The organism is Algiphilus sp. (genome assembly GCF_023145115.1).
In the GTDB taxonomy this organism is placed as follows: domain Bacteria; phylum Pseudomonadota; class Gammaproteobacteria; order Nevskiales; family Nevskiaceae; genus Algiphilus.
In genome coordinates this window covers 57019-147707 of the sequence record NZ_JAGLEJ010000005.1, presented here as the reverse complement: position 1 = coordinate 147707, position 90689 = coordinate 57019, and the positions used below count along the sequence as shown (strand labels likewise).

General features: G+C 68.9%; 66 protein-coding genes, 3 pseudogenes and 1 riboswitch (1 of these 70 running past the window's edge). Of the genes and pseudogenes, 33 read left to right on the top strand and 36 right to left on the bottom strand.

The features are described 5' to 3' along the window. From KAH28_RS01875 to glmS, 6 genes and pseudogenes are all read left to right on the top strand, one after another. Positions 1 to 710 (top strand): annotated as a pseudogene (locus KAH28_RS01875) (F0F1 ATP synthase subunit alpha); the annotation flags it as partial. A 43-nt stretch (positions 711 to 753) separates the two neighbouring features. Continuing rightward, positions 754 to 1626 carry a F0F1 ATP synthase subunit gamma gene (gene atpG, locus KAH28_RS01870; protein ID WP_290574106.1) on the top strand — a complete coding sequence of 291 codons (873 nt, stop codon included), beginning with the start codon at positions 754 to 756 and terminating at the stop codon, positions 1624 to 1626. 57 nt (positions 1627 to 1683) lie between these two features. Further along, positions 1684 to 3096, top strand: a complete 1413-nt coding sequence (gene atpD, locus KAH28_RS01865; protein ID WP_290574105.1) for a F0F1 ATP synthase subunit beta — start codon at positions 1684 to 1686, stop codon at positions 3094 to 3096. 20 nt (positions 3097 to 3116) lie between these two features. After that, on the top strand, positions 3117 to 3539 hold the full coding sequence (locus KAH28_RS01860) for a F0F1 ATP synthase subunit epsilon (RefSeq protein WP_290574104.1): 423 nt from the start codon (positions 3117 to 3119) through the stop codon (positions 3537 to 3539). Between the two features lie 61 nt (positions 3540 to 3600). Further along, on the top strand, positions 3601 to 5004 hold the full coding sequence (gene glmU / locus KAH28_RS01855; RefSeq protein WP_290574103.1) for a bifunctional UDP-N-acetylglucosamine diphosphorylase/glucosamine-1-phosphate N-acetyltransferase GlmU: 1404 nt from the start codon (positions 3601 to 3603) through the stop codon (positions 5002 to 5004). Positions 5005 to 5064: 60 nt separating this feature from the next. After that, positions 5065 to 6891: a glutamine--fructose-6-phosphate transaminase (isomerizing) gene (gene glmS, locus KAH28_RS01850; protein ID WP_290574102.1), complete on the top strand. Its 1827-nt coding sequence runs from the start codon at positions 5065 to 5067 to the stop codon at positions 6889 to 6891. Positions 6892 to 6898: 7 nt separating this feature from the next. Here glmS and KAH28_RS01845 read toward each other — a convergent pair whose 3' ends face one another. The 8 genes from KAH28_RS01845 to KAH28_RS01810 form a co-directional block, all read right to left on the bottom strand. Continuing rightward, on the bottom strand, positions 6899 to 7888 hold the full coding sequence (locus KAH28_RS01845) for an AraC family transcriptional regulator (RefSeq protein WP_290574101.1): 990 nt from the start codon (positions 7886 to 7888) through the stop codon (positions 6899 to 6901). A gap of 11 nt (positions 7889 to 7899) precedes the next feature. Beyond that, positions 7900 to 8961, bottom strand: coding sequence for an NAD-dependent epimerase/dehydratase family protein (locus KAH28_RS01840; protein WP_290574100.1), 1062 nt, complete (start codon positions 8959 to 8961; stop codon positions 7900 to 7902). A 101-nt stretch (positions 8962 to 9062) separates the two neighbouring features. Beyond that, on the bottom strand, positions 9063 to 11405 hold the full coding sequence (mdoH, locus tag KAH28_RS01835) for a glucans biosynthesis glucosyltransferase MdoH (RefSeq protein ID WP_290574099.1): 2343 nt from the start codon (positions 11403 to 11405) through the stop codon (positions 9063 to 9065). Further along, positions 11402 to 12952: a glucan biosynthesis protein gene (locus KAH28_RS01830; RefSeq protein ID WP_290574098.1), complete on the bottom strand. Its 1551-nt coding sequence runs from the start codon at positions 12950 to 12952 to the stop codon at positions 11402 to 11404. Before KAH28_RS01830 ends, mdoH begins: the two co-directional genes overlap by 4 nt. Before the next feature lie 139 nt (positions 12953 to 13091). Next, positions 13092 to 13673 carry a rhomboid family intramembrane serine protease gene (locus tag KAH28_RS01825; protein WP_290574097.1) on the bottom strand — a complete coding sequence of 194 codons (582 nt, stop codon included), beginning with the start codon at positions 13671 to 13673 and terminating at the stop codon, positions 13092 to 13094. Positions 13674 to 13731: 58 nt separating this feature from the next. After that, entirely contained in the window at positions 13732 to 14868 is a 1137-nt protein-coding gene (locus KAH28_RS01820; protein ID WP_290574096.1) for an aminotransferase class V-fold PLP-dependent enzyme, read from the bottom strand. A gap of 113 nt (positions 14869 to 14981) precedes the next feature. After that, complete coding sequence (locus tag KAH28_RS01815; protein ID WP_290574095.1) at positions 14982 to 15527, bottom strand: YaeQ family protein; 546 nt, start codon at positions 15525 to 15527, stop codon at positions 14982 to 14984. Positions 15528 to 15603: 76 nt separating this feature from the next. Continuing rightward, the gene (locus KAH28_RS01810) at positions 15604 to 15861 is read right to left on the bottom strand and encodes a hypothetical protein (RefSeq protein ID WP_290574094.1); all 258 of its coding nucleotides are present in this window, start codon (positions 15859 to 15861) and stop codon (positions 15604 to 15606) included. A gap of 329 nt (positions 15862 to 16190) precedes the next feature. On the opposite strand from KAH28_RS01810, the gene katG reads away from it, so the two are divergent. Together katG and KAH28_RS01800 are read left to right on the top strand one after the other, a co-directional pair. Next, complete coding sequence (gene katG / locus KAH28_RS01805; protein ID WP_290574093.1) at positions 16191 to 18422, top strand: catalase/peroxidase HPI; 2232 nt, start codon at positions 16191 to 16193, stop codon at positions 18420 to 18422. Between the two features lie 180 nt (positions 18423 to 18602). Beyond that, positions 18603 to 19814, top strand: a complete 1212-nt coding sequence (locus tag KAH28_RS01800; protein ID WP_290574092.1) for an iron-containing alcohol dehydrogenase — start codon at positions 18603 to 18605, stop codon at positions 19812 to 19814. Between the two features lie 100 nt (positions 19815 to 19914). Here KAH28_RS01800 and KAH28_RS01795 read toward each other — a convergent pair whose 3' ends face one another. From KAH28_RS01795 to KAH28_RS01780, 4 genes are all read right to left on the bottom strand, one after another. Then, complete coding sequence (locus tag KAH28_RS01795; protein ID WP_290574091.1) at positions 19915 to 21972, bottom strand: hypothetical protein; 2058 nt, start codon at positions 21970 to 21972, stop codon at positions 19915 to 19917. 477 nt (positions 21973 to 22449) lie between these two features. Next, positions 22450 to 22626: a hypothetical protein gene (locus KAH28_RS01790; protein WP_290574090.1), complete on the bottom strand. Its 177-nt coding sequence runs from the start codon at positions 22624 to 22626 to the stop codon at positions 22450 to 22452. 89 nt (positions 22627 to 22715) lie between these two features. Continuing rightward, positions 22716 to 23507, bottom strand: coding sequence for a hypothetical protein (locus tag KAH28_RS01785; protein ID WP_290574089.1), 792 nt, complete (start codon positions 23505 to 23507; stop codon positions 22716 to 22718). 111 nt (positions 23508 to 23618) lie between these two features. After that, positions 23619 to 24455 (bottom strand): phytanoyl-CoA dioxygenase family protein, encoded by an 837-nt coding sequence (locus tag KAH28_RS01780; RefSeq protein ID WP_290574088.1) that lies wholly within the window; start codon positions 24453 to 24455, stop codon positions 23619 to 23621. An 89-nt stretch (positions 24456 to 24544) separates the two neighbouring features. Between KAH28_RS01780 and KAH28_RS01775 the strand changes: the two genes are divergently transcribed. Then, positions 24545 to 25030, top strand: a complete 486-nt coding sequence (locus KAH28_RS01775) for a GFA family protein (RefSeq protein ID WP_290574087.1) — start codon at positions 24545 to 24547, stop codon at positions 25028 to 25030. 16 nt (positions 25031 to 25046) lie between these two features. Here KAH28_RS01775 and KAH28_RS01770 read toward each other — a convergent pair whose 3' ends face one another. Beyond that, the gene (locus tag KAH28_RS01770) at positions 25047 to 25553 is read right to left on the bottom strand and encodes a DedA family protein (protein ID WP_290574086.1); all 507 of its coding nucleotides are present in this window, start codon (positions 25551 to 25553) and stop codon (positions 25047 to 25049) included. A gap of 3 nt (positions 25554 to 25556) precedes the next feature. Then, complete coding sequence (locus tag KAH28_RS01765; protein WP_290574085.1) at positions 25557 to 26423, bottom strand: DUF1295 domain-containing protein; 867 nt, start codon at positions 26421 to 26423, stop codon at positions 25557 to 25559. 201 nt (positions 26424 to 26624) lie between these two features. On the opposite strand from KAH28_RS01765, the gene KAH28_RS01760 reads away from it, so the two are divergent. Next, entirely contained in the window at positions 26625 to 27722 is a 1098-nt protein-coding gene (locus tag KAH28_RS01760) for a DUF2855 family protein (RefSeq protein WP_290574084.1), read from the top strand. A 154-nt stretch (positions 27723 to 27876) separates the two neighbouring features. Here the strand turns inward: KAH28_RS01760 and KAH28_RS01755 are convergent, their stop codons facing one another. Continuing rightward, complete coding sequence (locus tag KAH28_RS01755; protein WP_290574083.1) at positions 27877 to 28851, bottom strand: oxygenase MpaB family protein; 975 nt, start codon at positions 28849 to 28851, stop codon at positions 27877 to 27879. Between the two features lie 82 nt (positions 28852 to 28933). Here KAH28_RS01755 and KAH28_RS01750 point away from each other — a divergent pair, with 82 nt between their 5' ends. The 4 genes from KAH28_RS01750 (at position 28934) to KAH28_RS01735 (ending at position 32264) form a co-directional block, all read left to right on the top strand. Beyond that, complete coding sequence (locus KAH28_RS01750) at positions 28934 to 29569, top strand: TetR/AcrR family transcriptional regulator (protein ID WP_290574082.1); 636 nt, start codon at positions 28934 to 28936, stop codon at positions 29567 to 29569. Positions 29570 to 29889: 320 nt separating this feature from the next. After that, positions 29890 to 30351: a DUF3237 domain-containing protein gene (locus KAH28_RS01745; protein ID WP_290574081.1), complete on the top strand. Its 462-nt coding sequence runs from the start codon at positions 29890 to 29892 to the stop codon at positions 30349 to 30351. A 162-nt stretch (positions 30352 to 30513) separates the two neighbouring features. Then, positions 30514 to 31350: a restriction endonuclease gene (locus KAH28_RS01740; protein WP_290574080.1), complete on the top strand. Its 837-nt coding sequence runs from the start codon at positions 30514 to 30516 to the stop codon at positions 31348 to 31350. A 62-nt stretch (positions 31351 to 31412) separates the two neighbouring features. Continuing rightward, positions 31413 to 32264 carry a DUF3883 domain-containing protein gene (locus KAH28_RS01735; RefSeq protein ID WP_290574079.1) on the top strand — a complete coding sequence of 284 codons (852 nt, stop codon included), beginning with the start codon at positions 31413 to 31415 and terminating at the stop codon, positions 32262 to 32264. 108 nt (positions 32265 to 32372) lie between these two features. Here KAH28_RS01735 and KAH28_RS01730 read toward each other — a convergent pair whose 3' ends face one another. The 3 genes and pseudogenes from KAH28_RS01730 to KAH28_RS01720 all read right to left on the bottom strand — a co-directional run bounded on the left by KAH28_RS01730 (position 32373) and on the right by KAH28_RS01720 (position 38498). Further along, entirely contained in the window at positions 32373 to 34082 is a 1710-nt protein-coding gene (locus KAH28_RS01730) for a retron Ec67 family RNA-directed DNA polymerase/endonuclease (RefSeq protein ID WP_290574078.1), read from the bottom strand. Between the two features lie 205 nt (positions 34083 to 34287). Then, positions 34288 to 35346: pseudogene (locus KAH28_RS01725) on the bottom strand (ribonucleotide-diphosphate reductase subunit beta); the annotation flags it as partial. Between the two features lie 179 nt (positions 35347 to 35525). Next, positions 35526 to 38498, bottom strand: a complete 2973-nt coding sequence (locus KAH28_RS01720; RefSeq protein ID WP_290574076.1) for a ribonucleoside-diphosphate reductase subunit alpha — start codon at positions 38496 to 38498, stop codon at positions 35526 to 35528. A gap of 387 nt (positions 38499 to 38885) precedes the next feature. On the opposite strand from KAH28_RS01720, the gene KAH28_RS01715 reads away from it, so the two are divergent. From KAH28_RS01715 to KAH28_RS01705, 3 genes are all read left to right on the top strand, one after another. Continuing rightward, positions 38886 to 39476, top strand: a complete 591-nt coding sequence (locus KAH28_RS01715) for a hypothetical protein (protein WP_290574075.1) — start codon at positions 38886 to 38888, stop codon at positions 39474 to 39476. After that, the gene (locus tag KAH28_RS01710; protein WP_290574074.1) at positions 39473 to 40381 is read left to right on the top strand and encodes an alpha/beta hydrolase; all 909 of its coding nucleotides are present in this window, start codon (positions 39473 to 39475) and stop codon (positions 40379 to 40381) included. Before KAH28_RS01715 ends, KAH28_RS01710 begins: the two co-directional genes overlap by 4 nt. 106 nt (positions 40382 to 40487) lie before the next feature. Continuing rightward, positions 40488 to 41768 carry an alkaline phosphatase PhoX gene (locus tag KAH28_RS01705; protein ID WP_290574073.1) on the top strand — a complete coding sequence of 427 codons (1281 nt, stop codon included), beginning with the start codon at positions 40488 to 40490 and terminating at the stop codon, positions 41766 to 41768. 161 nt (positions 41769 to 41929) lie between these two features. Here KAH28_RS01705 and KAH28_RS01700 read toward each other — a convergent pair whose 3' ends face one another. Then, positions 41930 to 42838, bottom strand: a complete 909-nt coding sequence (locus KAH28_RS01700) for an AraC family transcriptional regulator (RefSeq protein ID WP_290574072.1) — start codon at positions 42836 to 42838, stop codon at positions 41930 to 41932. Positions 42839 to 42993: 155 nt separating this feature from the next. Here KAH28_RS01700 and KAH28_RS01695 point away from each other — a divergent pair, with 155 nt between their 5' ends. The 7 genes from KAH28_RS01695 (at position 42994) to KAH28_RS01665 (ending at position 50484) form a co-directional block, all read left to right on the top strand. Next, entirely contained in the window at positions 42994 to 43608 is a 615-nt protein-coding gene (locus KAH28_RS01695; protein WP_290574071.1) for a DoxX family protein, read from the top strand. A 66-nt stretch (positions 43609 to 43674) separates the two neighbouring features. Then, positions 43675 to 43986, top strand: coding sequence for a hypothetical protein (locus tag KAH28_RS01690; RefSeq protein ID WP_290574070.1), 312 nt, complete (start codon positions 43675 to 43677; stop codon positions 43984 to 43986). Then, positions 43986 to 44852, top strand: coding sequence for a DUF692 domain-containing protein (locus KAH28_RS01685; protein WP_290574069.1), 867 nt, complete (start codon positions 43986 to 43988; stop codon positions 44850 to 44852). Before KAH28_RS01690 ends, KAH28_RS01685 begins: the two co-directional genes overlap by 1 nt. A 114-nt stretch (positions 44853 to 44966) precedes the next feature. Then, positions 44967 to 45827, top strand: a complete 861-nt coding sequence (locus KAH28_RS01680) for a metal-dependent hydrolase (RefSeq protein ID WP_290574068.1) — start codon at positions 44967 to 44969, stop codon at positions 45825 to 45827. Positions 45828 to 45894: 67 nt separating this feature from the next. Next, positions 45895 to 46647, top strand: a complete 753-nt coding sequence (locus KAH28_RS01675) for a putative DNA-binding domain-containing protein (RefSeq protein WP_290574067.1) — start codon at positions 45895 to 45897, stop codon at positions 46645 to 46647. A 26-nt stretch (positions 46648 to 46673) separates the two neighbouring features. Continuing rightward, positions 46674 to 48215 carry an MBL fold metallo-hydrolase gene (locus KAH28_RS01670; RefSeq protein WP_290574066.1) on the top strand — a complete coding sequence of 514 codons (1542 nt, stop codon included), beginning with the start codon at positions 46674 to 46676 and terminating at the stop codon, positions 48213 to 48215. A gap of 121 nt (positions 48216 to 48336) precedes the next feature. Continuing rightward, a complete protein-coding gene (locus KAH28_RS01665; protein WP_290574065.1) occupies positions 48337 to 50484 on the top strand; it encodes an FAD-dependent oxidoreductase in 2148 nt (715 codons plus the stop codon). A gap of 92 nt (positions 50485 to 50576) precedes the next feature. Here the strand turns inward: KAH28_RS01665 and KAH28_RS01660 are convergent. From KAH28_RS01660 to KAH28_RS01630, 7 genes and pseudogenes are all read right to left on the bottom strand, one after another. Beyond that, positions 50577 to 51302 (bottom strand): annotated as a pseudogene (locus KAH28_RS01660) (RES family NAD+ phosphorylase). After that, a complete protein-coding gene (locus KAH28_RS01655) occupies positions 51302 to 51664 on the bottom strand; it encodes an MbcA/ParS/Xre antitoxin family protein (RefSeq protein ID WP_290574064.1) in 363 nt (120 codons plus the stop codon). The pseudogene KAH28_RS01660 and the gene KAH28_RS01655 overlap by 1 nt, the downstream one beginning before the upstream one ends. A 168-nt stretch (positions 51665 to 51832) precedes the next feature. After that, the gene (locus tag KAH28_RS01650; protein WP_290574063.1) at positions 51833 to 53581 is read right to left on the bottom strand and encodes an OPT/YSL family transporter; all 1749 of its coding nucleotides are present in this window, start codon (positions 53579 to 53581) and stop codon (positions 51833 to 51835) included. Positions 53582 to 53778: 197 nt separating this feature from the next. Beyond that, a complete protein-coding gene (gene cydC, locus KAH28_RS01645; RefSeq protein ID WP_290574062.1) occupies positions 53779 to 55470 on the bottom strand; it encodes a thiol reductant ABC exporter subunit CydC in 1692 nt (563 codons plus the stop codon). Then, complete coding sequence (gene cydD / locus KAH28_RS01640) at positions 55467 to 57041, bottom strand: thiol reductant ABC exporter subunit CydD (protein ID WP_290574061.1); 1575 nt, start codon at positions 57039 to 57041, stop codon at positions 55467 to 55469. The genes cydC and cydD overlap by 4 nt, the downstream gene beginning before the upstream one ends. A 64-nt stretch (positions 57042 to 57105) precedes the next feature. Continuing rightward, positions 57106 to 58104 carry a cytochrome d ubiquinol oxidase subunit II gene (gene cydB, locus KAH28_RS01635; RefSeq protein ID WP_290574060.1) on the bottom strand — a complete coding sequence of 333 codons (999 nt, stop codon included), beginning with the start codon at positions 58102 to 58104 and terminating at the stop codon, positions 57106 to 57108. A gap of 138 nt (positions 58105 to 58242) precedes the next feature. Further along, positions 58243 to 59658 (bottom strand): cytochrome ubiquinol oxidase subunit I, encoded by a 1416-nt coding sequence (locus KAH28_RS01630; RefSeq protein WP_290574059.1) that lies wholly within the window; start codon positions 59656 to 59658, stop codon positions 58243 to 58245. 144 nt (positions 59659 to 59802) lie between these two features. On the opposite strand from KAH28_RS01630, the gene KAH28_RS01625 reads away from it, so the two are divergent. The 3 genes from KAH28_RS01625 to KAH28_RS01615 all read left to right on the top strand — a co-directional run bounded on the left by KAH28_RS01625 (position 59803) and on the right by KAH28_RS01615 (position 63847). Next, a complete protein-coding gene (locus KAH28_RS01625; RefSeq protein ID WP_290574058.1) occupies positions 59803 to 60189 on the top strand; it encodes a hypothetical protein in 387 nt (128 codons plus the stop codon). A gap of 47 nt (positions 60190 to 60236) precedes the next feature. Next, positions 60237 to 60334: riboswitch (TPP riboswitch) on the top strand. A 43-nt stretch (positions 60335 to 60377) separates the two neighbouring features. Beyond that, complete coding sequence (thiC, locus tag KAH28_RS01620; RefSeq protein WP_290574057.1) at positions 60378 to 62267, top strand: phosphomethylpyrimidine synthase ThiC; 1890 nt, start codon at positions 60378 to 60380, stop codon at positions 62265 to 62267. A gap of 119 nt (positions 62268 to 62386) precedes the next feature. Then, positions 62387 to 63847 carry a Mur ligase family protein gene (locus KAH28_RS01615; RefSeq protein WP_290574056.1) on the top strand — a complete coding sequence of 487 codons (1461 nt, stop codon included), beginning with the start codon at positions 62387 to 62389 and terminating at the stop codon, positions 63845 to 63847. Positions 63848 to 63951: 104 nt separating this feature from the next. Here the strand turns inward: KAH28_RS01615 and KAH28_RS01610 are convergent, their stop codons facing one another. The 5 genes from KAH28_RS01610 to uvrA form a co-directional block, all read right to left on the bottom strand. Continuing rightward, positions 63952 to 65559 (bottom strand): hypothetical protein, encoded by a 1608-nt coding sequence (locus KAH28_RS01610; protein WP_290574055.1) that lies wholly within the window; start codon positions 65557 to 65559, stop codon positions 63952 to 63954. Positions 65560 to 65932: 373 nt separating this feature from the next. Then, positions 65933 to 68524 (bottom strand): DUF1302 family protein, encoded by a 2592-nt coding sequence (locus KAH28_RS01605; RefSeq protein WP_290574054.1) that lies wholly within the window; start codon positions 68522 to 68524, stop codon positions 65933 to 65935. 256 nt (positions 68525 to 68780) lie between these two features. Beyond that, positions 68781 to 71288 (bottom strand): DUF1302 family protein, encoded by a 2508-nt coding sequence (locus KAH28_RS01600; RefSeq protein ID WP_290574053.1) that lies wholly within the window; start codon positions 71286 to 71288, stop codon positions 68781 to 68783. 254 nt (positions 71289 to 71542) lie between these two features. Next, positions 71543 to 74020, bottom strand: a complete 2478-nt coding sequence (locus tag KAH28_RS01595) for a DUF1302 family protein (protein WP_290574052.1) — start codon at positions 74018 to 74020, stop codon at positions 71543 to 71545. 127 nt (positions 74021 to 74147) lie between these two features. Continuing rightward, positions 74148 to 76982, bottom strand: coding sequence for an excinuclease ABC subunit UvrA (uvrA, locus tag KAH28_RS01590; protein WP_290574051.1), 2835 nt, complete (start codon positions 76980 to 76982; stop codon positions 74148 to 74150). Positions 76983 to 77121: 139 nt separating this feature from the next. Between uvrA and KAH28_RS01585 the strand changes: the two genes are divergently transcribed. Both KAH28_RS01585 and ssb read left to right on the top strand, forming a co-directional pair. Next, positions 77122 to 78291 (top strand): MFS transporter, encoded by a 1170-nt coding sequence (locus KAH28_RS01585; protein WP_290574050.1) that lies wholly within the window; start codon positions 77122 to 77124, stop codon positions 78289 to 78291. 12 nt (positions 78292 to 78303) lie between these two features. Further along, the gene (gene ssb, locus KAH28_RS01580; RefSeq protein WP_290574049.1) at positions 78304 to 78774 is read left to right on the top strand and encodes a single-stranded DNA-binding protein; all 471 of its coding nucleotides are present in this window, start codon (positions 78304 to 78306) and stop codon (positions 78772 to 78774) included. Between the two features lie 105 nt (positions 78775 to 78879). Here ssb and sat read toward each other — a convergent pair whose 3' ends face one another. After that, entirely contained in the window at positions 78880 to 80064 is a 1185-nt protein-coding gene (gene sat, locus KAH28_RS01575) for a sulfate adenylyltransferase (RefSeq protein WP_290574048.1), read from the bottom strand. 12 nt (positions 80065 to 80076) lie between these two features. Then, positions 80077 to 80694, bottom strand: a complete 618-nt coding sequence (gene cysC, locus KAH28_RS01570) for an adenylyl-sulfate kinase (RefSeq protein WP_290574047.1) — start codon at positions 80692 to 80694, stop codon at positions 80077 to 80079. Positions 80695 to 80814: 120 nt separating this feature from the next. Between cysC and KAH28_RS01565 the strand changes: the two genes are divergently transcribed. After that, the gene (locus KAH28_RS01565) at positions 80815 to 81708 is read left to right on the top strand and encodes a LysR substrate-binding domain-containing protein (protein ID WP_290574046.1); all 894 of its coding nucleotides are present in this window, start codon (positions 80815 to 80817) and stop codon (positions 81706 to 81708) included. Positions 81709 to 81718: 10 nt separating this feature from the next. Here the strand turns inward: KAH28_RS01565 and KAH28_RS01560 are convergent, their stop codons facing one another. Next, positions 81719 to 82378 carry a response regulator transcription factor gene (locus KAH28_RS01560; RefSeq protein ID WP_290574045.1) on the bottom strand — a complete coding sequence of 220 codons (660 nt, stop codon included), beginning with the start codon at positions 82376 to 82378 and terminating at the stop codon, positions 81719 to 81721. Then, positions 82375 to 84615 carry a hypothetical protein gene (locus KAH28_RS01555; protein ID WP_290574044.1) on the bottom strand — a complete coding sequence of 747 codons (2241 nt, stop codon included), beginning with the start codon at positions 84613 to 84615 and terminating at the stop codon, positions 82375 to 82377. Before KAH28_RS01555 ends, KAH28_RS01560 begins: the two co-directional genes overlap by 4 nt. 154 nt (positions 84616 to 84769) lie before the next feature. Here KAH28_RS01555 and KAH28_RS01550 point away from each other — a divergent pair, with 154 nt between their 5' ends. The 3 genes from KAH28_RS01550 to KAH28_RS01540 all read left to right on the top strand — a co-directional run bounded on the left by KAH28_RS01550 (position 84770) and on the right by KAH28_RS01540 (position 90102). Then, on the top strand, positions 84770 to 85300 hold the full coding sequence (locus KAH28_RS01550; RefSeq protein ID WP_366918104.1) for a hypothetical protein: 531 nt from the start codon (positions 84770 to 84772) through the stop codon (positions 85298 to 85300). Continuing rightward, positions 85297 to 86484, top strand: a complete 1188-nt coding sequence (locus tag KAH28_RS01545) for an iron-containing alcohol dehydrogenase (protein ID WP_290574042.1) — start codon at positions 85297 to 85299, stop codon at positions 86482 to 86484. Before KAH28_RS01550 ends, KAH28_RS01545 begins: the two co-directional genes overlap by 4 nt. 162 nt (positions 86485 to 86646) lie before the next feature. Beyond that, positions 86647 to 90102, top strand: coding sequence for a choice-of-anchor Q domain-containing protein (locus KAH28_RS01540; protein ID WP_290574041.1), 3456 nt, complete (start codon positions 86647 to 86649; stop codon positions 90100 to 90102). A gap of 70 nt (positions 90103 to 90172) precedes the next feature. On the opposite strand, the gene KAH28_RS01535 is transcribed toward KAH28_RS01540, so the two are convergent. After that, positions 90173 to 90689 carry the 3' portion of an alpha/beta hydrolase gene (locus tag KAH28_RS01535; RefSeq protein ID WP_290574040.1) on the bottom strand. 422 nt of this gene lie beyond the right edge of the window, so 517 of the gene's 939 nt are visible here — the last part of the coding sequence; its start codon lies off the right edge, out of view; it ends in the stop codon at positions 90173 to 90175.

Genomic DNA, 90689 nt, shown 5'->3' with positions numbered 1-90689 from the left:
TGCGCCGCCCGCCGGGCCGCGAGGCGTTCCCGGGCGACGTGTTCTATCTCCACTCCCGTCTGCTGGAGCGCGCCGCGCGCGTGTCGGCGGCCTACGTCGAGAAGATCTCCGACGGCAAGATCACCGGCAAGACCGGCTCGCTGACCGCGCTGCCGATCATCGAGACCCAGGCGGGCGACGTCTCGGCCTTCGTTCCGACCAACGTCATCTCGATCACCGACGGCCAGATCTTCCTCGAGACCGACCTCTTCAACGCCGGCATCCGCCCGGCGATGAACGCCGGCATCTCGGTGTCGCGAGTCGGCGGATCGGCGCAGACCAAGATCATCAAGAAGCTCGGCGGTGGCGTCCGTCTGGCGCTCGCGCAGTATCGCGAGCTGGCCGCCTTCGCGCAGTTCGCGTCGGACCTCGATCCGGCCACGCGCGCGCAGCTCGACCGCGGTCAGCGCGTCACCGAGCTGATGAAGCAGAAGGAGTACGCGCCGCTGTCCGTGGGCCTGATGGCGTCCTCGCTGTTCGCGGTGGAAGAGGGCTACCTCGACAAGGTCGACGTCGAGAAGATCCAGGCCTGGGAGGCCGGTCTGCACCAGTTCCTCGGCAACAGCTACGCCGAGCTCCTCGACAAGCTCAATGTGGGCGACTGGAACGATGACCTCAAGAGCGCGCTGACCGAGGCCATGGACGCCTACGTCAAGCAGGCCGCGGTCTGATCCGCCGGTGATGTTGCTCCCCGTTCCGATGGAGGACCGCTAAGTGTCCGCAGCCAAGGAAATCCGCGGCAAGATCAAGAGCGTCCAGAACACGCAGAAGATCACGCGTGCGATGGAAAAGGTCGCCATGTCGAAGATGCGCAAGGCGCAGGAACGCATGGGACAGGCTCGGCCTTACGCGCAGAAGATGATGGAGGTCATGCAGCGCGTGGCGGCTGCCAGCTCGGACTTCACGCATCCGCTGATGGCGGAGCGTCCGGTCAAGCGCGTGACCTATCTGCTGGTCACCACCGACCGCGGCCTCTGCGGCGGCCTCAACATCAACATCTTCCGCAGGGTGCTCACCGAGATGAAGCGCCACCGCGAGGAAGGTGTCGAGGTGCAGTTCGCGCTGCTCGGCGGCAAGGGGCTCAGCTACTTCCGCCGCATCGGCGGCACGGTGCTGGCCTCGGCCACCGGTCTCGGCGACAAGCCGACCGTCAGCCAGATGCTGGGCGTGATCAATGCCGTCACCGAGGCCTACGAGAACGGCGAGACCGATCGCGTCTACCTGGTGTCCTCGGAGTTCGTGAACACCATGACCCAGCAGCCCGCGGTCGTGCAGCTGCTGCCGGCGAAGGCGCCCGAGAGCGAGACCACCACCGAGGCCGGCTTCGGCTGGGACTACCTCTACGAGCCGTCCGCGCCCGAGCTGATGGACACGGTCATCCAGCGCTACGTCGAGTCCATCGTCTACGAGGCGGTGGTCGAGAACGCGGCCTGCGAGCAGTCCGCGCGCATGGTGGCGATGAAGGCGGCGTCGGACAACGCCGGCAAGATCATCGACGACCTGCAGCTCGCCTACAACAAGGCGCGCCAGGCGAACATCACCAAGGAGCTCGCCGAGATCGTCGGCGGCGCCGCTGCGATCGAATAGCGCACCCGCTTTCGTCGCGAACACCCAATTGCATTAGCTGAAACAGGACGAATCAAGATGAGCTCTGGAAAGGTCGTACAGGTCATCGGCGCGGTCATCGACGTTGAATTCCCGCGCGACGCCATTCCGAATATCTTCGACGCGCTGGTGGTGGACGACAACGGCCTCACGCTCGAGGTGCAGCAGCAGCTCGGCGACGGCATCGTCCGCTGCATCGCCATGGGCGTCAGCGAGGGCATCAAGCGCGGCCTGACCGTGACCAACTCCGGTCGCGGCATCGCGGTGCCGGTCGGCAAGGCGACCCTCGGCCGCATCATGAACGTCCTCGGCGAGCCGCAGGACGAGCGCGGCGAGGTCAAGTCCGAGGAGACCTGGGAGATCCACCGCGCGCCGCCGAGCTACGAGGACCAGTCGGGCGCCACCGAGCTGCTCGAGACCGGCATCAAGGTCATCGACCTGCTCTGCCCCTTCGCGAAGGGCGGCAAGGTCGGCCTCTTCGGTGGTGCCGGCGTCGGCAAGACCGTCAACATGCTCGAGCTGATCAACAACATCGCCAAGGCGCACTCGGGTCTGTCGGTGTTCGCGGGCGTCGGTGAGCGTACCCGCGAGGGCAACGACTTCTACCACGAGATGTCCGAGGCCGGTGTCATCCAGCTCGAGAACATGGAAGAGTCGAAGGTGGCGATGGTCTACGGCCAGATGAACGAGCCGCCGGGCAACCGTCTCCGCGTCGCGCTCACCGGCCTGACCATGGCCGAGTACTTCCGCGACGAAGGCCGCGACGTGCTGCTGTTCATCGACAACATCTACCGTTACACGCTGGCCGGCACCGAGGTCTCGGCGCTGCTCGGCCGCATGCCGTCGGCGGTGGGCTACCAGCCGACCCTGGCCGAGGAGATGGGCGTCCTGCAGGAGCGCATCACCTCCACCAAGACCGGCTCGATCACCTCGATCCAGGCGGTCTACGTGCCGGCGGACGACCTCACCGACCCGTCGCCCGCGACCACCTTCGCGCACCTCGACGCCACCGTCGTGCTGTCGCGCGATATCGCCTCGCTGGGCATCTACCCGGCGGTCGACCCGCTCGACTCGACCTCGCGTCAGCTCGACCCGAACGTCATCGGCGAGGAGCACTACAACTGCACGCGTGACGTGCAGGGCGTGCTGCAGCGCTACAAGGAGCTCAAGGACATCATCGCCATCCTCGGCATGGACGAGCTCTCCGAGGACGACAAGCTGGCGGTGGCCCGCGCGCGCAAGATCCAGCGCTTCCTGTCGCAGCCCTTCCACGTCGCCGAGGTCTTCACCGGCTCGCCGGGCGTGTATGTCTCGCTCGCCGAGACCATCCGTGCCTTCCGCGGCATCGTCGACGGCGAGTACGACCACCTGCCCGAGCAGGCCTTCTACATGGTCGGCACCATCGACGAGGCCATCGAGAAGGCGAAGAAGCTCGAGGCCAAGGCGGCCTGATCGGCCCCGGACCCTGACCCATGGCAGAGATTCAGCTCGACATCGTCGCCAACGAGGGTGAGATCCACTCCGGCAAGGCGGTCATGGTGGTGGCGCCGGCCACGATGGGCGAGGTCGGCATCGCGCCGCGCCACGCGCCGTTGCTGACCGCGCTCAAGCCCGGCGAGATGCGCGTCGAGACCGCGGACGGCCAGAAGCTCAGCTTCTTCGTCGGCGGCGGCATCCTCGAAGTGCAGCCCGACAAGGTCACCGTCATGGCCGATACCGCCATGCGCGGTGATCAGGCCGACGAGGCCGCCGCGGCCGAAGCCAAGCGCGCGGCCGAGGAAGCCATGCAGGGCGCCGCCACCGAGTCGGACATCGCCAAGGCCCAGGCCGAGATCGTCGAGGCCAATGCGCGCCTCGAGTTCGTCCGCAAGATGAAGGGCGGCACGCACGGCTGATCGTGCGTGACGCCGGCTCCGGCCGGCAACGAACCGGCCAACTGGCCTACACTCGCGCGTCATGACGACCGACTCGCCGCTGCATATCGTCGTGCTCGCCGCCGGCAAGGGCACGCGCATGCACAGCGCCCTGCCCAAGGTGCTGCACCGGGTCGGCGCGCGTCCCCTCATCGACCACGTGCTCGATACCGCTCGCGCGCTCGATGCCGCGGGCTGCCATGTGGTCATCGGCCACGGCGGCGAGCAGGTCCGCGACCAGGCTGCGGTCCCGGAGGGACTCACCGTCCACTGGGCGCATCAGCCCGACCAGCTCGGAACCGCGCACGCCGTCGACCGGGCCATGCCGGCGATTCCCGACGACGCACTGGTGCTGGTGATGTACGGCGATGTCCCGCTGGTGCGCGCCGACACCCTGTCCCGTCTCGCGACCGCGGCAGCGCCCGACGGCGCCGTGCTCGGCACGGTGCTCCCTGATCCCACCGGCTACGGCCGTCTGCTGCGCGATGCCGGCGGGCGCCTGGCGGCCATCGTCGAGGAGAAGGAGGCCGATGACGAGCAGCGCGCCGTACGCGAGGTGAACACCGGTCTGCTCTGCGTGCCTGCCGCCGCACTGCGCGGCTGGCTCGCCCGCATCGGCAACGACAACGCCAAGGGCGAGTACTACCTCACCGACCTGGTGGCGCTCGCGGCCGCGGACGGTCGGCCGCTGGCGGTGATCGACGTGGACGATCCCACCGAAGTCGAAGGCGTCAACGACCGCGCCCAGCTCGCGCGCGCCGAGCGCACCCTGCAACGCCGGCGCGCGGCCGCGCTGCTGGCGCGGGGCGTCACGCTGCTCGATCCGGAGCGCTTCGATCTGCGCGGCTCGCTGGAAGCGGGGCGCGATGTGGTCATCGATGCCGATGTCATCATCGAGGGCGATGTCGTGCTGGGTGACGGCGTGCATGTCGAGGCGTTCTGCCTGCTGCGCGACAGCGATGTCGGCGCCGGGTCGCGCATCGCCGCCCACAGCATGCTGGAGGGCGCGACCGTCGGATCCGGTTGCGCCATCGGCCCGTTCGCGCGCCTGCGTCCCGGCACGGTGTGCGAGGCGGGCAGCCGCGTCGGCAACTTCGTCGAGATCAAGAACAGCCGGCTGGGGGCGGGCGCCAAGGCCAACCATCTCAGCTACGTCGGCGACGCCACGGTCGGCGATGCCGTCAACATCGGCGCCGGCACCATCACCTGCAACTACGACGGCGCCAGCAAGCACCATACGGACATCGGCGAAGGCGCCTTCATCGGCAGCAACACGGCGCTGGTGGCGCCGGTGCGCGTCGGGCGCAACGCCACCATCGCGGCCGGGTCGGTGATCACCCGCGATGCGCCGGACGACGCGCTGACCCTGGCCCGCGCCCGCGAGCAGAAGTCGGTCGCCGGCTGGAAGCGGCCGAAGAAGAAGACGGCAGCGCCCGATGCGGGCTGAATCGGCAATGATCCCGGTGGCGACCATCCCCATCCCTTCCTTCCGTTCCGGAGCCCGCGCATGTGCGGCATAGTCGGCGCGACCGCGCAGCGCGACGTGCGCCAGATCCTGGTCGAGGGGCTGCGCCGGCTGGAGTACCGCGGCTACGATTCCGCAGGGCTCGCCCTCGTCGATGCCACCGGCGTGCTGCGTCTGGTACGGGCCCGCGGCAAGGTCGCGGCACTGGCGGAAGCCGCCGACGCCGCCGGACACGACGGACGCTGCGGCATCGCGCACACGCGCTGGGCCACGCACGGCGAACCCGCCGAGCGCAACGCGCACCCGCATCTCTCCGATGATGTCGCGGTGGTGCACAACGGCATCATCGAGAACCACGCCGCGCTCCGGCAGGAGCTGAGTGGCGAGGGTTATCGCTTCGCCAGCGATACCGACACCGAGGTCATCGCGCACCTCGTGCATCGCGAGCTCGCCGGCGGCATCGCGCTGCGCGCGGCGCTGGAAGCGGTGGTCGCGCGCCTCACCGGCGCCTTCGCGCTGGCAGTCTGCTGCGCCCGCGCTCCCGACACGCTGGTGCTGGCGCGGCGCGGCTCACCGCTGACCATCGGCGTCGGCATCGGCGAACACTTCTGCGCGTCGGACGCGCTGGCGCTGCTGCCGGTGACCAGCCGCTTCGTCTATCTCGAGGAGGGCGACATCGCCGAGCTGCGCCCGGACACCTTCCAGGTGTTCCACGATGGCGAGCCGGTCGAGCGCCGCATCCATCAGTCGACGCAGTCGCCGGATGCCGTGGAGAAGGGCCAGTACCGCCACTTCATGCTCAAGGAGATCCACGAGCAGCCCACCGCCATCGCGCAGACGCTGGAGGGCCGCATCGGCGACGGGCGGGTGCTGGACGCCATCCTCGGCCCCGACACCGCGCGCGTGCTCGATCGCGTCGAGCGCGTGCACATCGTGGCCTGCGGCACCTCCGCGCACGCCGCGCAGATCGCCGCCTACTGGCTGGAGCAGATCGCGCGCGTGCCGTGCCGTGCCGAGCTGGCCAGCGAGTTCCGCTACCGCGAGCCGCTGATCGAGGCCGGCACGCTCATCATCACCATCTCGCAGTCCGGCGAGACCGCCGACACGCTGGAGGCGCTGCGCCACGCCCGCGACTATCCGCTCGCGGGTGCTCTGGCGATCTGCAACGCCCCCGAGTCGAGCCTGGTGCGCGAGTCCGATCTGGTGCTCATGACCCACGCCGGGCCGGAGCGTTCGGTGGCCAGCACCAAGGCCTTCACCACCCAGCTCACCGCCCTGGCACTGGTCATGCTGCTGCTGGCCCGCCGGCAGGGCATGGCGCCGGAGGTGGAGGCGGATTTCGTGCGCCAGCTCGAGGTCGTGCCCGCCGCCATCGAGGCCGTGCTCGAGCGCGACGACGCCATTCGCGAGATCGCCGAGCAGCTGGTCGACAAGCAGCACGCGCTGTTCCTCGGCCGCAACACGCTCTATCCGGTGGCCCTCGAAGGCGCGCTCAAGCTCAAGGAAATCTCCTACATCCACGCCGAGGCCTACGCCGCGGGCGAACTCAAGCACGGGCCGCTGGCGCTGGTCGACGAGGACATGCCGGTGATCGCGGTGGCGCCGGACACCGGGCTGCTCGAGAAGCTGCGCTCCAATCTGCAGGAGGTGCGCGCGCGCGGCGGCCGCCTGCTGGTGTTCGGCGATGTCGCCGCCGGCTTCGAGCGCGATGCCTACACCGAAGTGCTGGCGATGCCCGCGTCGGGCACCCTGAACCACCCGCTGATCTACACCGTGCCGCTGCAGCTGCTGGCCTATCACGTCGCCGTGCTCAAGGGCACCGACGTCGATCAGCCGCGCAATCTCGCCAAGTCGGTCACGGTCGAGTAGACGCGCGTCAGTGAACGGCGCGCGTGCGCGCCGTCTCCGGCGTCATGCCGGTCCACGCACTGAAGGCGCGGAAGAACGAGTTGGGATCCTCGTAACCGAGCAGGAAGGAGATCTGCGCATAGGGCAGATCCCGCTGCGCGATGTAGTGCCGCGCCAGCGCCTCCCGCACCGCGCCGAGCACGGCCTTGTAGCTGGTGCCCTCCTGCTGCAGCCGCCGCTGCAGGGTGCGCTTGCTCATGGCGAGCCTGCGCGCCACGTCCTCGGCATCGGTGAGGCCCGCCGGGATCAGGTCGAGCAGCGCCGCGCGCACGCGCTCTGTGGTTCCGGCGCCGCCTGCGAGGTCGGCCAGCCGCTGGCGCAGGCCGGGCTCGAACTGGCGCCACATGGGCTCGTTCTCCGTGACGAAGGGGCGCCGTGCGTCGGTGATATCGAATACCACCCGGTTCCGCTCGCCGGGTTGCAGAGGGACGCCCAGGAAGTCGGTGAACGGCCCGAGTGCGGTCACATCCGAGGTGCTGGTGGCGGTGCGCGGCACGACGCGATGGCGTGTCGCGATGCGCGCCAGCTGCACGAAGAAGCCGAGCTCGAACGCGACCAGGGCGCCGGGTGGCACCGATGGTCCCGGCCCGAAGCCGATGCCGATCGAGAGCGCGTCCGGTGTGCGCTGCACGTCCAGCCGCATCGGTCCGATCAGCGGCTTGAAGTCGCGCATCCGGGCAGCGGCCACGGCCAGGTCGGGGCTGCACAGCGCGGCGAACAGCGGGGGGCTGAACATCTCTGCCGACAGCGCTTCCAGCATCCTCGCCGGCAGCATGCCCGGGCCCACCTCGGCGGCCAGCACTTCCCAGAGCCGGTAGTAGTCGGCGGGAGCGAGTCCCGCATCGCTGCGCGCGAGCAGGTCTTCCGGCAGTCCGGCGCGGCGCAGCAGATCGCCGGGCTGCAGGCCCAGGTCGGTCAGCAGGATGCGCCAGCCCGGATCGACGACATAGCGCTCCATGCCCGTGCCTGTCAGGTGCGCCGGAACTGGCCATCGTCGACGAGCTGCTGGAACATCGCGTTCATCGATTCGGACAGCGGCCGGTAGCGCATGCCCAGCTCGGCACAGCCGCGGCTGTTGTCGCCGTGCCACGGCAGGCCGACGTTGCGGGCCACCATCCTGCGGGTCAGGTGCTTGTTGAGGATCGGGCCGACCAGCCATACCAGCCACTTGGGCGGCACGCGACGCGGGATCGGGTGGTCGGCGCCGAAACGCTCCATCAGACAGGTCGCCATCGCGGGCAGGCTCGAATCGTGTCCGGAGACGATGTAGCGCCCGTGTGCCTCGGCGGTGAACGCCGCGCGCAGATGAGCGTCGGTAACGTCGCGCACATCGACCACGCCGAACCCGATGTCGGGCGCGCCGCTCTTCATCGTGCCGTCGCCCAGCTGCCGGATGATGTTGAAGCTTTCCGATGTGGCCCCGGGATTGGTACCGGGTCCGACGATCAGCGATGGGTTGATGGTCACCAGCGTCCATCGGTCCTGGGCTTCGGCGATGCGCCACGCCTCGCGCTCGGCAAGCAGCTTGGAGTACGAGTAGGGCTGGTGTTCCAGCGAGGAGCTGGTGTTCCAGACGCCTTCGGTGAAGACGCCATCGGGCGTGTCGCGCAGGTCGGCATTGTCGCCGTAGATGGCCGCGCAGCTGCTGGTCAGCACGACCCGCTGCACGCTCCGCACGGCGTTGGCCGATTCCAGCACGTTGCGGGTTCCGAGCTGCGCGGGCTCGATCAGCTCGCGCTGCGCATCGGCGACGTCGACGGTGAACGGCGACGCGGTGTGGATCACGACGCGGCACCCCGCCATGGCCTCGGCGTACGACCCCGGCGTCAGCAGATCGGCCCGGAAGTAGCGAATGCGTCCGGGACTCCCGGCGGCGATGGCGTCCAGGTGCGCGCGCCGGGCGACGGCGTCGGGGTCGCGCACCGCCGCGTGCACGGTTGCGCCGGCCTCGAGCAGGCCCTTGACGATCCAGCCCGCGACATAACCGGTGGCGCCGGTGACGAGGATCGGGGCATCGGTGGCGATCTGCATGTGGGATTCCTGATGAGCGGTCCCCATCATGTCGCACGGCGAGGGGGGCGGCACTAGCGAAACGTGCCAATCCCCTTGCCGGGCGCGCCAGCCGATGCCGCTCAGGCCGGTGCCGGCATCAGGTCACGGTCATGATCGCCGGCGGGCTCGCGCCAGCCCGGATGGATGCTCGCCGGCTGCATCTGGATGCTCCAGTGCAGGCCGGCGAGCGCTTCGTTGTCGGCGAGCAGTGCACGCCATTCCTCAGGACCGAGTGCGTCCGGCCCGTCGTGCAGGGCGCGGCGCTCGCGCTCGCCCAGCAGCGGATGGCCGGCGCCTTCGATGTAGCCGCCGTCATCGTTCATGCAGGCGTGCAGCGCCCAGATGCGCGGATCGCGCGCTGCATCGCTGGCGCGCACGCCGGCGGCGAGCGACCGCGACCGGAAGCGCGCCAGCTCGCTGGCGGTCCAGTCGAGCACGGCCGGCTGTCGCGATTCCTCGGGGGTCACGAAGAAGCCCCAGTCGCGCGCGCGCCGGCCGGCGCCGACGCTCGCGGTGAGCGCCGCCAGCGGCACCGCGATGACCAGGGGCCCGAGCACCGGCACCGACCACCACAGATACTCCGGCGCCAGGCTCCACAGGTAGGCGCCCCAGGCCAGGGCGATCGTGCTGGGCAGCGCGAACATCCGCAGTGCGCCACGCCAGGGGATGTCCCCGTCCGCGCGCGGCTGACCGCCCCACACGGTCTTGATCCCGAGCAGCACCGAGACCACGAAGGTGCTGTGGGCGACCATGCGCAGCGGCGCGAGCAGGCTCGACACCAGGATCTCGAGCCCCAGCGACCCGGTCAGCCCGCGCCAGCCGCCGAAGGCGCGGGCGCCCTCGCCCCGGGTGACCGCCACCAGCCAGGCCAGCACCTTCGGCGCGATCAGCAGCGCGATGGTCGACGCGAACAGCGACAGCGCCAGCTCCGGTTTCCAGATGGGCCAGTCCGGGAACAGCACGCGGTGATCGGGGAAGTACTCCGGTTCCACATGCGCCTCGATGGTCAGCTGCACGGTGGTCGCGAACAGGAAGAGGAACCAGAGCGGCGCCGAGAGATAGGCCATGACGCCGACCAGGAAGCCGGCGCGGTGCGCCGGGTGCAGCCCGGGCGTGTTGAACAGGCGCAGATGCTGGAGATTGCCCTCGCACCAGCGCCGGTCGCGGGTCAGCTCCTCGACGAAGGTCGACGGCGGCTCCTCGTAGCTGCCGTCCATGTCGTAGGCGATCCAGACCTGCCACCCGGCGCGCCGCATCAGCGCCGCCTCGACGAAGTCGTGCGACAGGATGGCGCCGGACAGCGGCCCGCGGCCCGGGATCTTCGGCAGGCCGCAGTAGCGGATGAAGGGCTCCAGGCGGATAAGCGCGTTGTGACCCCAGTACTGGGCCTCGCCGAGCTGCCAGTAGTGCAGGCCCGCCGAGAACACCGGTGCGTAAAGCCGCGACGCGAACTGCTGCACGCGCGCGAACAGGCTGCTGCGGCCGGCGGGGGTGGGCGCGGTCTGCAGGATCCCGATCTGCGGGTTGGCATCCATGATCTCGACCAGGCGCTTGAGACAGCGCCCGTCCATGACGCTGTCGGCATCGAGCACCATCATGTGGTCGTAGCGCGCCCCCCAGCGACGGCAGAAGTCGGCGACGTTGCCGGTCTTGCGATTAATGTGGTGACGCCGCCGGCGGTAGAACACGCGGCCCTCGGCGCCGAGATCGCGGATCAGCTCCGCCCAGGCCAGCTCCTCGGCCAGCTGGATGTCCGGATCCGTGCTGTCGCTGAGCACGTAGCAGTGCACCTGCTCCCGAAGGCCGGCGGCGTCGATCGAGCGCAGCGTCGCGCGCAGCCCCGCGAAGACCCGGTCGACCGGTTCGTTGTAGATGGGCATGACCACCGCGGTGCGGCTCGTGATCGGCGCCGGGTCGGCCGGTGCCCGCCGCGAGACCGCAAAGCGGTCGACCCGGGTCAGGCAGATCCAGGCCCCGGCCACCGCAGTCCAGAAGCCGATCGACACCCAGAAGAAGAGCGCCGCGAACAGCATCACGATGACCAGTTCCAGGCCGCGTTCGCCCTGCTGCGGCATGAGATTCAGGAAGAACAGGCTGGCCCAGGCGCTCTGCGCGCCGGCCAGCGTCACGATCAGCAGGCGCCGCGCCCAGCCCCAGGCGCGCTCGGTGCGCGAGCGCGTCCACGTCCGCGGCGCATCCGGGCGCTGCGGCGCCATCGGTGTACGGCGCAGCGCGGGCATGCTCTGCAGGCGCAGATGGCGATGCGTCGCCGACTGGATCGCCGCCCGGCCGTTGCCGAACCAGTGCATGACGATGCGCGCGGCCGAATCGGCCATCGCGTGCCAGCCCGGCGGGACCGGAGGACTGGCCTCCGCCTCCGGGCGGGGAGTGGGCTCGCCCGTTCGCGCGTCGGTTCGGCTCATGGTCGGTTCACCGTGTAGGACCAGACCTCGCTCAGCGGCTGATTGTCCTTGCCGCGGAGCTGCAGTCGGAGGTCGATGGCGTTCTCGGCATCGGCTTCGGGCCGACCGCGGAGGACGGCGCGCCAGCCGCCGGTCGCCGGATTGCGCATGGCCTGGACCTCGCGCATCGTGAATCCGCCGCTCTGGCCGAACTCGGCGCGCACCACCGCCTCGGGCGGCAGCCCGCGGAGCATTTCGCCGCCGAAGTCGACCACGAACTTGAGGTCGCGCCGGTCGTCGCCGGTGCGCGCCAGCCGCGTGGCCGTGACGCGGCCCAGCTCCGGTCCGGTCAGCTTGTCCCGCTGCCAGTGGACGGTGTACGAGAAGCTGCGCGACTCGCCCGGCTTCACCGGCTCGTCGGGCACCCAGTAGGCGACGATGTTGTCGTTCATCTCGTTCTTCGTCGGGATCTGGATGAGCTCGACATAGCCGTCGCCCCAGTCCCCGTGGGTCTCCACCCAGGCGCTCGGGCGGCGCTCGTAGCGCGCCTCGAGGTCGGCGTAGCTGTCGTGGGCGCGGTCGCGCTGCATGAGGCCGAAGCCGTTGAGCTTCTGGCTCGTGAAAGCGTTGGCGGAAAGCTTTCCGGGGTTGTTGAGCGGTCGCCACAGCCATTCGTCGCCGCTGTGTACCAGCAGGCCATCCGAATCGTGGACCTCGGGCCGGAAATCATTGCCGGGTCGCGGATGCGTCTCGCCGTAGAAGTACATGCTGGTCAGCGGGGCGATGCCCAGCTTGCTGATCGGCTTGCGCGGGAAGAGCTTCGCCTTGACCCGGGTGCGGGTGCTGTCGCCGGGCGTGATCTCGATGACGTAGGCGCCGGTCACGCTGGGGCTGTCCAGCAGCGCGAGCACGCGGAAGCGGGTGGCGTCGGCACGCGGCCACTCCACCCAGAATTCGCGGAACACCGGAAATTCCTCGCCGCCCGACTCGGCGGTGTCGATGGCCAGTCCGCGCGCGGACAGACCGAACTGCTGACCAGCGCCCAGCGCCCGGAAGTAGGACGCGCCCTGGAACACCACCAGCTCGTCCTTGTAGTCCGGCGTGTTCAGCGGGTAGTGCATGCGGAAGCCGCTGAAGCCGAAGCTGTCGGGTATCTCTTCGGGGACCTCGTTGCGGCCATAGTCGAAGAGCGCGGGATCGAAGGCCACGGGCCGCACCCCGTCGCTGGTGATCAGGTTCAGCGCCACCGGCGTCTGGTAGTACATCCCCAGGTGCAGGAGCTGGATCTCCACCGGCAGATCGGTGTCGCGCCAGATGGAGCGCGCGGGGCGGAAGCGGATGTCCCGGTAGGCGTCGTAGTTCAGGTCGCGCAGCGACGGCGGCATGCCGGTCTCGGGCGCGCTGTAGGGCTTGCCGGCGAGGGTCTCGGCATGCTCGGCGAGCGCCTCGAAGGTGCGGATCTCGGCCTGCACGCCCGCGCTGGCGAGGATCAGCAGCGCGCCTGCCAGCAACCGGCCGCCGACGGCTGGCTTCCGGTCGGACTGCCGCGGAAGGGGGCGTACCGGCATCGCGCTGTGCTCCTGGTGTCTGCTGGCCGAGTCGTCCGCGTCCTCCTGCCGTTGGCGGCGGGAGCGGCTGCGGATCGTTTCCCGGCAGTGTCGGAGCGTCAGGCTGACTGATCGCTGACTGACCGCCGGCGGCGGCCGGTCAGCGCAGGTGCGCGCGCGGCCGCCTCCAGTGCCGCACCAGCAGGAAGCCGCCGACCAGGCCGCCCAGGTGCGCGAAATGCGCCACGCCGGACATGGTCCCGCTGATCCCCGCGAACAGCTCGAAGGCCGCGAACAGGGCCACGAACACCGGTGCCGGCATCGGGATGGGCGGGAACAGCAGCATCACCCGGCGGGTGGGGAACAGCATGGCGAAGGCCACCAGCACGCCGAACAGGCCGCCGGAGGCGCCCACCGTGGGCACCGGATCGCCGAAGCCGGTGGCGACGAGCTGCGCCAGCGCCGCCGTCAGCACACTGACGGCGAACAGCACGAGGAAGCGCCGCGAACCGAGTGCGGTCTCGACTTCGCGGCCGAACATCCACAGACCGAACATGTTCACGGCCAGATGGAACACGCTGCCGTGCAGAAAGGCGCTGCTCACGACCTGCCAGAACTGGAAGCCGGCGCCCAGCGGCCAGAGCGCGAACTCGCGGATCAGCGCGCCGGGCGTCTGCATCTGGATGCCGAACACCAGCACGCAGGCCGCGATCAGCACATAGGTAACGGTTTCGGATCGCATGGGCCTACCGTACCGGAGCGCGCGTTGCCGCGCGCTGAAGAAACGGTGTCCCCCGGTCTCAGTCCGTTGCGCCGATGGCGTCCAGCGCGACCGCGAAGCGCCCCACCGTGCGCGGCACGTCGGCCAGCTTGTCGAGGCCGAACAGGCCGATGCGGAAGGTCCTGAAGTCGTCGCGCTCGCCGCACATCAGCGGCACGCCCTTCGCGATCTGCAGGCCCTGCTCGGCGAAGCGCCTGCCGCTGTGGATGCCGTCGTCGTCGGTATGGCAGACCACCACGCCGGGGGCTTCGAAGCCCTCCGCCGCCACGCTCGCAAAGCCCCGCGCGGCGAGGGCGGCGCGCACGCCGTCGCCGAGGGCGATCTGCTCCTTGCGCGCGCGCTCCAGACCGAAGGCTATGGTTTCGCGCATGGCGTCGCGCAGATGGCGGAGGCCGTCGGTGGGCATGGTCGCGTGATAGGCGTGCCCGCCGTCCTCGTAGGCACGCATGATCTGCAGCCACTGCCCGAGATCGCAGGCGAAGCTCGAGCTCTGTGTCGCCTCGACCCGCGCCAGCGCGTCCGGACCCAGCATGACCAGCGCAGCGCACGGCGTGGCACTCCAGCTCTTCTGCGGGGCGCTGATCAGCACATCGACACCGAGGCCGGCCATGTCCACCCACAGCGCGCCCGAGGCCACGCAGTCCAGCACGAACAGCCCGCCGACGGCGTGCGTCGCCCGCGCGATCTCGCGGATGTAGTCGTCGGGGAGCAGGATGCCGGCCGAGGTCTCGACGTGCGGCGCGAACACCACCTCCGGCGCCTCGCGCTCGATGGCGGCGACGATGTCGCCGATCGGCGGCGGCGCGAAGGCGGCCTCGCGATCGTCGCTCAGTGGGTGGGCCTGCAGCACGGCCGTGCTTGCAGCGATGCGCCCGCGCTCCAGGATCTGCGACCAGCGGTAGCTGAACCAGCCGTTGCGCAGCACCAGGCAGCACCGGTCCTGGGCCAGCTGGCGCGCCACCGCCTCCATGCCGACGGTGCCGCCGCCGGGCACGATCACCGCGGCCTCGGCGGCGTAGACCTCGCGCAGCATCGCCGAGAGGTCGCGCATGACCTGCTGGAACGCGGGCGACATGTGGTTGAGCGCGCGCTCGGTGAACACCACCGAGTACTCCAGCAGACCGTCCGGATCGGCTTCGGGCTTGAAGGCGGTCACCGGTTCTCTCCCGTCGTTCTCAGGCTCCCATCATGAGATGCCGGCGGCGTCGGCGCCAGTAGACCTTCGATCCATGCCGCGATGCTGCGCCTCATTGCCGCGGATCCGGCCGACTATGCACCGGCCGCGCTGTAGCGCTGGATGGCGCTCGCCCAGTTGGCGCCGTCGATGTCGAGATACACCTGCCCCTCGGTCACCGACACCGCCAGCTTCGACCGCCGCTGCAGCGCGTCGGCAGCCGAGGCGAGGAATGCGCGCTCGAAGGCGAGCACCGGCACGTCCGTCGCGCGGTGGATGCGCGCGTCGACGTACTGCGCCAGCAGCGGCTGCGGGTCGCGATGCGTGTATACGGCGGCGCTGCCGGCGAGCTTGCTGCCGCGGTGCACGCGCTCGGCATCCGGTGCGCCGACCTCGATCCAGCGGGTGATGCGCCCGGTCATGTCGCGCACCACGACCGCCGGCTCGTCGCTGGTCGCCACGCCCTCGGTCAGCGCGATGCCGTCGGTGTACTCCAGGCAGTAGGCGAGCACGCGTACCAGCATGAAGATGGCGGTCTCCGACGGCTGCTGCGCCACGCGCAGGCCGAAGTCGGCGTAGACGCCGCGGTCCATGTCCGCGAGCTGGATGGTGAAGTGATGGAGCGTCGCGGTCAGGGCCATGCGCGCAGTATGCGGGACGCGCGCACGGCGTCGCTTACGGGCGCGCGTCGGCCCGGGGCGTTCCGGGCCGGCCGGGTCAGGACGACGGCGGCTCTGCCTCCTCCGAGCCGTCGACGTCGACGAACTTCCAGTCGCCCTCGGTCAGCATGCCGTCCTCGTCGAGGTCGCTGACCTTGGCTTCGCGTTCGCTGACGCCGGCCCGGGTGGCTTCCTCGATGCTCACCCTGCCGTCGTCGTTGGCATCGGCGTCGGCGAATGCCGGCTTGTCGGCCGCCAGTGCCGTGCCGGCAGCGAGGAGGGACGTGGTGGTCAGGACAGTGCCCAGAGCACGCATGGTCGGGCTCCTTTCTTGGCGCAAGTGTTCCGTGCGCGCGGTCGGCGCGCGCGTCGACGGCTGTGACAGGCCGCGCCGGCAGCGTGTTCCGCGAGGCCGGCGCGTCCGCCATCGCGGGCCCGTCTGGACAGGGCTTGGACGCCGTCCGCAAGCGTGCCTATCGGCAGAGCGAACAATTTCAATTGGATCGGGGAGCCGTGCCGCGCGAGAGTGCGCGTCGGGCGTGGAGACATCGGGGTGTTGCCGCGATGCCCGTCTGCCGGCACCCGGGTACCGGGGTGCTCCGCGCCGTCCGGTGCCGTCCACCGACAACAAGAGGAGCTGGTTCCATGAACAGAAGAGGGATGACCATCGCCGGCGCGCTCACCGTCGCGCTCTCGCTCGCGACCGGGCTGGCGGCGCTGCCGGCGTCGGCGCAGAGCGAGCCCAAATCCAACGCATTCTGGTGGCCCGAGCGGATCGACCTGAGCCCGCTGCGCGACCACGATCCGACCTCGAACCCGTACGGCGCGGACTTCGACTACGCCGAGGCCTTCGCCAGTGTCGACATCGACGCGGTCAAGGCCGACCTGCGCGAGGTCATGACCACCTCGCAGGACTGGTGGCCGGCCGACTGGGGCCACTACGGCCCGCTCTTCATCCGCATGGCCTGGCACAGCGCCGGCACCTACCGCACCGCAGACGGCCGCGGCGGCGCCGGCGGCGGCCAGCAGCGCTTCGAGCCGCTCAACAGCTGGCCGGACAACGCCAACCTCGACAAGGCACGTCGCCTGCTCTGGCCGATCAAGCAGAAGTACGGCCGCAACATCTCCTGGGCCGACCTCATGGTGCTGGCCGGCACCGTGGCCATGGAGGACATGGGCTTCAAGACCTTCGGCTTCGCGGGCGGGCGCGCCGACGACTGGGAGCCGGACATGGTCTTCTGGGGTCCCGAGTCCGAGATGATGGGCAGCGATCGCCACGACGGCGAGGGCAACCTCGACAAGCGCCTCGGCGCCACCCACATGGGCCTGATCTACGTGAATCCGGAAGGCCCCGGCGGCAATCCCGATCCGCTGGCCTCGGCCAGGCAGATCCGCCAGGCCTTCGGCCACATGGCGATGAACGACGAGGAAACCGTCGCGCTGATCGCCGGCGGCCACACCTTCGGCAAGGTCCACGGTGCGCACGACCCGGGCGAGTGCGTCGGCCCCGAGCCGGCCGCCGCCGACGTCGAGGAGCAGGGCCTGGGCTGGAAGAACGCGTGCGGCAAGGGCAACGCCGAGGACACCGTGACCAGCGGCCTGGAAGGGGCCTGGACGCAGGCGCCCACCCAGTGGACGCACCTCTACCTCAGCAATCTCTTCAATCACGAGTGGGAGCTCACGGAGAGTCCGGCCGGGGCCAAGCAGTGGGTGGCCAAGGACGGCGCGCTCGATGGCACCGTCGCCGACGCCCACGTAGAGGGCAAGCGCAACGCGCCCATCATGCTGACCACCGACCTCGCGCTGAAGAAGGACCCGGCCTACCGCAAGATCTCCAGGCGCTTCCTGGAGAACCCGGAAGCCTTCGAGGACGCCTTCGCGCGCGCCTGGTTCAAGCTGACCCACCGCGACATGGGTCCCCGCGCCCGCTACATCGGCGATCAGGTGCCGGACGAGAAGCTGCTCTGGCAGGACCCGCTGCCCGAGGCCGACTACAAGGTCATCGGTGACAAGGACATCAAGCGCCTGAAGGCGGCCATCCTCGATTCCGGTCTGACCGTGCCGCAGCTGGTGCGGACCGCGTGGGCGTCGGCCGCCAGCTATCGGGGTACCGACATGCGCGGCGGTGCCAACGGTGCCCGCGTGCGTCTGGCCCCGCAGAAGGACTGGCCGGTCAACGATCCGGACGAGCTGCAGACGGTACTCGCGAAGCTGGAGGAAGTGCGCAGCGACTTCAACGACGATCTGGGCGGCAACAAGCAAGTCTCGCTCGCCGACACCATCGTCATCGGCGGCGCCGCGGCGGTCGAGAAGGCGGCGGCCGACGCCGGTCACAGCATCACCGTGCCGGTGGCCCCGGGCCGTGTCGACGCCAGCGCCGAGCAGACCGATGTGGCCTCCTTCGCCCACCTCGAGCCCACCGCCGACGGCTTCCGCAACTACTACGGCGACGGCAACGATCGCTCGCCGGCGGACGCCCTGGTCAATCGCGCCGATCTGCTGACCCTGACCGTGCCCGAGATGACCGTGCTGGTCGGCGGCATGCGCGCGCTCGATGCCAACACGAACGGCGCAGATCACGGCGTGTTCACGGAGCGTCCCGGCGTGCTCACCACCGACTACTTCGTGAACCTGCTCGGCATGGAGACCGAATGGCGCAAGGCGGAGGATGCCGAGGGGCTGTACGTCGGCATCGACCGCAGCAGCGGTGACGAGAAGTGGACCGCCACGCCGGTGGACCTGATGTTCGGCTCGCATTCCGAGCTGCGCGCGGTGGCCGAGGTCTACGCCGCCGACGACGGCAGCGAGAAGTTCGTGCAGGACTTCGTCGACGCCTGGACCAAGGTCATGCGGCTGGACCGCTTCGACCTCAGCTGAGCCCGATCGGGGCGCGCTGCGCCCCGCATTCGGTGATCGACGGGGAGCGGTGGCACGAGGGTGCCGCCGCTCCCCTTCTCGTTGCGGGTCCGGGCTCGTGGCGTGCGGTCGCTTCGTCGCCGCGGAGCGCGCAGAATAGGCGCGCTTTGTTGCCGCCATTCGATGACAAGGACCTCTGCCTTGCTGTTCACGATCCAGACCCTGTTCTTCCGCTTCGTCCAGTTCCTGCTCAAGGTCGGGACGTTCATCCTGCCCATCCGCGTGCCGGAGACCTTCCGCGGCGCCGGTGCGGCGATGCAGCTCTGCGAGGCCATCGCGGCCAGCGGTGCGCGCACCGTGCTGCTGGTGACCGATGCCATGCTGGTGGAGCTGGGGCTGGTCAAGCCGATGCAGGAGAAGCTCGAGGCGCTGGGCGTGCGCGTGGTGACCTATGACGGCGTCAAGCCGGATCCCACCATTGCGCAGATCGAGACCGGCGTCGATCTCTACAAGGGCGAGGGCTGCGAGGCCATCCTCGCGGTCGGTGGCGGGTCGTCGATCGACGCTGCCAAGGTCATCGCCGCGCGCGCGCGCAATCCGCACGGCGTGCGCTGGATGGCCGGCCTGTTCCGGCTGCTGCGCAGCCCGGCGCCGCTCTACGCCGTTCCCACCACCGCCGGCACCGGCTCCGAGGTGACCATCGCAGCGGTGGTGTCCGATCCCGAGACCGTGCGCAAGTTCGCCATCATGGATTTCCGCCTGGTGCCGCTGATGGCGGCGCTCGACGGCAGCCTCATGACCGGCGTGCCGCCGGCGATCACTGCCGCCACCGGCATGGATGCGCTCACCCACGCGGTCGAGGCCTTCATTTCGCGCAACCGGACGCAGGCAACCGATGCCGACGCCCGCGAGGCCGTGGCGCTGATCATGGCGCACCTGCCGCGCGTCATGGCCGACGGTCAGGACCTGGAGGCGCGCTCGCAGATGGCGGTGGCCTCCTACAAGGCCGGTCTGGCTTTCACCAAGGCCGGCGTCGGCTACGTGCACGCCTTTGCGCACAACTTCGGCGCGCACTACCACATCCCCCACGGGCTGGCGAACGCCATCCTGCTGCCCTACGTGCTGGAATACTCCAAGCCCGCGTGCACGCCGCGGCTGGCGGAGCTGGCGCGCATCGCCGGCGTGGGCGAGGCCGGTGCCGGCGAGGGCGCGCTGGCCGACGCCTTCATCGCGCACATCCGCGATCTCAACGCCCGCTTCGGCATCCCCGCCGCGGTCGACAAGCTGCAGACCGGGGACATTCCGGTGATCGCGGCCAACGCGCGGTCCGAGGCCAACTGGTTCTACGCCGTGCCGCGCTACATGGACCGCCCCACCAGCGAGGGTTTCCTGCGCCAGCTGCTGGCGGCCTGACGCCCGAAAGCGACGGGGCGCCGCCTCCGGAAGGGAGACGACGCCCCGTGTCGTTCGTCGGTGTGTGCCGGCGGGGCGGAGGCCGCCCCGCCGCCTGTGGCTACAGCGTCTTGAGGTACTCGATGATGGCCCGGCGCTCCTGGTCGGTGAGCACCGCCGTGAAGTCGTGGCCCTGGTTGCCCTGGCTGTAGAGGTTGGTGTTGTAGATCTTGCGGTTCTGCTTGTCCTGGTCGTTCATGCGCAGGCCCGCGATGCGCGGCAGGTTCCAGGTCAGACCGATCTGCTCGTAGAGCAGGCCCAGCGCGTACTGCGCCGTGGAGGGCCGATCCTCGTTGAGCGGGCTGCACGCGTAGACCGGCTGCGTGCCAGTGTCGCCGCAGGACAGCCGCTCGTAGTCCCAGCCCATCTTCTCGGTGTCATAGGCGCGCTCGAAGTTGGTGTCGAAGCCCATGATGAAGTCGTCGGGCAGGTGATCCGGCACCGGCGTCGACGCGCGGCGCCAGATGTTCGGGCGCTCCGTGCCGTTGGGATCGAGCACGCCCCAGAGATTCGGTACCGAGGCGTTGTGCAGATACGGCGCCGAGGCCCAGACGCCCCACAGCGGCGGCGCCAGCAGCACCGGGGTGTGGTCCTCGGTGTCCCCGTAGGCGCCGTGGCCGCAGTACAGGAAGTTCTGGTTGTCGGTGGCGGCTGGGAAGCCGCCGTCACGGCTGCGCAGGCTCTGCATGGCCTCGGCGTAGACCGGGTCGGTGCGGATGACCTCCATCGGCGTCACGTAGGCCGCGATGCCGCCCAGATCCGGATCCTCAAGATAGGACGGATCGTTGATGTAGCGCGGCGAATAGGCGCCGTGGCAGCCCGCGCACGAGCCGTTGCCCTCCGCCGGCTCCGGCGCCGGATTGTTGTTGCCCTCCGCCCAGAGGTCCTTGGCGTGGAACAGGATGGCGCCGGAGCGGGCGAGCTCGGTGTCGATCTCGCCCGGGTAGCGCGGCGGTTCCTGCGCCGACGCCCAGACATTGAACGGTCCGGCATGCGCGTCGGTCCAGGCCAGCGCCTCGTCGTCGCTGCCGGTCAGGCTCTTGGCGAGGTTGTAGTAGGCCGCCATCGTGATTCGCGAGGAGTCCATGGGCAGGATGGCGCCGTGGAACTTCTGGGTGCGGTAGCCCATGTTCCACCACGGCGGGCTCTTGATGTTGCCGATGGCCTGACTGAACAGGATCTTCGGGTTCAGCAGCAGGTCGAGCTGGCCGCCACTGAACAGCACGAAGGCGAGCTGGAAGAAGTCGATGGCGCCCGAGCCGCGGTTGGTGGAGATGGTCAGCAGGCGCAGCGCGCTCTCCAGGGTGAAGCCGCTGGAGGCCTGCGCCATCTCGGTGGAGGCCATCGTGAAGTCGCCGATGCTGCCGCCGCCGCCCAGGAGCGGCCCGATGTCGCCGGAGGCGGAGTCGACCTGGCCGTTGTGGCAGAACACGCAGATCTTGATGCCGACCTTGCCGGTCCAGGTGCCGTCCGGCTCGCGGATCTGCGTGAAGGCCAGCGGCAGCTGGCCGGAGCCGCCGTCGGTGGCGTTGGGATCCTCGCCGGGCAGCGGGTAGGGGTTGGGCCACGGCGCTTCCGGCGAGCCGTAGCGCTCCGCGACCAGCGCGTCGAAATTCTCGGGCCGCGAGGACAGGCCCCAGGTCTCCCAGAGCTTGTTGTAGTCCTCGGCCGGCACGCCCGCGGCCGATTCCTGGCCGCCGGCGAAGGAGGTCGGCGAACCCGGCTCGCCCGAACCGAAGGCCACGAACTCGCCGATCTCGTACTGCTCGCGGAACTCGCCGCAGGTGGTCGGCTTCGGCACCGCGTTGTCGCAGCTCTTCCAGTAGGTGTTGAAGGCGACCGCACGGCCCTCGTTCACGCCCGGCACGACCAGCGTGCGCGGATCCTCGGGCAGCACGGCGTCGTCGCTGCGCCCTTCGCAGAAGTTGGCCCACCGGTTGCCACCGCGATGCTCGGCGAGCAGCGGATAGTCCATGGGGGTCAGTTCGTCGTCGCGTCCCGGATCGGTGGTGCCGTCACCGGGCGCGGGCGTGCCATTCGCGCTCTCGCTGCCCGAGCAGCCGACGACCAGCGCCGATGCCAGCAGCAGCGCAACGCATTCCCACATGCGTGCCTTCATCTCTCTCCTCCATCGCGTGCTTCTTGTATTCGTTCGCCGTCCCGGCACGCGGAGAAGCTTCCGCACCCGGTCCGTCCATGCCGCGAGGTCGTTGCAGTGGGGCCGGGACCGCCGGCCATTGCCGGCAGGCGCTGCCGATGCACGCAGCGGCGGGTGTCGATCACCGCCCCGCGTGGCATCGCCCCGGAACCCACGACGCACCCGCGGGATCCTGACATTTGTCATTATGCGGTAAGTTTGACAAATGTCAATAAACGGACGAGCGGATTCGCGGCACCGCTTTCGGGCGCGTCGAGAGGGCATCGGATGGAGCCCGTGCGGCGGTCCCGGGGCGCTACCGCCGCGACGCCGTCACCGTCGGGATGGCTGCGTTGATCCGACGCCGCCCGTGCGGCGCGGTGTGGTCCCGGGCGCGGCCCGGATTACGGGCCCGCCGCGCAGATGCTATCGCGCGGGTACTATTGGGCGCCGGTCCGCCTAGCCGGAATCGCGCTTGTGGTCATCCCCGGACAGGGCGTCGTCGTCATCGGTGGTGCTGGTCGAGCCGGGCGGATCACTGGCCGGGAAGGTCTCGTCGAGGGCTTCGTCGACGAGCTCTTCATCCGTGGAGGGATCCTCGGACTTGCCGTTTCGCTGCTTGTCCCTGGTCGGCATGGCGTGCCTCCCGTGGTGCGGTGCGTCCTTCCACCATGCGGGCAGACGTCGCCACAATCAAGCCCGGCGGCCGCCGGGCGCGGGCCGGATCAGAAGGAGTAGGTCAGCCCCATCCCCAGCTCGGTGAAGGTCTCCTGCGCGGAAACCCGCAGGCCCTGCTGGGACAGATCCTGATCGTAGCGCTGCCAGCGCACGGTGGCGTAGTAGCCCAGGGTGTCGGTCAGCCCTTTGCTCCAGCGCACGCCCAGGCCGATGCCATTGGCATCGGCCCGCACCCGGCCCAGGAAGTCGTCGAACTCGGGCTCGTCGCCCTCGTCCGCCTCGTCCACGGTGCCGCCGAAGCGGTTGTCGGCGTCCAGCCAGGCGTAGGCGAAGGAGAAGCTGACGGCTCCGGCCTGCTCGAAGACGTATTCCCAGCTTCCGCCGATGTAGGGGCCGGCTTCCTCGAAGGTGTTCTCGAAGGTCTCCGGCGCGCCGGCGTCGATGGCTTCGCGCGACACCAGATCGATGCGGGTCTCGCCGAACTTGTAGCCGCCGAATACCGTGAAGCCGGCGGGCAGGGCGTAGCCCACCGAGAGGTCGTACTCGCGCCGGTCGGCCGAGCCGGTCTCCTCTTCCTCGCTGACGTCGGCATCGGTGATCGACCAGTCGGTGGTCAGCGAGATCACCGCGTTCTGCGCCACGATGCCGGCGCCAATGCGCAGCATGTAGAAGGAGAGGCTCTGGTCGAGCAGCTGCTCGAACTCCTGTTCCTTCTGCCCGAACTGGGCCTGCACGAAGGGCGTGACCGGGATCATGTACGGGCCGGCGGCCGATGCCGCACCGGTGGCGCCGAGCAGCAGTGCGGCGGCGCACGCCCGGGTCGGGTGGTGGTGGTTCAAGCGCTTGTCCCCTCGTGCCCGGGCGGGCTGCGGTCGGGGCGGCACTCTATCACCATCCCCGGCACCGTCCGGCGGCGCGGGCGCCGCCCGCAGTCTGTACGACGACATGCCTCAGCCCGCCTCGAACATCTCCTCGGGCGTGCGCTGCCAGATCAGCTTCTGCCCCTCGTCGTCGCCCAGCATGGCGATGGGGTCGGCGTTGTCGACGTGCCCGTACAGCCCGCGGTAGACCGAATAGCCGCAGAGCTGCTGCAGCCGCCTGGGGAACCGGCGCGCGGTTTCCAGCGGCACGCCGAGCTGCTGGTTCTCCTGCTGGCGCATGAAGCCGGCAGCGTAGTAGTTCGCGATCGCGAAGCGCCGCTCGTTGCTGCGGTTCTCGCCGCCGGCGTGCCAGAGACTGCCGTGCCAGAACAGCAGGCTGCCCGCCGGCATTACCCCCGGCACGGTGTCGCACTCGAGGTCGTACTCGGGCATGCCCGAGGCCTTGTGACTGCCGGGCACCAGGCGGGTGGCGCCGTTCTCCTCGGTGAAATCGGTGATCGCCCACACGCAGTTGAGCGTGAAGGGCTGGTGCGGCTTGGGCACCGGGATCAGCTGGTCGTCGGCGTGGACGGGCTGCGCGCCCTGGCCGGGGGAGAGCGTGATCGAGCTCAGCGAGGAAAGCTGCAGCTCCTCGTCGAGCACGCGCTCGGCGAAGGCCAGCGCGGTCGGGTCGACGGGAATCTCCCAGAACTCCGGCCCGTGGACCAGCAGGTTGTAGATGCGCACCGTGCGCCTGCCCTCGAAATCGGTGTCGCGGAATCCGAAGTCCTGCTCGCGCTCGACGCGCAGCAGGGCCTGCTTGATGGCATCCACCCGCTCGGGCGCGATGGCGTTCTCGAAGATCACGAAACCGTCGCGCTCGAAGTCGCGCATCTTGGCGTCGAGGTCCCACTCCCCAGCCGTCATGCGGTCTCCTCTCGTTTTGTTTTACATGTGGTCACCGCAGTATGCCCGGGCGTATTCTCCGAACGAAAGGCGAGAGGGAGGAGGCGGGCGTGCCCGGAGAACCAGCGTTTCACCAGCAGTGCCAGTGCCATTGCGGGGCAGCCGCGTTCGAGGTGCAGCGCGCACCCCTGATGCGCTTCATCTGCCACTGCACCATCTGTCAGCGCTTCAACGGCACGCCCTTCGCGGACATGGTCGTGCTGCGCAGCGACGGCGTCGTGCCGCCCGCGGACGGCACGGTGGACTTCGGCACCTACCGGCCACCGCCCGCCGTGCAGCGCGGCAAGTGCGCGACCTGCAACAAGCCCGCCATCGAGTTCATGCGCCTGCCGCTGATGCCGGCGCTGACCTTCGTGCCCGCCGCGAACTTCGCCGATGCCGCGGCGCTGCCCGCGCCGCGCCTGCACACCTTCTACGACAAGCGCGTGGCCGACATCGACGACGGCCTGCCCAAGCATCGGGGCTATCTGAAGAGCCAGCTGGCCTTCGCCCGGGCGTTCTATCCGGCCTGGTGGCGCACCCGCGGGGTCGAATAGCGACCCGGCTGCGGGCTCAGGGCACGAACAGCTGGTGCGCGCCCTTCACGATGGCCACCAGCCCGAGCGCCCACAGGCCGCACGCGGCAACATCCAGCGCGGTGTAGCGCGCCCGGTCGAACTCGGTGACGCCCATCATCGCCGGCACCAGGCTGCGGATGGCCGGGATGAAGCGGCCGATGAAGATGGCCCAGGGCCCGAAGCGCCGGACCATGGCCTCGGTGCGCTCCCAGCGCTGCCGGTTGCGCTGGATGATGCGCCAGCCGTGCACGCGATGGCCCACCGCGCGGCCCGCGTAGTAGCCGGCGTGGTCGCCCAGCGACGAGCCCACCAGCGCCATGCCCGCCATCAGCCAGATATTGGCCCACTCATTGGCGTAGAGCACCGAGCACACGATCACCAGCAGCAGGCTGGGCGTGAACAGGCCGATGCCCACGCAGGTCTCCATGAAGGCCAGCAGCGGCACCAGCCAGAGCGCCTGGTCGCGGTGCTCGCCGGCCCAGGCGAGGATGGCGTCGATCATCGGTCAGCGTCCCGGTGGACGGGGGAACAGCACCGGCGTGCGGGCCTTGTAGGCCTCGTACGCGGGCTGGCCGCCCCAGGTGGCGTCGGCGCGCTTCTCCAGCATCGGGATGCCGCTGACCCGGTTCAGCAGCCAGAACACGAAGAGCGGCGACGCCCAGCCCAGCCACTGCCAGCCGGACATGGCCGGCGTGGCCATGATCGCGATGCCGGTCCACAGCGTGATCTCGCCGAAATAGTTGGGATGGCGCGACCACGCCCACAGCCCGTGCCGGATGAAGTCCCCGCGGTTGGCCGGGTCGGCCCGGAACGCCGATTTCTGGCGGTCGGCGACCGCCTCGATGGCGAAGCCCGCAGCCCATACGGAGAGGCCGACGCTCGCCCACGCATCCCAGCCCGCGGCGGCCGGTCCGGTCACCGCGATCAGCGCCGCCAGCAGGGTCATGAACACCCACAGTCCCTGGAAGGTCCACGCCATCAGGAAGCGGCCCCAGTGCGGCTTGATGTCGTCGAAGCGACCGTCCTTGCCGCTGCGCTTCACGCGCGCGAACAGGAAGCTGCCCAGCCGCCCGCACCACACCAGCACCAGCGCCGCGATCACCCAGCCGCGCGCGTCGGGCGTGCCCAGCACCGCGGCCAGCAGGATCACGCTGGCGTAGGTCAGCGAGCCGGCGAGATCGTAGTAGTGCTCGGTCCGGCCCAGGAAGGACGGCACGTACACCGCCCACTGCACCATGAACGCGAACAGCGCCAGCGCCGGAAGCAGCGGCAGCCCGGCGATGCGCTGCGTGCCGTCGTCCAGCAGCCAGGCGAGCCCCAGCGCGAGGACGGTCACGAGCAGACTGATGGCAAAGGCAACGCTGTTGCGCACGCGGTTCCCCCGAACGATGGCGCCGCGCGACGGATCGCCACGGCGGATGCGCAGTGAGTGTGCAGTATGCCCCCGCCGCTGCAACTCCTGTCAGGGCATGCGTCACATATCGCGCGCGGGTCCGGAATCGCCACCGGGTGGGAACGCGCGCGCCGAGCTGGGACACTGCCCGCGGAGACGACCGACCACGAGGAGAGGGCAATGATCCCCAGCACCACCCGCCGGCTGCTGATCCACAGGCACGACCTGGCGCGAACCCGCGTCGACGAACAGCCGGCGCCGACCGAGCCGGCGGAAGGCGAGGCCCTGCTCGCACCCGACCGCTTCTCGCTGACCACCAACAACGTCACCTACGCCGCCTACGGCGCGGCCATGCGCTACTGGGACTTCTTCCCGACGGGCGATGCCGACTGGGGCCTGGTGCCGGTCTGGGGCTTCGCGAATGTCATCGCGTCGAACGTCGACGGCCTGAAAACGGGCGACCGCTTCTACGGCTACTTCCCGCCCGCCAACATCCTGCGCGTGGTGCCCGCGAAGGTCGGCGACCACGGTTTCCGTGACGGCACCGAACACCGCCAGCCATTGCCGCCGGCCTACAACCAGTACTTCCGCTGCAGTCACGACCCGCTGTACACGCCGGATACGGAAGCCTTCCAGGCCATCTTCCGGCCACTGTTCCTCACCTCCTTCACGCTGGCCGACTTCCTGGCCGACAACGCCTGGTTCGGCGCCGAGCGCGTCGTGCTGTCCAGCGCCTCCAGCAAGACCGCCTACGGCACCGCCTTCTGCATGGACGACGATGTCGAGACCATCGGCCTGACCTCGGCAGCCAACCGCGACTTCGTGGCGGAATCCTGCTGCTACCGGCGCACGCTCACCTACCCGGAACTCACCACGCTGGATGCCGACACCCCGACGCTCTACATCGACTTCGCCGGCGACCGCGACCTGCGCAGCACCATCCACCACCACTTCGGCCAGCTCACGCACAGCTGTGTCGTTGGCTCGGCCCAGACCGTCGAGCTGCCAAAGAAGCAGGAACTACCCGGCCCGGCCCCCAAGTTCTTCTTCGCGCCGGACCAGATCGGCAAGCGCACCAAGGAGTGGGGAGCGGAGGTATTCGCGCAGCGGTTGGGGGAGGCCTGGTCGCGATTCCACGCCCACGTCACCGATGCGCAACGCGACCTACTCCGGGTCGTCGAGGGCCACGGGCTGGACGGTGCCCGGCAGGTGTTCGAGCAGCTTCTGGCCGGGCGGGTGGCGCCTCGCGAAGGGCACGTGGTTCGCATGGACCGCTAGGCTGCGGTCGATCGCGGTGGTCGCCGACGTGCCCGCGCGCCGGAGCCACCGGACCTCCGCGGGCAGCGGCTGCCCCGGTCGTGCGCAGGTGGGTCCATCCCGTGGGACGTCGCGCACGGCCGGCGCGCCGCCGGCGGCACGATGCAGCGGTCGGTTATCCGCGTGCGCTCGCCGCGACGGCGCCGGACGTGCGGCCCTCGCGTGCGGCGGTCGGAGTCATGGCGGCGCGCGTGTCACGCAGCGGTTGCGGATGAACGGTGCCGGGGTTCGCGGGTGCAGGGCTGCGGTGATGCTGCTGCATGATCCGCGCGGTACCGGGCGCGCTGTAGCGCAGCGCCGCCACCTTCAGAACCGGCCAGCTGCCGAAGTACATCGCGATGCGGGCCAGCGGCGGGGTGATGCCGTCGAGCAGCTTCGGCTGGTCGAAGCCGCCCAGGGTGCGCATCCATTGCGGCAGCGAGGCGATGGTAGCCGGCGCGATCATCCGGCTGATGGCCCAGAAGCCCGCGCCGGCGCTGGCGTAGGGGGTGCGCAGCAGATAGTGCATGCCTTCGTGGGCGCGCTCGGAAGTGCAAAGCCGGGGCCGCATGGCCGCGAAGTAGTCGCGAATGCCGTCGCGCGAACGCGGCACGTCGGCCGGGTCGCAGGTCTGCAGGTGGGCGGCGATGGCGCATTCCTCCCAGTAGCGGCGCTCCTCGTCGGCGCGCAGCGGGCCGGGGCCGTACATCTCGTAGCACTTCAGCACCGAGTGCCAGCCGGTCAGATGGATCCAGAGCTGCGACGCGGGGTCGTTGGCGCTGTAGGCGAGGCCGCTGATCGGCTCGGTGCCCGAGACCTTTGCGTGCACCCGCATCAGAAGCCGCGACGCTTCCGTCGCCGTATGCCCGTCCGCCACCGCAATCGTCAGGAAGTAGGCCAGCGTGCGGTCCAGCCGGCCCGCCGGGTTGCGGTAGATCCCGCGCATATCCGCGACGGCTGCCGCCAGGAAGGGGTCGAAGTGCTCCAGCACCACCGCCCGCTGAAAGCCGATCAAGGAGGTCGGCGACGACCAGACCTTCCAGCTCGGGGAGCCGGGGCCGAAGAAGCCGTAGTCGCGCGTGCGCAGCGTGTCTTGCTTGTTGGCGGTCATCGAACTTGTTCCTGCGTGGTTCGGCGGACCATTTTATACATCAGTGTAGGAAAATTCTACATGACCGTAGTAAACTGAGCGCATGCCCGCCCCCAAAGTTGCCAGCAGCGGCGCCAGAGCCGCCCACCTCGGGCCCGAGCGCCGTCGCCCCCATGTGCTCGACGCGGCCCTGGAGATCGCGGTCGAGCAGGGGCTGCCCGCCGTCACGCTGAGCGCCGTCGCCGGGCGCCTGGGCGTCAGCCGGCCGGTGGTGTATTCCTGCTTTGCCGACCGCATCGAACTGCTGGAGGCGCTGCTGGCGCGCGAGAGCGAGCACATGCTGGCGGCCGCCCTCGAGGCGCTCCACAGCGCCCAGGGCGACGACGACCCGGAGGCGACCTTCATCGCCGGCTATCGCGCCCTGCTGCGCGTGGTGGCCGATCGCCCCCAGGCCTGGCGGCTGGTCTTCGTCGCGAGCCCGGAGCCCGCCATCGCCGACCGCTTCCTGCGGGCGCGCAAACTGGTGGCCCAGAGCGCCGCGCAATGGCTGGCACCGGCGCTGGCGCGCTGGTGGCAGGTTCAGGATCTGCCGCGCAAGCTACCCGTGATCACCGAGCTCTTCATGTCGTCCTGCGAAGCTTCGGTCCGGCGCTTGCTCGATCCGAAGAACGACTGGAGCATCGACGAACTCGGCGCCTTCTTCGGTGCGGCCATGTGCCGCGCCCTCGGTGGCGTATGAGCCCGGCGCGCGAACCCCGGGCCCTCAGCCGCGGCTAATACGCGCCACGTAAGGGGCGGGGGCAGGTTCGCTGGTGATTGCAGAAACCGTAGTCTGTCCCCTACGACTCTGACCGCCAGCCAATGGCCGCGCCCCGCACCACAAGTGGTGGGCGCTGTAGCCCTGGCCAATGCATTGGAAGCAGCCGCATAGAGCCCTCGGCTTCGTGCTCGGGCTCGTCGCGGTGTTCCACGCGGCCCTACTCCTTCGGGCGGTGCGCGGGGTTGGCGGCCACGCTGATGCTCCGGGAACGACAAGAACGCCGGCTGAGGAGAACCCCGATGAAGCTCGAGAAGTTGATGACCTATCACGCCGACCTCAGAGTCCCACAACCCGTAGGTGAGGGACCATTCGGAAACCGCATGATCGTCGAAGTCACGGGTGGCTGGTTCGAAGGTGCCCGTTTCAAGGGAGCATTCCTGACCTGCGGCGGCGATTGGCTGCTGGCCCATGCCGACGGTTACGGCCGGCTGGACGTGCGGGGCACCCTGCTCACCGACGACGGCGCACACATCTACATGCAGTACAGCGGCATCATCCAGCTCACCGACGGCGTCATGGCGGCACTCGGTGGCGGCGACACGTCCACCCAATACGGCGACCAGAACTTCTTCACGGCTCCGCGCTTTGAGACCGGCGACGCGCGCTATCAGTGGATCAACAGGATCCAGTGCGTCAGTGAAGGGCGCGTGGTTGCGGGGCCAAGCGTGGAGTACAACGTCTATCAGTGCGTCAACGACTGAAGTTCCGGTCGTACTCGCTCAATTCGAGAGTGGCCTGCATAAGCGCGTCGGACTCTGACCAGGCTGGAACGCTCGGGCGCTCAACGGCAACTACTTTCGGCTGATTTCCGGGGTGTGCTTCTTGTGGTAAGAAAGGGGAGATGGCTCTCCGGTGAAGCGCGCATGGTGCAGCGTCGCAGAAGAAGATCAGAGCTTGACGAGTGGATTGGCCTTCTCGCGCAGCTGCCGTGGTGGCTTTCCGTCGCTTTGATCCCTGCAGCCTATCTCGCCTTCGCTGCTATGGCTCGTATTCCCGTGCCGAAGGCTGACGATCTCGATGGCCTGGGAGCGGTCGTTGCGAGTCAGGTCGCGGTAACGGTGGGCATGTTTCTCCAATACATCGCGCCTGTGGTCCTGGGGATTGCAGCGCTGGTGTCTTGGCTGGCTATGCGGCGTCGCCGGACGCTGCTCTCGGAGGCGGAAACCCGCTCCGGCGCTGCCGGATTGCTGGATATCAGCTGGAAGGAGTTCGAGCAGCTCGTTCGCGCCGGTTTCGAACGTGACGGATACGCAGTCAAGGCAACCGCCAACGGTGCGGACGGCGGCGTTGACCTGATCTTGAAACGCAATGGCGAGAGCTTTCTCGTGCAGTGCAAGCAGTGGCGCGCGAGCAAGATCGGTGTTGGCGTTGTTCGCGAGTTGTTCGGAGTCATGGCCGCATATGGTGCTGTCGGTGGGTTCGTCGTGGGCGTGGGCGAGTTCACCCGCGCGGCGCATGAGTTTGCCGAGGGCCGCAATATCACGCTCTTGAACGCGCGCGACATGTTGGTGCGAGCCCCGGAGCAGCCGCGACGCGAGGCGGCAGCCTCCGCCGAAGTGAAGTCTTCGCCCGACTGTCCGCGTTGTGGCGCGGCGATGGTTCTGCGCACGGCGAAGCGTGGCGCCAATGCAGGCAGCACCTTCTACGGATGCAGCAAGTACCCTGCCTGTAAGCAGACCTTGAAGGCCGCACAGGCATGAACATTTGCGAGAAGTACCTCTGCGCCCCCGCGCACGCCACGGTTATGGCGGTTCGTTAAGGGATGGCGGAAGTCTCGCCATGGACCCGGGAGGAAGTCGAAGCGGTCGTCGCCGACTATCTCCATATGCTGACGCTGGAGCTTTCCAGCCAGCACTACGTGAAGGCGCAGCACCGCCAGCGCCTGAAAGGGCTGCTCCAGGGCCGCTCGGATGGGTCGATCGAGCGCAAGCACCAGAACATCAGCGCCGTCATGCTCGAGCTTGGTTGCCCTTACGTGCCAGGCTACAAGCCGCTCTCGAACTACCAGCGCCTTCTTTTCGACGTCGTGGCCGAGCGCTTGGCGATGGACCGCGATCTGGATGCATCCGCCGAGGCTGCCGCGAAGCAACCCGCGATCAAGCCTCTGGAACCGGACTTCAAATCCTTGCTGGCTGATGCGCCGGAGTCCACGGAGATGGGTGTGCGCGAGCAGCCGCCGGAGTATGCGGGGCGCAGACAGGCGGTGAAGCGGGACTATCTGGCGCTGGAAGCCAGCAATCGCTCACTTGGCAAGGCCGGTGAAGAGTTGGTGGTCAGTTACGAGCATCATCGCCTGCATCGTGCAGGCAAGCGGCGCCTGAGCGAACGGGTAGAGCATGTGGCCGCAACGCGAGGTGATGGCCTCGGCTACGACGTGCTGTCCTTCGATCTCGATGGACGGGAGCGGCTTATCGAGGTCAAGACCACCGCCTTCGCCAAGGAGACGCCGTTCTTCCTTAGTCGCAATGAGCTGGCCTTATCTCGACAGGAGGCGGACGCCTTCCACTTGTATCGGGTCTTCGCCTTCCGTCGGCGCCCGCAGCTATTCGATTTGCCGGGACGTCTGGAAGATCGTTGCCAATTGGATCCGGTGAGCTATCTCGCGAGATTCTGAGGCGCGAGCTTGGGGCGGCGGCACTAACGAAAACCGTGGTCTGACGCCTATTGCACTACAATTACTCATTTCGTGCCTGTCACCGTAACTCCAGAAATGCTTAACCTGTCATCCTGAGCCATTATGATACTTTATCACTGCTCGAATCCTATCCAAAAGCGGGATGAATCCCGTAAAATCGATTGCTGCGAAGTCGGGCCGGACGATTTTCTCAGCGAATACGCTTTTGCCAAACTCCGTGTTGGTGTTGATTTTGTCGTTTGATGGGTTAAACGATTTTCCGCTGAGCTTCCGCTCAAGGAGCTTGGAAGGGAGTAGGTCTTCAATGCATGTTTCCTCTCCATTATCGTGCTCTGGGGTTTTTACTAAGTACACATTCGAGTGGATGTGATAGAAAGGCTCACTCGTTCTAAGAGAAATATTCTTCCCGGAAGTATCTGATGCATTCTTGAATAACTTTTTCGACGCCCCTTGGTCGTTGTCAACAAGAATTATGACTGGATTCTTGCATCCGTCCCCATGGAATTTTTGAATGCATTTCCAGTAACTGCCCTTTCCTTTGTTAAGGAAGTAGCTAAGGCTGCCAGTTCCATTTAAAAGCCCTAAGTATTTCATGTTAGTGCGGTTGGGCTTGAGGAATCGCACTTCGTATCCAACCTTCCCGGATGCATCTTTAGTTACTAAGTCAGACGGCTCCAGTTGGTTTATGGCGCAACGAAGATATATTGGATCTGTTTTTCCTTCGGGAACAATTGTTGGTTTATCAGCTAGAAAGAAGAGCTTGTACGCTAAGAACTGTGCGTACAAGGCATCGAACCCAGTGCGAGATGAGCTAGACGGCGCGTTCCCCCTGGATGCGTGTTCTTTTATGTTGGCAATATGGCTAAATTGGCCGCTAAGTGGGGCTAAGTTTCGAGTCGCAGCGCTGTTCAATGCTGGATCAAGGATGTATTCGCCGTCTCGAAAAAGTTTGTTGCACTGTGCCCTTAGTTGCCTGTATCGATTGGCTTGAATGTTTACTTTGCTGTTTACTGTGAGGCCAGTGACCGTTTGCCTTATTGACCTGTACTGTAGGCGGGTTTTCGATTCTTTGAGCGTAAAGCCAGAACGTTTTATCTCCGAGGTGAGAGAGGTGCCGACATTACAAGATCCGTCGTCGTTGAGCGAAGCGATGTCTGTGGGGAATATCTTTAGATTGGTCGAAAAAGTGAGATCGTCCGCGTAGCGGGAGTATGTGAGGGAGTACCGCTTTGCGAGCCCCACTAGGCGACGGTCTAAGATTGATGCTATTAAGTCAGATATAAGTGGAGAGCATGGGCTTCCTTGAGGGAGGCTGTTGTTGTGACATGCAATTTGCGCTAGTACGGTCGCCACCGCGGGGAACAGGTTGTAGTTCTTGTCGTGGATAAAAAAGCCGCGGACGCGTCCAAAGTTTATGGACCCAAAAAAATCTGCGATATCACAGTTTAATACATACCTCTTCCCTTTATGCGGGGTCGCATTGGTGATGATGGACCGCTGTTCGCGAAAAGCGTGGGATACCGGTGTAGATGGACGCTCTTGAGTGAGCTCTAACTCGCAACTTGTTAATAGCGTTGCGGTACGCGCCTGGAGGTTTTTTAGGCGCTGCTCGGGTGCAGATATTTGCCGAGGTGTGCCGTCGCGCTTTGGGACGGAGAAAGTGGTGTACTTTCGCTCGTTAGGGAGTATGTACAGAAGATATGACAGTTGCCGTGGGGCAACGCCAATAATAGGAGCAAGTTCCCTTAGGGACTTGGCCCTTTTGAGGGCAGCTAAGGGGCGCGACTTTGGGCTCATAAAAAAGCTTGCGGGCACTCCTACGCCGGGGAGCCCGAGCAAATATTCAGGCTAACCGAAAGAAGATTGTCATTGAAAGGCGGCACATATCGCCACCTCGCATTGGAAGCTATATCGCGATGCGCGACAACAATTCTGCCCGCAAGCTTATGATGAAGTTAATCAGGTCATCCGTTATTGTCAATGGGTAGTTGCGTTGAGCGCATTAATCCCAACTCAACGCCCCACCGGTCTGATACTCGGTCACCCGGGTCTCGAAGAAGTTCTTCTCCTTCTTGAGGTCCATGGCCTCGCTCATCCAGGGGAAGGGGTTGGTGGCGCCGGGGTACAGCTGCTTGATGCCGATCTGGCTGCAGCGGCGGTTGCAGATGAACTTGAGGTATTCGTTGAACTGGCTGGCGTTCAGGCCGAGGACGCCGCGCGGCATGGTGTCGTGGGCGTACTTGATCTCCAGCTCGGTCGCCTCCTGCAGCATGGCGGCGATTTCCTCCTGGAACTGCTCGGTCCAGAGGTGCGGGTTCTCGTACTTGATCTGGTTGATGACGTCGATGCCGAAGTTCATGTGCATCGACTCGTCGCGCATGATGTACTGGATCTGTTCGGCGGTGCCCACCATCTTGTTGCGGCGGCCGAAGCTCAGTAGCTGCACGAAGCCGACGTAGAAGAAGATGCCTTCAAAGACGACGTAGAAGGCGATCATGTCGCGCAGGAAGCGCTGGTCGTCCTCGGGGGTGCCGGTCTTGAAGTTGGGATCGGCCAGGGACTGCGTGTAGGGCAGGGACCACGCCGCCTTGTCGTGGATGCTGGGGATCTCGCGGTACATGTTGAAGACCTCGGCCTCGTCGAGGTCCAGGCTCTCGATGCAGTACTGGTAGGCGTGCGTGTGCAGCGCTTCCTCGAAGGCCTGGCGCAGCAGGTACTGGCGGCACTCGGGGTTGGTCAGGTGGCGATAGACGGCCAGCACCAGGTTGTTGGCGACGAGGCTGTCGGCGGTGGAGAAGAAGCCCAGCGAGCGCTTGATGATGGTGCGCTCGTCATCCGTCAGGCCGTTCGGATCCTGCCACAGCGCGATGTCCGCGGCCATGGAGATTTCCTGCGGCATCCAGTGGTTGTTGCAGGCGCTGAGGTACTTCTCCCAGGCCCAGGTGTACTTGAAGGGCACGAGCTGGTTGAGGTCGGCCTTGCAGTTGATGATCTTCTTGTCGTCGACCTGGATGCGCGAGGCGCCCATCTCCAGGTTCTCGAGCCCGGTGGCGCCGGCCTGCTCGGCCGCGGCCGCACCCGCGCCGGGGTCGACCGGCGGGTGCGTGACGTTGTCGGGCTTGACGGTCTGCAGGCCTGGACGCGGCTGCTGCGGGGTGGTCGGGGTGTCCCATTCGAGCATGGTGCGGACTCCTGGTATTGCGGTTCGCGGCGGGGCGGAATGCGGTGGCGGGGCCTGCCTTACTGGCAGGCCTCGCAGTCGGGATCGAGGATCGAGCAGGCCTGCGGCATCTGGCCGCTGCCGTTGCCGTTGGTGGCGGCGGAGGCGGTCGGCGTGGAGGGCGGGCGGCTGGATTCGCCGCTGCCGGTGACGCCGGTGGTGCTGGCACCGCCGCCGGAGGCCTGACCGGACCCGGCGACCTTGTTCAGGCGGCTGTCGCTGATGGTGGTCTTCTCGGCGTGGGTGGCGCCCATGGTGCGCAGGTAGTAGGTGGTCTTCAGGCCCGAGGTCCAGGCGTGCTTGTAGAGCTCGTCCAGCTTCCGGCCATTCGGCTCGGACATGTAGAGGTTCAGGCTCTGCGACTGGTCGATCCACTTCTGGCGGCGGCTGCCGGCGTCGACCAGCTTCTTGGGGTCGATCTCGAAGGCGCACTTGTAGACCGCCTTGAGCTCGTCCGGCACGCGGTCGATGGCCTGCACGCTGCCGTCGAAGTACTTCAGGTCGTGGACCATGACCTCGTCCCACAGCTCCAGCTTCTTGAGGTCCTCGACCAGGTAGGTGTTGACCACCGTGAAGTCGCCCGAGAGGTTCGACTTGACGAAGAGGTTCTGGTACGTCGGCTCGATCGACTGGCTGACGCCGGTGATGTTGGCGATGGTGGCGGTGGGCGCGATAGCCATGCAGTTGGAGTTGCGCATGCCCACGGTCTGCACGCGGTCGCGCAGGTCGTCCCAGTCGTAGTCGCCGGACACGGTGGCGTCCTGCTGCAGGTATTCGCCGCGCGACTCGGCGAGGATGCGGATGGAGTCGATGGGCAGGATGCCCTGGCTCCACAGCGAGCCCTCGAAGCTCTGGTACTTGCCGCGTTCCTCGGCGAGGTCGGTGCTGGCCTTGATGGCGTAGTAGCTGACGGCCTCCATCGAGCGGTCGGCGAAGGTGATGGCCTCCTCGCTGTCGTAGGGCAGGCGCAACTTATAGAGGGCGTCCTGGAAGCCCATCACGCCCATGCCCACCGGACGGTGGCGCAGGTTGGAATTGCGCGCCGTCGGCACCGAGTAGTAGTTGTACTCGATGACGTTGTCGAGCATGCGCATGGCGGTGTTGACGGTGGCCTCGAGCTTGGCGCGGTCGAGCTGGCCGTCCTCGCTGATGTGCGCCGGCAGGTTGACGCTGCCCAGGTTGCAGACCGCGATCTCGTGGCCGGCCTTGGTGTTGAGGGTGATCTCGGTGCACAGGTTGGAGCTGTGGACCACGCCTGTGTGCTGCTGCGGGCTGCGCAGGTTGCACGGGTCCTTGAAGGTCACCCAGGGGTGGCCGGTCTCGAACAGCATCGACAGCATCTTGCGCCACAGCTGCACGGCGGGCAGGCGCTTGAAGTTGGTGATGCGGCCCTCGTCGGCCTCGCGCTCGTAGGCGGCGTAGCGCTCCTCGAAGGCGGTGCCGGTGAGGTCGTGCAGGTCCGGCACGTCCTCGGGCGAGAACAGCGTCCACTGGCCCTCTTCCATGACGCGCTTCATGAACAGGTCCGGCACCCAGTTGGCGGTGTTCATGTCGTGCGTACGCCGGCGGTCGTCACCGGTGTTCTTGCGCAGGTCGACGAACTCCTCGATGTCGCGATGCCAGGTCTCCAGGTAGGCGCACACCGCGCCCTTGCGCTTGCCGCCCTGGTTGACCGCCACGGCGGTGTCGTTGGCCACCTTGAGGAAGGGCACGACGCCGTTGGAGCGGCCGTTGGTGCCCTTGATGTAGGCGCCCATGCCGCGCACCTGCGTCCAGTCGTTGCCCAGGCCGCCGGCAAACTTGGAGAGCAGCGCGTTGTCCTTGATGGCGCCGAAGATGCCGTCGAGGTCGTCGGGCACGTTGGTCAGGTAGCAGCTGGACAGCTGCGGGCGCAGGGTGCCGCTGTTGAACAGCGTCGGCGTGCTGCTCATGAAGTCGAAGGACGACAGCAGCTTGTAGAACTCGATGGCGCGCGCCTCGCGCTCGATCTCGTTGATCGCCAGGCCCATCGCCACGCGCATGAAGAAGGCCTGCGGCAGCTCGAAGCGGACCTTGTCCTTGTGGATGAAGTAGCGGTCGTAGAGGGTCTGCAGGCCCAGGTAGTCGAACTGCAGGTCGCGCTCGGGCAGCAGCGCCTTGCCCAGCTGGTCGAGGTCGAACAGGCACAGCTTGGGGTCGACCAGCTCGAGCTCGGCGGCGCGGTGGATGTAGCTGCGGAAGTAGTCCGCGTACAGGCCGGTCATCGCCTCGTGGGTGGGGCGGGTCTCGGGGGCGTCGAGGAAGGTCAGCGCCTCGTGGCGCAGCGCGTCGAGCAGCAGCCGGGCCGACACGTAGCTGTAGTTGGGCTCTTCCTCGATGCGCGTGCGCGCGGCCATGACCAGCGCCTGGGCCAGCTGCGACTCGGGAATCTCGTCGTAGATGTCGCGCATGGCGGCATCGAGCACGGCCTCGGCGTTGACGCCGGTGAGGCCCTCGCAGGCCTCGACCACCAGCGTGCGCATGCGCGCGGTGTCCACCGGCACCAGCGAGCCGTCGTCGCGGGTCATGCGCAGCTCGGTCTTCGGGGCTGCCGGCTGGGCGGCCTCGGCCTCGGCGCGCTCGCGGGCGCGGGCCTCGCGATAGAGCACGTAGGAGCGCGCGATCTTGTGCTCGCCGTTGCGCATCAGGGCCAGTTCGACCTGGTCCTGGATGTCCTCGATGTGGATGGTGCCGCCGCCGTGCTGGTTGCGGGTCACCGCCGCGAGGACCTGCTCGGTGATGGCGGCGACGCGCTCGCGGATGCGCGAGCTGGCCGCGGCCGAGCCACCCTCGACCGCGAGGAACGCCTTGGTCACCGCGATGCTGATCTTCTCGGGCTCGAAGCCGGTGACCTTGCCGTTGCGCCGGATGACGCGCATGCCGCCCGGCGCGGTGCTCTGCACCTGGGCGCTGCTGGCGGGCGCGTCAGTGGGCTGGTACGCGGTCTTCTCGGCGGTCGCGGTGTGTGTCTGCATGGGCTGGCTGCCTCCCCGGCAATGTGGTGTTGGCCTGATGGACCCGGTGCGCGCGCGGGCCTGAGAAAGAACGATGCACCAGATGTAGTGTGTTGTCGATAGGCCCAACGCAAGATGCTGTGTTTAACAAAGGGTGCATAGGCGGCGTACAACTTGTGGACAACTCCACTTCCGGCGTCCGTATCCCGGCCCGAATCAGACACTTGCGCGGCCATGCCGTTCCCCGCACGGGTTGTCCATAGTTGCACTGCAGCAAACCGTTCCCGGCGGAAAATCGCTCGTGCAAACAGGCACATGGCGCCTGCGCGCAAAGTGGTCGCAGGCCGGACGCGGGCGGGGGCGCGCAGGCGCCTGTGGCAGACTGATCCTTTGCCTTCGGAAGCCCGCGTGCGCACCCATCGACCGCACCGCCTGATCCCGTTCCAGGACGGCCATCTGCCCACCTGGCCGGAGGACGCGGCCATCGACCTCTTCCACACCCAGCCCACCATCGGCGCCATCGCCTTCAGCGACAGCGCGCGCTACCTGCCGGCGCTGCTCGCCACGCTGGAAGCGGCCGCCGCCGACCGCGGGCGGCTCGAGCCCATCGCCGGCGGTGCCTTCGTGCTCGACGAGGTGCTGGCCTGGGACGACGAGGCGCTGAACGTGGTGGACACCCGAGCCTGGAAGCTGGTCACGTCCATGCTGGGCGTCAATGCGCGCACCGAGCAGGCGCAGGCCATCATGGTGCCGCCGCAGCGCGAGCTGCCGCTGCGCCCGCACGGCGCCGGCACCGCGTCGGTGGTCATGCTGGTGCGCGGCGACGGTCTCGAGTTGCGCCACCACACCCTGCACATGGACCCGGTCACGCCGCCGAAGCGCTTCGCCGAGGGTGGCATGCTGGCGCATCCCTCCACCATGCGGCCCTGCGTCACCGAGAACACCGGCGACGCTCCGGTCTGGCTGCTGAGCTGGGACTACCAGCGGAGCGCGGCATGAACGCCTTCGCGGACGGCACCGACGAAACCGCCTACGGGTCGCTGGCGGCCTGGGCGTATACCGGCAGCGACGGCGTCACCGTGCGCGGCCGCAGACGCGACGCCGCGCCCGGCATGCCCACCGTGCACTGGCTGCACGGCAACGGTTTCTGCGGCGGCGTCTACTGGTCCTTCCTGCGCCGGCTCGACCCGCGGCTGGGCCTGATCACCCACGACATCGAGGGACACGGCGAGTCCGACCCGGCGCGCGACTTCGCGGGCGTGCCCGCGACCATGACGCGCATCCACGGCGCCCTGGCGCAGAAAGCCCCGCCGGCACCGCTGATCGCGATGGGGCACAGCTTCGGCGCCGCGCTGAGCCTGCGCGCGGTCATCCAGAACCCGGAGCGCTTCGCGGCGCTGGTGCTGCTCGACCCCATCTTCCTGCCGCCGCGCTACTGGCTGGGCACCAAGCTGGCCGCCGCGCTCGGTCGGCATCCCTTCGCGGCCGGGGCGCGCCGCCGGCGCAGCGCCTGGGCGGATGCCGACACCGCCCGCGAACGCCTGCGCGGCCGCGGCATCTACGCGGGCTGGTGCGACGAAGCGCTGGACGATTTCGTCCGCCACGCCACCCGCGATGCCGACGACGGACGCGCGCTGGCCTGCGACCCCGAGCTGGAAGCGCAGATCTTCGAGAACCCGCTGTATCCGTGGCGGGATCTGCCGCGGCTGCCGGTGCCCACCTTCCTCTACTACGGCGTCGGCAGCTACTTCTTCATGGCGCCGTCGGCGCGGCGCGCGGCGCGCCTGCAGCCGCAGCTCGAGGCCGAGGGCACGCCGGGCGGGCACTGCTTCATGCTCGAGCATCCGGACACCGCCGCCGCGCGGGTGGGCGGCTGGCTGTCGCGCAACGTCAGCGGGGGCTGACGCCGGGCCGATTCCGCAATTTGCGCGACTGCGGGACGGTCATGGCGCTGTCATATTCGGCACCGACAATCGCGCGCCGCCTGTCCACCCGCACCCGGATTCCGCCATGCCGTCATCGCTTCCGTTATCCCGTCGCCGCGTTCTCCAGGGAACGGCGGCCGGCCTCTCCTACGTCGCGCTGGGCCAGGCGCTCACCGGTTGCGGCAGCGACGGCGGCATGGACACCGGCACCGGTGGCGGCGACGGGCCGTCGCTGGCGCGGCTGGGCCCGCTGCAGGCGCCCGACGGCAACGGCCTGATGCTGCCCGAGGGCTTCACGGCCACCGCCATCGCCGAGGCCAACCGCCTGGTGCCCAACACCAACCTCCTCTGGCACACGGACCCGGATGGCGGCGCCACCTACGCCACCGAGGACGGTGGCTGGGTCTACGTCTGCAACCGCGAGTTCCTGCCCGGCGGCGTCAACGCGCTGCGCTTCAACGCCGCCGGCGAAATCGTCGACGGCTACAACATCCTGTCCGGCGCGCGCAGCCGCATCAACTGCGCCGGCGGCATCACGCCGTGGAACACCTGGCTCTCGGGCGAGGAGTACGGTCTCGGCAATATCTGGGAATGCGACCCCTTCGGGCAGGAGAGCGCTACCCGCCTGCGCGCGCTGGGCACCTTCTCGCACGAGGCCGCGGCGGTCGATCCGGCCACCAACATCGTCTACGAGACCGAGGACGAGGGCGACGGCCGCTTCTACCGCTTCGTGCCGGACACGCCCAACGTCGGCGGCCGCCCCGATCTCACCATCGGTCGCCTGCAGGTCATGCAGGTGCTCATCGATGCCGAGACGCTGGATTCCGACGACCGCGCCGTGACCTCCGTACCCTTCGCGGTCGAGTGGCTGGACGTGCCCAACCCCAACCCCGTGCTCGGCGGCGTGCTCACCGGTACCGCCACCCGCCTGCAGGTGCCCGAGTCCACCGCCTTCGACGGCGGCGAGGGCATCTGGTACCACAACGGCCAGATCTACTTCGCGACCAAGGGCGACCGGCGCATCTGGGCCCACGACATCGCCGACGGCACCGTGCGCGTCATCTACGACGACAACTGGTTCGAGGATCCCATCCTCGATTCCGTCGACAACATCGTGGTCACCCCCGGCGGGGATGTCGTCGTGGTCGAGGACAAGTCCGGCGAGCAGGACGTCGTCGCCATCCGCCCGAACGGCGAGCTGGTGCACTTGCTGCGGCTGACCGGCCACGAGGCGAGCGAGCTCACCGGACCCGCGTTCTCGCCGGACGGTCGGCACTTCTTCGTCAACTCGCAGCGCGGGCCGAATGCCGGCGGGCCAGGGCTGGGCGGCGTGACCTTCCAGATTTCCGGGCCCTGGTTCGGGTAAGCCGTAGATCGGGGCGCCTGCAGGCGAAGATCGGGGACAGTATACTTATTTTATCCAGGCGAGAGGCAAGGCCGCTGACTCTGGCGCGATAAAATAAGTATACTGTCCCCGGTGCGCGCGCTGTCCCGATTGCGTGCGATTCCGCGTTTCCGCCGTCGCCGTCAGGCCCCTCGCCGGAACAGCCGCCGCAACCGCCCGGGCCCGTAGCCGTGCACGCGCTTGAAGGCCTTCCGGAACGCGGCCTCGGTCTGGTAGCCGACTTCCTCCATCACGCCGGCGACGCTGGCGCGCGGGTCGCGCAGCATGCGTTCGGCCTGGACCATGCGCCAGCGCGTCAGGTAGTCGATGGGCGGCGTGCCCAGCACTTCGTTGAAACGCTGCGCGAAGACGCTGCGCGACATCGCCGCCTCGCCGGCCAGGCGTTCGAGGGTCCAGCTCTCGCCGGGGTGCTGGTGCATGGCATCGAGGGCGCGGCGCAGCCGCGGATCGGCGAGTGCGGCGATCAGGCCGCGCTGCTCGGCGCCGGAGAAGAAGACGTGGTGGCGCACCACCATGACGAAGAGGGTGTCGGCGAGCCGGTCCAGCACCGGGGCGTGCCCGGGGTCGTGGGTCTCGACCTCGATGAGCATGAGGCGCGACAGGTGCCGGAGACGGTCGCCGGCGTCGTCGGCACGGATGACGATGATGTCGGGCAGGGCATCGAGAATGGGGTTGCGCCGCCCGGTATCGAAGTCGAAGTGCCCGCACAGCATGCTGGTGGCGGGCGCGTCCGGGTCGTGGGCCTGGCGCATCCCGCGGTCGTCCGGCGTCCGGTCGTCCGGTCGCAGCACGTGCCAGGCATCGTGCGGCAGGACGACCAGGTCGCCCGCGGACAGCGGAATCGGCGCGTGCTCGCGGGTGTGCACCCAGCACGAACCGTTGCCGATGAGGTGGAAGCCGGCATTGCCGTCGCCGGCGGTCCCGAACTGGTAGTCACCGCAGACCGAGGGGTGCTCGTAGATGCCGGCGCGCAGGTTGTAGGCGCGCAGGACGGTCGACAGCAGGTCCTCGACGGGTTGCTTCTCGGCCACGGGCGGGCTCCGCTGCAGGGGATGAGCGGAGCATAGCGGCGCCGGCGAGGGTCGGGGCCCGATCCGGACGTTCGGACATGGAATGCGGCCGCCAGCGCACTGTGGCATCCGGTGGCGCTCGTCTAACGTATGCACTCCCATGACCGGAGATCGCCGTGCCCCTGCTCCGCAAGCTGCAGCATCTGCTCGATGCCACGCGTGTCGCCGATTTCCTGGCGCCGCTCCTGATCCGGCTCTACCTGGTGCCGGTGTTCTGGCTGGCCGGGACCAACAAGCTCGACGGGCTGGGGCCGTCCGCCAACACCGTGGCGTGGTTCGGCAATCCCGAGTGGGGACTGGGGCTGCCCATGCCCTGGCTGATGGCGCTGCTGGCCGCTTGGACCGAGGTGCTCGGCGCGGTGGCGCTGCTGCTGGGCGCGGCCGTGCGCTGGATGGCGGTGCCGCTGATGGCGGTGATGGCGGTGGCGGCGTTCGCGGTGCACTGGGAGAACGGCTGGCAGGCGGTGGCCGATCCGACGCTGTGCTTCGCGGGCTGCGCGGATGCCGAGGACGCCCGCCAGCGCCTCTCGGTGGCGCGCGAAATCCTGCGCGAGCACGGCGACTATGCATGGCTCACCGGGCAAGGCAGTATCGTGGTCAGCAACAACGGGATCGAGTGGGCGGCGACCTACTTCCTGATGCTGCTGAGCCTGTTCTTTACCGGGGGTGGCCGCTGGCTGAGCGTGGACGACCACGCACGCCGGTGGCTGATGCGAAGCGATTCCAACTAGAGCTGCGGCAGCAGCCGTTCGTGAAGCAGTCCACCTTTCGATTGTCGTGACCACAGGAGTTCGACCATGAAGACCAAGCAGCAGTCCCGTCTCTCCGCGTTCGCCGCCACCGTCGGCGGCGCGGCCTTCCTCGCCAGCACCGCAGCCGCGGCCGGCACCACCTTCCAGTCCAGCGATCTGGGCAGCGGCTATCAGAACGGCCAGGCGCCGATCCAGCTTGCCGGCGGCCACGGCAAGGACGGCGAAGGCAAGTGCGGTGAGGGCAAGTGTGGCGGCGAAGGCCACGAGAAGGATGCCGAGGGCAAGTGCGGTGAAGGCAAGTGCGGCGAGTCCAAGGGCTCGGAAGGCAAGTGCGGCGAGGGCAAGTGCGGTAGCTGATGCCCACCGGCACGCATCGCGCCTCCGTGCAGGGCACGGGGGTGGGTCTGCGGCGGGCCCTGATGGGCCCGCTCGCGGATGATCACGAGCACCCGCCGGCCTTCCTCGAGGTCGCGCCCGAGAACTGGATGGGCGTGGGCGGTGCACTGGGGAGGCGCTTCCGCGCCTTCAGCGAGCGCTTCGCCTTCGTGACGCACGGCCTGTCGCTGGACATCGGCGGCCCGGCACCGCTCGACGAGGACCACGTCCGCGGCATCCGCGACTTCCTGGACGCGCACGGCATCGCCGACTACACCGAGCATCTCTCGTACACCGGTGACCACGGTCATCTCTACGACCTGATGCCGATCCCCTTCACCGAGGAGGCGGTCGAGTATGTCGCCGGCCGCGTCCGGCGCGTGCAGGCGATCCTGGACCGGCGCATCGCGCTGGAGAACGTTTCGTACTACGCGTCGCCGGGCGCGCGCATGAGCGAGTCCGCCTTCATCAACGCGGTCATCGAGCGCGCCGACTGCGATCTGCTGCTGGACGTGAACAACGTCTTCGTCAACAGCATCAACGCCGGCTACGACGCACGCGCCTTCATCGACAGCCTGCCGCTGGCGCGCGTCCGCTACCTGCACGTGGCCGGGCACTGGACCGAGCCGGACGATCTGCGCATCGATACCCACGGTGCGCCGGTGTGCGACGACGTCTTCGCGCTGCTCGATTACACCTATCAGTGTCTGGGTCCGGTTCCCACGCTGCTGGAGCGCGACTTCAACATCCCGCCGTGGCCCGAACTGCGCGCCGAGATGGATGCCATCGAGGCACGCCGCAGCGCCGCCGGGGCAGTCGGCACACGGCATTCCGCGCCGGCCGTCTGAGCCCGCGCCACCGTCCATCCGCGGCCGTGTACCATTCCATTGAACAGGGTTGATTTGTGCGCCGCACCACGCTAATCTGCCATCAATCGATGTCACTATTACGTGGAGCCGAACATGTCGACCAGTGTCATGCCGCAGCGCCGCGATCTCGCGTTCTCGCTGCCGGCCGATCGCATCAACGACTGGAACGGTGGCAGTGTCCACTTCTCCCAGTTCATGAACACGCTGTCGATCTTCTTCCCGGAAGGCGAGCGCATGTTCATCGACGCCGTGCGGGCCTATCGGGACCGCATCACCGAGCCCGAGCTGAAGGCCGCCGTGACGGCCTTCATCGGCCAGGAGGCGATGCACGGGCGCGAGCACGACGAGTACAACGAGGCGCTGTACGCAGCGGTGCCGCAGGCGCGCGACATGGAGCGCACCGTCAGCCGTCTGCTCGACTCCCTCAAGAAGCGCACGCCCGCGGCGTGGCGGCTCTCGGCGACCATCGCGCTGGAGCACTACACCGCCATCATGGCGGACGGCCTGCTGAAGGATCCGCGCATCCTCGAGAACGCCCAGCCGCAGTTCGCCAGGATCTGGAACTGGCATGCCCTCGAGGAGACCGAGCACAAGGCGGTGGCCTTCGATGTCTGGGACCGCGTCATGGGACGCGGGCCGCAGGCCTATGCGCTGCGCGCCTTCGGCATGCTGGCGGCCACCGCCATCTTCTGGCCGCTGGTGGCGAACTTCTACCTGCGCATCCTGCGCGCCGAGGGCAAGCTGACCGACGTCAAGGGCTGGCGCACGCTGTTCCGCTTCACCTTCGGCGAGGTCGGCCATCTGCGCAAGCTGGTGCTGCCCTGGGCGGAGTACTTCCGCCCCGGCTTCCATCCGTGGGATCAGGACAACAGCCACTACCTCGAGCAGATCGAGGCGCTGGTCGCCGAGGTCGAGAAGCCGCGCACGCGCGCGACTGCCGCCGCCGCGGCCTGATCGCGGGCGTCGTCGCATCCGGGCGTGCCGCCGGCGACGGCGGCGCGCGCCGGTGCGGGACGGCGTTGTGAGCGGTTTCCAGGATCTGCAGCGCGCCTTCGCCGCGCACGTGCGCGCCCCGGAGGCGCATCCGCGGCCGGACGATGTGCCGGAGCGCCGCATGCGGGTCTACAACGAGCTCGTCTTCCGCACCAACGAAGGGCTCGTCGGCAACGCCTTCCCGGTGCTGCGCAGCATCCTCGATACCCGGCGCTGGGAAGATCTGGTGCGCGCCTTCCTGCGCTACCACGCCAGCGGCACGCCGCTGTTCCAGGAAGTGGCGGGCGAGCTGGTCGCCTTCCTCGAGGCGGGCGAGCATCTGCCCGACGGGCTCCCGCCCTTCGCGGCCGAGCTGGCGCACTACGAATGGGTGGAGCTGGCGCTGGCAGTGGACCCGGCGGAGGCCGACCCCGGTCACGCCGATCCCAATGGCGATCTGCTGGCGGGCGTGCCGGTGCTCTCTCCGCTTGCCTGGCCGCTGGCCTACCGCTTTCCCGTGCATCGCATCGCGCCGGAATCGCAGCCCGATGCGCCGCCTGGGCAGCCCACCTGGCTGGTGGTGCACCGCAATCGGCACGACGCGGTCCGATTCACCGAGCTCAACGCCCTGTCGGCGCGGCTGATCGCGCTGATCGCGGCCGAGCCGGCCGCCGGCGGGACGCTGCTCGATCGCATCGCCGCCGAGTCCGGCGCCGACCCGGCGGCACTGCGCGCCGAGGGCGCGCGGCAGATGCAAAACTGGCGCGAATCCGACATCCTGATAGGCACCAGGCACACCTGAACCCCGCGACGCGGGCAGGGAGACGCATGAGCACAGCGAGGCGCAGCGCATCGCACGGCACCATCCGGCGGGCGATCATCGCGCTCCTGTGCGCGGCCGGTGGCGGCGTTGCGGCACCGGCCGCGGCGCTGACGCACTGCGAGGTCGCCGAGATCCGCTGGATCGCCACCGGCCAGAACTTCGATCCCAGCCAGACCCACACGCCCGGCGGCGCCGCGCGCCCGGTGTCGGAGGATCGCGCCGAAGTGCACTGGTGGCCGCAGGTCCGTCAGGCGCAACTGCGCTGGGAGGTGCGCACGCACTACCCGTTCTCCGCCACCTTCCGCTACCTGGAGCAGCTCACCGCCGACGGTGGCGTGGTCACCGGCCGCGACGGTTTCCGCTCCGCCGAGGGCGCCGTGTCGCCGGCTCGGCGCGCGGTGCGCTTTTCGGATCTGTGGCTCCGGGTGCCGCTCTTCTGGCCCGGGCGCAGTGCCGGCAGCAGCCGGGAGATCAGTCTGGCCGGCACGCGCTGGACACTGTCGGTGGCGCGCGACCAGACCAGTGATGCCGCCGGTGGCGTGCCGCTGGTGGCGAGCGCACGGCAGCACGACTGGCCGCGGGGCGACGTGCCGCACGAGATCGCCTACAGCGGCTGGCGCGAGGTGGCGGGCCTGAGCATGCCGACGCGCATCGAGCAGCGGCTGGGCGGTCAGCTGCTGCGCCGCGAGCGCCTCACCGACATCGCCGTCACGCCGGTCGAGACGGTCGATCCCGACTGCGCGCCGCCGGCGCGTCCGAAGAGCGCCGAGGCGCCGGTCTGGATCCGCGCCGCGGGACACTGGGTCACGCGACGGCTCGCCATGGGCGCCGGTGCCGATCGCGACCAGACCGGCAACGTCGCGTTCGAGGAGCGTGCCGACGGGATCTTCCATGTCGTGGGCGGCAGCCACCACGCGCTGGTGGTGGTCGACGATCGGGGCCTGACCCTGGTCGACGCGCCGCTGCACCCGGCGCGCAGCGAGACCCTGCTGCGCATGCTCGACGAGCGCTGGCCGGATCGTCCGCTGCGCCGCGTCGTCGTCACCCATCACCACAGCGACCACAGCGGCGGTCTGATGCCGTTGCTGCGCACCGGCGCCGAGCTGGTGGTCGGGCGCGAGGCCGAAGGCTTCTTCCGCGATGTGATCGCGCGCGGACGCGATGTCGGCGACGTCGCCGTGCGCACCGTCAGCGGGCGGGAGCGCATCGCCACCGACGCGCGCGCGCTCACCGTCATCAATGTGCCCAACGATCACGCCGCCGGCATGCTGGCGGTGCGGGTCGACGATGCGGCGCTGACCTTCGTCGCCGATCTCTATTCGCCCGGACGCGAGGCGCAGAGTCCGCAGCTGGCTCGCCAGTTCTACAGCGCACTGAGCTGGCACGGGCTCGCCAGCGGCGACCTGATCGGCTCCCACGGCAGCGGCACGCAGCCGATGGGTGCGCTGCGCGCCTATCTCGCCGAGCAGTTTCCCGACTGGATGGTGCCCGCGCCGGATGGCACCGGGCCGGACGCGCGCACCGCCGATCCGGACGGTCCGTCGTAGACCGCGCGCCGGTCGCGGTCGATACTGACCGCGTCCGCTGTCCCCGATGTGTCCCGCCATGCACCGGGCGGCGCGCGAGACCGTCTAGGATGGGGTCCGCCGCCAGCCCGCAGGAGCCGCCGTGGCCCGCAATCGCCTGTTCGTCGTCGCGCTGATCGCTGCCGCGCTGGTGGCCTTCTTCGCGTTCGACCTCGACCGCTTCCTCAGCTTCGAGGTCCTGAAGGCCGCGCGCGGCGACGTGGTCGCGATGCGCGACGCCTTCCCGGTGCTGTTCTCGCTCGGCTTCTTCGCGGTCTACGTCGGCGTCACGGCGCTCTCGCTGCCGGGCGCGGCGGTCATGACCCTGGCGGGCGGCGCGATCTTCGGGCTGGGCTGGGGGCTGGTGCTGGTCAGCTTCGCCTCGACCATCGGCGCCACCGCCGCTTTCGTCATCGCCCGCTTCGTCGCGCGCGATGCGGTGCAGAAGCGCTATCGGCAGCGGCTGGCGACCATCAACAAGGGGGTCGAGCGGGAAGGTGGCTTCTATCTCTTCACGCTGCGGCTGGTGCCGGTCTTTCCCTTCTTCCTGATCAACATCGTCATGGCGCTGACGCCGATGCGGACGCGGACCTTCTACTGGGTCTCGCAGCTCGGCATGCTGCCCGGCACGGCGGTCTACGTGAACGCCGGCACGCAGCTCGGCCAGCTCGACGGCGTCGGCGGCATCCTGTCGCCGGGCCTGATCGGTTCCTTCGTGCTGCTCGGGCTGTTCCCGCTGATCGCCAAGAAGATCGTCGATATCGTCAAGGCGCGGCGGGTCTACCGGCAGTACTCCCGCCCGAAGACCTTCGATCGCAACCTCATCGTCATCGGCGGCGGCAGCGCCGGGCTGGTGTCCGCCTACATCGCCGCCGCGGTCAGGGCCGAGGTCACGCTGGTCGAGAAGGGTGCACTGGGCGGTGACTGCCTGAACACCGGCTGCGTGCCCTCCAAGGCGTTGATCCGCACGGCGCGTCTGCTCGCCGACGCGCGGCGCAGCGCCGAGCTGGGCGTGCGCCGGCTGCACGCCGAGTTCGATCTGCCCGACGCCATGGCGCGCGTGCAGCGGGTCATCGAGGCGATCGAGCCGCACGACTCGGTGGAGCGCTATACCGGGCTGGGGGTGGATGTCGCGCTCGGCACCGCCCGCCTCATCGACCCGTGGACGGTGGACATCGCGCGCAACGACGGCAGCCGGCAGCGGCTGACCGCGCGCCACATCGTGCTGGCCACCGGCGCCGAGCCCTTCGTGCCGCCGATCCCGGGCATCGAGCAGGTCGAGGCGCTGACCTCGGACACGCTCTGGCAGTTGCGCGAGCTGCCCGAGCGGCTGGTGGTGCTGGGCGGCGGACCCATCGGCTGCGAGATGGCGCAGACCTTCCAGCGCCTCGGCAGCCGCGTGACCCAGGTCGAGATGGCGCCGCGCCTGCTGCCGCGCGAGGACCCGGAGTTCGGCGAAATGATCGCCACGCGCTTCGCCGGGGAGGGCGTCGACGTCCGGCTGCGGACGCAGGCGCGGGAAGTCGTGGTGACCGACGGGCAGCCCGAACTGATCGTCGCGCAGGCCGACGGCAGCGAGGATCGCATCGCCTTCGACCGCATCCTGGTCGCGGTCGGCCGTGCCGCACGGCTGGAGGGCTACGGTCTGGAGACGCTGGGCATCGCCACCAACCGGACCATCGAGGTGGACGACTACCTGCGCACCAGCATTCCCAACATCTTCGCGGTCGGCGATGTCGCCGGGCCCTACCAGTTCACCCACGTCGGCGCGCACATGGCGTGGTTCGCCACCGTCAACGCGCTGTTCGGCAGCCTCAAGAAGTTCCGCGTCGACTATTCGGTGGTGCCGTGGGCCACCTTCACCGACCCGGAAGTCGCGCGCGTCGGGCTGTCCGAGACCGAGGCCCGCGAGCAGGGCGTGGACGTCGAGGTGACCACCTACGGCATCGACGACCTCGATCGCGCCATCGCCGACAGCGATGCCCACGGGCTGGTGAAGGTCCTGACGCGCCGCGGCAGCGACCGCATTCTCGGCGTGACCATCGCCGGACCGCACGCCGGCGAGCTCATCGCCGAGTACGTGCTGGCCATGAAGCACGGGATCGGTCTGAACAAGATCCTCGGCACCATCCACATCTATCCCACCCTGGCCGAGGCCAACAAGTTCGCCGCGGGACAGTGGAAGCAGGCGCACAAGCCGGAAGCGGCGCTGCGCTGGCTGCAGCGCTTCCATCGCTGGATGCGGCGCTAGCGTCCGGATGCCCTGTCCGCGCCATCCCGCCGGCGGGTATCGAGGTCTGCCACCGTATGCGCCGCAAGATGCTCGCCCGGTTCGTCCGTCGATCAGAACGGGCGACTGAGCAAGCCGGCGGCGGGAAAGTAGCGGGTCGAGCGCTTGGTGGCGTTCTGCTGCAGCACCCCGTCCGGAGACGTGATCAGCTGGTAGCTGTTGCGGATGGGCGGCCGGCCGGCGTGCGCCACCGCGGCGGGCGCGAGGACCGCGACATTGCAGTGCGCGACCGTCGGGCGCGGCGGCACGCGCGCAGCGGGGTAGCGGATCGCCTGCGCACCGGCCGCTCTGGCGCGCGTCCCGAACCGTCGCGACGCCGCCCAGCTGTCCGGGTCCACCAGCGGCCGCCAGTCGGCTTCCGCCACCCGTGTCAGATCGATGCCCTTGGCGGTGCGTACCGGAATGTCGACGACGTTCACGCTGCGTCGGATCGGTCATGCCGGCGGTGCTTCCATGGCCTCGAGGAACTTGAAGGCGTAGAACGCCATTTCGCACTCGAGGGCCTCGATGGATTCGCTGAGGTAGAGGATCCCGCGCTCCCTGCTGGACCCGAAGCGGCTGCCGTAGGGCAGGGGCGGGTAGCGGAACGGCGAGCGGAGCAGCCAGTCGAGGCCGCGCGCGTCGTCCGGGATGCGTGGCTTGTTTGCCTCCAGCAGCTCTTCCAGGCGCAGCTGCTCCGCCTCGGTGTCGACGTACTGGCTGGTCGCGATATGGCTCTGCGACTCGACGTAGCGGTGCGCCCGCGCGGAGACGGTTGCGCGCGCTTCCTCGATCGGCATCAGATCTTGGCGCGCATGGTGTCGAGGTACTGCCCCACGCGGATCAGGCCCTCCACCGAGGTCAGCATCTCGACCGGGCATTCGCCGAGATCGCGGTTCTTCGTGCGCAGCCAGTGCTGCATGTTGCCGCTGTCCCCGGAAGTCATCGCCGACAGTGAGCGCGCGATGCGCACCAGGTGCAGACCCAGCTCCATCTGCTTGCCCTCGAGGCGCGCATTCGGCCGCGAGAACCTGGCCCGGCCGACGCCGACCACGGCACCGAGCTCGGTCAGCGTGAGCCCGAGCTCACCGGCAGCCCGGCGCGCAGCCTTGGCGACCAGCTGATGGTCGTCGACGGAAAGCGGGTGCGTGGCGTGTTCCATGCGGTCCTCGCATGTGCGTTTACGCACACTATAGGCAATAATGTGCATAAACGCACTCATCGGCGCGTCCGTGGGCAAGGTGTCACGACGCTGTTGCCCGACGGTGCATGCGCTGCGCGCGCTCCACTGCGCGCGGCAGCGGAGCGTCGACCGATGCGATGCCGGTCTTCAGCCGCCCAGCATTGCGACCGCTGCCGACACCACGCCCGCCAGCGATTCGCCGGCCACGAGGCCGGCGGCTGCGGCCACCAGGAAGCGCGCCGACCAGCGTGGCGCCAGACGGTTCGCGCCGGCCGCGAGCACGGCGCCGAGACACAGTCCGAACGCGATCCAGGCGGGGATGACGAAGGCCAGGCCGACGGCGCTGGCGCTCGGCGCGCAGCGTGCCCAGCGCGCCGGCGCGCGGTGCTGCCAGAGCGCCAGCGCGAGGCCCGACAGGGCACCGACGGCGGTAGCCGGCACGCTCAGCGCGGGCAGCGCCGCGAAGCCCTGCGCCATCACTTCCGCGACCGCCTTCCAGGTGGCCACGGCCGGCGCCGGCCACTCCGGCGTCAGCAGCGTGGCGGCCGGATCCGGCACCAGCACGAGATAGGCCAGGCTGCCGGCGATGCTGCCCACCAGCACCCCCACGAGCTGCGCCGCGAACAGTGGCGCCGGTTGTGCGCCGAGCAGCTGACCGGCGCGCAGGTCGTTGAGCAGATCGGCGGTCTGACCGGCCGCGCCACCGGTGACGTTGGCGCCCATCAGGTTGGGCGTGGTGGTGCCCGGCGCGACCGCGCCGACGCCGAGCTGCGCGATCTTGCCGAGTGCGCCGATGGGCGGGATGCCGGTCTCGCCGACCACCCGTGCCGCGACGGTGGCCAGGCCCGCCGCCAGAACCACCGCGGCGACAGCCGCCAGCACGGGGATGTCGAAGAGCGTCACCTGCAGCACCACCACCAGCGCCACCGCGGCCACCACCGCGGGCAGGTAGATCGCCAGCGGCAGCGGGAAGGGCGTCGGTTCGCATAGCGCGCCGTCTCTAGCCGGCGCGCTGCGGCCCAGCCACAGGCTCGCCAGCGCGCCCACCGTCATCAGTGCCACACCCGGCCAGATCAGCCACTCGACCAGGGGGCCGAACCAGATGCCACCGGCCTCGCCGGGCGCGACGAGGCCGCGGGCCAGCAGCCACGGCGCCAGTCCCAGCCAGGCGATCAGCGCGCCGAGCAGCAGTGACAGCCCCGAGCGCAGCCCGATGATGGCGCCGAAGCCCACCATGAGCAGGGAGCCGTCCAGGGCGATGCCGAGCTGCTTGAATCCCACCGAAGGCAGCGCCTTGCCACCGAGCGGCAGGCTGCCCGGCAGCGCGGCGCGCAGGGTCGCGCCGCTGAGTTCGGCGAGCAGCTTGACGCCGCCGGCGACCCCGGCCGCACCGGCCAGCCAGCGCAGGCGACGGCTCGCCTCGGCACTGTCGCCGTGGATGCTCGACAGCGTTTCGGCGGCCGCGGTGCCGGCCGGATAGGGCAGCCGCCCCGCGGCAATGAATCGACCGTGCAGCAGCGCCGCGATGGCCAGCCCCAGCACGCTGACCGCGAATACCCACGCCACCAGCAGCGCGCCTTCCGGCACCGGTCCGCCGAGCAGCGCCAGCGCCGGTATCGGCGCCACCAGACCGCCCGAGATGATCGAGGCCGCCGACGAGGCGGTGGTCTGGTTGACGAGATTCTCCGGCAGGCCCCACGCCCGTGTGCCGAGCAGATCGTGCATCAGCCGCCAGAAGGCCACGCCCAGCAGCGCGCCGGCGATCGACATGTTGAAGGACCAGCCGATCTTGAGGCCGCTGTAGATGTTGCACGGCGTCAGCAGCGCGCCGATCACCGCACCGGTGAGCAGGGCGCGCGCGGTCAGCGCGGTCGCGGGGTGGGTCGTCGCCGCCATCGGCGCAGTGTACGTGCGCGGCCGGTTTCAACCGCGGACAAAAGGAGAACCACAGATTTCACGGATTCAGGGGATTTTTGCTGGTGGCGCTGACTCCGTCAGCGCACACCGGAACCGGAAAGGAATCTGTGGAAATCTGTGTAATCTGTGGTTGTTCTTGCCTTTGAATCTGCGCTTCCAGGTTCCAGAGCGCCGGTTCAGGCGTTCTGCAGCCGCCCGTCCACCAGCCGCAGCACGCGGTCGGCGCGCGGCAGCGCGGCCGGATCGTGCGCCAGCAGGAGCGCGCTGCGGCCGGCGAGCCAGGCGTCGAGGCGGGCGAACAGGGTGGTGCGCGTGTCGGCGTCGAGGCCGGTGGCGGGCTCGTCGAGCACGACCAGATCGGGGTCGCGCAGCAGCACGCGCGCCAGGGCGAGGCGGCGGGCCTGGCCGCCGGACAGGCGCGCGCCGTGCTCGCCGACCCAGGTGCCGAGCCCCTCCGGGAGCGCCGCGACCACATCGTCCAGCACCGCGGTGTGCAGCGCCGCCCACAGGGCGGCATCGTCCGCTCCCGGGGCGCCCAGCCGCAGGTTGTCGGCCACCGAGGCGGCGAAGATCTCGCTGTGCTGGGTAAGCACGCCGCAGCGCCGCCGCCAGTGCGCCGGATGGACGCGGTCCGCCGCGCAGCCCAGCACGGTCATGGCGCCCGCCTCCGCGGGGTAGAGGCCGCCGATCAGCTGCAGCAGCGTCGACTTGCCGCAGCCGGATGCGCCGACGATGGCGACGCGCTCGCCGCGTACGATGGCGAAGGTGATGTCCGCGAGCGCCGGTCGCGGGTGATGCGGATAGCGGACCGTCACGCCGTCGAGGCGCAGCGCATGATCGTGTGCGCCGCACGCGGTGGCGGTCGCTTCCGGCGTGGCCTCCAGCGGGCCGTCGAGCAGCGCGTTGAGTCGGCTGGCCGCGGTCTGGGTCTCGCCGAGCCGGTACAGCGCCTGCGGCAGGCCGGGGAGGATCTCGGCGCAGCCGAGGATGGCGAGCGCGGCCATCACGCTGATGGCGGCACCCATGCCGCCATCGATGACGGTCAGGCCGAGCAGCAGGGCGCCGATGCCCGCAAGCTGCACGGTGGTCGCGGATATCGCCTCCAGCGCCGCGAGGCGGTGCGCCCGCTGCCGCTGAGCGCCGGCCAGGGCGGCGTTGCGCGCCGCGGTGCGCGCGGCGTGCCGGTGCAGCGTGCCCGCGGCGCGCAGCTCGGCGAGGCCGCTCATCCCTTCCAGGATGCGGACGTGCAGCCACTCGGCGCGCGTGCGCAGGGCGCGGCCCGGGCGCATGCCGGCGCGCAGCGCGAGCAGGCACAGCAGCGCCGTGACGCTGGCGAGCGTCGCCACCGGCAGCAGCATCCAGGGTGTCGCCAGCCATGACAGCGCCGCCGCCAGCAGGGCCAGCAGCAGCAGCGCGACCAGCAGCGGGCTCAGTACCCGCAGCAGGAGGTTGTCGATGGCATCGACATCGCTGGTCAGGCGGTCGAGCGCGACGCTGTCGCGCAGTCCTGCCAGTGTCGCGGCCGGCCGCCGCGCCAGGCGCGCGAATACGGCGGTACGCAGCGCCGCGAGCAGATCCAGCGTCACGGCGTGCTGGCGCAGCCGCTCGAAGTAGCGCGCCACCGTGCGCGACAGCGCGAAGAAGCGGATGCCGCTGCCCGGCAGGAAGATGTCGAAGACCACCCGACTGCCCGCTGCCCACGCCAGCGCCGTGATGCCGGTGGCGGTGATGAACCAGCCGGACAGGCCCAGCAGCGCCACTGCGGAGACCACGGTCGCCAGCAGCAGCAGCGCTCCGGTGACGGCGGCGCCGCGGCGACCGCGCAGCAGCGCCGCGTAGGGGAGCAGGGCGCGCAGCGGGCGCGTCATGACGGCTCGGCCATGTCGATCACCGTGTCCGCGATGCCGCGCAGGGCGGGATCGTGTCCGGCCACGACCAGGCTGCGCCCGTCCGCGCACAGGCGCCGCATGGCGGCGAGCACCGGCGCCGCGGCATCGGCATCGAGCCCGGTCGTGGGTTCATCGAGCAGTACCACCGGCGCCTGCGACAGCCACGCGCGCGCCAGCGCCACGCGCTGGGCCTGACCGCCCGACAGACCCAGTCCGCGCTCGCCCAGCCGGGTATCGAGTCCGTCGGGAAGCGCCTCTGCGAACGAGAGCACGCCGCAGTTGCGCGCGGCCTCGGCGATGGCCGCACGGTCGGCGTCATCCCTTCCCAGCGCGATGTTGCGCGCGATGCTGCCGTGCGCGAGGAAGGGGCGCTGGCCGAGCCACGCAACGGCCCCGGGGATGCCCGGCGCTTCGCCGTTGACGCGCACCTCGCCGGCATCGACGGGCAGATGCCCGGCGATGGTGTGCAGCACGGTGGTCTTGCCGCAGCCGCTGGGGCCCCAGAGCAGCACCAGCTCGCCCGGCCGCACGTCCAGCGAGAATGCCTGCAGGATGGTTCGATCATCGCGTGCGACGCGGATTGCCTGCAGGATGACGTTGCCGGGGTCGCGTGCATGCGCATCCGTGGCATCGGGCATCGCCGGCAGCGCGAAGAGCGGTGCCAGCTGCTCCGCGGCGCCGAGGGCGGCGGCGCGGTCGTGATAGTGCGTGGCGAGCTGCCGCAGTGGCACGAAGAACTCCGGCGCCAGCAGCAGCACGCACAGGCCGCGGTACACGGTGAGATCGTCGGCCGGGCCGAATGCGAGGTAGCCCAGCAGGCCCATGCCGACGTAGATCGCCACCGCGGCCACGGCTACTGCGGCGAAGAATTCGAGCACGGCGGATGACAGGAAGGCGACCCGCAGCACGCGCATGGCATCGTCGCGCAGCTGCTCCGCGAAGCCGCGCACGCGCACGGTGGCTTCGCGCTCGGCATTGAACAGGCGGATGCTCAGCAGGCCGCGGACATGGTCGGCGAATACCGCCGCGGCGCGCGCGCGCCGGGTTTCGAAGCGTGCGCTGAGGCGCGCCGCGCCCCATCCCACCAGTGCCATGAACAGCGGGATCAGCGGCGCGGACAGCAGCAGCAGCAGACCCGCCAGCCAGTCGTGCAGCAGCGCGGTGACGCCGATCAGCGCGGGCACGACGAGCGCGAGTATGCGCTGCGGGAGGTAGTGCGCGATGTAGGGTGTCAGCGCATCCACCGCGTGCAGCGCGCGGCTGGCCAGATCGGCGCGGTGCCAGCCGTCGAGCCGGGCGGGTCCCGCAGCGTGAAGACGGTCGAGCAGATCGTCGCGGATGGCGCGGCAGCGGTCGGTGGCCGCGGTCGACGCCGCACGCCCCTGGACGTATTGCGCAGCGCCCCGCGTCAGCACCACGGCGACGAGGGCCAGCGCCGCGGGGAGCAGGTCCGCGATCGACGGTGCTCCCGTCACCGCCCGGTGGACGATCCAGGCGAGCAGCATCGCCTGGCCGATCACGGCGACGCCGACCAGTATCCCGGCCAGCACGGCGGTCGCCGGGGCGCGCCCGCCGTGCTGCCTCAGCCAGGTGGTGGCCGCCGCGCCGGTGCCGTCAGTAATGGCTGCTACCGGACACCTTGCCGCGGAACACCCAGTAGTTCCAGGCCGTGTAGGCGAGGATCACCGGGATGAGGAACAGCATGCCGATGAGCAGGAAGAGCTGCGAGGCGGGCGCCGATGCGGCATCCCACAGCGTGTGGTCGGGCGGCACGATATAGGGCCACTTGCTGGCCAGTAGGCCGAGGTAGGTGAAGCCGAAGATGCCGAGGGCGGCGATGAAGGGCAGATACTCGTGCTTCTTCTGCACGGCGCGCCACAGCTGCCACGCCAGGAAGGCCGCCACCAGCGGCAGCAGCCAGATGGGCGTGAAACCGGAGAACCAGCGCTGGCGCACGTACTCGTCGGTGATCGGCGTCCAGATGCTGACGATCAGGAAGACGGCCATGAGCGCGGCCAGCAGCAGCGGCGTGACCCGGTAGGCCCACTGCTGCAGCGCGCCGGTGGTCTTCATGATGGTCCAGGTGCTGCCCAGCAGCGCGTAGCCGACCACCAGGCCCAGACCCGTAAGCACCGTGAAGGGGCTCAGCCAGTCCAGCGGTCCGCCGACATAGGCGAAGTCCTCGACCGCGAAACCCTGGATATAGGTGCCCACGACCGCACCCTGTGCGAAGGCGGCCACCGTCGAGCCACCCGCGAAGGCGGCATTCCACCAGTTGCGGCGCCGCTTCGACTTGAATCGGAACTCGAAGGCGATGCCGCGGAAGATGAGGCCGGCCAGCATCAGGAAGACGCCGATGTAGAGCGCCGGCAGGAACACCGAGTAGACCAGCGGGAAGGCGCCCAGCAGACCGGCGCCGCCGAGGATCAGCCAGGTCTCGTTGCCGTCCCAGACCGGGGCCACCGACTGCATCATCGTGTCCCGTGCGGCGTCGTCCGGCGCGAACGGAAAGAGGATGCCGACGCCGAGATCGAATCCGTCCATCAGCACGTACATCATGATGCCAACGGCGATGATGACGGCCCAGATGAGGGTGAGGTCGATCAGTTCCATAACAAGCTCCGTCGCGAAGCGACACCAATGCCCCTCTCCCGCGACGCGGGAGAGGGGGGTACCGCCGGCAGAGCCGGCGGTGGGGTGAGGGTCGGTGGCCGGTAGCAGGCCTCTGGAGGGTGGGCGCACGTCATCGCGCTACCCCCGCAGCGGCGTGAAGTCGAGGTTGTCGCCGTCGAACGGTGTCTCGACCGCCGAGAGCGGGCGTTTCGGCCGCTGCCATTCCGGGTGCTCGGGCGCTTCATCGCCCAGCCCCTTGGCGGCGATGCGGGTGACGTAGTAGCTGCCGACCACGAACACGACCGCGTAGACCAGCATGAACCCGATCAGCGAGAACAGCGCCATGCCTCCGGTCAGCGACGGAGTGAGGCCCTCGGCCTGGGTCATGACTCCGTAGATCAGCCACGGCGCGCGCCCCATCTCGGTGGTGAACCAGCCGGCGGTCACCGCGATGAAGGGCAGCGGCACCATCAGGCGCAGGCCCTGCAGGAAGGGGCGATGGTCGTACAGCCGCCCGCGGAAGCGGAGCAACAGTCCCGCCAGCGCGGCCAGGATCATGAGCATGCCGATGCCGACCATGATGCGGAAGCTCCAGAACACCCATGCCACCGGTGGGCGTTCCTCGCGCGGCACATCGGTGATGCCGGGAACGATGCCGTCGACGTCGTGCTTGAGGATCAGGCTGGCCATGCCCGGAATCCCGATTTCGGCATGGTTGGTCTCGGCGTCGCCGTCGGGCAGCGCGAAGAGCAGCAGCGGTACGTTGCGCGCACGCTCCCAGTTGCCCTCCATCGCAGCGACCTTGGTGGGCTGCTCCTCGAGCGTGTTGAGGCCGTGCAGGTCGCCGACGAAGAGCTGCAGCGGTGCAGCAATCAGCAGCATCCACATGGTCATCGACAGCGCCTTGCGATTGGCCTCGACGGCATGATCGCGCACCAGATTCCAGGCGCTCACACCGGCCACCACGAAGCCGCCGGTGAGCAGCGCCGCCAGCGCCATGTGCGCGAAGCGGTACGGGAACGAGCTGTTGAAGATGGCTGCGCTCCACGAGGTCAGGTGCACCACGCCATCCCGCATCTCGAAGCCGGCGGGGGTCTGCATCCAGCTGTTCGCCGACAGGATCCAGAACGACGAGATGAAGGTCCCCAGCGACACCATCACGGCGGCGAACAGATGCGCCGCCGGCGGCACCTTGTCGCGCCCGAAGAGCAGCACGCCGAGGAAGGTCGCCTCCATGAAGAAGGCGGTGACAACCTCGTAGCTGAGCACCGGTCCCAGGAAGTTGGCGGACGCGTAGGAGAAGTTGCTCCAGTTGGTGCCGAACTGGAAGGCCATCACCAGTCCCGACACCACGCCGAGCGCGAATACCACCGCGAATATCCGGGTCCAGAAGACGCTGAGCTGCTTCCACACCAGGTTGCCGGTGCGCAGGAGCAGGGCCTCCAGCACCATGATGTAGGCCGCCAGCCCGATGGTGAAGACCGGGAAGATGGCGTGGAAGGACACCACGAAGGCGAACTGGATGCGGGAGAGCAGCAGCGGGTCGAGTTCCATCGATATCCCTTCCGAACGCGTTGCGAATCGCGCGGCCGGAACCCGACATGCACCGCATTCCGGTCACCCGCGTATTGTAAGAAGGCGGCTGCCGGGAAGCGAGCATCGACCCGAGAACCGTCACATACGTGATCGAATAACGATATGCGAAATAAGTATATACCATCCTGGGCGCTGCTGGGAGTCGCCATCGGGCTGGCTGCGTGCAGCGGTGATCCGGGATCGCCGGAAGTGCACGGCACGGTGCATCTGGCATCGCCGCCGTCCGGTGCCGCCACCCTGACGGTGGAGCTGGTGCCGGTCAGTGCCGGCGCCGGACTGCCCATCTTCTCGCTCACGCGTGCGCTCGAGGCCGGTACGCGCGACGCCGATTTCGTGCTGCCGTACGACGAGGGTGGTGCCTTCGGTCACCGGTATCGTCTGAGCGCGCGTGTCGACGGTCCGGACAGCCTCATGCTGGGCAGCGCGGAGGCGCCGGTATCACTCGACGTCGACGGGCACCGCGCTTCGCTGACCGTGCGCGCGCCCTGATCCGGCGCCCCGGCTTGCACCCGGGGGCGGGCGCGGCGCTATGCTTGGTGCCACGCCGGGGGTGCCCGACCGACATCGGGCTGAGAGAGTCCCCTCGTACCTGAACCGGATCATGCCGGCGGAGGGAAGGCGAAGCGCGCGTCCGGCGTGCGCGGCTGCCTCCGTCCGTCCGTAACCAGGAGGCCGCCATGGGCGCCAGCGCCACCACCACCGCCGACGAAGCCGTCCGCCTCCAGGCGGAGGTGTGTCGACCGTTCCCCGCCAGTCGCCGCATCTACGTACCCGCCGGAGACGGCGTGCGCGTGCCGATGCGCGAGATCGCCTGCTCGCCGACGCGCACCGAGGACGGATTGACGCCCAATGCGCCGATCACCGTCTATGACACCTCCGGGCCGTACACCGACCCGGATGCCGCCGTCGATCTGCGCGCCGGCCTGCCGCCGCTGCGTGCCGAATGGATCGCCGCGCGCGGCGACAGCGAGGCGCTGACGGGGCCCAGCTCGCTGTACGGCCGCATCCGGGCGGGCGATCCGCTCACCGAGACCCTGCGCTTCAGCGCGGTGCGCCCGCCGCGGCGCGCGCGCGCCGGCGCCAACGTCACGCAGATGCACTACGCGCGGCGCGGCATGGTCACGCCCGAGATGATCTTCGTGGCGGCGCGCGAGAACGCGCGCCTGCAGGAGCTGCGCGAAAGCTACCGGCAGGCCGGCTACCTGCGCCGCATGCACAAGGGTGAGGCCTTCGGCGCGCAGCTGCCGGACGAGGTCACGCCCGAGTTCGTGCGCGACGAGATTGCCGCCGGCCGCGCCATCCTGCCCAACAACCTCAATCACCCGGAATCCGAGCCGATGATCATCGGCCGCAACTTCCGCGTGAAGGTCAACGCCAACATCGGCAACTCGGCGGTCACCAGCTCCATCGCCGAGGAGGTCGAGAAGATGGTCTGGTCGACGCGCTGGGGCGCCGACACCGTCATGGACCTCTCCACCGGCAAGCACATCCACGAGACCCGCGAGTGGATCATCCGCAATTCGCAGGTGCCCATCGGCACCGTGCCCATCTACCAGGCGCTGGAGAAGGTGGACGGCAAGGCCGAGGCGCTGACCTGGGAGATCTTCCGCGACACGCTCATCGAGCAGGCCGAGCAGGGCGTCGACTACTTCACCATCCATGCCGGCGTCCGGCTGCCCTTCATCCCGATGACCGCCGACCGCGTCACCGGCATCGTCTCGCGCGGCGGCTCGATCATGGCCAAGTGGTGCCTCGCGCACCACGCCGAGTCCTTCCTCTACACCCGCTTCGAGGAGATCTGCGCAATCATGAAGGCCTACGATGTGGCCTTCTCGCTCGGCGACGGCCTGCGTCCGGGCTGCATCGCCGACGCCAACGACGAGGCCCAGTTCGCCGAGCTGCGCACGCTGGGCGAGCTGACGAAGATTGCCTGGGAGCACGATGTCCAGGTCATGATCGAGGGGCCCGGCCACGTGCCCATGCACATGATCCGCGAGAACATGACCGAGCAGCTGCAGCACTGCTTCGAAGCGCCCTTCTACACCCTCGGCCCGCTGACCACCGACATCGCGCCCGGCTACGACCACATCACCTCGGCGATCGGCGCCGCCAACATCGGCTGGTACGGCACCGCCATGCTGTGCTACGTCACGCCCAAGGAGCACCTCGGCCTGCCCGACAAGGACGACGTGCGCGAGGGCATCGTCACCTACAAGCTGGCCGCCCACGCCGCCGACCTCGCCAAGGGCCACCCCGGCGCGCAGGTGCGCGACAACGCGCTCTCCAAGGCGCGCTTCGAGTTCCGCTGGGAGGACCAGTTCAACCTCTCGCTGGACCCCGACAAGGCGCGCGACTTCCACGACCAGACCCTGCCGCAGGAAGGCGCCAAGCTGGCGCACTTCTGCTCGATGTGCGGGCCGCACTTCTGCTCCATGCAGATCACCCAGGAAGTCCGCGAGTACGCGCGCAGGCAGGGCCTGGACGAGAAGGAGGCGCTGGACAAGGGAATGGCCGAGAAGGCCGAGGAGTTCGCCGACACCGGGAATGCGCTGTACCGGAAGGTCTGAGCCCGGTTGTCGCGTTCCCGCCGTGAATCCGGCATCGTGATGCCGGTTGCGCGCGCCCGCATCGGCCGGTAGCCGCGACTGCTCCGCTTCTTCGGTATCCGCGCACACAAGACCACGGCATGATCGATACGTCTCGCGGTTCGGGCCCGTCGTCCACCGGGCGAGCCCTCGTCTGGTCGCTCGACGAAATCCTGCAGGTCACCGGCGGGGCACTGCTCGGTCCGGCGCCGACTCACGCCCGTCTCGGTCGCGTCGTCTATCCCATGCCGGTCCTGCGCGACGGCGACATCCTGCTGCATTGCGACGCCGCAACCTGGCCGCGGCGGCCGCGCAAGCTATCCGGCCAGGCCAGGATGACGATGGACGGCCTGCTCGATCGGGCGGCGGCGCGCCGCGCCGGCCTGGTCATCACGTCCGGTCCGGTTCCGGAGAACCCGCCGCTGCCGGTCCTGCATGTGCCCAACAGCTACGAGGCGCTCTTCCAGCTTGCTGCCCATGCACGGGCGCGCTTCGAGGGGCGCGTGATTTCGGTGACCGGGACGGCCGGCAAGAGCACGACGCGGGATCTGCTTGCCGCCCTGCTGTCGCGTCGGGGCCACTGTGTCGCGTCCTTCGCCAACTGGAACACGGTCGAAGGCAGCGCGATGTGTCTGGCCAGCCTGCCGCGGGATGCCGACTACTGCGTTGTCGAGCAGAGCGAGGAATCCATCCGCGGCCACCACGGACGCACATCGCTGGACACCGTGTATCCGCATGAGCTGGTCGTCACTGCGCTCGGTCTCGGCAACCTGTCGCGCTTTCCGACCGTGGAAGCGCTGGCACGCGTCATCACGCGCCAGATCGAGCGTCTGCCGGGTGACGGGTGGTTGTTCGTGGAAGCGGATGCGGAGGGGCGCGAGATTCTGGAAGCGGCGGCTTCCACGCCGGTTTGCACATCCGACGGCGCGGGTTTCGGGTTGGCCTGCAGCGACGCCGGCATCGACGGGATGACGCTCCGTCTGCTCGCCGGCGGTGGAGAAACCGTCTTTCGCAGCCGCGTGTTCGGTGACGGATGGCTGCGCAACATGCGCATGGCGGCTCGGGTGGCCATCGAGCACGGGGTGTCCCCCGACGCGATTGCCGACACGCTGTCCGCGATGGCACCCAAGGCCCGCAAGATGGAGCCCGTCTCGATCATGGTCGGCGGGCGCGATGCGACGCTGGTCGATGACAGCTACAACGCCGAGGAGCGCTCCTATGTCAGCGCGCTGCGCTCCTTCGCGGACGGCACGCGCGACTTCGCGAAGCGCATCGTCATAGCCGGCAAGATCGTCAACATCGAAGGTGGCGAGAAGGCGATCTACGGAACCGTTGCGAGCGCCATCCTCGCCGATCCGCCCGACCGCGTGATCCTGTTTGGCGCCGATCTCGAGCATCTCGCCGCGGCGCTGGCGCCGAGCGGACTGGCGGTCGAGGCGGAAACGCCGGAAGCGGTCGTCGCGGTGCTGGAAGACGAGGTCGCAGATTCGACCGCCATCCTGCTCAAGGGGTCCAGCCGCAATACCCGGCTGACCGAGCTGTCGCGCCTGCTTCGCGCCTGACTCCCCGGCCGCGGTGCGTGGGATGGTTCGGCGACCCTGCCGCGTTGGCGCCGGCGATGTGGCGGGGCCCCGGCGTCGCCGCGCGAGGCCCCGCGATGCCGCGCTCAGTCGATGCGCTGGAAGGACACGAAGGTGTTGCTGTCGTCGCGCGAAAGCTCCTCGATCGCGAGATCCGCGTCCGCGCGCAGCACGACCGTGTCGCCGTTCGACTTGTCGGTGGCGTAGATCACCACCGAGTCGTTGGCGTAGGGCTCGAGGCGGTCGATCTGGTAGCCGTCGAGCGGCAGGCGCGTGGCGTCATAGTTTTCGGACGGGTCGAGCCGATAGACGGCGTCGTCGGCGTCGTCGGTGCCGCTGGCGTAGATGTAGCGGGTGCCCGCGACCACTGGCTGATTGTCGTCGGGCACGAAGCCGGCCGAGCGCAGTTCCGGGAGTTCGACGAAGCCGAGCTGCGGCGTGCTGCCCGAGTAGTCGGTGGTGAGCACCAGACCGGGACCCACCGCCGCCCAGACATCCCCGGCGGCGGCGCCCTCCGAGCGCGCGAAGCCGGGGCACAGCGCTCTACCGAAGACGTTGTCTTCCGGTGTCGGAATGACGGTCTCCGCTTCGTCGACGAGCTCGGCCGCGACGGCGAGCGCGTCGTCGATCCGCAGCGCGTACAGGCGCGCGAGGCAGCTGGCGACGAAGCCATCGGAATCGTCGTCGTCGCGGACCAGGCCAGCGCTCTGGGTCACGTACAGGCCGCCGTCCAGGCCGCGGATGCCGATGGGTTGATCCGAGCCACCGCCGGCGCCATCGGTAAAGACGGTCGGCAGCCGCCCGAAGGTCGTGGTATTGAAGCCGCCGCTGTCCATGTCGAGGACCGTGATCTCGGAGCCCTCGAAGAAGCTGACGTCCCCGCCTTCGCGGTTGTAGACGATGCGGTTGCCGCCATCGGGCAGCAGGAAAGAGTATGGATTCTGGCTCGCCGGACTGACGGCGTCGACGCGCAACTCGTCACTGGCGGTGTCGGCTTGCGGCGCGCGGAACAGCGAGGCGCGCTCGGACGACGAGACGAAGAAGCCGTTCTCGTCGTAGGTATTCGTTCGCGAGGTGAAGACGACGTCGGATGCCCGCGCCCGCAGGATGTCCTGCCAGCCGTCCGAGAATGACGCATTGGCGTCATAGAAATTCTCAACGCTGAAAACGAACGGCTCCAGCTCGCGCTCGATGCGGAACACCGCGCCGTCCGACGCGCGCGCGAAGATGCCATAGTCCTCGAAGGTGTCCGGATCGCGGATCCGCGCGAAGACGAAGCCGTTGTCCAGCGCGCGGACGTACTGCGGCCGGAACTTGGTGGACGCGACCTCGTCGCCGTCGGCGTCCAGATAGCGCACGCGCACCAGAACGCCGTTCTCGTCGACCGCGTACAGGGTTTCCGGGCGCAGGTCGGCCTGACAGTAGTCGGTGCCGTTGATGGTGACCACCGTGCCCTCGTCGCCGTTCTCGTCGGTGCAGTCGACCTTGAAGCCGCCCGCGCGCGCGGTCGTGGTCGCGCCGGTGAGCACGAGACCCTTGGCCTCGGCCAGGCCGCTGAGAATCTTGACCGCGAGGGCGCCCACCACGTCGCCGCCACCGCCGCCACCGTCGCCGCCACCCCCACCACCGCCACCGCCACAGGCCCCGAGCAATATCGTGGCGACAAGCGCAAGACCACGTACGTAGATCGACATCCTGACCACCTCCCTGTTCTTGACCTTATCGAGCGGCCGATGGGGGTGCTGCCCCCGAAAGCATCGTCCGGCGCCGACTGCGCGGGACGCGCCCCTTGATGCGAGTATAGGCTGGCTCGCCGGAAGCGCCTGACCCGTCAATGGGTGGGATGTGCGCTATGTCTCGTAGCGGAAGCGGAACGCAAGAAGCCGCCTCATGGGGCGCTTTCGGGCGGGCAGGCCGCATCGGGCGCGCGCTGAAGCTGCACGATGGCGTCAGTGCCGGCGCTGCCGCTGGACGGTCGCCCGCGCGCCTCGGTGGTGCCAATGAAGAGGCCCGCGCCAGGGCGCGGGCCGAAACCGGTTGCACCCGCGCCGCCGGCGCGAGTGCGAGTCAGAACTGGTAGCGGATGAAGAATCCCAGGTTGTCCCGGTCGCGCAGCAGGTGGTTGGTGCCGCCGCCGGTGAACAGCTGGTACGAGACGTTGAACGAGAAAGCGGTCTTGTAGCGGAACTGGAAGGTGGAGTTCAGCGTCTTGCGGCCTTCCACGAAGTTGCCGCCGGGCCCCGGGGCGTTGCCGTTGATGTCGTGGCCCCAGATCAGCGTGGGCTCGATGGACAGACCCGGGAGCACCGAGTCGTAGCGGATGATGGAGACGATGCGATAGCCCCATGAGAAGGCGTGCGCGAACTGGTTGCGGTTGGCCTGGTAGGGATTGAAGCGCAGGCCGTCGGGGCCGATCGAGCAGTTGGGCGTGGTCGAGCAGGCCAGGCGCGAGCCGTCCGCGCCCGAGCCGTCGGCGCCGGCACTGGCGTGGGTGGTGCCGGACAGCGGCCCCTCGATCTGGAGTTCGTCGAAGTCCGGGAAGCCGAGGACGTGGGTGGCGCCCACTTCGTAGATCATGATGATCTGGTCGGCGCCCAGGATCGACTCGGACTGACCGTAGACGCGTGTCGCGCCCAGGTTGTACTGGAGGGTGTCGAAGGGTTCCCAGCCGCGGATGAAGCTGTTGGGTTCGTTCTCTCCCACGACGCCGCCGCGGTAGGGAATGATGAAGTTCGGGAACGAGCGCGGCGACCCCGGTGCGGCGCCGGCAGCCAGCGTCAGCGTGTCGGGGTAGGGATTGTTGCCGTCGGCATCGACGAAGTCGTTGCCCTCGTAGTAGGTGATGTCGCCGTTCTCGTCGAAGCCGAACGATGCCGAGCTGCCTGCGCAGTCGAGCTCCTCGCGGTGGCAGGCCGAGAGCGTCGGGCCCAGTGCCGCGAACGCCAGGTCGGCTACCGAGATCTGCAGCGGCAGATTGGGGCGGTAGGCAACTTCGCCCTGCAGCGAGTAGTCGGCACCGGCCGGCGTGTTGAAGCTGATGCCGAACATCTTGCGGTCCTCGGGATACTCGAGCTGGATGCGCATCGAGTCGAAGTTGACCGCGCTCGACTGCGGTTCGCCGGGCTGTGCGAAGACCAGGTTGGTCAGCGCCGGAACCAGCGATGCCAGCGAGGTGGCACCCAACTCCGGCAGCACGCCCGGGCGACGCACTGCGAGGTTGACGATGTCGGTGACGAGATTGACCGTGCCGCGGGGGCTCGACGCGATGGGCAGGTTCGGACAGGCGGCCAGGAACTCGATGGTGTTGGTGGCGTTCATGCCCATGTCGTTGCCCTGCGCGCGCGCGCAGCTGGCATCGGCGGAATAGAAGTTCGCGTACGGCAGCTTCGAGTGGTAGTTCATGAAGAAGAAGCCGAACTCGGTGCCGTAGTTGAGATTCGGCAGGAACCACTTGAGGCCGACGCCGTACTGCCCCTGGTCGCGCGCCTTGTCGTCGGCCAGCCGCGGAATGGACGCCGTGGTCGGCGTGATCGCCGACAGTGGATTGTCGAGCGGGGCGCCCAGGAAGTAGGGGTCCTCGGCGGCGCCGCCGAAGCTGGCGTTGAAGGAGCCCACGATGTTCTCGATGTCCGCCTCCGGAACACGCGGAACGCCGTCGTTGACCGGCGGCGTGCGGTCGGTGGCCGGGTCGATGCCGATGTTGGGCGTGCCGGCATCGAGAAAGGAGAAGAAGCCGCCCTGCGGCGGGATCTCCACCGAATCCCACTCGTACTGGTAGTAGCCCTCCAGCGAGATGGTGTCGGTGAGGTTGATGCTGGCGAAGGCCATGCCCACCGGCGTGAACACCTCGTCGAGCGTGAAGCCGGTGCGGTAGAGGTTGTTGACGTTCGCCGGATTGGCCTGGTTGACGCTGTTGATGACCAGCACGGTGGACTCGCCCCAGTTGACGGTCTGCCGGCCTATCCGGAACACCAGCGGGCGGTCGTCGAAGAAGGGCAGGTCGATCCTGCCGTAGAAGTTGAGGTCGAGCAGCTGGAAGTCGTTGCCGACCTGGGCCAGCGTGCGGCCCTGCTCGCGCTCGGTCCTGACGATGCCGCCGGCGCCGAAGACCTGGTTGAAGTAGCGGTTCGAGGTCGCGGTATCGCCGGTGATACCGACCGAGTCGAGATTCTCCGGCGTGACGCGGTTCGGCGCCCGCTCGGTGAAGTTGTTGTTCTCGAAGTCGTAGAAGTACAGCCAGCGTCCGAAGAAGCCGAAGTCGCCGAACTGCAGGTTGAAGTCCTGGTTGATGCGGAACGGCGCCTGGACGATGTCGCCGCGGTCGTAGTTGAGATTGCCGTCGTCGAAGTTGACGCTGGGCATGCCCGGCGCCGCCGCGAGGCGCTCGGCAGGGTGCGTCTGCTGGCGCGAGATGCCCTGGCAGGACTGGAACCCGCCTGCGCACAGGTCGGGGTCGAGATTGCCCTTGCCGACGAGATCGGCCGAACGGTCGCTGATGCGCCAGGAGGCGCCGGCCACGATGTTCGTGTTGATCTGCAGGGTGGTGTCCCGTCCCAGCCGGAAGTCGGCGGACCACGCCGACGAGGCGATCAGGACCGAGAACGCAGCGACCGCCATCCGACAGGGATGCAGTCCGGCGAAGGCGCGCGGAACCATCATGTCTCCCCCTTTTGTGTTTACCGCGCGGCCTCGGGGCGGCAGCGCTGTTCCTCTCCTCATCGAAGTCGGATCCGATGCAGCGATCCGCTCCGGCTTGTAGCCCTCGTCGCCCGATCGAACAAACCGATCGGTCGGTCGAAGGTCGACTAATGCTTGCACAAGCCCGACGGCGTGTGAAGCCCCGGGTGCTACATGCGTTCAACGAGCGCCGCCGGCGAACCTGCGGCGCGGACGGTGGGCGGGGGAGACGCCCGGTCTAGAACTGGTAGCGGATGAAGAAGCCGAGGTTGTCGCGGTCGCGCAGCAGATGGTTGGCGCCACCGCCGGTGAACAGCTGGTACGACACGTTGAACGAGGAGGCGGTCTTGTAGCGGAACTGGAAGGTGGAGTTCAGCGTCTTGCGGCCTTCCACGAAGTTGCCGCCGGGTCCCGGCGAGTTGCCGTTGATGTCGTGGCCCCAGATCAGCGTCGGCTCGATGGACAGGCCCGGGAGCACTGAGTCGTAGCGGATGATGGAGACGATGCGGTAGCCCCAGGAGAAGGCGTGCGCGAACTGGTCGCGGCTGGCCTGATAGGGGTTGAAGCGCAGACCGTCCGGCCCGACCGAGCAGGCGGGGTTGGTGGAGCACGCCTGGCGCGAGCCGTCGGCGCCCGAGCCGTCGGCGCCGGCGCTGGCATGCGTCGTCGGCGCCATCGGCCCTTCGATCTGGAGCTCGTCGAAGTCCGGGAAGCCGAGCACGTGGGTGGCGCCGAGCTCGTAGATCATGATGATCTGGTCGGCGCCGAGGATGGATTCCGACTGGCCGTAGATGCGGGTGGCGCCGAGGTTGTACTGCAGCACGTCGAAGGGCTCCCAGCCGCGGATGAAGCTGTTGGGATCGTTGGTGCCGATCTCGCGGCCGCGGTAGGGCAGCAGGAAGTTGGGGAAGGCGCGCGCCACGCCGGGCCCGGCGCCGACCGCGAGGTTGAGGGTGTCGGGGTAGGGGTGGTTGCCGTCGGCGTCGACGAAGTTGCTGTTCTCGTAGATCTGGAAGTCGCCCTGGGGGCCGACGTTGATGGTCGCGCGCGAACCCAGGCAGCCGGCTTCCTCGCGGTGGCAGATGGTGGCACTGGGGCCGAGACCCGCGAAGGCGAGGTCCACCAGCGATACCTGCAAGGGGAGGTTGGGGCGATAGGCGATCTCGCCCTGCATCGAGTAGTCCGGGCCGGCCGGCGTGTTGAAGCTGATGCCGAACATCTGGCGGTCCTCCGGATACTCGAGCTGCAGGCGCATCGAGTCGAAGGAGATGACGCTGTCCACCGGCTGGTTCGGGTTGCCGATGAGGAAGTCGGCGAGGTTCAGCGATTCCAGCGGCGTGTTGAGGCCCAGGTCGCCCACGACGCCCGGGCGGCGCGCGATGAGGTTGACCATGTCGGCGGTCAGGCGGAGCTGGCCGGGCGTGTTGAACGCGATCGGCACGTTGGAGCACACGCCGAGGAACTGGAAGGTGTTGGTCGCGTCGATGCCGCGGTCGTTGCCCGCAGCGCGCGCGCAGCTGGCATCGGCCGAGTAGATGTTGGCGTAGGGCAGCTTCGAGTGGTAGTTCATGAAGTAGAACCCGAACTCGGTGCCGTAGTTCAGGTCCGGCAGGAACCACTTCAGCGCCAGACCGTACTGTCCCTGGTGGCTGGGCTCGTCGTCCGCGATGCGCGGCACGCTGGCGGTGGTGTCGGTGAGCGCCGAGAGCGGGTTGGCAACCGGTCCGCCGAGCAGCTCGGGGTCCTCGGGCGCGCCGCCGAAGCTGGCGTTGATGACCCCGTTGATGTTGGGCGTGCCGACATCGAGGAAGCTGAAGAAGCTGCCGGGCGGCGGAATCTCGACCGCGTCCCACTCGTACTGGTAGTAGCCCTCCAGCGAGACGGTATCGGTGAGGTTGATGCTGGCGAAGGCCATGCCCACCGGCGTGAATACCTCGTCGAGCGTGAAGCCGGTGCGGAACAGGTTGTTGGTGTTGGCGGGGTTCGCCTGATTGACGCTGTTGACCACCAGCACGGTGGATTCGCCCCAGTTCACGGTCTGCCGTCCGATCCGGAAGACCAGGTCCCGGCCGCCGAAGATGGGCAGCGGCACGCGGCCGTAGAAGTTGAGGTCGAGCAGCTGGAAGTCGGTGCCCACCTGGGACAGCGTGCGGCCCTGCTTGCGCTCGTAGCGCACCGGCGCACCGGTGGAGAACACTTCGCGCAGGTAGCGGTTGGCGCCCTGGATGTCGCCGGTGATGACGACGTCGTCGCGGTTCTCGGAGGTGATGCGGTTGGGTGCGTACTGCGTGAAGTCGTTGTTCTCGAAGTCGTAGAAGTAGAGCCAGCGTCCGAAGAATCCGAAATCGCCGAACTGCAGGTTGAAGTCCTGGTTGATGCGGAACGGCGCCTGCACGATGTCGCCCTTGTCGTAGGCGAGGTTGCCGTCGTCGAAGTTGACGCTGGGCTGCCCGGGGGAATTGGCCAGCGCCTCGGCGGGATGCGTCTGCAGGCGGGCCAGGCCCTGGCAGAACTGGTTGGGCCCCGAGCAGATGTCCGGATCGAGGTTGGACTTGCCCACCAGGTCCGGTGCCCGGTCACTGATGCGCCAGGACGCACCGGCGACGATGTTGGTATTGACCTGCAGCGTCATGTCGCGGCTCAGGCGATAGTTCGCGCCCCATGAAGGTGCAGTCCCCAGAAGCGCGAGGCCGCTGACCCCGAGCGCAAGCCACTGCAGTCCGTTGCGTACCCGGCAATGCGTCATGTCTCCCCCTATTCCTCGACACGGCGGCAGGGCATGCCACCGCTCGTTTCGCACGTAGCGGTGCTCGTGCACCGCGCGATCGTCCTGTCGGTCGGGCGGCTACCGTGTCTGCGCACGCTCCCGCCCAAACTTTGACAAATGTCATAGTTGCACAGAACGTCGGGGCTGTGAAGTCCCATGTGTGCGGTAACAAAAAAGGCCACTGCCGCGTGCGGCAGTGGCCTCGTGAAACGGCCGGCGAGGGGGAAGTCGCGTCAGAACTGGTAACGAACGAAGAAGCCGAGATTGTCGCGATCGCGCAGGATGTGATTGCTGCCGCCGCCGGTGAACATCTGGTAGGCGAGGTTGAGCGACAGCGCGGTGCGGTACCGGAACTGCACGGTGGCGTTCAGGGTCTTGCGGCCCTCGATGAAGTTGGCGCCGGGCCCCGGCGAGTTGCCGTTGATGTCGTGGCCCCAGATCAGCGTGGGCTCGATCGAGATGCCGGGCAGCACCGAGTCGTAGCGGATGATGGAGACGATGCGGTAGCCCCAGGAGAAGGCGTGCGCGAACTGGTCGCGGCTGGCCTGGTAGGGGTTGAAGCGCAGGCCGTCGGGACCGACCGTGCAGGTGGGATTGGTCGAGCAGGCCAGGCGCGAGCCGTCCGCGCCCGAGCCGTCGGCGCCGGCACTGGCGTGGGTGGTGCCGGACAGCGGGCCCTCGATCTGCAGCTCGTCGAAGTCCGGGAAGCCGATCACGTGGGTGGCGCCCAGCTCGTAGATCATGATGATCTGGTCGGCGCCGAGGATGGCCTCGGACTGGCCGTAGATGCGCGTGGCGCCGAGGTTGTACTGCATCACGTCGAAGGGCTCCCAGCCGCGGATGTAGCTGTTGGCCGGGTTCTCGCCGACCACGCCGCCGCGGTAGGGGATGATGAAGTTCGGGAAGGAGCGCGCCGACCCCGGCGCCGAGCCGACGATGAGATTGATGGTGTCGGGGTAGGGATTGTTGCCGTCGGCGTCGACGAAGTCGCTGTCGCCGACGATGACGCGGTTGCCGTCGGCGTCGAAGTCGACCCCCGCGGTGGACCCGTTGCAGCCCAGCTCCTCGCGGTGGCACGCGGTCAGCGAGGGGCCGAAGGCGGCGAAGGCGAGATCCGCCACCGACACCTGCAGCGGCAGGTTCGGACGGTAGGCGACCTCGCCCTGCAGCGAGTAGTCCGGTCCTGCCGGCGTGTTGAAGCTGATGCCGAACATCTGCCGATCCTCGGGATACTCGAGCTGGATGCGCGCGGTATCGAAGCCGACGGTGTCGTTGGCGGGCTCGTCGTCGTTGTAGACCAGCAGGTTGCGCAGCGCCGGGAGCAGTGCGCCGAGGCTGCCGACGCCATAGTCGGCCAGCACGCCCGGGCGCTGCAGCGTGAGCGCGGTGAGATCGGCGGTGAGCGGACCCGAGGCGCGTGCGGCGGGCAGGTTGGGGCAGGCCTGCAGGAATTCCAGCGTGTTGCTGGCATCCATGCCCATGTCGTTGCCGCCGGCGCGGGCGCAGCTCGCGTCCGTGGAATAGAAGCTGGCGTAGGGCAGCTTCGAGTGGTAGTTCATGAAGAAGAAGCCGAACTCGGTGCCGTAGTTCAGGTCCGGCAGGAACCACTTCAGGCCGACACCGAACTGGCCCTGGTGACCGGGCTCGTTGTCGGCCAGGCGCGGGATGGTGGCGGTGGTCGGCGTGATCAGCGCCAGCGGGCTGTTGAGCGGCGTGGCGATGGCCGCCGGGTCCTCCGCCGAGCCGCCGAAGCTGGCGTTGACCGAACCGCCGATATTCGGCGTGCCCAGGTCGAGGAAGGAGAAGAAGCCGCCCGGCGGCGGGATCTCGACCGCGTCCCACTCGTACTGGTAGTAGCCCTCGAGCGACAGGAAGTCGGTGAGGTTGACGCTGGCGAAGGCCATGCCCACCGGCGTGAACACTTCGTCGAGCGTGAAGCCGGTGCGATAGAGGTTGTTGGTGTTCGCGGGGTTGGCCTGGTTGATGCTGTTGATGACCAGCACCGTGGACTCGCCCCAGTTGACGGTCTGCCGGCCGATGCGGAAGGTGAGGTCGCGGTCGCCGAAGAACGGCAGCGGCACGCGGCCGTAGAAGTTGAGGTCGAGCAGCTGGAAGTCGTTGCCCACCTGGGCGAGCGTGCGGCCCTGGTCGCGTTCACTGCGCACCACCCCGCCGGGCCCGAAGACCTGATCGAAGTAGCGATTGGCCGCCGGGTCGCCGCGCTGGCCGACCGCGTCGATGTTGTCCGGGGTGACGCGATTCGGGCTGGTCTCGGTGAAGCTGTTGTTCTCGAAGTCGTAGAAGTACAGCCAGCGCGCGAAGAAGCCGAAGTCGCCGAGCTGGACGTCCACGTCCTGGTTGATGCGGAACGGCGCCTGGACGATGTCGCCCTTGTCGTAGTTGAGGTTGCCGTCGTCGAAGTTGAGGCTCGGCATGCCCGGCGCATCGCGCAGACGCTCGGCCGGCGCGGTCTCCTCCCGGAACAGACCCTGGCAGGACTGGAAGTGCCCGCTGCACAGGCCCGGATCGAGGTTGCCCTTGCCGATGAGATCGGCGCTGCTGCCGCCGAGGCGCCACGCCGCGCCTGCCACGATGTTGGTGTTGATCACCACCGTCGCGTTCTCGGTGGAGAAGTTCATCGCCGCCACCGGCGGCGCGATGGCAGTGCAGAGCAGGATGGGCAGCGCATACAGGCACGCGGCAGGACGCATGGCAACTTCCTTGTTGTGAGGGGAGCGCGCGGGTGGCGGGCCGGGGCCACCCGAAACGGTCGTTCAATTATAGCGGCAGCCGCCGCGCCACTCCGGGGTGCACCGACGTTCGGACCGCCGGCGGTGCTCAGGCGGTCTTTCGCATCCCCAGCATCTCGGCGAGATAGCGCCCGGTGTGCGAGCGCTCCACGGTGGCCACGGCCTCCGGGCTGCCGGAGGCGATTACCTCGCCGCCGCCGTCGCCGCCTTCCGGACCCATGTCGATGATCCAGTCGGCGCGCTTGATGACGTCGAGGTTGTGCTCGATGACGACCACGGTGTTGCCGGAATCGCGCAGCGTCTCGATGACCTTGAGCAGCTGTGCGACATCGTGGAAGTGCAGACCGGTGGTGGGCTCGTCGAGGATGTAGAGCGTCTGCCCGGTGCTGCGCTTGGCAAGCTCTCGTGCCAGCTTGACGCGCTGCGCCTCGCCGCCGGACAGGGTGGTCGCGCGCTGGCCCAGCGTGACGTAGCTGAGGCCCACTTCCATCAGGGTCTGCAGCTTCCGGTGCAGCGCCGGCACCGGCGCGAAGAACTCGGTGGCTTCCTCCACCGTCATCTCCAGGACTTCGTCGATGGTCCGCCCCTTGTAGCGGATCTCCAGCGTCTCGCGGTTGTAGCGCCGGCCCTGGCAGACGTCGCAGGTGACGTAGACATCGGGCAGGAAGTGCATCTCGACCTTGATGACGCCGTCGCCCTGGCAGGCCTCGCAGCGTCCGCCCTTGACGTTGAACGAGAAGCGCCCCGGCGTGTAGCCGCGTGCCCGCGACTCGGGGACGCCCGCGAACAGCTCGCGGATGGGCGTGAACAGGCCGGTGTAGGTGGCCGGGTTCGAGCGCGGCGTGCGGCCGATGGGCGCCTGGTTGATGTCGATGACCTTGTCGAGGTGCTGCAGGCCCTCGATGGCGCCCATCGGTGCCGGGCGCGTGGCCGCGCCGTTGAGCTCGCGGGCGGTGGCCGCGTACAGCGTGTCGTTGATGAGCGTCGACTTGCCGGAGCCGGAGACCCCGGTCACGCAGGTGAACAGCCCCAGCGGTAGCTCCGCGGTGACCTTCTTGAGGTTGTTGCCGGTGCAGTCCTTGAGCGTCAGCCAGCGGTTCCGGGTCGGCTTGTGGCGCCGCTGCGGGACGGCGATGGCCTCGGCGCCCGAGAGGTAGCGGCCGGTCCACGACCCGTCGTTGGCGGCGACCTCGTCGGGCGTGCCCTGCGCTACGATGTGGCCGCCGTGCACGCCGGCCCCGGGCCCGATGTCGAGGACATGGTCGGCGCTGCGGATGGCCTCCTCGTCGTGCTCCACCACCAGCACGGTGTTGCCCAGATCGCGCAGGCGGGTCAGCGTGTTGAGCAGGCGCTGGTTGTCGCGCTGGTGCAGCCCGATGCTGGGCTCGTCGAGGACATACATGACGCCCACCAGCCCGGCACCGATCTGACTGGCCAGCCGGATGCGCTGGGCCTCGCCGCCGGACAGCGTATCGGCGCTGCGCGCGAGGTTCAGATAATCGAGGCCGACGTTGTTGAGGAAGCCGAGCCGGTCGACGATCTCCTTGAGGATCTTCTCGGCGATGCGGCCGCGGTGCCCGGGCAGTTCGAGCTGCGAGAACCAGCCCTCGGCGTCGCGGATCGACATGCGCGTCAGCGCCGGCAGGTTGTGCCCGGCCACGAAGACGTTGCGCGCGGCGCGGTTGAGGCGGTCGCCGCCGCAGGACGGGCACGGCTTGTCGGACAGGAAGCGCGCCAGCTCCTCGCGTACCGCCTCGGATTCGGTCTCGCGGTAGCGCCGCTGCAGATTGGCGAGCACGCCCTCGAAGCGGTGCGTCTTGGTGGTCGAGCGCCCGCGGATGCCGGGATAGCGGAAGCGGATCTTCTCATCGCCGCTGCCGTTGAGCAGCAGGTCGCGGTGCCCTTCCGGCAGCTCGTTGAACGGGCAGTCGAGATCGATGTGCGCGTGCTCGGCCAGCGACTTGAGCAGCGCCCAGTAGTACGGGTTGCGCCGGTCCCAGCCGCGGATGGCACCGGCGGCCAGCGACAGCTCGGGATGCGCCACCACGCGATCCGGGTCGAATACCTGCTGCTGGCCGAGGCCGTCGCATTCCTCGCAGGCACCGTGCGGTGCGTTGAACGAGAACAGGCGCGGCTCCAGCTCGGAGAGCGCGTAGCCGCAGTGCGGGCAGGCCATGCGCGACGAGAAGGTCATCTCGGCGGCCTCGTGCCGGTAGGGCACGACGTGGGCCAGACCGTCGGCGACGCGCAGCGCGGTCTCGAAGGATTCCGCCAGGCGCTGGCGCAGATCCTCGCGCACCTTGAAGCGGTCCACGACGATGTCGATGTCGTGCTTGGTGCGCCGATTGAGCACCGGCACCTCGTCGAGCTCGTAGACGGTGCCGTCGACGCGGGCGCGCACGAAGCCCTGCGCGCGCATGCCGTTGAAGACCTCCAGATGCTCGCCCTTGCGGCCGCGCACCACCGGTGCGCACAGCAGCCACGCCGAGCCCGCCTCGAGCGCGAGCACGCTGTCCACCATCTGCGAGACCTCCATGGCCTCGAGGGCCACGCCGTGGTCCGGGCAGCGCGGCGTGCCGACGCGCGCAAACAGCAGACGCAGGTAGTCGTGGATCTCGGTGACCGTGCCCACCGTCGATCGCGGATTGTGCGAGGTCGACTTCTGCTCGATCGAGATCGCCGGCGACAGCCCTTCGATGGAATCGACGTCCGGCTTCTGCATCATCGACAGGAACTGCCGCGCATAGGCCGAAAGTGACTCGACATAGCGGCGCTGGCCCTCCGCGTAGAGCGTGTCGAAGGCGAGGCTGGACTTGCCGGAGCCGGACAGGCCGGTGATCACGGTCAGTCTGTCGCGCGGAATGTCGACGGCGACGTTCTTGAGATTGTGCGTGCGCGCGCCGCGGATGCGGATGACGTCCATGGCGGGAGAGAGTCGGTCGGAGGCAATCTACTAATATACGTCCATGCGCAAGCGGCAGCGCCGCCGTGGATGCGCTGACCAGCGCGCGTGGCAGTGTCGCCACCGCCGAAGCCCCACGTTCCTCATTCCCGGATCGCCGATGACCTCCACCGAGTGGCGCGCCACTCTCGGCCTCTCCGCCGTATACGCACTGCGCATGTTCGGCCTCTTCATGGTGCTGCCGGCCTTCGCGCCCTATGCCGCCCGCCTCGACGGCGGCGATTTCGCCCTGCTGGTCGGCCTGGCGCTGGGCGTCTACGGCCTCACCCAGGCGGTCTGCCAGATCCCCTTCGGCCTGGCGTCGGACCGCTTCGGGCGCAAGCCGGTGATTGTCGCGGGGATGGCGATCTTCGCCGCCGGCTCGGTACTGGCCGGTACCGCCGACACCATCGCCGGCCTCATCGCCGGGCGCGCGCTGCAGGGCGCCGGCGCCATCACCGCCGCTGCCGCGGCGCTGGTCGCCGATGTCACGCGGCCCCAGGTCCGCACCATGGCGATGGCCATCCTGGGCGCCGGCATGGGCGCTGCATTCGTGATCGCACTGGTGGCGGGGCCGCCGATCGCGGGCCTGATCGGTGTCGACGGCATCCTCGTCGGCGCCGGCGTCCTGAGCGTTGCCGCGATCGCCGTCGTCATCTGGGTGGTGCCGGCATCGCCGGCGGCGCGCGCCGAGTCGTCGGCCCTCGGGCCGGTGCTGCGCAATACCGATCTCTGGCACCTGCACGGCGGCATCTTCCTGCTGCACGCGCTGCTCACCGCCAGCTTCGTCCTCTTCCCGGGCATCTTCGAGCGCGCGCTGTCGCTGGACGTCACCGCGCAGTGGCGCATCTACCTGCCGGTCATGGTGGGCGCGCTGGCAGTGGTGCTGCCGCTGATGCGCTGGGCCGATCTGCGCGGGCGCGTGCGCGAGCTGCTGGCGGGCGCGGTGGTGACGCTGCTGGCGGCCTGCCTGCTGGTGGGGCTCGGGACCCGCGGCGTGCCCATCCTCATCGCCGGGATCGCGCTGTACTTCACCGCTTTCAATTATCTGGAAGGCGCGCTGCCGTCGCTGGTCTCGCGTCGCGCACCGGACGAGAGCCGCGGCGCCGCGCTCGGCCTGTACGCCACCGCGCAGTTCCTCGGCGCCTTCTGCGGCGGCCTCCTCGGCGGCACCGTCGCGGGGCTGGGCGACTGGGCCGGCAACGGCTTCGTCCTGCTCGCGATACTGCCGCTGCTATGGTGTACTTTCGTTTTCCGGTTGCAGCCCGAGCGGCCGCACGCATCCACCTAGGGAGTCATCGACATGGCACGCGGCATCAACAAGGTGATCCTCGTCGGCAATCTCGGCCAGGATCCGGAGGTGCGCTACACCGCCAACGGCACGGCCGTGGCCAACCTCCGGATCGCCACCAGCGAGACCTGGCGCGACAAGCAGAGCGGCGAGCAGCGCGAGAACACCGAGTGGCATACCGTGGTGCTGTTCGGCAAGACCGCCGAGATCGCCAGCCAGTACCTCAAGAAGGGCCGGCAGGTGTACATCGAGGGCCGTCTGCAGACCCGCAAGTGGCAGGACAAGTCGGGCAACGACCGCTTCTCGACCGAGGTCGTCGCCAACGACATGCAGATGCTGGGCGGCGGCGGTCCCGGCGGCGGCGGTGGCAGCGCCAGCTACGACGACGGCCCCTCCATGAGCCGCGGCGGCGGCCAGTCCGCCCCGCCGCAGCAGCGCGAGCCCGCCGGGCAGAGCTTCGAGGACGACGACATCCCGTTCTGACGGGCAGCCTCGCGCCCGTCCGCCGGGCGGCATCGCATGCATCGCTGAAACGACGACGGCGGCCACCGGGCCGCCGTCGTCATTGATGCGTCGTCGCGGTGGGGCTCAGGCCTTCAGCGACTGGTAGTACTCGGAGAGGATCGCCGCGACTTCCGGGCGCGAGAACTCGGGCGGCGGGGCGATGCCCTTGCCCAGCATCTCGCGCACCGCGGTGCCCGACAGCAGCACGAAGTCCTCCTTGGTGTGGTCGGGGGCATCGCACATCATCACGACGCGGTCGAGCTTCTTGCTGTAGGCGGTGTGGTCGGCGTTGAAGATATCGATCTCCAGCGCGCCCTCCGGCACTTCGTCCCGGAAGATGGTCTGTGCGTCGAAGGGCCCGTAGTAGTCGCCGACGCCGGCATGGTCGCGTCCCACGATGAGATGCGTGCAGCCGCTGTTCTGGCGGAACAGTGCGTGCAGCACGGCCTCGCGCGGGCCGGCATAGAGCATGTCGAAGCCGTAGCCGGCGATCATCACGGTGTTGGGCGGGAAGTACTGCTTGACCATGGTGCGGATGGCGGCATCGCGCACGTCGGCCGGGATGTCCCCGGGCTTGAGCTTGCCCAGCAGCATGTGGATGAGGATGCCGTCGGCGCCGAGCGCGTCCTTGGCCATCCGGCACAGCTCCTCGTGGGCGCGGTGCATGGGGTTGCGGGTCTGGAAGGCGACCACCTTCTCCCAGCCGCGCTCGGCGATCTCGGCGCGGATCTGCACGGCGGTGCGGAAGGTGTCCGGGAAGTCCTTCTCGAAGTACGAGAAGTTGAGCACCTGGATGGGCCCGGACAGCATGGTGCGGCCCAGCGACGCGAAGGTGGCGACGCCGGGGTGGCCCTCGTCGCGCGTGCGGAAGATGTGGCCGGACATGAAGGCGATCTGCTCGTCGGTGACCGCCTCGGCGGCCTCGACGTCCATCACCGCCAGCACCGGGTTCCCCGGCACGTTGGGATCGCGCAGCGCGATGCGGCTGCCGGCCTCGACGGCCTCGTCGGTGAGATTGACGATGGGCACCGGGAAGAACAGACCGTCGCTGGTGCGCATGTGCTCGGCGACGCTGAGCGCGTCGGCCAGGTCCATGTAGCCGGTCAGCGGGTTGAAGTAGCCGCCGCCCAGCATCACCGCATTGGCGGCCGCCGCCGAGTTGAGCAGGATGGAGGGCAGCGTCTCGGCCTCGGCGGCGAGGGCGGCGCGCGCCTGCGCGTCGTCGACGAACAGGGCATTCAGCGTTTCGGAACCGTGGGGCTTGATCATCGGGGGACTCCGCTACTTGTTGAGGATGCCGCGCGCGCGCAGGGCATCCAGGATGGTGGCGACCTCGTCCTCGAGGCTCTGCTCGTCGGTGTGGAGGTGGATCTCGGGCTTCTCGGGCGCCTCGTAGGGGTCGTCGATGCCGGTGAAGTTCTTGATCTCGCCGGCGCGCGCCTTCTTGTAGAGGCCCTTGGGATCGCGCTCCTCGGCCGTGGAGAGCGGACAGTCCACGAAGATCTCGATGAAGTCCATGCCGGATTCGTCGTGCAGCGCGCGCACCTTGTCGCGGTCGGCGCGGTAGGGGCTGACGAAGCTGCTCAGCGCGATCTGGCCGCTGTCGACGAAGAGCTTGGCGACCTCGCCGATGCGGCGGATGTTCTCGGCACGGTCCTCGGCCGAGAAGCCGAGATTGCGGTTGATGCCCATGCGCACGTTGTCGCCGTCCAGGCGGTAGGCCTGCACGCCGAGCTGGAAGAGGGCGCCTTCCAGGGCCACGGCGACGGTGCTCTTGCCGCTGCCGGACAGGCCGGTGAACCAGAGGGTGGCGCCGCGATGGCCGCAGCGCTCGGCGCGCTGGTCGCGCGTGACCTCGCCGTGGTGCCAGTGGACGTTGGTGGCTTTCTGTTCGGTCACGTTGATGATCGTCCGGGAAGGGGGTGCGAGAGCTTATGCCGGAGCGGCCGTCATGTGAATCAGGATATTCGGGTTGCTAGTATCGGTTTTCCCGATAGTCGGAACGAGCCCGCGGCACGCATGAAATTCACCCTGCGGCAATTGCGCATCTTCCTGGCGGTGGCGCGCTACCGCACCATCTCGCGTGCCGCGGAGACGCTGCATATGTCGCAGTCGGCGGCCAGCGAGGCGCTGCTCAATCTGGAGCAGGCCTACGGCGTGCACCTGTTCGAGCGCGTCGGCAACCGGCTGCAGCTCAGTGCCGTGGGGCACACCGTGCGCCGCGAGGCCGAGAACCTGCTGCGCCAGGCCGAAGCGCTGGACACCATGCTGCAGCGGCACACCGAGCTGGGGCACATCCGCGTCGCCGCCAGCTTCACCATCGGCAACCATCTGGCCACGCGCTACATGGCGGGCTATCTGGAGCGCTATCCCGATGCCGAGATCGCGCTCGACGTCGCCAGCTCGCCCGAAGTCGCGGAGAAGGTGCTCAACTACGACGTCGACATCGGCATGGTCGAGGGCGAGATCCAGCACCGCGAGCTCGAGCTCGTTCCGTGGCGCGAGGACGAGCTGGTGGTGTTCTGCTCGGTGCACCATCCGCTGGCGCGCAAGCGGACCCTCAGCACCGCCGACATCAAGCGTGCGCCGTGGATCCTGCGCGAGCCGGACTCCGGTGCCCGGCACACCTTCGACCGCGCGCTGGCGGGTTTGCTGCCCGAGATCGACATCTACATGGAGCTGCGCCACAACGAGGCCATCAAGAACGCGGTGGAGTCCGGCCTCGGCATCGGCTGCCTGTCCGAGATCGTGCTGCGCAAGAACTTCGCGAGCGGCGATCTGGTGCCGCTGCGCCTGCCGCGGCGGGACATGCGCCGGACCTTCTACTTCGCCCTGCCCAAGAGCGGGCAGCCGTCCGATGCGGTGCGCTACTGGATGCAGACCTGCCGCGATACCGACGCCCAGACGGCGTGACGGCGATGCGCTACAGCGTGGGCGCGATCAGTCCCATGCGGGCGGCAGCCAGTGCGGCTTCCGCGCGCGAGTTGACCTCGAGCTTGCGGTAGACGCTCTTGATGTATCCGGCCGCCGTGTTGCGCGTGACGCCGAGCGTATCCGCGACCTCGTTGAGCCGGTAGCCCTTGGCGATGAGGATCAGCGTCTCGCGCTCGCGCGGCGACAGCTTGTCCGGCTGCACGGGTGCTCCGTCAGCGGTGTCGGGCGCGAACATGCGCAGCAGCCGGCGGGCGATGGTCGGGGACAGGGGCGCCTCGCCGTCGCCGATGCCGCGCAGCCGGGCGAGCAGCCGGTCGCGCGGCTGCTCCTTGAGCAGATAGCCGCGGGCACCCGCGCGCAGCGCCGGGAACAGGTGCGCGTCGTCGTCGTAGATGGTGGTGATGATGCACTCGCAGGCCGGATGCAGATGGCGCAGTCCCGCCAGCAGATCGATGCCGCTGCCGTCGGGAAGCCCCAGATCGATGAGCGCGATATCGGGCCTGATGCGGGCCAGCACGTCGCGCGCGGACGCCAGCGATTCCGCCGGCGACACCGCGATGCCGGGAAAGGCTTCCACGAGGATATCCCCGAGCCAGCGCCGCGTTTCGGGCAGATCCTCGACAAGCAGCGCGGTCCGGAAGGTCGTCATGTCCCCTGCATGTCCCTGGGTTCGGTTGCCACCAGCGCCACAGTCTCTGCCCCGGCACCGGTGGCCGCCACCCCGTCAACGGGGGAGGCTGGCGCGCGCCCGCCGCGCAGGGGTACCTGCCAGCGCGTTACCAGGCTGGCGCCGTCGGCAGCCCACCAGACCCGACCGTCCAGACGCCCGATGCGCTGGCGCAGGTTGCTCAGGCCCAGCGATTCGGTCCATGTCTCGGGCGGCACGCCCGAATAGGCGTGGCGGCAGGCGACCGCCAGTGCGCCGTCGTCGGTCAGCCCGATGGCGAGCTCGATCCGGTCCGGGGCCGAGTGACGCAGCGCGTTGCTCAGCACCTCGCGCAGCACGCGCGAGAGCGCCAGTGCGGTGGCGCCGTCGACCCGCACATCGGGCAGCGATTCGGGCGCGTTCCAGGCCAGGTCGGTGCCGGCGGCATCACAGCGTTCCGCCGCCTCGGCGCGCCAGTCGCCCAGCAGTTCCTCGAGCAGGCACGCCGGCGCGCGCATGCTGTGCACGACATCGCGCAGCATGGCCAGCGCCTCGCGGGCCCCGTCGGCATGCTCGCCGGGCAGGCGGTGACTCATGGTGAGCAGGCGCGCGCCGACGTCGTCGTGCAGATCGCGCGCGACCCGCTCGCGCTCGCGGGCGATGCCGTCCTCGATCTGGCCGCGATAGGTGAGCACCTCGTCGAACAACCGCCGGAGATCGCCGATCACCCGCAGGTCGCTGCGCCGGAAGAGGCGTTCGCCGCCGCCGCAGTAGCGCATGCGCAGCGCCGGGAGCTGCCCGTGCCGCGCCACCAGCATCGACAGCCCGCTCTCCTGGATGGTGTCGGCGCTGCCGTTCGCCTCCGGCACGCGCTCGATGGCCAGCGGGCGGAACATGTCGTGGAGCAGGTGCGTCCAGGTCGCTACCGGATCGCGCTCGCGGCCCGACAGGGCGTCGGTGACCTTCGCGATCAGCGCCGCCGGCGTCACGTCGCGGCGCTGCTTCTGCAGGCGCGTCATCAGCCACTGCCGGATCGGCATGTAGAGCCAGCCCGCCAGCGCCAGCGAGACCAGCAGCGCGGTGCTGTCGTCGAAGCGCAGCAGCTGGATCAGCAGCAGGTCGAGCACGATCAGCGCCGATCCGCCCAGGAAGACGACCCAGGCGCCGAACCACCAGCGGTCGAGCTCGAACAGGCGGTAGCGTGCGATCGCGAGCGCGACGCCGGCATAGATGAACAGGAAGAAGCCGAAGGTGTAGGCCTGGGTGGCACCGGTGTCGATGCCGAAGAGCACCGGCACCAGCGACACCATCAGGAACAGGCCCGATCCCAGCAGCCAGGCCGACAGGAAGGCGGACAGCGCGGCGCGATCGTAGGCGTCGCCGCGCGCGCGGCGCCACTGCAGCGCGCCGAGGACGCAGGTCACCAGGTAGCCCGCGAGGATCGGGCCGTGCATGACCAGGTGCACGTCGTCCTGCAGGCGCAGCCATACCGATGCAGCCAGCGCCATATAGAGTGCCACCGCGATGCTGCCCAGGGGTGCGCGTCCGAGGCGGCGGGGGTAGTGCCACATCGCCGCGATGAAGCAGCCGCAGAAGAGTAGGCTGCCGCTCTGGTTGGTCGCCGAGAGCGCGCGGAAAAGATCCCCGTCGATGGCCAGCTCGCGGCTGCTGTAGATCGACGCCGCGGTCGCGGCCAGGCTCAGCCCGACACCGGTGAGCGCGAAGTAGCGCGCCGCCGGATCGCGCCAGCGGAAGGCGAGCACGCTGGCCCCGCCGAGCAGGCCGCCCACCGCACAGATCAGCTGGAACCAGAAGATGAAGGGCAGGTCCGCCACCGGTCGATGGTCGGTCATGTGCAGCGCCACCCGGCGACCGTCCGCGAGGCGGACGCGCAGGGTATCCGTCCGCATCAGGGCGGCGATCGCGCTCTGGCGCGCGAAGAAGGCGTCCATGGCGCTGTAGCGCGCGAAGCGGGCATCGGGTTCCGGGCTCAGATCCTCGGCGCCGAGGGGGATGGTCCCGCCGTCCGGCGCCAGCAGCGCGACCAGCCGGTCGCCGTCGGACAGCCCCGGGTGGCGCGTGATGCCGTCCACCTGCAGGCCGGGCCCCTGGTCGGGAGCCAGCAGCGTGATGCCCAACCCCGGTTGCCGGGTCGCCAGCGCGATCGCCACGGCAACCAGCAGCGCCGCCAGCAGGACGCTGGTGCTGATCACGGTCTGCGGGCGGAAGATCTCCGGCACGGGTGAGGCTCCGTTCGGCGGCGGCGAGCCGATCCGGCAAGCATAGCCACCCTGCCGGCGGGGTGCGGTCGGATGCTCGACGCGCGCGCGGATCGGGCGGACGGTCGCGCGGCGACGCATTAAACTCGCGCGCCCGATTGCACCCGACGCAGCCATGCCATCGATGATGCTTCCGCAGGCCGGCAAGCGCGCCTACGTCGCCACCATGATGGGCGTCATCAGCCGCGCGCTGGTGGCGGCCTCGCGCAGCGACGCCCGGATCCGGCACGAGTTCGCCGGTCTGCGCGACGGCTATCGCATCGCCATGACGGTCTTTCCATCCGGCCCGGGCTTCCTGCTGGAGGTGCACGACGGAGGGCTGGTCGATCGCGTCGCGGGCGCCGACGACTCGGCCGACCTGATCATCCGCTTCAAGCACCTCGATCACGCCTGGCTGGTGTTCTCCTTCCAGGAGGGCACCGCGCGCGCCTTCGCCAACGACCGCATGATCGCCGACGGCGAGGTTTCCGATGCGATCCGGCTGGTGCGCTGCCTCAACCGCATGGAGACGCTGATCCTGCCGCGGTTGATCGCGCGCCGCGCGGTCAAGGACTACGGCGATCTCGGCCTGCCGGAGAAATCGGTCACCGCAGCCCGCATCTATGCCCGGCTCGCCGCCGGCTTCGTCGGAAGGAAGCGATCATGAGCAAGACCTACTACGAGTTCTACTGCCCGGTGAAGACGATCGCCGGCCACAAGGCGCTCGAGCACGTTCCCTACGAGCTGTCGGCGCTGGGCGCGCGGCGGCCGATGATCATCACCGATGCGGGCGTGCGGAAGGCGGGCTTGCTGGCGCCGGTGGAGGCCGCCTTCGCGGGCGCCGAAACCGCGATCCCGGCGGTATTCGACGACGTGCCGCCCGATTCCAGCCTGCAGACCGTGCGCGACGCCGCCGCGCTGTACCGGCAGCACGGCTGCGACGCCATCATCGCCATCGGCGGCGGCTCGGTCATCGACACCAGCAAGGCCGTCAACATCCTCGTGTCGCTGGGGGGCGACGACCTGCTGCAGTACTCGGGCGCGCACAACCTGCCGCGTCCGCTCAACACCCTGTTCGTCGTCCCCACGACCTCGGGGACCGGCTCCGAAGTCACCATGGTGGCGGTGATCTCCGACCCCGAGCGCGAGGTCAAGATCCCGTTCACCTCGTACTTCCTGATGCCGGACGCGGCCGTGCTCGACCCGCGCATGACGCTGACCCTGCCGCCCCGCATCACCGCCATGACCGGCATGGACGCCATGACCCACGCGGTGGAGGCCTACACCTGCATGGCGGCCAACCCGATCAGCGATGCCTATGCCACCGCGGCCATCACCAGGATCAGCGGCAACCTGCTCACCGCGCTCGACCGGCCCGACGATGCCGATGCGCGCCTCGAGCTCGCGCAGGCCTCGACCATGGCCGGCATCGCCTTCTCGAACTCGATGGTGGGGCTGGTGCACGCACTGGGCCATTCGCTGGGCGCGGTCTGCCATCTGCCGCACGGGCTGTGCATGAACCTCTTCCTGCCCTACGCGCTGGAGTACAACCGCGAGGTCAACGGCACTCGCATCGGCGAGCTGCTGCTGCCGCTGGCCGGCGCCGATGTCTACGCCGCGACGCCGGCCGACGAGCGCACCGACCGCGCCATCGCCACCATCCGCAGCATGCGCGACGCGCTCCACGAGCGCGCCGGCCTGCCGCGCACGCTCCAGGAGACCGGCAGCGTGCAGCGCGACCAGCTCGACGCCATCGCCGACCGTGCGCTCGACGACGGCGCGATCATCTTCAATCCGCGCGAGGCGGACCGCGCACAGCTGATGGCCGTGCTCGAGAGCGCCTGGGGCTGACCGCGGGCAGCGGCGTACCGCTCGTCGCGATCGTGCAGCCGATGCATCCGGATCGGCGTCCCGCTCGTAGCGAAGGGGTGAAGGGGTAGCGAATTCGGGGGTCAACACCGACATCCGTGCCTTCTTCGTCACTCCGCATACGGGCAACCAAGGAGCATCCGGATGAAACGCGAGTCAACAACGATCAAGGCGGGCCGCGCGCTGCTGCGCGGCGGAGCAGCCGCCACCATGCTGTTCGCCGGCAACGCGCTGGCGACCGAATACACCGTCACCACGCTGGACGACAACACCGTCAACGACGGCGACATCAGCCTTCGCGAGGCGATCGACGCCGCGCGCACCGACGCCGCCGTGGGTGACGCCCCGGCGGGTTCCGCAGACGGCGACAGCATCGTCTTCGATACCGGGCTGTTCTCCGTCGATCCGACCATCGTCCTGAATCCCGCACTCGGTCCGCTGCAGATCGGCGACGATGTCAGCATCGACGGCAGCGGCACCGTGCCGCCCGTGACCGTGACCATCGACGCCAACGGCGTCCAGGCGTTCGCGATCGATGCGGCCGGTGGCGCTGGCGGCATGCAGGCGGTCAGCATCGCCGATCTCTCGATCACCAGCGGCTTCAGCACCACCAGCGGCGGCGCGATGATCATCGCGGCGGGCAGCGAAGTGGCACTGGACGGCGTCGGCATCAACGGCAGCGTTGCCAATGGCGGCAACGCCGACCAGGGCGGTGGCGCCATCTTCAATGCCGGCATGCTGACCATCACCGGCGGCGACATCAGCGACAATTCCGCGCCCACCGGATCGGGCAGCGGCGGCGCCATCTTCAACGCCGACAACGCGACGCTCAGCGTCTCCGGAACGCTGTTCAACAACAACAGCGCACAGCGCGCCGGTGGCGCCATCGAGGCGCGTGCCGGATCGACCACCACGCTCGACGGCGTCACGCTCGACGGCAACAGCACCGGCCCGTCCCCCGGCAACGGCGGCGGCCTGCACATCACCGGTGCCGGTGACGCCACCATCACCGGCGGCAGCGTGACCGGCAACAGCGCGGCCAACGAGGGCGGCGGCCTGTGGAACGGCTTCGGCACGATGGTCGTCGACAGCACCACGGTCACCGGCAACACCGCCAGCGGCGATGGGCCCGCCAACGGCGGCGGCGGCATCTTCAACAACGAGGGCACGCTGCAGGTCGACGGTGCCACCATCAGCGGCAACACCGCCGATGGCACCTCCGGCAGCGGTGGCGGCATCCTCAACAAGGGATCCGAGACGCGCACCGGCACGCTGTCGGTCACCGGCGGCGCGATCTCCGGCAACACCTCGAACCGCGCCGGCGGCGGCATCGAGGCAACCGACTTCACCGACACCGCGCTCACCGATGTGACGCTGTCCGACAACACCACCGGCGCCAACCCCGGCAACGGCGGCGGCATGCATCTCTCGGGCGGCGCCAGCGCCTCGGTCTCGGGCGGCACTGTCGACGGCAACACCGCGGCCAGCGAAGGCGGCGGCCTGTGGAACAACACCGGCCTGATGACGGTGAGCGGCACCACCATCACCGACAACGTCGCCAACGGTGCCGATGCCGACAACGGCGGGGGCGGCCTGTTCAACAACACCGGCCGCATGGAGCTGACCGACGTCACCGTCTCCGGCAACAGCGCCGCGGGCGCCTCGGGCAGCGGCGGCGGCATCCTCAACCTCGGACCCGACTCGGCCATGCCCGACCGCGGCGTGCTGATCGTCAGCGGCGGCACCATCTCGAACAATGATTCGAGCCGGGCCGGCGGCGGCATCGAGGCCACCGCCAACACCACCACCACGCTCTCCGACGGCCTGATGCTCAGCGGCAACAGCACCGGTCCGGCGCCGGGCAACGGCGGCGGCATGCACATCACCGGTGCCGGCGATGCCGACATCTCGGACGTCACGGTGTCGAACAACAGCGCCACCGCCGAGGGCGGCGGTCTGTGGAACGGTGCCGGCACGATGACGGTGGCCGACAGCACCATCGCCGACAACAGCGCGGCGGGCGCCGATGCCGATCAGGGCGGCGGCGGCCTGTTCAACCTGGCCGGCACGCTGACGCTGACCGACACCACCGTCACCGGCAACGACGCCACCGGCGCCGCCGGCAGCGGCGGCGGCATCCTCAACACCGGCGCCGAGCTCTCGGTGACCGGCGGCAGCATCAGCGACAACACCTCCATGCGCGCCGGCGGCGGCATCGAGGACAACAACAGCGCCGGCAGCAGTGTCATCACGCTCACCTCGGTGACCTTCAGCGGCAACAGCACGGGCCCCAGCCCGGGCAACGGCGGCGCCTTCCACGTCACCGGCGCCAATGCCGAGATCCTGGTCGATCGCGTCACCGCGAGCGGCAACTCGGCGGCCAATGAGGGCGGCGGCCTGTGGAACTTCGCCGAGGCGAGCATGGTGGTGGTCAACAGCACCATCTCGGGCAATTCCGCTACCGGAAACGGCGGCGGCGGACTGTTCAACCAGCCGCTCGGCGATCTCGCGCTGCTCAACGTGACGGTGGCCGACAACGCCGCCACCACCGGCATGGGCGGTGGCGTGCTGAATGCCGATACCGGCGTGGTGACCGCGGTCAACGCGCTGCTTGCCGGCAACACGGCGAGCGGCGGCGGCAATGATGTCAGCGGCGCCATCGCCGCCGACTACACGCTGATCGCCGATGCCGGTGGTGCCACCATCGACGGCGGCAACAACGTCACCGGAAGCGACGCCGGGATCAGCGATCTGGCGGCCAACGGCGGTCCGACCCAGACGCATGCGCTGATGGCGGGCAGCCCGGCCGCCGGCGCCGGCGACGACGCCACCTGCCAGGGCGCCGAGGTCGGCGGCATCGACCAGCGCGGCGTCACCCGCAAGTCCCCGGACTGCGATATCGGTGCCTACGAGCTGGTCGACGGCACCGAGGCCATGGTCGGCAACAACAGTGCCGAGACGGTCGACGCGGTTCCCGGCGATACCGACGTGCAGGCAGTAGCCTTCAGCGTTGCCAACGATGCCTCGGCGATCGAGAACATCGCCGTCGGCGGCTTCAGCGGTTCGCTCGACGGCATGGGTGACATCGCCGGGACGCTGGTCAATCCGCAGCTCTACATCGACGCCAACGGCAACGGCATGGTCGATTCGGGCGAGTCGGCGCTGTCCTCGGCCCAGGCGAGCATCTCCCTCGATGCCGCCGCGGGCAGCTTCAGCGTCGACTTCGCCAGCGATCGCCTGATCGCGCCGGGCCAGACCGAGAACTACCTGCTCACGGTCGACATCGGCACCACGTCGTCGTCGCTCGGCGGCGGTGCCGCGCTGGCCATGCTGGCCGGCGGCACCGGGCTCCCGCTGCTCGCCATCGGCATGATCGGTGCGCCGCGTCGCCGCGGCGCCCTGGCGGCGTTGCTGGTGATCGGCGGCATCGGTCTCGCCGGCTGTGACGGCAGTGCGCCGCGCGGCGTGGTCGACGACAACGTGATCGTCGATGCCCGCTTCACGGTGGAGCAGGTGGACGCCACCGGCGCCTCCAGCGGTCTGCCGGCCGAGGGGATCGCGCTACCCGTCGAAGGGCCGCGCATCGTGGTCTCGCAGTAGCAGGTCCGCGCTGTAGCAGCAGGACCCACGGGGGCCACCGGCATGCCGGTGGCCCCCTTTTTCGTGGGTATCAGCCGGCCAGCTGCTCGTGCAGCCAGGCGCAGCTCTCGTCCACTTCCCGGCGCGCGCCGGAGAACAGCGTGTAGAAGCTGATGAAGCCGTGGATGGTGTCGTCGTGGTGGCTGCGCGTCACCGGTACGCCGGCTTTCTCCAGCTTGTCGGCGTAGGCGCGACCGTCATCGCACAGCGGGTCGAAGGCCGCCGTGATGACGCGCGCGGGCGGCAGGCCGTCATGGCGCTCGGCCCGTCGCGGCGACAGCCGCGGATCGGCCAGATCGGTGCCCTCCGGCACGTAGTGGCCGAGGAACCATTCCATGTCGACGCGCGTGAGCAGGTAGCCCTCGGCGTTGTCGATCATCGACTGGGTCTCGTCCCCGGCATCGGTCACCGGATAGATCAGCAGCTGCGCGCGCAGCGCGGGGCCGCCCTCGTCGCGCAGACGGATGGCGGTACCGGCCGCCAGGTTGCCGCCGGCGCTGTCGCCGCCCACCGCCATGCGCCCGGCATCGATACCGAGATCGGTGGCG

Coding starts and splice junctions, on each gene's coding strand:
- atpD (WP_290574105.1), top strand. CDS start 1,684: ATGAGCTCTGGAAAGGTCGTACAGGTCATCGGCGCGGTCATCGACGTT.
- KAH28_RS01860 (WP_290574104.1), top strand. CDS start 3,117: ATGGCAGAGATTCAGCTCGACATCGTCGCCAACGAGGGTGAGATCCAC.
- glmU (WP_290574103.1), top strand. CDS start 3,601: ATGACGACCGACTCGCCGCTGCATATCGTCGTGCTCGCCGCCGGCAAG.
- glmS (WP_290574102.1), top strand. CDS start 5,065: ATGTGCGGCATAGTCGGCGCGACCGCGCAGCGCGACGTGCGCCAGATC.
- KAH28_RS01845 (WP_290574101.1), bottom strand. CDS start 7,888: ATGGAGCGCTATGTCGTCGATCCGGGCTGGCGCATCCTGCTGACCGAC.
- KAH28_RS01840 (WP_290574100.1), bottom strand. CDS start 8,961: ATGCAGATCGCCACCGATGCCCCGATCCTCGTCACCGGCGCCACCGGT.
- mdoH (WP_290574099.1), bottom strand. CDS start 11,405: ATGAGCCGAACCGACGCGCGAACGGGCGAGCCCACTCCCCGCCCGGAG.
- KAH28_RS01830 (WP_290574098.1), bottom strand. CDS start 12,952: ATGCCGGTACGCCCCCTTCCGCGGCAGTCCGACCGGAAGCCAGCCGTC.
- KAH28_RS01825 (WP_290574097.1), bottom strand. CDS start 13,673: ATGCGATCCGAAACCGTTACCTATGTGCTGATCGCGGCCTGCGTGCTG.
- KAH28_RS01815 (WP_290574095.1), bottom strand. CDS start 15,527: ATGGCCCTGACCGCGACGCTCCATCACTTCACCATCCAGCTCGCGGAC.
- KAH28_RS01810 (WP_290574094.1), bottom strand. CDS start 15,861: ATGCGTGCTCTGGGCACTGTCCTGACCACCACGTCCCTCCTCGCTGCC.
- katG (WP_290574093.1), top strand. CDS start 16,191: ATGAACAGAAGAGGGATGACCATCGCCGGCGCGCTCACCGTCGCGCTC.
- KAH28_RS01795 (WP_290574091.1), bottom strand. CDS start 21,972: ATGAAGGCACGCATGTGGGAATGCGTTGCGCTGCTGCTGGCATCGGCG.
- KAH28_RS01790 (WP_290574090.1), bottom strand. CDS start 22,626: ATGCCGACCAGGGACAAGCAGCGAAACGGCAAGTCCGAGGATCCCTCC.
- KAH28_RS01780 (WP_290574088.1), bottom strand. CDS start 24,455: ATGACGGCTGGGGAGTGGGACCTCGACGCCAAGATGCGCGACTTCGAG.
- KAH28_RS01770 (WP_290574086.1), bottom strand. CDS start 25,553: ATGATCGACGCCATCCTCGCCTGGGCCGGCGAGCACCGCGACCAGGCG.
- KAH28_RS01760 (WP_290574084.1), top strand. CDS start 26,625: ATGATCCCCAGCACCACCCGCCGGCTGCTGATCCACAGGCACGACCTG.
- KAH28_RS01755 (WP_290574083.1), bottom strand. CDS start 28,851: ATGACCGCCAACAAGCAAGACACGCTGCGCACGCGCGACTACGGCTTC.
- KAH28_RS01750 (WP_290574082.1), top strand. CDS start 28,934: ATGCCCGCCCCCAAAGTTGCCAGCAGCGGCGCCAGAGCCGCCCACCTC.
- KAH28_RS01745 (WP_290574081.1), top strand. CDS start 29,890: ATGAAGCTCGAGAAGTTGATGACCTATCACGCCGACCTCAGAGTCCCA.
- KAH28_RS01740 (WP_290574080.1), top strand. CDS start 30,514: ATGGTGCAGCGTCGCAGAAGAAGATCAGAGCTTGACGAGTGGATTGGC.
- KAH28_RS01735 (WP_290574079.1), top strand. CDS start 31,413: ATGGCGGAAGTCTCGCCATGGACCCGGGAGGAAGTCGAAGCGGTCGTC.
- KAH28_RS01730 (WP_290574078.1), bottom strand. CDS start 34,082: ATGAGCCCAAAGTCGCGCCCCTTAGCTGCCCTCAAAAGGGCCAAGTCC.
- KAH28_RS01720 (WP_290574076.1), bottom strand. CDS start 38,498: ATGCAGACACACACCGCGACCGCCGAGAAGACCGCGTACCAGCCCACT.
- KAH28_RS01710 (WP_290574074.1), top strand. CDS start 39,473: ATGAACGCCTTCGCGGACGGCACCGACGAAACCGCCTACGGGTCGCTG.
- KAH28_RS01705 (WP_290574073.1), top strand. CDS start 40,488: ATGCCGTCATCGCTTCCGTTATCCCGTCGCCGCGTTCTCCAGGGAACG.
- KAH28_RS01690 (WP_290574070.1), top strand. CDS start 43,675: ATGAAGACCAAGCAGCAGTCCCGTCTCTCCGCGTTCGCCGCCACCGTC.
- KAH28_RS01685 (WP_290574069.1), top strand. CDS start 43,986: ATGCCCACCGGCACGCATCGCGCCTCCGTGCAGGGCACGGGGGTGGGT.
- KAH28_RS01680 (WP_290574068.1), top strand. CDS start 44,967: ATGTCGACCAGTGTCATGCCGCAGCGCCGCGATCTCGCGTTCTCGCTG.
- KAH28_RS01670 (WP_290574066.1), top strand. CDS start 46,674: ATGAGCACAGCGAGGCGCAGCGCATCGCACGGCACCATCCGGCGGGCG.
- KAH28_RS01655 (WP_290574064.1), bottom strand. CDS start 51,664: ATGGAACACGCCACGCACCCGCTTTCCGTCGACGACCATCAGCTGGTC.
- KAH28_RS01650 (WP_290574063.1), bottom strand. CDS start 53,581: ATGGCGGCGACGACCCACCCCGCGACCGCGCTGACCGCGCGCGCCCTG.
- cydC (WP_290574062.1), bottom strand. CDS start 55,470: ATGACGCGCCCGCTGCGCGCCCTGCTCCCCTACGCGGCGCTGCTGCGC.
- cydB (WP_290574060.1), bottom strand. CDS start 58,104: ATGGAACTGATCGACCTCACCCTCATCTGGGCCGTCATCATCGCCGTT.
- KAH28_RS01630 (WP_290574059.1), bottom strand. CDS start 59,658: ATGGAACTCGACCCGCTGCTGCTCTCCCGCATCCAGTTCGCCTTCGTG.
- KAH28_RS01625 (WP_290574058.1), top strand. CDS start 59,803: ATGCGAAATAAGTATATACCATCCTGGGCGCTGCTGGGAGTCGCCATC.
- thiC (WP_290574057.1), top strand. CDS start 60,378: ATGGGCGCCAGCGCCACCACCACCGCCGACGAAGCCGTCCGCCTCCAG.
- KAH28_RS01615 (WP_290574056.1), top strand. CDS start 62,387: ATGATCGATACGTCTCGCGGTTCGGGCCCGTCGTCCACCGGGCGAGCC.
- KAH28_RS01610 (WP_290574055.1), bottom strand. CDS start 65,559: ATGTCGATCTACGTACGTGGTCTTGCGCTTGTCGCCACGATATTGCTC.
- KAH28_RS01605 (WP_290574054.1), bottom strand. CDS start 68,524: ATGATGGTTCCGCGCGCCTTCGCCGGACTGCATCCCTGTCGGATGGCG.
- KAH28_RS01600 (WP_290574053.1), bottom strand. CDS start 71,288: ATGACGCATTGCCGGGTACGCAACGGACTGCAGTGGCTTGCGCTCGGG.
- KAH28_RS01595 (WP_290574052.1), bottom strand. CDS start 74,020: ATGCGTCCTGCCGCGTGCCTGTATGCGCTGCCCATCCTGCTCTGCACT.
- uvrA (WP_290574051.1), bottom strand. CDS start 76,982: ATGGACGTCATCCGCATCCGCGGCGCGCGCACGCACAATCTCAAGAAC.
- KAH28_RS01585 (WP_290574050.1), top strand. CDS start 77,122: ATGACCTCCACCGAGTGGCGCGCCACTCTCGGCCTCTCCGCCGTATAC.
- ssb (WP_290574049.1), top strand. CDS start 78,304: ATGGCACGCGGCATCAACAAGGTGATCCTCGTCGGCAATCTCGGCCAG.
- sat (WP_290574048.1), bottom strand. CDS start 80,064: ATGATCAAGCCCCACGGTTCCGAAACGCTGAATGCCCTGTTCGTCGAC.
- KAH28_RS01565 (WP_290574046.1), top strand. CDS start 80,815: ATGAAATTCACCCTGCGGCAATTGCGCATCTTCCTGGCGGTGGCGCGC.
- KAH28_RS01560 (WP_290574045.1), bottom strand. CDS start 82,378: ATGACGACCTTCCGGACCGCGCTGCTTGTCGAGGATCTGCCCGAAACG.
- KAH28_RS01550 (WP_366918104.1), top strand. CDS start 84,770: ATGCCATCGATGATGCTTCCGCAGGCCGGCAAGCGCGCCTACGTCGCC.
- KAH28_RS01545 (WP_290574042.1), top strand. CDS start 85,297: ATGAGCAAGACCTACTACGAGTTCTACTGCCCGGTGAAGACGATCGCC.
- KAH28_RS01540 (WP_290574041.1), top strand. CDS start 86,647: ATGAAACGCGAGTCAACAACGATCAAGGCGGGCCGCGCGCTGCTGCGC.